The following is a 115343-nucleotide window of genomic DNA, read 5'->3' on the forward strand; positions in this document are numbered from 1 at the left end:
TTCTTTCGAAAGAAGCTGTACACAGTCTATAGAAGGTTATGTTTTTGATGCCATTTCTAATAAAAAAATTCCAGGCGCCATAGTTACACTCAAAAACAATGAAAATCAGCAATTGCAGCAAACTGTTTCTAGAATGGATGGAAAATTTGAGTTTGAAGAAAACATCAACTGCAATACACCATATACTATAGAAGCTGTTAAAGATAACTTTACAACCTCAGCAAAAGCAATAGTTACTGCCGAGAATTCAGGAATAACCGAAGTACCAATTGGACTTGATCCAAGTCTTATAGAACGTAAAGATGGTATTCTAAAAATCAAAATCGGAATTATTTTCTTTGACCTCAACAAATCAGATATTCGTTACGATGCCGCAATAGAACTTAACAAAGTAGTTTTATTAATGAATCAATATCCTACGGTAGTCATTAAGATTGAATCTCATACAGATTCAAGAGCCAATGACCAATATAATCTTGAACTATCTGATCGAAGAGCCAAAGCAACCAGAGATTATATAATTTCTCAAGGAATTGCTGCAGAACGAATTGAAAGCGCAATTGGTTACGGTGAAACCCAGCTTATCAATAATTGCTCAAATGGTGTCCCATGTACCGAAGCACAGCATCAAATGAACAGACGAAGCGAATTCATTATTACAAAAATGTAAAAACCTAAAATTTTAAAGTTTAAATTCCAAACTCCAAGACTTGAATTTGGAATTTAATCTTTAGAATTTGGAATAAAAAAAACGGTATTAAACCGTTTTTTTTATTTGAGTTCTTATCAAGAATATATTAATCCCAATTACTTTTTGTAGAAGCACTATACTTTCCTCCTCCAGTAAAAAACAAAACAAGTGCAGTAAAAAAGTACAAACCAAGCAATTCTAAAGCCCAGCCTCCATGCTCGCCCATTTTAAATATATCAGCACTATGAGCCATTAATACTGCAACAAAACAATTAAAAGCATAGATTAATGCCGCAATTCTGGTTCTAAAGCCAATTATAATAGCAATTGGAGCTAGAATTTCTCCCACTAATACACCATACGAAAAGAAACCCGGAAGACCTTTTTCTACTAACATTCCAGAAATATAGTCTAAAGCTCCATTGAACTTTGCAAAACCATGTAAAAGCATTAATAATCCAATTGTAATACGAAGTATTAACAGACCAAAATCATTGTTTTTTCTCATTTTTTTTAAAATTAAATTAAGTCAGACAAATCAGTTTTATGCACAAACTTTACCATTTTGTACGATAACTGCTGTTAGTAAAAATAACAAAAAAAACATACAATCTAAATTTGTAAAAAAAATATCCAATTTTATTTAAAACAAAATTGGATATTTTTTTATCATAAATAAGCAAACGTTCACTTATTATTATATCTTTGTTTTCAATTTAAATATCCTTTAATTTGAGAACTAGAGATAGTAATAAAGAAGAATTAGTTAAGCAAAAAACGATAGAAATGATTGTAAAGTATGGCATTGAAGGCTTTGCAATGAATCGTCTAGCAAAAGAATGCGGTATCTCTGTTGCAACCCTTTATATTTATTATGCAGATAAGGAGGATCTCATAAAAAAAATAGGGATTGAGATGGGAACATTCTTTTTTAAAAGCTCTTTAAAAGATTTTACTCCCGATATGCCTTTTGCGATAGGGCTTGCTAAGCAATGGGAAAATCGGTCTTCATTTATGATGAACAATACTGATAAATTAGCTTGCTGGGAGATTCTCCAGAATTCAAATTACGGTGACTTCATAGTAAATGAAAGTTTGATGGAATTAAAAGAAATCATGACAAAGTTTCTAACTGGAGCCATTGAAAGAAAAGAAATCGTACCAGTTTCAAAAGAAGTATTTTGGAGTATAGCTTATGGCCCTTTATACAATTTACTGCGTTTTCATGAAAAAGGAAAAGGATTGGGCGGAACCACTCCGTTTAAATTAACAAACGATGTACAACAAGAAGCATTACGTTTAGTAATCAAAGCACTAACCCCCTAAAATTAATAGCCATGAATGTCATGATATTTGCTACTAATATAAAAACAGAAAACAGCAAAAATAAAATTGCAGCATTCTTTAATACAAACAAATCAATCCTGCAATGGAGTATCGATCAAGAAGATATTGATTGTGTCCTTAGAATTATAAGTGAAAATCTAAACGCAGGTCAAATAATCGAGATGTTAAACTTTCTTGATTTTGACTGTAAAGAACTTTAAATAAATGAACGAAAAACAAAAACTAGAAACAGGTTTTAATGGCTATCAAAAACTTGTAATATTTCTTTTAGCTCTAACACAATTTACTGTTGTGCTTGATTTTATGGTAATGTCGCCACTTGGAGATATTATGATGAAAACACTAAAAATTACAGCATCACAATTTGGTATTGCCGTTTCGGCTTACGCCTTTAGTGCTGGAATTTCAGGACTGTTTACAGCAGGATTTGCTGATAAATTTGACCGAAAAAAACTTTTACTTTTCTTTTATGTTGGTTTTACAATAGGAACTGTGTTCTGCGCCATAGCACCAAGCTTTATTTTACTTGTTGCGGCACGTATTTTTACAGGGATATTTGGCGGTGTAATTGGTTCTATTTCTATGGCCATTGTTGCCGATTTATTCAGCCTAAAACAAAGAGGAAAAGTAATGGGATTTATTCAAATGGGATTTGGAGTAAGTCAAGTTTTAGGAATTCCAATTGGTTTATACATTGCTAATGCTTGGGGCTGGCATGTACCTTTTTTATGGATTGCAGCAATGGCGGCGATTATAACATTGGTTTTATTCTTTAAGCTGCAGCCAATTATTGAGCATTTAAGTCTAAAACAAGAAAAAACACCAATTCAACACTTGTGGCATACTATATCAAAACCACATTATCAAGTTGGTTTTTTATCTACTGCCCTGCTCTCTATTGGAGGTTTTATGATGATGCCATTTGGAAGCGCCTTTGCCATAAACAACCTAAAAGTAACTAATGATGAGTTACCTTTGCTTTTCATGATTACTGGTGTTGCAACACTAATTACCATGCCTATCGCTGGAAAACTGAGTGATAAATTCAGCAAATTCAAACTTTTTGCTTTTGCCACTTTGTTTGCTATAATTGTAATGAATGTTTATGCACATTTTGCCGCGACTCCATTTTGGATTGTATTAGTTACCAACATTTTGATGATGATGGCCATTATGAGCAGAATGGTGCCTTCAACAACATTAACCTCAGCGATACCAGAACCTCAGGATCGAGGAGCTTTTATGAGCATTAACTCTTCTTTACAACAAATGGCAGGAGGTTTTGGTGCTATGATCGCTGGATTAATCATTGTACAAAAAGACAATTATGCACCATTAGAACATTATGATACGCTGGCAATGGTTGCTTCTGTTATTATGCTTATAAGCATTTATTTAGTCTCTCGCGTCAGCAAAATTGTTTACAAAAAGTGATAAGAAGTAAGCTTTTATTCTAAGCAAAATAAAACCTAAACTAACAACTTTAAACTCCTGCATTATTTGTAGGAGTTTTTTATTTGTCTGTAGGGATAAAAACTAAAAAGTAAGATATTTTTCTGTTTTTAGAGAACGAAAATGTCTTTAAAATCTACCCTTAAGATTCATCGAATACAAAGAAAACCCGCTTTACCGGACTTTATATAAAAAACTAATAATTAACAAATTACAAATATTTTTAAATAATAAATTACTTTAAGAAACTAACAATTATCATGTTTTGATTTTTAGTAAATTCTTTCCTTTGTTTGACGTAACCAATACCACAAACTAACCAGCGAATCATGTATAAGAGTACTAATTATAAAATCAAAAAAGCAGATAAATGCGTCACGTTTATTAATAAAATAAATATTGATAAAAATGCACATTGATACTGATTTGCTGTATACATGGGGAGCAATTGCAAAAAAAGTTCCCAAAAACGCTATCATTTTTTATGAGAATGATCCTGCTCTATCCTTTTTTCAAATTTTAGAAGGAACGGTAAAAATGAGCTATACCAACGAAGACGGTAAAGATCTTACTATTGGTGTATTTAATAAAGGGGAGAGTTTTGGAGAACCGCCGTTAATTATTGGCGAGCCCTATCCTGCATCGGCATTAGCTCAAACAGACTGTGTGATTTTAAAGCTTTCTCGAATTAACTTTTTCTCCTTTCTAGAAGAAAATCCTGAAGCACAAAAGAAAATATTGAAATTATTTGCCTCAAGAATTTATAATAAAATCGTTTTCTCTAAAAATATTATTAATCATAAACCAGAACATCGAATACAATATTTTTTAGATAATTTTAAAAGACAGCTTTGCACAAAATCGAATCAAAAAATAAAAATTCCATATACTCGTCAAGAAATTGCTGATTTTACTGGATTAAGAGTCGAAACTGTTATTAGAACGCTGACACTCATGAAAAAGAATAAAAAAATTGAAATCATTGATCACAAATTATTCTACTAGAACGTCTAAAAAATTGCAGCAGTATGACTCAAATCATAATCTATAGCACAAATATTCACGTCCTTTGAGAAAAGGTTAAATGATAAATTATTAATTCAAATTTCATAACGTTTTAAAGTAAAAAAGCGGGAACTTCAATAGTTCCCGCTTTTTTAACTTATTACTTTATTCATCATTGCTTTTGAGATATTATCAGCCCTAATTTTGACTTCTCTAGCTTTTTCTCCTTCAAACAAATCATCGACCGTTTTTTTCCACAACTTTGTCCAGTGTTTAAAGTGAGCCTCCGTCAAAAGACTTTTCTGATTTAACATTCGGTGTTTCATCATCGGATTTCCATCAAAATTTCCAGTATGAAATAAAATATTATCCCAAAAATCATACATTATCGGAAGGTGTTTTTCCCAGTTTACCGCTGCTACTTCTGTAAACAAATAACCAATCGTAGGATCACTTCTAATCTTTAAATAGAAAGCATCTACCAAGATTATAATATCGTCTTTGTCTTTAATATCTTTTTTCATCTTTCTTCTTATTTCTTCATTTGTGTTCAAAATATTTTTACAAATCTTTTTTATTAAATTTTTTAAGAGATATAAAAAACGGAATTACGATCCATAACAGCAATAATAGAAAAGATAGTATCAGCCCAATTGTTGTACCAAAAAAATCTTTAAAAATCGCTCCTGTATATCCCATCATTGCCGATTGATCGAGATGCAGTAATATTTGAATACGTGCCAAATCTATAGGACTCAATGCTGTTACACCTACCATAGCCTTCTCAATAGGATATTCAGAAAACTGAAAAAGCAAAAACAACACTACAGCATCAAAAAGCATTGCAAAATAGAGCCAGAACATTATGGCAACTCCAATTCCTTTTGCTTTGTCTCTTGCATAAATACAGCTTAAAAAAGCCAATGAGACAAAAACTACTGAGATAAGGCAGCCTACCAAAAGCATCATAAATCCAACTATACCTGGTGCGTTTATTATTAGCGGAATTCCAGCTCCGAGAAAAAACGCAGTAACCATTGCGATCGAAAGACCCGCAAATAAACTAATCCAGATTTTTCTTCTCTTTAAAGGCTGACTCAATAAAAGTTCAATAAACTCGGCACTGTTATAAAGATAAATCGTAGAAAACAATATCGATACTAAAGGTACTGTAAACAAAATTACATTCAATATAGTAAGTAGTCCTTTGGCTGAATTGTCTTCTAATCCAAAAGATCCCCAAGAAAGTAATGCTAAAATAATGGTGTAACTAACAACAATCTTATTTTTAAGTATATCGAGTAAAACAATTTTAATTATTCTGTTCATGATGTTTCTCTTTTAAGATTTCGGCTATGGCTTTTGAAATTTTGCTTTCGCCTGTATATTCAAGTAAATCGCTGATCGTTTTATGGAAATGTACTTTTCCGTCCTGCATGAAAATAATCTGAGTAATCATATCATCGAGTTCACTTAATAAATGTGATGTTATTAAAATTAATTTTCCAGCGTCACGTTCTTTTAGAATCTTTTCTTTCAGAATTTCCGACGCTAATGGATCTAATCCAGCTGTAGGCTCATCAAGTATAAGAACATCAGGATTAAAAAGAAAAGCCAGCGCCGCACTCACTTTTTGAGTTGTTCCGCCAGAAAGCGTACGCATTTGTTTAGCATACATTTTGTCAAGATTAAAGGCTTTTATCAAATCTTCGTCTAAAACCGTTTTTGAATTCCTAATTTCTTTAATAATACTAATTATCTGTCCTATTTCCATATTATCCGGATACCTTCCAATCTGAGGCATATACCCGATTTTATTTCTGTAATTAAACTCTTTTAAAATAGAATTTTCTTGAAACAAAATATCGCCATTGTCAGGAAGCACCATTCCTAAAATAGATTTAATGAGAGTTGTTTTTCCGCATCCGTTAGGACCAATTAATGCAATACATTCTCCCTTTTTAAATTCAAGATTTACATGTTCTAACACTTGAAGTTTTCCAAACTTTTTGCTTATATTTTTTATCGTAATCATAAAATGAGAGATTTCATAAAGGGGGTTTCATCAATAAAATTATCAGGCGTAATACTTGGCAGTACTTTTTCTGATTTGTCTAAGAGGGTAATCATAAAACTCCTGAATAAAAGCATTGCCGAAGGATTATTCTCAGTAAGAACAGCAAAAAGACTCAACGGATGAAAAGGTACATCGCCAATCCCGTCTTTATTAAGATCATATCCCTCATACTTGTCCCAATAATTACTGTTGAAATGATTTAAAACGAGACTTCCATTGGTACTGATATCAAAAGTATTGGCTAGAAAGTTATTGAATGAAATTTCGTTATCCATACAACTTGCCTGAATTTTCATTCCCCAGCCATTGTCTTTAAATATGTTATGATTAAGCATAACTCTGCTCGTGCCTTCCATATAAATTCCTGAAGTATTGCGTATAAATTTGTTTCCAATAATATAGCTGTCTGCAATCTCTTTCAGCAGTAAACCATAGGCGGCGTCTCCCCAGTTTTCTTCAAAATAGTTGTTGAACATTTTTACATTTTTGGTAAACATTACTGCCACTCCAGCCCCATTGTTTTTAAATACATTTGAGATATACGAATCGTCATTAGAAAACATAAAATGCAGTCCGTATCGAATATTTCCTTTAGAAATGTTTCTCCAGATAATCGAATTCGAGACAAACTCAAAATAAATACCATCACGATGTCCGGAAATTCTGTTTCCGATAATCTTCATACTATCGCTTTTCCAACAATGAATGCCATTTCCTATACGCTGTTCTTCTTTTTGATGTGCTTTTATAGTGTTATTTTCAATTACACAGCTGCTCCCTTTTTGAGCGTAAATGCCAAAAAAGTTATTCTCCAGTATATTATTCTTTACCGTTACACCTATTTTATCATAAATTTTAATGCCGCAAGGATCGTTAAGAGAACCGTAACCCGAATCTATTACCTTAAAACCAGATACAACAACACTATCAGCTTTGATAGAAACCACTTCATATTTTCTTTGTCCATCAAGAATTGGAAAATCCTTTCCTTGCAGCACAATTTTTTTATTGATCTCGATATTTCCCTCACGATACACTCCTTTATAGACCAAGATTGTATCGCCAGGGTTTGCCAGATCAATAGCTTTTTTTATACTTTTTATTACCTTGTTTTTCCCAACCTCAATAGTCTGAGACTGCAGATTGAAAAAAAACAGCGATAGAAAAAGACCTAGAAATAATTTCATATTTTTTTAATTGTGTTTTGAATTGTTGTACTCTTATTTTTCAATAAAAGTGCCCCATTCCTTTTCTTGTCCGTGAGATTCTGCTTCAAATGCTTTGGCTTGGCTTTTATTAGAAAACGCAGCAACATTTCCATTCATAGGACTTTTGATTGCACCGCCAGAGACATAAAAAGCTTTTTCGGCAGGAATCAATTCATTTTCTAAAGTATAATCATGTACGTAATACCCTTTGACTTTTAATTCTGGATTTTCTTTGGTATAATTTACCATGCAAGCCAAATCATCAAATTTATAAGCTCTGCCTTTTTCGGTAATAATCTCGGCGCCATGCTTTCCATCAGTAATTCCCATTTTACAAAAATCGCAGTTGTCAGTATTCAGCTTAATTGGAACAGGTTTATCATTTGAGCATGAAGAAAATAAAACGGCCAATATGGCAATACTTAATATTGTTTTAGTTTTAAAAAAAAACATTTTCTTTTCTTTTAGTACAGCCAGAAATAGTAAAACTCCAGCAGTAATCAACATCCATCCGCCAATATCGGGTATCGAGTAAGCACCAAAATTAAGCAGTTGTTTATAACCTAAAACAGGCGGCTGATACGCCATTCCAGGTACTCGTATGGCAGCATTTGGATCAAGGTTGTGACCATATTCATAATTCCAGCGGTAAAAATCAAGGCCGGCAGCTATTCCAAAAAGGACAAAAGAGCCAAAGAGTGTATATAAAATTTTCTTATTTTTATAAAATATGCAGCCTAAAGCGATAACTCCAAAAAAACCTAGAATGATAGGAAGAATTGTAAACTCGATAAAATCTTCGGTATGCAAAGTCTTCATTCCAATATAATGATTAAGCCCATTGATAATCTCAACATCACCAGCAATTTTAGAAGCGTGAAGTTTTAAAACCAATCCTTCAGGATATTGAGGTGCAGTTAATTCAATTTTCCACATGGGCACAAAAATAGATCCAATAAAAAGTAATCCTGATAACAAGAGAACTATTTTAGAAAATGTCGAAATTGTATTATTTCTCATAATAATTCAAAATAAAAAAGGGAACAAAGAATATGCTCTGTCCCCTTTACTTGGTTAGTAGTTATTCTTTTGGTAAATTAGTTCCCAGACTGTAGCTAATTGGAACGTTACTTCCTGCTGGCGAAACTCTAACATAACCCTGCATTTCTTGATGTAATGCACTGCAGAAATCTGTACAATAGAATGGGAATATTCCTTTTTTCTGAGGTGTCCATTTTAAAGTAAGTGTTTCTCCCGGCATAATCAACAATTCGGCAGTGTTAGCTCCTTTAATGGCGAATCCGTGAGGAACATCCCAATCTTGTTCAAGATTCGTAACATGGAAATAAACCTCATCGCCTACACGAATTCCTTCGATATTATCTGGAGCAAAATGAGAACGAATACACGTCATATAAATATGTACTTTATTTCCTTCTCTAACCACTTTAGTTTCTTTTTCTCCTTTGGCTGCAAAAGGATGCTTGTTATCAGCCATTTTGTAAAACTTCAACTGTCCGTTGTTACGAATCTTATCCGCAGGGATTCCTTGTGCATAATGCGGTTCTCCAATTGTTGGAAAATCAAGCAGCAGTTTCATTTTATCTCCGCTGATATCAAATAATTGTGCACTTTGTGCTAATTCAGGACCTGTTGGCAAGAAACGATCTTTTGTAATTTTATTATAAACTACCATATATTTTCCAAATGGTTTTTCTGTATTACCACCTGGAACCATAAGGTGACCCGGAGAATAATAAGTCGCTTTTCTATCTAAAACTTTAAGATCTTTAATATTCCATTTTACAACTTCTGAAGAAACAAACATGGTTGTATATGCATTTCCTTTACCATCAAATTCAGTATGTAAAGGTCCTAATCCTGGTTTTTGAACTTCGCCGTGCAGCGCTGCTTCATATTTTACTACCGGAATACCAGCATAAGAACCATCAAATTGTTTATTAGCAATCGCTGCTTTTAGTTTTGTAAAACTAAATACAGGAATCAAAGCTGCTAATTTTCCACTTCCAATAATATATTCACCTGTTGGGTCAATATCACAACCGTGAGGCGATTTTGGGCAAGGAATCATATAGCAGATATCTTTAAGTTCTGCAGCATCAAGAATCAGCACCTCTTTTTTAATTTCAGATTTTGCTGTTTGTGTTTTTTCATCCCAAGTATTATGAGCATAGTTTGCAGGTACACGTTTTCCTTTTCCGGCTTTAATATATTCCTCTGCTTTTTTCCAGTTCACTGCCATGATAAAATCTTTATCATTTTTAGATGCATTTACTTCAAGTAATGTATTAGCTTGTTCTGTATTATAGCAAGAGAAAAAGAACCATCCGTGAGACTCTTTTTTACCTGGGTGGCTAAGATCAAAATTAACCCCTGGCGTTACAATTTGAAAAGCAAGATCTAACTCACCTTCTTTCCCAACTTTTACAAAGCTTAAATGCCCTTTAAAGTTTTTCTTGTATGTATTGATAGGCACATCACCGTTATCATTATCAGCAGGCACACTAAAACGGCTTGCTCCAACAACGTACTCTGTATTTTGGGTAATAAATGGTGAAGAGTGATTTCCTCCACAGTTTGGAAGCTCGATAATTTCGGCCGTTCTAAAAGTTTTAAGATCAATACGCGCAATTCTAGGCGTATTGTTTGCATTGGCAAAAAGCCAGCGTCCGTCTACTTCACCATTTGTCTGTGATAAATCAAGGTGATGCTGATCATCCCAAGGCACATATCCATGAGAAGTATTTAACATTGGTTTTGTTTCCTCACTATAGCCGTAGCCGCTTTGAGGATCTTCAGAAAACACAGGCATTACTCTAAGCAGTCGCCCGCTTGGAAGCCCGTAAACACTCACTTGACCACTGAATCCTCCAGAGACAAAGTTGTAAAACTCATCATACTTACCAGGAGCAACGTATACTTTGCTGGCGACATCACCGTCAACAGTATCTGAAGAATCTTTGGGCTTGCAAGAAACAAAAAAAGCACAGCCCAGAGTAATGGCAAAAACTGATTTTAAAAACTGATTTTTCATAAGGTTATTAATTTAGAATTCGATTATTTTGGCGTTTATTTTACCCCATCATTCTGACGCATATATTCCAGAATACTTCTAGCTTCATCATCACTTAAACCTTGATTAGGCATTCTAATCATGCAAAGTTCTAATTGAGCTTGTAACTCAGGGTCTTTATCGATCATAGGATCAGGATTTGTGATAAAATTCATAATCCATTGTGGTGTTCTTCGTTCCGTTACACCTTTCCATCCTGGACCAACAAGTTTCTCATCTGTAGGTTTGTGGCATGAAGTACATTTTACTTCGGCAGCTTTAAGCCCTTTTTCTGCCATTGCTTTATCTAAGGAAGCTCCTAATTCTACAGTCGAGTATTTCCCGAGTCCTCTTTGGGGATCGTATGATTCAGCTTCAGCAGTTTTTTCTGCTGGCGGCGGAGTCGAAAAATCTTCGTCTGTTTTTGATTTATCCTTTCCGCAGGACACGAAAAAGAAAATACCAAACATTGCTATTAAAAATAATTTGTTCATGTGTTTGCTTTTTTTTTATTTGTTAAACTACAGGTCAAAGTTCCACAAGATGTATTTCTTAAATTATGATTACGATCATACTTTAAAGAAAAAGTTGATGATACCTTCGTACTCTAAAATAAACAGATGAAGTTTTTTGTTTACATATTTCTCTTTTCAGTGGTTTTTAGACCTGCGTTTCCATTTTTGGATTATGTAGTAAACTACCATTACATTGTTACCGAATTATGTGAAAACAAAAATGCGCCTGAACTTAGTTGCAATGGAAAATGTCATCTAAAAAAAGAGCTGGCAAAAGCTTATAAAAATGATGATCCTGCCTCTAACGAGAAAAAAGCGGAAACGGTAGAAACAGTAATACTATTCATAGTAAACCTTCCTGTATTTTGTTTTGAAACAGCTCACAAAACCCACTTAAAAATAAACTCAGTCTATAAAAATCTATACTCTCATTTAGACACGGTTTCTGTTTTTCGTCCGCCGACTTTCAACTATTAATTTTTCAATGTTTTACACTTTATTTTCTCCGAAATCTATTTCGGCAGAAATCGTATTATCCTTATTTAAATTAATATTCTATGAAAACTTTAAAATACATTACCCTTTTCCTTTTAGCAATTACCTATATTTCTTGTTCTTCTGATGATGACTCTTCAACCTCAATTCCTACTGATGAGACACTTGGACTTCAAAAAATTCAAGAATTAACGAATGACAATCATGTTGTTGAACTTTATTCAAAAAAAGGCACTCTAATTCAAGGCTACAATACCATTACAATTAGAATAAAAGACAAAAAAAGCAGCGCTTATATTACAGATGCAAAAATTGATTGGACACCAATTATGCATATGACTTCAATGCAGCATTCATGTCCAAAATCGACTGTGACTAAAACGGCTGATAAAAAAACCTTATACTCAGGTGATATTATTTTTCAGATGGCACAAAACGATAAGGAATTTTGGGAACTTAAAATTAATTATACAATCAACAATGTTGTTTATACCGTTGCAGATACTATTGCCGTAACTGCATCGCCAAAACGTACTGTAACCTCATTTAAAGACAATAGCGGCAATAAATATGTACTGGCTTATATCGCACCCGAGAATCCGAAAGTAGCCGTAAACGATGCTGCTGTTGGACTTTATAAAATGGAAGATATGATGACGTTTACTACAGTAAACAATTTTAAAATAAAAATAGACCCAAGAATGCCAAGCATGGGAAATCATGGATCACCAAATAATACCGATTTAGTACAATCTGAAGCAGGAGGTTTCTATAAAGGAAAACTTTCATTGACCATGACGGGATATTGGAAAATTAATATGCAGGTTTTAAATGCCTCAGATGAAGTACTAAAAGGAGAACCTGTAACGACAGAAAATCCTTCAAGCACTCTTTATTTTGAAATTGAATTTTAAGCGTTCATTATTAACAAGAAAGAGACAATTCTAGTTGTCTCTTTCTTATAACTTATCTAGTGATGAAAAAAATAATAGTATGTATTCTAACTATTTTTTCAACAATCTGCTGGGGACAAGAACAACAAAAGGACAGTCTTTCGGCTCAAAATTTAAATGAAATTATTGTTATTGGAAAAAAGGCAGCTTTACATCAAAAACAGCCAAAATCATTGACTTCTGTAGAAGATTATCTGCAAAAATCTACAAAAATAAATATGATAAAAAGAGGCGCTTATGCCTGGGAACCCACAATTAACAACATGTCTACAGAACGCACCGTTATTACTATTGACGGAATGCGCATTTTTGGAGCTTGTACTGATAAAATGGATCCAATAACTTCTTATGTTGAAGTTTCAAATTTATCAGAAGCTGCAGTTGCATCTGGTCAGCAGGCAAGCTGTCATGGTGCAGCAATTGGCGGTTCTATAGATCTAAAACGTTCCATTTTTAGTCAAAATACTTTGGGGTGGAATGGCAGTTTTAACTCAGGTTATGAAAGCAACAATCAGCAAAAAATTATTGGAGGTTCATTGGGCTACAATAATGAAAAGTTTTACGCTCATGTTGATTTTATGCATCGTGATGCTGAGAATTATAGAGCTGGCGGAAACCAAGAAATCAATTTTTCTCAATTTACCAAATACAACATTGCTGCAACTGCTGGATATTTCATAAATAAGAAAAACAATCTCGAAGCTTCGCTGATTTATGATAACGCTACAAACGTAGGTTATCCTGCTCTGCCTATGGATGTTTCACTGGCAAAAGCCGAAATCATGTCTTTAAGCTATCGTCATACACCCGATTCTGGTATTATTTCAAACTGGGAAACAAAGGTTTACGGAAACAGCGTAACGCATAAAATGGATGATACGAAAAGACCTTCTGTTCCCATTCATATGGATATGCCGGGCTGGTCTGACACCTACGGATTTTACTCTAAGCTAAAAGGGAAGTATAAAATACACGATTTTACAGCAGACTTAAATGCTTTTTACAACAAATCGATTGCCGAAATGACAATGTATCCTGCTGATCCCACAGAAAATTTAATGTTCATGTACACTTGGCCTGATGTACGAACTTTTTACAACGGCTTGTCTCTTGAAGATTATATTAAAATAGCATCAGAAACTACTTTGAGAATTGGAACTTCTGTAGGATTTCATTCAAACGATGTTGCAAATGATTTCGGATTGCAGAGTCTGCGCATTTTCTATCCTGAAATGGAGGCTTCAAAAAACCGTTTCTTAAAAAGTTTCTCGGCAAACTTTACTCAAAAAAAAGGCAATTTTGAATATGGTTTTGGAGGTGCTTATGCCGAAAGAGCTCCTTCAATTTCTGAAGGTTATGGTTTCTATCTCTATAACAGCAGTGATTTTTATGATTACATAGGAAATCCTTTTTTAAAGAATGAAAAAGCTTTAGAAGCGAACCTTTTACTTGGTTATAAAACAAATCAATTAAGTACAAAAATTACAGCGTCATACTTTCATATAAATGATTTTATCGTAGGTCAAATTGATCCTAATATTCTTCCCATGACAATTGGAGCGTCTGGTGTAAAAAAATACGAAGCTATAAGTTATGCCTCTATTTTTAATGCCGATTTAAATATAGAATATTCTCTATTTGAAAACTGGCTTTTAAAAACGCAGCTGGTTTATAGTTTAGGCAAAGACAATCAAGGAAACAATCTTCCTTTTATAAGCCCAATACGATACAGTGCAGGAATTGACTATAAAAAGCAGAATTTAAATTTAGGAATTTCTGCCTTGGGAAATCTTGCTCAAAAAGAATTTGCAGCAACATACGGTCAAACAAAAACTCCGGATTATTTGGTTTTTAATTTCAATGCTGGATATACGTTCCATTACAATCAAAATTTAATAAAACTGCAAACTGGTGTAGAAAATATTTTTGATAAATATTATACCACTTTTTCAGATTGGAACAAAATTCCGCGAATGGGACGCAACGTCTTTGTCAATCTTACTTTCAGCTTTAGATAAACCGTTTTTGAACTCCATTTTTTTCCAGTTTTACGTTTGACTTTTAAAACAGAACATAAAAAAATAAAAATAATACAGTATGATTGGAATCATAGTTTGAAGATTTTGATGGCAATATATTTACGATATTAAAATTTATAATCAAGCATCCTAAAAACTACCACTTTCATGACAATCTTCAGTTTTACCAACTGTCGCATTTCTTTAGTACAGCTTGATTTTTCTCAAAAAAAAAAAAAACAGATTAAAAAAAATGGATAAACAATTCTTGATACAGGAAATAAACCGCCTAAAACAGCAAAAAAATGCTGTTATTCTAGCTCATTATTATCAAAATGAAGATATTCAAGATATTGCAGATTTTGTTGGCGACAGTTTAGAATTATCCAAAAAAGCACAGGCAACCAATGCTGATGTTATTGTTTTTGCCGGAGTTCATTTTATGGCTGAAACTGCAAAAATCCTTAATCCGTCAAAAAAAGTACTGCTTCCAGATTTAAACGCCGGCTGTTCCCTCGCTGACGGCTGTGATCCGAAAGATTTTAAAATATTCAAAGAAAAATATCCGGATCATGTAGTGGTAACCTACATCAATTGTTCTGCTGAAATAAAAGCGATGAGCGATCTCGTTTGCACATCATCTAATGCAAAAAAAATAATAGGATCAATTCCTCAAGACAAAAAGATAATTTTTGCTCCCGATCAAAATCTAGGAAATTATCTTAAGAAAGAAACTAAGCGTGATTTAGTACTCTGGGAAGGTTCTTGTGTGGTTCACGAAGCCTTTTCATTAGACAAGTTAATTGAAATATATATAAAAAATCCAACGGCAAAAATTGCCGCCCACCCGGAGTCAGAAAGCCATATTTTGAAAACGGCGCATTATATTGGCTCTACTTCGGGTATTATTAACTTTATTAAAACGGATCCTGCTTCCGTTTTCATCGTGGCTACGGAGGCCGGCATTCTGCATCAACTTTCAAAAACTGTACCTGATAAGACGCTGATCCCGGCCCCATCCACAGAAGACAACAGCTGTGCCTGCAGTGAATGTGCTTTTATGAAAATTAATACACTTGAAAAACTCCTGCAATGCCTGAGTAATGAAAGTCCAGAAATTAAAATAGCTGAACCCTTAAGAGTTAAAGCTCTGCAGCCAATTGAAAGAATGCTTGAATTATCATAGAATCAAAAAACTAACAAAATGCTTAAAACTGACATCTTAATAATTGGCTCAGGTATTTCGGGACTTTTTCTAGCTATGAAAACGGCTCAAAAAAGGCCCGATTTGTCAATTGTAATTATGACCAAAGAAAGTGCTCAAAATACAAATACACAATTGGCACAAGGCGGTATTGCGGTTGTAACTGATTTGATAAAAGACAGCTTTGATCAGCACATTAAAGATACACTGCTGGCAGGCGATGGAAGCTGTGATGAATCTATTGTAAATATGGTAATTAAGCAGGCGCCCGAAAGGTTAAAAGAGCTTTTAGATATTGGAACTTCCTTTGATAAAGATGAACGCGGACAATGGAATTTAGGTTTAGAAGGCGGTCATTCTAATCATCGCATATTGCATCATAAAGACAGTTCTGGCTTAGAAATTGAAAAAAAACTTCTAAATATTATAAAAGAACTTTCAAACATACAGTTACTCGAAAATCATCAAGTTATTGATTTGAATACCGAAAAAATTGAAGAAGAAAATCTTTGCAGCGGTGCTTTTTATTATGACAAAAAAAGCAACTCTGTAAAATATATACAAACCAGAACTATCATATTGAGTACAGGCGGCTGCGGCCAGCTTTTTGAGAACACAACCAATCCTGAAATTGCCACGGGTGACGGTATTGCAATGGCTGCCCGCGCTGGGATCGAAATTGAAGACCTCCAATACATCCAGTTTCATCCCACCGCCTTGTTTGCAGGCAGCAAAAATCCGTTTTTTCTAATTTCAGAAGCAGTTCGCGGTTTTGGCGCTTATGTTGTTAATGAAGATCAAAAAAGATTCCTGTTTAAATACGATTCACGTGGCGAATTAGCAACACGTGATATAGTTTCCCATGCCATTAACAGCGAAATGCTGCATACTAATAAAAAACACGTTTATCTTGACTGTCGTCACTTAGATCCAGTCGAGTTTTACAAAGAGTTTCCAGTAATAGCAAAACAATGCAATCTAGCAGGAATAAAACCCGAAAAAGATTTAATTCCAATTGTGCCGGCCGCACATTATCAATGCGGCGGGATAAAAGTAGATCATAATGGTTTAACGGCAATTCAAAATCTATATGCCATAGGAGAATGCGCCAGAACGGGATTACACGGAAAAAATCGTTTAGCTTCCAATTCACTATTAGAAGCATTAGTTTTTGCACATCAAGCTTCAGAACAAATAGATAAAACAATACAAAATTTTGCATTTTCATCAAAAATACCTCGTCCAAAGTTTTCCCAAGCAGACACTAGTACTTACGAAGCTTTTGCTATTCTAAAAAAAGAACTCCAAGTATTAATTACTGTTTTTTATACCAGCGAAAATCGTGATAAAGATTACGCATTAGAAAAAATTAAAATGCTGAAAAATACAGCGGTTTCTCTAATCGAAAAAGACAAAATCGCAATTCCTTTTATTGAATTCAGTAATATGCTTGTCACAGCCCTAATTATCATTAAACAATGTAAAAAAATAAAAGAACCCATTCTAACAAATTGAATAACTAAAACCTCTCAAAGAAAATGGAAATAACACCCAAAAATACAATTGGCGAAATCGTGGCAGATGATTTCAGAACAGCAGCAACTTTCTCTAAATACAGTATTGATTTTTGTTGTAAAGGACACCGCACTATCGAAGAAGTATGCAAAAAAAGAGCTATTGATGAAGAGTTATTAATTGCAGAAATTGAAAGAACACGAACAAGCGAGGCAAATCAATCGTTTGATTATAAAACCTGGCCGCTCGACTTACTTACAGATTATATAGAAAAAACACATCATCGCTATGTAAAAGAAAAAACGCCTGTACTATTTCAGTTTTTAAACAAACTATGTAATGTTCATGGCGAAAGACATCCAGAATTATTTGATATTAATTCTCTTTTTTCAGCATCAGCCGCAGATCTTTCGGCACATATGAGAAAAGAAGAGGTTATACTTTTTCCATTCATCAGAAAAATGAAAACGGCTCAAATAAAAGGTGATTTTCTAGAAATGCCGCATTTTGGAACTATCGAAAATCCTATTGCGATGATGAAACAAGAACATAATACTGAAGGTGATCGTTTTAAAAAAATTGCCGCTTTGACCAACAATTACTCACCTCCTGCAGATGCCTGCAATACCTACAAAGTAACATTTGCAATGCTGGAGGAATTTGAAAACGATCTGCACAAACACATTCATATGGAAAACAATATACTGTTTCCAAAAGCTATAAGTCTCGAGAAAAAATTTGAGAAAGTTTCTTAAACATACAAAACATGGAAAAATATGTGATCAAACGTAACGGCGATTACAAACCTTTTGAAGCCTATAAAATTAAAGATGCTATTGAAAAAGCCTTTCAGAGTGTAAATCTGCCAGTTGATAAAAAAATATACAAACTGGTTTCTTTAGGTCTTGAATTAAAATACTCATGGCCGGTAGAAGAAATTCAGGACATTATAGAAAGAGTTCTTTTTGAAAATGGTTATTTTAAAACCATGCGTTCTTTTATTATCTATCGACATACCCGAAAACTGCAGCGAGAACATATTGATGGTTTCAATGACAGCACAACGTATGTAGACAGTACACAAACTATTGAAGAGTATATCAACCAATCTGATTGGCGTATTAATGCCAATGCCAATACCTCCTATTCTAATGCAGGCCTGGTTAATAATACCGCAGGAAAAGTAATTGCGAATTATTGGCTGGACAAAATTTACAATAAAGAAGAAGGTTTTGCACATAGAAATGGCGATTTACACATTCATGACCTAGATTGCTTAACTGGTTATTGTGCGGGTTGGAGTCTACGTGTTTTATTAAACGAAGGATTCAACGGCGTGCGCGGTCGTGTTGAAAGCAGACCTCCATCGCATTTTAGAGAAGCACTTGGGCAAATGGCTAACTTTTTAGGAATTCTGCAAAGCGAATGGGCTGGCGCTCAAGCTTTCAGTTCATTTGATACTTATCTTGCGCCTTACGTTTTTAAGGATCAGCTTAGTTACGAGCAGATTCTAAAAGCTGTTAGAAGTTTTGTTTATAATCTTAATGTACCCGCAAGATGGGGACAATCTCCTTTTACAAATATAACTTTAGACTGGACTGCTCCTGATGATTTAAAAGAACAGATACCTACTAGAAATAACGAACATTTATTTCTTACTGCAAATGATCCAATCTTAATAAAAAAAGCAAACGAAAGAGGAGTTACAACTCTAACAAATTTAAAATATGCCGATTTTCAAGAAGAAATGAACTTGATAAACAAGGCTTATTACACCGTTATGACCGAAGGAGATGCCAACGGGCAGCCTTTTACATTCCCAATTCCTACAGTTAATATAACAGAGGATTTTGACTGGGAAGGTGAAAATGTAGATTTACTGTTTGAAAATACAGCTAAAATTGGTTCTTCGTATTTCCAAAATTTCATTGGAAGCCAATATGTATTAGATGAAAATGGCAGTAAAATAGAAAATCCAGAAGCCTATAAACCAAATGCTGTTAGAAGTATGTGCTGCAGGCTTCAGCTCGACTTACGCGAATTATTAAAACGAGGAAACGGCTTGTTTGGAAGTGCCGAAATGACTGGAAGCATTGGCGTAGTAACGATCAATATGGCTCGTTTGGGATATTTACATAAAGGGAATATTATAAAACTATTTTATCATTTAGATGAGCTGCTTCAGAAAGCAAAATCGACTTTGGAGAAAAAAAGAATCTTTATTCAAGAAATGTACGATCGCGGACTTTATCCGTATACACAGCGCTATCTCGAACATTTTAGGAATCATTTCTCAACCATCGGCGTGAACGGTATGAACGAAATGGTCCTTAATTTTACTGATGGAAAACAAGATATTACAAGCAATTCTGGAATTCATTTTGCAACTGAAGTTTTAGATCATATTCGATCAAGAATGAAAGAGTTCCAGGAAGAAACAGGGAACTTATACAATCTAGAAGCCACTCCTGCGGAGGGAACTACTTATCGTTTTGCAAAAGAAGATAAAAAGCGTTTTCCAGAAATTTTGCAGGCAGGTCAAAACAATAATATCTATTATACTAACAGTTCACAAATTCCAGTAGATCATACCGAAGATCCGTTTGAGGCTTTATTACTTCAGGACGAATTACAATGTAAATATACCGGCGGAACTGTACTGCATCTTTACATGCGAGAAAAAATAAGCAGTCCCGAAGCCTGTAAAAACTTTGTAAAAAAGGTGTTGACAAATTTTAAACTGCCTTATATAACCGTTACACCCATTTTCAGTATCTGCCCTATTCATGGATATCTTAATGGCGAACATGAATACTGCCCAAAATGCGACGAAATTTTACTCAGCGAGAATAATCAAAAATCCGAAATATATGAAAACACAATGTCATGAAATTCTAGCACAGCAGCAAGTTAAGAGAAGTAAATGTTTAGTTTACACAAGAGTAATGGGCTATCATAGACCCGTAGAAAGTTTTAATATTGGAAAAAAAGGCGAACATCAACAGCGTACCCATTTCAAGGAAACCACTATCCAATAAGGCAGTTTACAACATTACGCCCTTTACTTTATTAGATTATCCGGATAAGACAGCCTGCATTGTATGGCTTGCAGGCTGTAATATGCGGTGTCTATATTGTTACAATCCTGATATTGTTCTTGGTAAAGGAAAAATTGATTTTGAAACGGTTCTTGCGTTTCTAAAAACACGCAAAGGATTACTAGATGGTGTAGTATTAAGCGGTGGAGAATGTACGATGCATAAAAACATAATCACTTTTATAAAAGAAATTAAAGCTCTTGGTTTTATAATCAAAGTTGATACTAACGGTTCAAAACCAAATGTTCTGAGAAAACTGATCTCTGAAAAACTGATCGATTATGTTGCTTTAGATTTTAAAAGCCTTCCTGATGCCTTTAAACAGATTACAAAATCAAATCTGTTCTCTGAATTTGAAGAAAGTTTATTACTTTTAATAGCCTCTTCAATTCAGTTTGAAGTGCGCACTACAATACATTCTAATCTTATAAATAAATCTGAATTATTAAAGATGAGAACTTATCTTGAAACTCATAATTTTGAAGGAAACTATTACATCCAGCATTTTAGAAATAATGTGCCAACACTAACATCTCTAGGTCATTCTGATCAAAAAATGAGTAGTGCCGATTTTTCTGTATCAAAAGTAAAAATTGTTTTTAGAGAATAATTTCTAAAAAAAACTTCGCTCTTCCCTTTTACCAATCTAAAACTAAAAAGCTCATGAAACTGCATCACTTTCTTTTGATAATTCACCTTATCTCAGCAACAATCTGGGTGGGCGGACATCTTGTTTTAAGTATTCGATACCTCCCTTTAGCTTTAAAACAAAAAGAACCTGCAATTATTTTGAACTACGAGAAAAAATTTGAAGCCCTGGGCATGAGCTCTCTCCTTTTACTAATTATTACAGGAATCATAATGGCATATGATTTTGGAGTTTCTTTTGATTCTTGGTTTAGCTTTTCCAGCGGAATCGAAAAAGTAGTTTCTGTAAAACTCTTATTATTACTCTTTACTTTTTTGCTTGCACTTATAGCTCAATTTAGCGTTATTCCTAATCTCAGTAAACATAATATCAATAAAATGGCAGTCCTTATTATTAGTGTTACTTTAATAGGAGTAACAATGCTTATTTTAGGATCAAGCATACGTTATGGAGGCATATAATACTTAAATACTTAGTTCTCAAAATTTGTCATTTCGACCGCAAGGAGACTCCATCGATAGCGAACAAACAAAGTAAATCACACCAGATTGTCAACAAATATTGTGCAGACTATGTCTAAAAATACAAGAGAAACGCCTTTTCTAAATTTTTCAATCCCGATAGCTATCGGAAATGTTTCTATGTGTTAAAAAATCACACTCAATGTTTTCAATTAGTAAAAAATATGCAAGATGATGTTCGATTTTGAACTGTCAATGATCTTTTCTAATCTTTTAAAGAAAACTTCACTTACCATAGGACAACCCTGGCTATTGGATATATAATACTCCTGCTCATCGTTTGGAACAGCAGAATACGAATGCAAAACGACAGCTCTTTTAGCCGCATTACTATTAGTTTCATCAAGTCCGCTTAATTTATAGGCTTTCCCAAACATTCCTTTATACGATTTACCTATGGAATATCTTCCTAACGAAGTACATTTAGAATTGGGTTCATTACTAAATTTCAAATCTCCTTTTACAGCCGTTTCAGATCCTGAACCATTAGCCACAAGCCCTTTATCTAAAATTTTATTATTGGCTATATCATAAACAAAAAACCTATTGTACCCAGATTTGATTTTCATATCAACCAGAAAAACAATCTTATCATTGTATCCAGCCCCATTCTTTAACAATGCTTTTACTTCATCAAGTTGCTGCGTCAGTCTTGCCTCTTCAATATTTACTGTGGGCTTGTCAGTTGCATATTCCATCGGAGCATTAAAAAAACTTACGATAAAGAATAGTGTTAAATTGAATATTTTCATAACAGAATTAATTAAGAATAACTTTTACTTCATTTAAAATGATTCAGAATACTCTAAATCATTTTTCTCAGCAGCAAAAATAAATGTAAACCTTAATCCAAATAATCCTCAAACGTCTGAAAAACAACAAAATAAGACTTATTTCATTCGAGATCAAATAGTTCTATTTCTCAAAACTTAAAATAAGAACATAAAAAAAGGCCTCTAAAGGCCTTTAAAATAATTTTTTTTTATGTTTTTTTACCAGCCTTTTACAGCACCGCCTTTAAATTCGCGAATTGCAGCCTGTTCAACTTCTGGAGATTGAAAAGCTTGCAAAAACTGCTTTACTTTTTCTTCATTTTTATTGTCCTCTCGGCTTACAACAAGATTCACATATGGCGAATCTTTATCTTCTACAAACAATGCATCACGAGCAGGAACTAATCCAGCTTGAGAAGCAAATGTATTGTTGATAATTGCAATAGTTACATTTTGATCGTCTAGAGCACGAGGTAATTGAGGAGCTTCTAATTCTAATATTTTCAGTTTTTTAGGATTACTTACTATATCTGTTACTTTAGGTAATAAACCAATACCAGATTTAAGTTTCAGCAAACCATTTTTCTCTAAAAGCAATAATGAACGACCTCCATTTGTTGGGTCATTTGGGATAATGATTGTACTTTCATTTTTTAATTCAGAAAGACTTTTTATTTTTTTAGAATAACCGGCAATTGGGTATACAAATGTTTTACCAATTATCGCCAATTTATACCCGCGTTGTTTAGACTGTTCGTCAAGATAGGGCTTATGCTGAAAAGCATTTGCATCAATATCTCCCTGACTCAAAGCTTCGTTTGGAATCACATAATCGTTAAACGTAACGAGTTCAACTTCTAGTCCATACTTTTCTTTAGCTACTTTTTGTGCCACCTGAGCAACAGCATATTCAGGTCCTGCTGCTACACCCACTTTTATATGATGCGGCTCATTATTTTTACTCTTTCCACAATTAGATAAAACTAGAGACAGCGCAATAATTCCACCTGCTTTAAAAAAACTTTTTATATTTTTCATTCGTATGTTTTTAATTTTTAATTCTAATTTTTAATTGAAATTATCTGTGATCAAATCGTTTTGATAAAGCATCTCCAGCAAACTGAATCAGAAATACCAAGAGTACCAATAATGCTAGTACTGAATTCATTGTTACAGCATCATAGCCAATATATCCATATTGATAACCTACTTGTCCTAAACCGCCGGCACCAACTGCGCCTCCCATTGCAGAATAACCCACAAGCGTAATTAATGTTATAGATGCAGCGTTTATTAATGACGGTAATGCTTCTGGAAGTAATACTTTATATACAATCTGCAAAGGAGTTGCTCCTAAAGCTCTTGCGGCTTCAATTAATCCTGAAGGAAGACTTAAAAGACTGTTCTCTACGAGACGTGCAATAAATGGCGCGGCACCAATACTAAGCGGTACCAAAGCTGCACTCACACCTATAGAAGTTCCTACTATTGCACGTGTAAACGGAATCATCCAAACGATTAAAATAATGAATGGAATTGAACGAAAAACATTTACTAAAACAGACAATATTCTATTTAAAACGGGTTGTTCTAGTATTTGATTTTTTCGGGTAACAAAAAGTAAAATCCCTGTTGGAAGACCTAATAAAAAGCCAAAAAAGCCAGACACAAATGTCATCACTATAGTTTCCAGAGTTCCCTTTAATAATAAGTTAATAATGGATTCAGACATAACCTATAATTTCTGTTTTAATATGTTTTGAAATAAAATATTCGATGGCTGCATTGTAGTTCTCACGTTTACCAGATAATTCAATCAGCATTACACCAAAATTAACATCACCAGCTTGATCCATCTGAGCGCTGACAATTTTAAAATTAGTATCAAAAAGCCTAGAAACTTCTGAAATAACAGGCTCATTAACTGATTTTCCAGTCATTTCAAGTCTTAGTAATGGATTTAAATTTCCGTTATCCTCTTTTTGCAATTTTTCAAGATAAACTGCAGGAACATCAAGATGTAATGATGAAGCAATAAACTCCTTCGTTAAATCGTGTTTCGGGTCTGCAAAAATTTCTCCAACACTTCCCTGCTCTATTAACTTTCCGTGGCTTATTACTGCCACTTCATCACAAATTGATTTTACAACCTCCATTTGATGTGTAATTAATAAAACCGTAATATTTAAACGACGGTTTATATCTTTCAGCAGGTTTAAAATTGATCGTGTTGTTGCAGGATCCAGTGCGCTTGTAGCTTCATCGCAAAGCAAAACTTTAGGATTATTAGCTAATGTTCTCGCAATGGCAACTCTTTGTTTTTGACCGCCGGAAAGACTTGCAGGATAATCATTTGCTTTTTCTGCTAAACCTACTAACTGAAGCAACTCTAAAACACGTGTTTTTACAACAGATTTTGAAGTTCCAGCAAGTTCTAATGGAAAAGCTACATTCTCAAAAACGGTTCTAGAAGAAAGCAGATTAAAATGCTGAAAAATCATTCCTATTTGTCGTCTTTCATTCGCCAGTTGGGCACTTGACAATTGCATTAATGCTTTTCCATCAACTACAATCTCACCTGAAGTTGGTCTTTCCAAAAGATTCACGCATCTAATCAGCGTACTTTTCCCTGCTCCAGAAGTTCCAATTACACCAAAAATCTTTCCTGGCGGAACTGTAAGCGAAACATCAGATAAAGCAGTTACAATCCTGTCTTTTTGATGAAAAGTTTTAGTTACATTTTTTAATTCAATCATTTTGTCTATTCAATTTTACTTAGAATATGGAAATTTTAAATAAAAAAGCCTTTCAATTAAATCATGAAAGGCTCTAAAATAAAATCATTATTTTTTATATACAAGCCAGATCAATAAATCTCACAGCAGCCATACAGCATATCATCATGCTGCAGCTATAATATTTTTTTCTCTGGTTATAATTTTTCATTGGTGTGGCAAATTTAAAGAGTTATTTTGAATTAAAAAGCAAAAAAAGGTAAAACTTTTATTAACCTATCAAAATAATAGGTTATTCTATTCTTCTAAAGAAAACTACTCCTCATACATTTCCATCCATAATCTGGTTTCTTCAAGATCAAGCTCTTTTTCAATTTTTCTAAAAATCTCTTCATTTACAGATCCTCCTTTATGCATTACTTCAAGTTTTCCCCGCTCCACATTTAAAAGATCAATTTGAAGTTTTGTAAAGTCATTAAAAATCTCTCCCCCGAGCATTTTACCATTCCCAAAAAAATTAGCCGGCAGTTCAGTCTTTTGCAAACGATTAAATTTTACTTCATACTTACTTTTAATATTGTGTAATAAATCACCATCCAATAATGAAAAATTATCTTCAATATGAGCGATAGTTTCAGAAACGATTACATTTCGAATATTATATTCTTCTGCGAGTATAGAATAACGTTGAATTTTTAACTTCTTAATCAGCCATGGAAGCGTAAGACCTTGAATTACTAAAGTTGAAAGTATCACACAAAAAACCAAATAAATAATCAAATTTCGTAACGGAAATGCTTCTGTTTTATTCAGCATAAGAGGAAGTGCTAATGCAGCCGCCATAGAAACAACACCGCGCATTCCAGACCAGCCAAAAATAATCATATTACGATAATCAAATTCTTCTTTCTGTCTGATTCGTTTACTAAGCCATCTCGGAATCAAAGTCGCAGGAATAACCCATAAAAAACGAACCAAAATAACAACCGCACTAATAACTGCTCCCCAAATAAATAATGAAGTTCCAGAATAATTACTAATACCAGCCATAATCTGTCTTAACTGAAGTCCAATTAAAATAAAAATCAAACCGTTTAAAATATTAGTTAAAACGCTCCAAATTGTTCCAGTCATAATTCGACTTTCATGTGTAAAAATAGTTCCTGATCGTGCCGATAAATAAAGCCCTGTAGCAACAACGGCCAAAACTCCAGAACCATGAAAATGCTCTGCCAGCAAATACGACGCAAATGGTGTTAGCAGCGTAAGAGTAACCTCGATTATTTCATCGCAAACAAACCGTTTATGAATATAACTCATTATAAAACCAACGACTAAACCAATTCCAATTCCAATTAGCGACATCAGCACAAAATTTAATCCTGCCTGCCACAACACAAAATTTCCAGCTGTAATGGCTGTAAGTGCATATTTATAAGCTACTAAACCACTAGCATCGTTAACAAGACTTTCTCCTTCAAGAATCGCAATAAGCCTCGGATTCAATCCTAAACCTTTGGTAATAGAAGTTGCAGAAACAGCATCAGGAGGAGAAACAATTGCGCCAAGTAAAAAAGCCAGCGGCCATGAAACATCATCTATCAGCATATGCGCAGCGACTGCAACGGCAAGTGTAGTAAACAAAACCAATCCAACGGCTGCCAAAGTTATTGGTCGGATAGACTGTTTGAAATCTGACCAGCTTGTATACCAAGCAGCATGATACAACAAAGGGGGCAAAAATATAATAAACACAACTTCTGGACTAAGTGATATTACAGGAAGTCCTGGAAAAACGCTTATAATTACACCGCAGAGAACAAGTACAATTGGAACCGGAAAATTATATCTTTTGCTTACAAGACTCAAAAAAGCGACGCCAAACAGCAGCATAATAATTACGGTAACATTTTCCATTTATAACTGATTTTTAGTGGTTTTGGATTATAATTTCTAGGTGCTAAATTAAGATTTTATGATAATTATTAGAGGTGCTTAATAAAAAAATAATCTATTGAATTTCTATCTGAATGGAAACACACTGCATTGCATCTCTACAGGAAATATTTTATAATTATCTTGTTGATATAATAGTTAGTAAGCCTTGTTCTTACTGTCGTCTTGCTTCATGCTGAAACAAATTCAAAATGTTGTCGTTTTATTGATCTATATCAAACTTTTCTAATACAAACAGCTTTAGATTTGCTGATTCAATTATTGTCTAAAACAATTTCAAAATACAGTAAAATGATTAGTACAGAATTAAGTCCGTTAGTGCAATTTGGAATGACAAGCAAAGAACGTGCAGAAAACGCTTTAGAACAACTTAAAAACGGAAAAGGGATTATTGTAACCGATGATGAAAATCGCGAAAATGAAGGCGATTTAATTTTTTCAGCCGAACATATTACGGTAAAAGATATGGCGCTTATGATTCGAGAATGCAGCGGAATTGTTTGTCTTTGCCTTCCGAATGAAAAAGCAGATCAATTAGATCTTCCTTACATGGTAAAGGAAAATACCAGCAGTTTTCAAACGCCTTTTACCATTACTATTGAAGCAAAAAACGGTGTCACAACTGGAGTTTCTGCAGCTGATAGAGTTACAACAATTAAAACGGCTGTTGCGCAAAATGCAAAACCCGAAGACTTAGCTAGACCAGGACATATATTTCCGCTTCGCGCCAGAGATAATGGAGTTTTAGAAAGAAACGGACACACTGAGGGAAGTGTAGATTTAATGAAATTAGCCAATTTAAAACCTGAAGCTGTTTTATGTGAACTAATGAATGAAGACGGCAGCATGGCAAAACTTGACAAAATCGTTAGCTTTGCACAACAGCATGATTTAGTAGTTCTATCGATAGAAGATATTATCTATTACCGTAAATTCGTGCGAGATTACAACTAAAATGATATACGAACAGCTTGGCAATTATATTAGAAAAAGCATTACTATTTCTGATGAAGATTTAAAAACGATATTCTCCTATTTTAAGCCTTTAAAGAAAAACAAAAATGAGATACTGCTCGAACAAGGACAAACTAGTCAGCAGACTTTTTTTGTTGGTAAAGGCTGTGTTCGAATCTTTTTTATTAATGAAGAAGGAAAAGACGCCACTCGATATATTGCTTTCGAAAATCAATTTGCCACAGCTTTAGTTAGTTTTATAACTAAAATGCCTGCCGTAGAAAATATTCAGGTAATTGAGAAATCAGAATTACTTGCAATCACGCATGAAGATTTCAATCATTTGATGAAAATCATTCCGCAATGGCGGGAATTTTACAGTAATTATTTAGAGAAAGCGTATGTAAATAATGCCAATCGACTAATGTCGTTTACAACTATGGATGCCTTGGAAAGATACAATCAGCTTTTAAAAATCAATCCAACTATTGTAAAAAGGCTTCCAAATAAAATTGTGGCATCGTATATCAATATTTCTCAGGAAACTTTAAGCAGATTGAAATCGAAAGTTTAAATTTAGTTTGATTTTGATTGTGGAGCTACTTGCGGAGATGTCCCCTTCGTCGACATGACAAACGGTATGCAAATATTTTTGCTTAAAAATCTGCGTAAAACCTTTCGACGACTTTAAATAAAAAGAGGCTGTCCTTACTTTTCGGACAGCCTCTTTGCTCTTTATGATTCGCAGCTGCTGCAGCTAACCAAACTTGTTACTAATTCTTTAGAAACACTTTGACTTCTTTGGTAGTACAAACTCTTTACTCCCAACTGCCACGCTTCTATCATTAAACGGTTTACTTCTTTAATTGGAAGTTCTGCTGGAATATTAAGATTCAAGCTTTGCCCTTGATCTACAAATTTCTGACGAATTGCCGCCTGCTGTACAATTTCAAGCTGACTGATTTCTTTAAACGTTTTAAAAACATCTTTTTCAGCTTGAGAAAGCTGTGACATATGCTGAACACTTCCGCCATTTAGCATAATTTCTCTCCAAACTTCTTCGTTATCTAAACCTTTTTCTTCAAGCAATTTCTTTAGGTATTTATTTTTACGCATAAAATTACCTTTGCTCAAACCAGCTTTATAATAATTACTGCTAAAAGGCTCAATTCCTGGAGAAGTCTGTCCTAAAATCGCAGATGATGATGTTGTGGGAGCAATTGCCATTGTTGTTGTGTTACGTTTTCCGTAGCCTTTTAACAATTCTGGTTCGCCGTAAATTCTAGCCAATTCCTGCGTTGCTTTATCGGCTTTATCACTTATATGTTTAAAAATTTCAGTCGTTTTCATTTTAGCCTCCATTCCTTCAAACGGAATCATATTTTTCTGCAAATACGAGTGCCACCCTAAAACTCCAAGTCCAAGCGCGCGGTGTCTTTTTGCAAATTTATTGGCCGCAGAAAGATAATAGTTCCCTTCTGTTTTTTCGATGAATTCCTGCAAAACAGCATCTAAGAAAAATATAGCCAGTTTTACAGCTTCAGTATCTTTCCATTCTTCATAAAGTTCTAAATTCATTGAGGACAAACAACAAATAAATGATTCGTCACTTGTTGACGGAAGCATGATTTCGCTGCATAAATTACTAGCGTTAATTCTAAGATTCTTGTCTTTATAAACCTGTGGTTTGCTTTTGTTTACATTATCACTAAAGAAAATATAAGGCAGTCCTTTCTGCTGACGACTTTCAAGCACTTTTGCCCAAATTTGTCTTTTATCGCTGTCACCATCAATCATTTCCTGCATCCAATAATCAGGAACACAAATTCCAGTAAACAGATTCTGAATAGGATTCCCTATGCTTTTAATTTTAAGAAATTCCTCAATATCTGGGTGATCAATATCTAAATATGCTGCAAATGCACCACGACGTACTCCGCCTTGCGAAATCGTATCCATTGCAGTATCAAAAAGCTTCATAAAACTTACTGCCCCGCTGCTTTTTCCGTTATCTGTTACAGCACTTCCGCGCTCACGCAATTCACCAAAATAACCAGAAGTTCCTCCTCCAATTTTGGTTTGCATAATCACTTCGCCCAGTTTATGCGTAATTCCTTCAATTTTATCTGGAACGTGTACATTAAAACAAGAAATTGGAAGTCCTCTTTCGGTTCCCATATTGGCCCAAACTGGTGAACTTATACTCATCCAACCGCGTTCGATCATTTCAACAAAAGATTCTTTTAACTCTGGTTTATAAAGTCTTCTAGCCGCTGCTGTACATATTCTGTCAATTGCACCTTCAACAGTTTCTCCTTTTAAAAGATAACCACGGTTTAAAATTTGTTCACTTTCTGAGTTCTTCCACCACATTTTAGATCCATTTTCATTTTGCGGAAGATCATTTACTTCATTTATGTCTATTGTATTCATATGTATTTTTGCTTTTAGAAAAGATCGTTTGCTGTTATACTTTTGTCGTGTTTTGTATATTCTACAGGACGTTTAGCAAAAAAATCATCCAAACTGTTAGCAAAAACTTCTTCTTCAAACCAAGCCAAAGCTTTATACTCTTCAACTTTTACATCAAATATGGTCGGAATATTAATTTGTTTTAAACTTTCATCAATTCTAAACTTCATGAAGTTGACTAAATCGCCTTTTTTGATGCTCTCAATCTCACCTTCTTCAAATATCCAATCTAAAATATCTGCTTCTACTGCAATTGAATCTTTTACTGTTTCTCTAACAAGTGTTAAAGTTGCTTCGTCAAAATAATCAGGAAACTCTTCTCTAATTTTATTGATGATGTAAATTCCGCCATTAGCATGAATTTGTTCATCGATAGAAGTCCACGCAATAATATTGCTCACATTTTTCATGTAACCTTTAAATCGTGTAAATGAAAGCAAAATTGCAAACTGACTGAAAAGTGAAACGTTCTCGATTAGAATACTGAATAATATCAGCGAAACCATATATTTTCTGTTGTCCTGCGAACGTGTATCTTTAAGTACATCTGACAAATATTCTACGCGTCGACGAATAACCGGAACGTCTAAAAGTTTCTCAAATTCATCATTGTATCCTAACACTTCAAGCAAGCGGGAATATGCCTCTGAATGTCTGAATTCGCACTCTGCAAAAGTACTTCCTAAACCATTAAATTCAGGTTTTGGAAAGTGCTCATAAATATTTCCCCAAAAGCTTTTTACAGCTACCTCAATTTGAGCAATAGCCAATAAACTATTTTTTACTGCCGTTTTTTCTGCTGATGTTAAATGCGCATGAAAATCCTGAGTATCAGCAGTAAAATCAACTTCTGTATGAACCCAATACGCTTTATTTATAGCTTCGGTAAATTGTAAAACCTCTGGATATTCAAAAGGCTTATAATTGACTCTTTTATCAAATATAGACATAATATATACTATTTAAGTGGTGACTAAAAAAAGATAAAAAACGAAAGTCTAGAAGTGGTAATTACTTTATTTTTTATACTTACAAAATTAACCCACAGTTCCATTTTTGACCAAAGATTGATGTTAAAAAACCAATCAATTATCAACAGCTAAAAGCAGCTCAAAAAAGTGGTAAAAAAACTACTTATCAACAGGTGCATAATTTTCAGTACTTGCTGAAATATCAGCTATTTATACTAAATCTAAATAGAGTTGTCAACAATTAAATTTCAAATAATGCCAGATTTTCAAAAACACTTATCAACATCTAACTTCAAATTTTGCCTATAAAATCTGTTATTTAGCAAAATGCAAACGTCAATAATTCATAAAAAAGAATGCTCTTTTTTCAAACTAAAAATCAAAAAAAAGCAAACCACATTATAAAAAAAGCAAAACATAAAAAACTATTTATCAAACACTTAAATCTAAAAAAATCAAAAACCTCTAGATCTCTTTAAACCAAAATATAATATTGATATCTAAGCTTTCTAAAAAAGATAATCGACAGTTTTACAAAAGCGTCTAAAAAGGCAACATTAAAAAATCATTAGAATTCTTTTTTTTGACAGCAATAAAACTTGATTTAAAACTATAAATCTTTACATTTGTCCTTTATTTTTATTTATTCTAAATAGATCATTATCCCCCATATATAAAGGGACGTTAAACAACAATAATAAATTATGAAAAAGAATCTTTTTATTTCATTGGCTTTAACAGCTGTTTTGTTTGTTAATGCACAGCAAAAAAACACTTTACTAGAGCAATCTTTCTGGAAAAACTCACCTGATGTAACAATAGTTAAAGCAGAAATAGCAAAAGGAAACAATCCAGCAGAAGCAAATGCAAATGCTTTTGATGTTACTACTTTAGCTATTAACAATGATGCTCCTATTGCAACCATCAAATTCCTATTAGACCAATCTGGGAATCCAGTAAATAAAATGACTCATGATAATCGTATTTATCTGCATTGGGCAGCTTATAGAGGTAATACAGAATTAGTGCAATATCTTATTGCAAAAGGTTCTGATGTAAATCTTGAAGACAGCCACGGTACTACTCCTGTCGATTTTGCAGCATCAAATGGTCAATCTAATCCTGCTTTGTACGAGGCTTTCTTTAAAGCTGGAGTTAATCCGAAGAAAAAATACCAAGGTGGTGCTAACTTATTACTTTTAGCAATTCCTGCTGATAAAGATTTAAAAGCTGCTGAATATTTTTCTACAAAAGGAATGTCTCTTAAAGATGTTGACAACGACGGAAACACTGCTTTTACATATGCCGCAAGAACTGGAAACATTGATCTTTTAAAGAAACTATTGGCAAAAGGTGTAAAACCTACTGACAATGCTTTACTTTTTGCAGCGCAAGGGAGTCGTAGAGAATCTAACACTCTTGAAACTTATAAATATTTAGTTGAAGAAGTAAAAATCAAACCAACTGCAGAAAACAAAGCAGGCGAAAATGTACTTTATTTCTTGGCGGGAAAACCAAATCAAACTGAAATTGTAAAATACTTTTTAAGTAAAGGTGCTGATGCAAATAAAGCAAACAAAGAAGGTACAACTCCATTAATGATCGCAGCTTCGGCAAGAGATACTTCTGTATTAGAATTATTACTTCCGCTTGCAAAAAATATAAATTCTCAAAACCTAAAAGGAGAATCGGCTTTAACTTTTGCGGTACGCTCAGGAACTCCTGAAGCTGTCTCTTTATTATTGAGCAAAGGTGCTGATGTAAATGTTACCGATAAAGACGGAAACAATCTGGGTGTGTATCTTGTTCAATCTTACAGACCAGCTGGAAGAGACAGAGAAGCTGCACCAAAACAAGATCCTTTTGACGCTAAAGCAAAATTACTTCAAGACAAAGGATTAAATTTAGCTGCTGCCCAAAAAGACGGTAACACTTTATATCATTTAGCAATTCCAAAAAATGATATTTCTCTTCTTAAAAAAATAACGGACTTAAAAGTGGATGTAAATGCAAAAAACAAAGACGGCTTAACAGCATTACATAGAGCTGCCATGGTTGCAAAAGACGATTCTATCCTAAAATATCTTGTTTCTGTTGGTGCAAAAAAAGAAGTAACCACAGAATTTGATGAAAGCGCTTACGCATTAGCAAAAGAAAATGAGTCGCTTACAAAAAACAACGTCTCTGTAGAATTTTTAAAATAACACTTTAAAAAAATATGAGTTTTGAGTTGTAAGTTTGTGTATAGATTCCAATTTTTCATCTCAAACAAAACTCAAAACTCATAACTTATAATTCATAACTTATAACAACTCATATTTCAATGAAATCAATACTTAAAATCGCTCTTACAAGCGCTCTTATCTGCCTAATTTCATTTCAGGCAAACGCACAAACAAGCAAATACAAATGCATGCTTCAAATGGCAAATTATATGGGCGAAGGAGCTTATATTGTGGTATCGCTTGTTAATGCTAACGGCGACTACGAAAAAACTCTTTATGTAATGGGAGATGATAAAAAATGGTACAAATCGTTAAAAGAATGGAATAAGTTTCAAACTAAGAAAAACGAAGATATCAGCGCTAAAACGGGCGCCTCAGTAACTGGCGGAGATCGCAGCATCACAACAATAGAAATTGATAATTCTAAGATAAACAAAGGTTACAAATTAAGATTTGAATCAGCAGTTGAAGATCAAAAATACTATGTTAGCGATCTTGAAATCCCTCTTACTACTGAAGGTTTAGCCGCAAAAACAGATGGTAAAGGGTATATCAGATATGTGCGACTAAATAAAATATAATTTATTCAAGCATTTAATTTGCTCGAAATTCAAGCTTTGTCAAGGTTTTTAAACTTTGGCAAAGCTTAAAACATTTGATTACATTTCAATAGATTACACTCAATGACTCTTTCATTCTGGCGTTACGCACATTTGGCCTTAGCCCTATTTTCTTCGATATTTCTGCTTTTAGCTTCTGTAACAGGTATTATCCTTGCCGTTGATGCTGTACAGGAAAAAACACTTCCGTACAAAGTCAAGAATTTTGACGCCATAACCTTAGAGCAAACGCTGCCGGCATTAAAAAAAATATATCCAGAAATTACAGAACTGAGTGTTGATTATAATCAATTTGTAACGCTTCAGGCAATTGATGAAGATGGAAATGATATTAACGCTTATATTGACCCAAGAACAGGTAAAACATTAGGGACACCAGCAAAAAAAAGCGAATTTATTCAATGGATAACGGCTTTTCATCGTTCTTTAAACCTACATGAAGCGGGACGTTTTTTCGTTGGCATTATTTCCTTTTTACTAGTCCTGATTTCTATTTCAGGCTTTGCTCTTGTTTTAAACAGACAAAGAGGAATTCGTAATTTTTTCTCCAAAGTTATTAAAGAGTATTTTGCCCAATATTACCATGTGGTTTTAGGGCGCTTGACTTTAATTCCAATTCTAATTATCGCATTGACTGGAACTTATTTAACGCTTGAAAGATTCAACTTTTTTATGGGCGATGAAAAAGCCAAACCTGTAAAAACGGAACTTTCAGCAGAAGTTAAAAAAACTTCAATCTTTAAAAGCACGCTTCTTTCGGATGTAAAAAAAATCGAATTTCCTTTTACTGATGATCCAGAAGAGTTTTATATTATACAATTAAAAAATAAAGAAATTGAAGTAAATCAAGTTACAGGAGCTATAGTTACAGAGAAACAGTCTCCAATTACTGCTCAGTTTGCCGCTTTAAGCCTTGATCTTCATACAGGACGAATTAATGCTGTTTGGGCTGTAATATTAGCCATTGCTTGTATAAATATTCTATTCTTTATTTATTCGGGTTTTGCGATTACTTTAAAACGCAGGTCAAGCCGAATCAAAAACAAATTCAAAGCACACGAAAGCAGCTACATACTTTTAGTAGGTTCTGAAAACGGAAGCTCTTTTAGATTTGCAAATGCCATTCACAAACAATTACTAGATCAAGGAAAAAAAGCTTTTATCACAGAGCTTAATAGTTTTTCTATTTATCCAAAAGCAGAACATATTATAGTTTTCTCTTCAACACATGGTTTGGGAGATCCACCATCAAACGGAAGCAAATTTAAAGCCTTGCTGCAAAAACAAAATCAAGAACAGAAAATTAAATTTTCAGTAGTTGGTTTTGGTTCTACTGCTTATCCTGATTTTTGCAAATTTGCTGTTGAGATCGATCAGCTTTTAGAAAATCAAAACTGGACAGAACGCGTTTTAGAAATGCAGACTGTAAATGATAAATCGGCAGTTGAGTTTGTAAATTGGGTAAAATTATGGAGTACTGAAACTGGAATTCCATTAGCAACAACCCCTTCTTTATACAATCATGTTCCAAAAGGTTTGCAGAAACTAATGGTTTTAGACAAAACAGCAATTTCTGAGGAAGAACATACTTTTTTGGTAACATTACGTGCTAATATGCGCGCCAAATTTAACTCTGGAGATTTATTAGCTATTTATCCTGCTAATGACACGCGAGAGCGTCTATATTCGATTGGAAATCATTCTGGAAATGTACAATTAGTTGTAAAGCTCCATCCTCACGGATTGGGTTCTGGTTACCTAAATAATCTTGCTCCCGGAAATGTAATTAAGGCTAGGATTATCAATAATAAAGCTTTTCATTTTCGAACAAAAGCTCCAAAAGCAGCTTTAATTTCAAACGGAACTGGTATTGCCCCTTTTCTTGGAATGATCGAGCAAAACAAGAAAAAAACCGAAACACATTTGTATTGCGGTTTTAGAATGGAGACAGAAACTGTAACGGGTTACAAAAAGTTTACAGGTGAAATGATTCAGAAACAAAAGTTGTCAAGTTTTCATCTGGCATTTTCGCGAGAGGCTGAACATACTTACGTAATGGACCTTATAAAAAGAGATGCGCTGTTTTTTGTAGATTTACTAAAACAAGGCGGCGTCATTATGATTTGCGGCTCACTTGCCATGCAAAAAGATGTTGAAACTATTCTTGATGAATTGTGTCTCGCAAATGGAACTAAAAGTTTAGCAGATTATAAAACTAACGGACAATTATTAACCGATTGCTACTAGATTGTATCGATTGTAGATTGTAGATTGTAGATTTTGGAGTTTAAAAATATCGCTTCGCCATCGCTTTTATAAAATTGTTATCAAAAAAGATTTTTCATGCTTAGAAAAAACCTAAATCTTTATTTAATTCTTTCTGTTCTAATATGTGGTTTATCAGCACATTCGCAGGTTTTACGAAAAAGAACGACACTGCTTATGGGCGGTCGTTTTGATATTAGTATTGTTGCCAAAGATTCTCTAACTGCTGAAAAAAAAATAACCGAAGTAATTGCCGAAATTACCCGAATTGAGAATTTAATCTCAGATTGGAAATCAACTTCGCAGGTTTCTGAAGTCAATCAGAATGCAGGAATTAAACCAATTAAAGTGGACCGAGAAGTTTTTGAACTAACGCAAAGAGCAATTAAACTTTCTGAAATAACAAATGGCGGCTTTGACGTAAGTTTTGCTGCGATGGATAGAATTTGGAAATTTGACGGATCAATGACCGAAATGCCTTCCGCGGAAGCCATAAAAAAATCTGTAGAAAAAGTTGGTTACAAAAACATTATTCTTGACAGTGTGCAATCGACTATTTTTCTAAAACTAAAAGGAATGAAAATTGGTTTTGGCGCTTTAGGCGAAGGCTACGCTACCGATAAATGCCGTACAATGATGCTTGAAAAAGGCATTAAAGCAGGTATTATTAACGGCTCTGGAGATATGAGTACTTGGGGAAAACAACCAAATGGAGAAGACTGGAAAATAGGCATTACAAATCCATTTAAACCAGAAAAACTCTTGGCAGTTGTACCTTTAAATCAAGGTGCAGTAACTACTTCGGGCAGTTATGAAAAGTTTGTTGTTTTTAATGGCAAACGATATTCTCACATTATAAATCCTGCAACTGGTTATCCTGTAACTGGATTATGCAGTGTTACCATCTTTGGTCCAAATGCAGAAACCGCAAACGGATTAAGCACTTCATTAATGGTACTAGGTCAAAAGGACGGTCTGCTCTTACTGCAAAAATTTCCAGAATACAGCTGTCTTATGATTACGGACAACGGAAAAGTGATCAAATCGAAGAACTTCAACATTAAACATTTCAAGGCAAAACTTTAAGGATAGTCTCTAATTTTAAAGATTAAAATATTCGATTATTGATACTTTTTAAGCTGTTTTCTCGTTTTATCTGTTCTATCTTACCACACACAAAACAAGTAAAAAACTAATAACAAGATACTTACATTTTATCTTAAGACCTCTGTTTTCCTTGTTTTCTCAACATTAGAAACTTTAATGTTATTCTAATGATTTTCTAATGTAAATCTAATGATTTTCTAATTCGTTTATTTAGATTAAATTTAAATAAACTCATAAGTTTGCTGCACAATTTATTCACTACACGCAGTTATGAGGTTTATTTATTTTATCTTTTTAATGGTCACAATAACGGGATGGTCACAAACCGGCACTATTACAGGAAAAGTAACATTTGGCAAACATGAAACAGCTCTTGGAGCAACAGTATTGGTTTCTGGCACACAAAAATTCGCTATTGTTGACAATGACGGTAAATTTCAAATCAAAGGTCTTCCTTTTAAAAAATACACTTTAGAAGTTTCTTCACTAGAAGCAAATACAAAAATGATCGAAGTAAATTTAAATCATTCTTCACATCAAGTTGCTATTACGTTAGAGAAAAAAAATGATACTAAACATTTAAAAGAAGTTGTAATCACAAAAAAGACGGCTAAAAAAGAGATTATAGACAAAGGCTTTTCGGTAAACGTAATCGAAACTCAAGAGGCAGCAAAAAGAAACATTCAAACTAATGATTTATTAGCGCAATCAGTTGGTGTTCGTGTTCGACAAAACGGAGGTTTAGGTTCAAGTGTAAATTATAACCTAAACGGAATGACGGGTAATTCAATCCGAATATTTATTGATGGTATTCCAATTTCAACCTACGGTTCATCATTTAGCTTAAACAGTATTCCGCCAGCATTAATTGAGCGTATTGAAGTTTACAAAGGTGTTGTTCCAGCATATTTGGCAGATGATGCTTTAGGCGGTGCAATTAATGTAATCCTAAAAAAAGGAGCTAAAAACACCCTAAACGCATCTGTATCTTATGGTTCATTTAATACTATTCAATCTAATTTTAATACCACTTATCGAGATAAAAATGGTTTTACTTTAAAAGGTTCCGGCTTTTATAATTACTCTGATAATGACTATGAAATTTGGGGGAAATTTGCCTACAACATTTTATCAAACGGACAAAAAACACCTATTAAAGCAAAACGTTTTGAAGATGCATACCGTTCTTACGGAGGTCGAATCGAAGCGGGTTTTACAAATGTTAATTGGGCAGATACGTTCTTGATAGGTTTTAATACTTCTGATGATTATAATGAAATCCAGCACGGACAGGCAATGTCAAGACCTTATAAAGGTCGATTTACCGAATCTGATGCCAAAGTAATAAGCATTAATTACAGTAAAAAAGATTTTCTGGTAAAAGGACTTGAGTTTACAGTTAATTCTGTTTTCAGCCAAAGAAACGAAGTATTAAGCGATACAGTTAAATGGAATTACAATTGGTTTAATGAAAAAACATTGGGACTTCGCGGTGAACCTATTTTATCACCTTACGGAGCGCAACAAGGTGCACCTACCATTTTGCATATCAATAGTAAAATTTTTAGTACCAGAGGAGGTTTAAATTATTCGCTGAATGAGAATCATAAGTTTGTATTCAGCAGTATGCTTTACTCTTTTGAGCGAGACGATTATGACGAAATGAAATCTGAACTGGAAAGGAATTTTCAGCAAAAACGAGACCTTGAAAAAAGCGTTTTATCATTGGCTTACGAACTAGAAGCGTTTAATTCTCGATTAAGAACAAGCTTATTTGGAAAAAGATACGATCAAAAAACAGAACAAAGAACACCTGTAATAGTTAATTCTGGAGAGCAAACCACTATTCAAGAAAAATTAGAAAAGAACAATACCACTTTTTACGGTTATGGACTAGCTTCCTCCTATTTTATTTTTCCAAAATTGATGTTCAATTTATCTGCAGAAAGAGCAATAAGACTTCCGTCAGAAGGCGAAATATTTGGTAATCCTAGTGAAAATCAAACACCTAATAGTGGATTAAAACCGGAACAAAGTGATAACTTAAATATAGGCTTACGCTTTGGGCCGTATAAAATTAACAATCATAAATTTAGTTTTAACGGTTCTGGATTTTGGAGAAATTCTAAAGATAAAATTATACTCGCATTTAGTAACCGTGTAAATGAAGCCTTGCAGACATCTCCATTTGTAAATTTAGGAACAGCGCAATCTTTGGGTTATGAATTTTCGGCTGAATACTCCAATAATAACAGATTATTCGTATCGATGAATATGTCGAAATTTAATTCACTGTATAAAACGAAATACGATGAAAAAGGACTGTTGCTAGAATACTACAATCAACAATTGCCAAATGAGCCGTATTTTACTGTAAACGGTAATATTCAGTATAATTTTAAAGACATCCTACAAAAAAATTCAGAATTAAATCTCTATTACAATGCGGGCTATGTAGGTGCATTTTATACAACATGGCAAGAAACTGAAAATGATCAGACACCTAATCAATTTCCGCAGGATTTAGGAATAACTTATACATTTCCAAACAAGAAATTTATAGCAAGTTTTGATGTCAAAAACATTACAAACGTTCAGGTCTACGACAACTTTGCTGTTCAAAAACCTGGAAGAGGTTTCTACTTAAAATTAAATTACACCCTCAATAAATTTTAGTAAATAAATAATTTTTAATACACATAGATATGAAAAAAAGTACATTTAAACTACTTGCATGTGGATTGGTTTTAACCACATTTGCACTTACTACAAGCTGCAGCAGTGATGATAATAAAGAGGAACCATCTGTATTGCCTCCAGTTACTGAAAACCGATGGATAACGGTTGCAGGAGCTTTAATGCAAACGAATCCTGGAGACGGAAACGGTGGTACAAGAGTTTTTTCTGTTAGCAAAGAAGATGCGAAAAACCCAAACATTTCTATTAATGCTTTTGATAATGGTGAGCCTGTACAATCAACAAGAACAGCTCGTTTACAATCGTCTGTTGATGGAAGCACACTTTTTAATATTACCTATACTGGTGCTAATGGTGGTGAATTCATGACTTACAAAGTTAATGGAGGAAAAAGCTTTACACAATCAGGAACAACAGTAAATATCTCTCAATATGCTGGAACATCTCCTAGATGGGTAAAACTTTTTGACGGTGATAAAACTGGTGTAGCAGTAAACGTAACTACTCCTACAGTTGTTACACAAGCAGATGGAAAAACATATAAATATACAAGAGGTTCTGCAACCGTTTTAAGTCTTGATTTACAAAAGTTCTTAATTTCTGATTACAGACAATATGAAATTGCATTAACTGCAGCTGAAGAAGCTTTAGGTCACCATATTTTCCGTTTAGATGCACCAACATTAAACAAAGCAGGAAACAAATTAATCATTGGAACTTGGATGCGTAAAACGAATCCTTCTACAGGATTGATCGAAAGTGATTTTGAGCGTTTAGGATCTAAATCTGTTGTTGTTGATTATCCTTCATTACAAAACCCTAAAGTAATTACTTCGACAGTTGGTTTTGGAGATACAAGCGGATACAGAAGTTTCAACAGTTTTGTAGCAAATGATGGAAACATCTACCAAGCAACTCAAAGAGATACTAAAAAAGGTTCTTACATCTTAAAAATCAACCAAAGCAATGAATATGATAACTCTTATGTTTTCAGTTTAGATACAGCTCTTGGAGTTAAAGGTTCTTATATTGATGCATGGAGATATGTAGGAAACGGAATTGCTTATGCCGTTTATACTTACGAAGGTACAAACCAAGGTTATGTAGCAAGAATTGATCTAAATGCAAAAACAGCTAAACTAGTCGAAGGTATTGCTTATGATACGGCTTTAGATTTTGGTCAATACCAAGGTTTTGTAGTTGACGGAAACGAAATATACATTGCAGTTACACCAGTTGGTAAAGATGGAAACATTTACATTATTAATGCTGCAACAGGCGCTGTTACAAAAGGTGCTAAATTGGTTAACAAACCAGGAAACCACTACATTGGTGTTTTCTAATAATGATAACTTGAGTTATAGCGATAATTCTTGATTTTTTTTTAAATGGTAAATATTCCGCTCCTATTTTGGGGCGGAATATTTTTTTATACAAGAATTTGATTCGAATATATTTGCTTGAAGAAGATAACATTAATTCATTACTTTTACTTTAAGACGTTAAAATCTAGACATGAAAAAACCAATTCTTTACATAGTGCTTATTTTTGCAGTTTGGAGCTGTCAAAACAAAAAAGAGAAAACCAGCATAGCTTCTGAGCAAATTAAAGATATCAACGAAATTGTAGAAGCAATTATAATTCAGGACAGTTTAAATGTTTTTTCTAAAAGTGAAGATTCAACAATGTTTTGCAGTGAACTTAGAAAGATAAAAATAAATATTCCTCAGAAAAAAGACAGCAAAGATTTTATACTACTTCCTCCTCTCTCTGGTGGTATATACATTACTCAATTAGTACCTAGTAAAATAAAAGGGCAAACTTTTTTCTCCTCTAAAGATTCTTTGTATCTATTAGAACAAAATTCAAATCCAGATAAACTAAAAATTGCAAAATCTATAGTTGAAAAATTAAATACAACTACAATTGAAAAAACAAAAATTAGACGTAAAAATGGGCAACGATCAAGATTTTATGAAATGACGATACCTATTTTCTCTGCTGACAAACAAAATGCATATGTCGAATTAGATTACGAATGTGGTGGTTTATGCGGAAGTGGACAAGCCATATATTTGAAAAAAATAAACGGTAAATGGAAAATAATTGTACAATGGGAAAATTGGATAAGTTAGTTCAAAAAAATATAAGTCATGTAAGTTCAATTAAGCCAAAACTTAAAACAACTTACATAACTTATATGGTTCACTAACTTTGCGAGAGAGCGTTTACTGTACTTTTACTTCAATAACAGAAACTGGCAAACTGCTTGTAGTAGCCTTCAACTGAATATCTTCTTTCTTCCCATTCGATTGAATAATTGCAATACATTTTCCGCTGAATAACTTGCAGGAATTCGCTTTAAAAGAATCTAAATTAGCTTGATAACCATTATCAACTCCAACCAATTTTCCGCCGCCGGTAACTTCAAAATTAATTAAATCTCTTGCGTTTGGTAATAAGTTTCCAGCTGCATCAACTGTAGAAACGGTTACATAAACCAAATCGTAAGTATCATTTTTGATTATTGTTTTGTCTGCTTTTAAATCAATTTTAGAAGCTTCTCCCGCTGTGTGGATTTCTTTTTCTAAAACTACTTTTCCATTCTTTCTTGAAATTGCTTTTAAAGTTCCTGATTCGAACTTCACTTTCCATGAAATATGCAAATCATCATTTTGTTTTGATTGCTTTCCAAGAGATTTTCCGTTTAAGAATAATTCCACTTCGTCGGCATTATTGTAGTATGCCCAAACTTCAACTTCCTGATCTTTTTTCCAATTCCAATGCGGAAAAATGTGCAAAACAGGTTTTGTCGACCATTCGCTTTGGTACATATAATACACATCTTTTGGAAGTCCAGCCAAATCAACAATTCCGAAATACGAACTTCTCGCAGGAAACGGATACGGATCAGGTTCTCCAATATAATCAAAACCTGTCCAGATAAAAGTTCCCGCCATAAAATCCTGTTTCTTGATAGTTTTCCAGTTTTCTTCGTGCGTTGCTCCCCAATACGATTTCACCTGATCATAAGCCGAAACCGTCCAATCGGCATTTCCGTCAAACGGAGCACCGTGTTTTGTTGGCCACGCTTTAATTCCATCAGGAAAATCATAATGCCCGCGTGTTTCTAAAGCCGAAACACTTTCTGATGCCAATATTTTTTGTCCTTTAAAACGTGTTGGAAAATCCTTGTAATCTTCGTGTTTGTAATTGAATCCTAAAAGATCCAAAGCTCCAGATTGGTAAATAAAATTCTTCTCAATTACATTTTCAGTCAAAGCCGAAGTTACAGGGCGAGTTGTATCTAATGATTTTACGATTTTAGCTAATTCTCTAGTAATTGCAATTCCAGTTGAATCAAACTGTTCTCTGATTTCGTTACCAATACTCCACATCATTACCGATGGATAATTGCGGTCTCTTTTGATAAAATCTTCTAAATCCTGTTTGTGCCAAGCGTCCCAATCTTTGTGATAATCATTGGTCACTTTTTTCTTTTTCCAAACATCAAAAGCTTCGTCCTGAACAATGAATCCCATTTCGTCACACAATTGCATCATTTCCAAAGAATGTGGATTATGGGACATTCTAATAGCGTTGGCTCCCATTTCTTTCATTAAAGTCAGTTTTCTTCTGACGGCATGAATATTTTCTACCGCACCCAAAGCGCCATTATCATGATGCAGACAAACTCCGTATATTTTCGTCGGAACTCCGTTTAAAGAAAATCCTTTCTCTGCATCAAAATTGAAATACCTAAATCCAAGAGGCGTTTCGTAATTGTCAATCAATTTCGATTTCTCGTAAACTTTAGTAATAACTTTATACAAATACGGATTTTCTGTACTCCATAATTTCGGCTGATTTAAAACCAAATTATGAACCTTTTTTTCAGATGTTTTAGCACCAATTTTTTCTGTTGAAGTAAAATTAGCAACTTCTTTATTCTCTGCATTTATAATCGAAGTAACCAATTTAAATTCTTTTGCAGAAGCATTATCATTATCAATTGTAACTTCTAAATGTATTTTTGATTTTGCTGCCGAAACTTCTGGCGTAATAACAAAAGTTCCCCACTTCCCTACATGCAGTTTTTCGCTTGCAACCAAACGCACATTTCTATAAATTCCAGAACCTGTGTACCATCTAGAGTTTGGCTGTGCATCATTATCAACTTTTACAGCAATCGTATTTGATTTTCCAAAGTTTAAATACTGCGTTAAATCATAACGAAAAGAAATATATCCGTTTGGACGTACTCCTAAAGATTTTCCATTTATAAAAACTTCACTGTTTTTAAAAACACCATCAAATTCAATCGAAACGGTTTTGTTTTTCCAATTCGCAGGAATGCTAAAAGCCTTACGATACCAACCTTTCCCTGCTGGTAGAAATCCCTGTGCTTGTTTCGTTTTACTGTTTTTATCGAAAGCACCTTCAATACTCCAATCATGCGGCAATTGAAGCATTCTCCAATCAGACACATTATAATTGCCATTTATTGCTTCTGGATGATCGCCTAATTTAAAATTCCAGTTTTTGTTGAAGTCTTCTACAATTCTGGCTTGTTTTTGTGCAAAAATTGATACTGAAAACAATAACGCAATTACTATTTTTTGAAATATGTTTTTATGTTTAATCATAAATATGTTTTTTATACTACTCTACTAACTTCTCTGTTATTTCGACCGAAGGGAGAGATCACACACGGCATTCCGCACTGCAAATCGCCAATCTTTTTCGAGTTTCTAGTGTGATTTCTCCCTTCGGTCGAAATGACAAACTGAATGTGGTAAGTGTTAGGTTAAATGCTTTGCGTGGGCTTCGACTTCGCTCAGCCTGACAAACAGAATAAACCTTTGTCCCTTTGCTTCTCTGAACCTTTGCACCTCAAAAAAACTATTGAAATTCGAAATTATCCAACATTAATCCCTTCAAATCATCACCTTCCAATGTAATCTTATACGTTCCTGCATTAATATATCCACCAGACGTTGTATTCAAAATCTTCCATTTTTCAGGCGATGGAAAAAACTCAATCATATCGTTTCGCATTAAAATTCCGTACGCATCTTCCATTTTGAATTTCACTTTTAACGGCGTTTCATTTCTATTCATAAAACGGAAACGCATTAAATAAATTCCGGCAACACCCGGTTTTACTTCAAACTCAATGCTGTTGTTAGTCTTTTTTGTGAATTCAATAAAATCAGCTTTTTTGAAATTTCCTTTTTCGATTCCGTCTCCCGTTGTTTTTGTCTTCTCAGCTTCAATAATAACGACTGGTCTTGAATCGTCTTTCTCACCCATATCATAGGTTGGAACAACTGCAATTGTAAAATTTGTTTCAGTATTATCAAAAAGAATTTTCTCGCCTTTCTTTACCTTTTTAGTAAAAACATCAAATAAAATTCCACTGCTATTTTTCGCTTTTTCTTCTATTTTTTTATAATCTGAAAACTTCTCTAAGTTCAAATTTTTATTACCAATAAAAAGATACAACTCGGAATCTTCTTTTGCAGTAAACGAACCTTTATTTTTAGAATTAATTGAAAACTGCAAATAATCTGCTCCAAAAACTTCCGAAGGCAATTCGGTAAAAATCACTTCTGAGTTTATAAATTGTTTTGAATTAATATCCAACCAAGAGGCAATTTTAAAATCTTTAGAATCTAAACTTACATTCTGAATGTTTTTTGGTGATTCATCTGCTGGCTTTACACTTTTATCTTTTATCGCAATCGCAATCGCAGAAATAATTGCCTGCGAAGCTTTTACATTAGGAAACGAAATCACAATTTTTCCGTTTATACTTTTTATAACAAAAGTTTTCTTTAATGCATTATCATGCCCAGCTTCTGCCCAAATATCAAAATCTTTTAAAACAACATTGTTGTTAATAGAAACATCAAACAAACGCCATCCTTTGCAGTCTAAACCTCCGCCAGTTCCGTACCAAGGTTCTGTGAAATATAATTCGACTAAATATTCTCCGTCAGGTGCAGGAAATTCGTAACGCAATTTATCAACTCCATATCTAAAACTCTGGAATAATTCTGAATCTTTTGTACCGTTTATTGGATCGAAAGTAGTTCTTTGACTGGCGAAAAAATCAGGCAATTTTTCAAAATTATCTGTCCAAGATAACGAACCCCAAGTATTTTGTCCGCTTTTGTGCGTATCTGTCAACCAAGTATTTCCTGATGAATCTGTTAATTCAGAACCACCGCAATTTACTCTGTAAATATAATTGTAACCGCTTTTCGCTTTTGCAATATCAGATTTATCAGTTATTAATGTATCAAAATTTGGTGCTTTTGGCAGATTAGTTAAAACGATATAATCTTTGGCAACTGCTTTTCCGTTTACATATCCAACCGCATACAAAACATTGTATTGAATATTGACATTATTAAACTGAAAATGCTGACCAATTCCTGGATTTTTTAGTTTTCCTAAAGAAGATTTATTGACGTCATTAAATAATTCTACTTCATCACAATTCGAATAAATATCGATTCCGTTTTTGATTCCTGGCTTTTCCCAACGACTTGGCCAAGTATGCGAAACAATATAAACCATCGGATTGTTTTTATTCGAAACATAATTGGCGCGGTACATATAAAAAGCATCCAAAGGTTCGCCCCAGATCGTAAAAAGTCCTTTGTAATTTACTGGACCAACTTTATCAATATCTCTAAAACCTTCACCGTTTTGAACTCTTCCCGGATTTTCGTGCGAAGCAAAAAGCCAGTTAAATTGTCCCGCAATTTTATCTTTTACAGATTCGGCTTCTCTAACTTTAATTTCCATTAACTGAGAAAAACGGTTTTCGCTTAAAGTTCCTTTTTGATCAAACTCGCCTTCCGTATGTAAATCGGCTGAACGCCACGCACCGTATTCTCCGTTTAATAACTGAGTCGTCATTTCCAGATGATATTTCAACGGATCACCGCCATACGTTCCAGACCAGTTTTGAACTACATTCCAATCAGTTCCTTCACCACCATTACAAGTTGTAACAATACGTTGTGAAGCTGACAACGGATCCATTTCACGAATTATCTTCGTGCATTCTTCAGCAAATTCTTTCGGAATCGTACTTTCATTCTGTAATCCCCACATTACTACCGACGGACTGTTTCTGCGTTCTTTAATCCATTCTCGTAATAAGGTTTTAAAGTTCTCTTTAAACTCAGGCGTATCATACCAAATATGCGCTGAAAACTGACTCCAAAACAGGATTCCGTTTTCGTCTAATTCTTGCTGATATTTTAAGTTATGAGGTTGATGTGCTTCTCTAAACGCATTAAATCCGCCCGCTTTTATCTGTTCAATTCTAGAATGAATCATTTCATCTGAAAACGAGTGACTGTTTCCAATTAAATGCTCATACTCACAAGTTCCGTTGATAAATAAAGGTTCATCATTGATAAAAAAGCGGTTGTCTTTTCCGTCACGACTAATAGGCCAGCTCACCCAACGGATTCCGTAAGGCGTTGTTAACTGATCTATTATTTTTCCGTTTTCATAAACTGAAGTCACCAATTTATACAAATACGGATTGGATGGCGACCATAATTTTGGGTTTAAAATCTCTGGAATTGTCTGCGCAATTTCTTTTGTTTCTCCTGAATTGATTTTGTTATCGCTTTTTATAATAACAACTTTCTTTCCTGAAGCATCCAGAAGAATATTTTCAATTGTCAAATTTCGTTGTGAAATGCCGTAGTTCTTAATTTCTGTAGTGGTATGAAGAATCGCTTTTTGTTTGGAAACCGATTTATCATTCCAGATATGAACTCCAAACGGCTGAATTCTAACGTCGTTTGTAATGACCAAAGTAACAGGTCTAAAAATTCCCATTGGCTGCGAACCCTCTGAAAATCCCCATTCGCCAGAACAGCCTCCGCAAACCCAAGGAAGATCTGCAATAAAAGAGGGATGCGCTGCTTTTACTAAAATCGTATTTTCTCTATCAAAAGAAACTGCTTTTGAAATATCTACTGTAAAAGTAGTTCGTCCACCTTTATGTTCACCTACTTTCTTACCATTAATCCAAACAGTTGCATATGAACTTACTCCTTCAAAATATAGAAAAAGTTGTTTTGAAACGTCTTTTTTATCAAATTTTAAAGTCTTTTTGTACCAAGCTGTACCATGCAAATTTCCATGTTTTGTTCTTCTAAAACCATAATACTGATCCCAATTGTGAGGAATATTTACATTTAACCATTTATTTGATTTTGGATTCTCCACAAAAGATTTCTCGTCTTGCGGATTATCCAAAATAATGGTTTCCCAAGATGAGTTCAGCGAAACTTCCTTTCGAACTTTCGCCGAACCTTTTGTGCTTTGACTCCAAACAAAGCATATACTTGAAAAAAAACAAAAAATAAAAAAAACTAATCTATTCATATTTTTTTTATTGAACCATATAAGTGATATAAGGTTGTTTAAGTTGTTCCACGAATCTTACCTCGTTTTTTTGTCATTTCGACGTAAGGAGAAATCATACTAGAAATTCCGTACAGAAATTCGCCAATCTTTGTCGAGTTCCGTGTGTGATTTCTCCTTACGTCGAAATAACAAACTATGTAGAGTTTCTTTCGGAGATCCCTCGTTCCTCGGGATGACAATATTGTGTTTATATTTTGCGAGCAAACCTGACGGGGTTTAAAAACCCGTCAAGTTTAACTTTATCACTATTCTTAATAAAACAACCAGTCGATCGCCGCTTTTTCTCCTGCATCGATATATCCAACATCACGTGGAGTTATGGTTTGATCTGCGTCGATGAAACCTAAAATCAATACTTTTCCTTTTCCTAAATCTAATTTATTCTCACCCGGTTGAAAGGTGTATGTATGAATGTTTACACGAGGTAATTCTTTTAAATTCATCGCACTTGCCAGAATCACTTCGGCTTGACCGTGCGCATTTCCAGCTGCATCGGTTTCTAAACTTGGCGGTAATAAAAATCTCTTTTGATCTGAATTGAAATAACCAACCACTAATTTAACCGCTTTTGTGTTTCTAAACTTCAAATGTGTTCCTTTTTCGTTTTGGTCGTTTTCTACAAACGAATATCCTCTTAGGTTTTGAAGTTCCGGAGCAACTTTGGTTAACTCAGAAATGTCTGTTCCGTACACTTTTGTTCCTTTTTTCACTAAATAAGTTCCCGGTTTTTCATCAATAAAACTTACTTCTGCCGTTTTCCATGGTTTTCCTTCTTTGGTTTCAATTTTACCATCTTTTGAGGCTTTTAGTTTTTCTAGATTTCTTTTAAAATTGGCTAATTCACGCTCGTAATGTGGTAATAGTTCTGCCCAAGTTTTGTTGTTTCCGTCGTCTCCTCCAATTGGAATTCTACGTTGAGCAGTCTGCATACTGTTTGCATAATAGTACGTATCCTTCGTTAAGTTTACCAATAATTCGTAGTACTCAATACTTTTCTCTAAATGAGGCATTGCTTTGTCTAAATCACTAATATCGTTTGAGTAACTGTATCTTAAAACCAATAAAGCTGCTTTTACTTTCTCTGAGAAGAAATCAGCAAAAGCCTTATAAGCATGCATATCATTTTTAAGACGTGCAAATTCTTCTTTGTCTTTGGTTACACTTGCTTCGGCTTTATCAATGGCTTCAACTGCCAATCTTCCGTGTTCTGTAATTTCGGCAATAATCTGCGTTGGAAGTTCGCCAGAATGTGGTTCTTTATTCCATTCTTTTTTAGCATATTCTAAAAGCAATTCGCCCGCTGGTCCGCAAGATTCGTGGAATCCTGGATATACTCTCCATTTTGACGGGTTTACCAATTGACTTTCGAACATTCCTAACAATAAAGTTTGACGGTTTCCTTCTGTAATTCCGAAACGTCTTAATGTTTTTGGAGCGATTTCTCCTGTTTCTTCATATGCTTTAAGGATATTATTTGCCGCTTCTTGAGAAGTTCCGAATTTTGCCGCTAAATCTTTATCCCAATATTTAACTTCTTCATTACGGTCTCTTTTACTGTCCCAAGCATATCTTGCCCAAGCTTTGTACCAAATCCAGTCACGATCCATTTCTAATAAACGTTCTCCCGATTTTGTTTTATCTGCCGAATAGGGCCAATCCCAATAAGAAGCCTGCGGATATAAGTGCAGTGCATTTGCTCCATGAACACTATGCATCGCTTTTACCGTTTTCTGAATAAAATCTGGTGAACCGTATCTAAAAGGTTCTAAGTTTGCTAGAATATGTACGTTTTCAATATGAATTGATTTTAGAGAACTTAATTGTTTGTGTGTTTCTCCCCAAGGTCCGCCCGGTGTATAAGTCGTTAAAGATTCTCCGGTATATTTACTTTCTGTATAAAGGTTTTTGTATAACGGAAGTGATTTTTCCATTACCAAAGGTCCGTCTGTATCGTGAGAACGAAGAATAATCGGCGGTTCGTCTGTTCTTCCCAACGCTTTTAATCCGTCCTGAACACCAGGAATAATCGTTTTGGTAAACCATTCTACATCATCATCAATCGTGTTGATTGCTTCTCCTAAACATACTAGCAGTCCAACATTTGGATATTTTTCAATAAAAGCTGCAATAGATTTTCTCGTATAATCTGACAATAAAGGCGTAATTGGACGTGAACGATCCTGCGTTTTAATGTTGTAATGCTCTGCAAAAGGTTTAGAAACAATAATATTATAAAACATCTGAATGACCCAGATTCCACGCTTGTTGGCTTCAACCGTAAGGAATTTATAAATTTCTTCATTCTTTTTGAAATCCTCATCGCTTACTTCAACTGCAAACGGATACTCCTTTAATTTTACTAAAGATGCAAAAGGGTGTCCGTTCCATAAATACAAAGAATTCATACGGTTTTCTACCAGCATATCAAGATATTTTACCCATAAAGCTTTATCATAAAACCACGGAAAAGTTTCTGGCGTATATGGATATTCGTAAACATCACGTCCCGGTAGGTAAACGGGTTTCTGCATTCCGATGCAGGCTCCACGCAAAACCATTTCTGGACTGTCTTCAACATTAATTTCTGAAGGAAGCTGACCTGAACTTTTAATTTTATCTGTTAATTCCAAAGCACCATACAAAGCTCCAGAAGCATCTGTTCCTTCAATATAAATTACATTGTTTTGAGTGCGAATCTGAAAACCTTCTTTCTTGTTTAATTTGTTATCGTCGATTTTAGCACTTTTAGCATTTTTCTTCCAGAAATCGGTTCCTTTTTCTCCAATTACAATTATTTTATCTTTTGATTTTTTGAATTTATCAGAAGAAGTTACACTGAATCCTTTTGCTGAAAGTGTTTCAAATAATTTCTCTGCTCCAAATTTTGCTCTTGGTGAACTCGGATCACTAACAACAGTGATGTTCTGTGCTGTCGCGAAAGAGACATAAAAACATAAAAAAAGTAATTGTAAATATTTCATAGTATGCTGTTTTTGGGTATTCATTCTAAAAATAATCTGTTAAATCTGCGTGAAATTTTTTGCACGCAGATTAGGCAGATTTAAGCAGATTTTCTTTTGATTTTTTTGCCACAGATTAAAAAGATTTTCACAGATTAAAAATCCTATTAATCCTTTTATCCCGATAGCTATCGGGAGTGGCTATAATATTAATTTTGGAAAATGCGTTTTAAATAAGCCACGTTTGCTCCGTAATTAGCTTTTACATTATGTACTTGTGTCACGTCTCGAGAACGTTCTACGATAAGCCATCCGCTCCATTTCATTTCGTCCAAAGTTTGTTTGATTTTTGACATGTCGATCGCTTTGTCATTTTCTAACCAAAACTGATCGGTGTTTGAAGCATGAATTTGAGCTAAATATTTTTTTCCTAAAATTTTTAATTCAGAAGAAATATCTCTTTTATTATCTAAAGCATTAGCAAAATTGAAAGAGCTTTTAATGTATTTTGAACCTACTTCGTCTAAAAGTTTTTTCTCTTCTGTTGCACTCAAAGAAGTTTCAATCGCAATTACACCACCAATTTTACCAACTTCTTTTCCTGCCCATTGCAATCTTTTAATCACTTCTGGACGTAACTCTGGATTTTTAACCAAATCGGTTTGAGTTCCTAACGGCAAATAAGCCACTTTAACTTTCATGTTTTTCATCGTCTGAATACAATCCGTAATCATTGGCGTGATTTCTCTTGCAGCAAATGACTGCGCATAAAATCCAGACATCGCAATAGAACTGATTCCAACTCCAGTTTCTTTTGATTTATCTAAGAACTTTTTTCTTTCAACAGGATCGCCTAGTTTGCTGTCAAAAGTGGGACGGTTTCCTAAACCTCCCATATCGAGTTCAATACCGTCTGCTTTTATTTCAGAAGCTAAACCAAAAGCGCCTAATTTTTGTCTTTTTAAAATCATCCAGTCGCAAACTGCCACTTTATATTTTTGCTTTTTGTCAGAAATCTGAGCCGTTGCACAACTGTTGAATGTCATTGACATAAAAACAAGCATTGCAATAAATAAATGTTTTTTTGATTTCATGCTTTATATTTTTTTGCCGCGAGTTGCACCAATTTTCATTAATTAATATTTAAAAAAATTTGTAAAAATTGTGGAAATTCGTGGCGAACTTATCTTTACTCTTCTTCCGCTTTTACTGCAGTTACCACTTTTCCTTCGTCGCCAGGCCAGATTCCGTTTTTGATTGGAAGCGCCACCAGTTTACTCGGATCAACTTTTACATATTTTAGTTTTTCTCTTCTCCAAGTATAAACGATATGAACCATTCCATCAGAACTCTGAATCATTGAAGGATAAGAATATTGGCTGATTTTTGAATCTTCTAAAACCAATGCAGCATTCCAATTGATTCCATCTTTAGAAACCGAAACGTTTAAAGGTGTTCTAGGACCTTTTGCTTCTTTTCCCGGAGGTAAGACATGATTATAAACTAATAAATGTCTGCCATCTTTAAGAGTTACGGCATCTGTTCCTGAGTTGTTATTTGGAAGTCCGATTAATTCTACATCCGACCAAGTTTTTCCGTTATCTTTTGAGAATGTACTGAAAATAGCTCTATTTCTGGTTCTTCCAATTGCTTGAATACTTCCATCTTTGTGAAATAAAATACTTGGCTGAATGGCATTGATTTTTTGTTTTCCTCTCGAAAGCGTATCGCCCATTACCCAAGTTTTTCCGAAATCTGGCGTAGATTCCATACGAAGTCTCCAACCGTCACCTTCAATACTTGATGGACATAATAAAGTGCCGTTGCTTAATAAAACTGGTTTGTTTTTGATTGGTCCTAAGAAACCATCTGGCATTTTTTTTGCCTCAGACCATGTTTTCCCGCCATCAGATGAAGTTCTGATTACGCCCCACCATTCTGACGGCTTTGGTCCTATTTTGTAGAATAACATTAAATCGCCACCCGGAATTTGATACAATACAGGATTCCAAGTTGGTAATCTTGGGCCTTCTTTCATCACGCCATCGGCAACTTTTACGCCTTCACCCCATTTATCACTTCCTTTTGGTTTAATACTTACATAAATGCAAACATCAGGGTTTCTTTCATGTGTGCCTCCAAACCAAGATGAAACTAAATCGCCATTTGTTGCTTCAACAATTGTAACCGCATGGCAAGAAGGATAAGGCGCTTTATCGTAAATAAATTCATCTACTAAAATTCCTTCTTTCCAAGTCTTTTTCTCTAAAGCCGACTTACAACTTCCTAAAAGGAAAAGTCCAAACAAGACAAATGCTAATTTTGTTATTTTCATTCTCAATTTTATTATGAATTAAAATTTTCGATTATAAATACATACCTAACATTTTTTTAGGTTAAAATATTTATTAAGTGTAAAAATAACACTAAAAAATTAACAATCTATCCTGTACTGTCCCGAATTACTAAAAATGTAAATTATTTAACGTTTATAGCAAAATTTCCTGACGAAAGTGTAACTAATAATTGATTTTTCTCTATTGAATGAATATAAGAAGTTTTATCTAACCTTTGTTTATTGATCGAAATAGCAGAGACGTCGTCTGTTGGAAGATATACAACTGCAGAAGTATTTGCAGGAATAGTAATATTCCAAACCAAAGCTTTTTTATCTTTTTTCCAGTCACTTTTTATCGTTCCGTAAACCGATTCGTAAGAAGCATTTACATAAGTCAATCCGGCATTAAAATCAGGTTTCATGATAATTTGTTTGAAACCTGGGGTTTCAGGATTGCTTTTGATTCCTGCCATATTTTCGTAATACCAAATCAGTAAATCGCCTAAAAGCATCACGTGATTTTGTGAATTCATAGCAGGATCGGCAGTGTTTCCGTTCCAAAGTTCCCAAATGGTTGTTGCGCCATTTTCGACCATATAACCCCAGCTTGGATACGTTTTGTTTGATGCTAATTTGAAAGCCAAATCGCCACGACCAAAATTGGTTAACGTTCGCATTAAAAACTGTGTTCCTATAACACCTGTGCTAACATGGCTGTTTTTGGTCACTTCCACTTCATGAACTAAATTTTCAAAAACTTTTTGCTGTAATCCTTCTGGAACCATTCCGAATGTTAAAGGCAATAAATTAGCCGTTACAGTATTATTGGCATAATTGTTTTTTGATGTATTAAAGTATTTAGCGTTAAAAGCTTTTTTGATTCTTGAAGCTAATTCGTCATAATGTTTAATATCATTTTCGGCATTTGCGATTACAGCAAATTTCTTCATGATGTTTAAAAGCTGATAAAAAAACGCACTCGAAATCAATTCGCCATCGGTTAAACGAGAAGGATCTTTAGAACGAATTAATTCCAACGATTCTGGCGGAACGCACCAATCGCCGTATTTGTCTTTGGTCATGATATCATCAACCAAATAGTTTTCTTCCATATAATCCATCCATTTTTTCATCGACGGATATTGTTTTTCTACTACTTTTTTGTCTCCAAACTGCTGATACAACATATCAGCAACTGTAATATAAGTTCCCGGCCAAGTTACATTATCTCCATAATAACGCCAAAATGCAGGTGCTACGTCTGGAATTCCGCCGTCAATAGTTTGAGCATTTTTAATATCATCTAACCATTTTGCATATAAAGTCTGATTATCAAATAAGAAACTTTCGCCGTAAGCTCCCGTTGTTCTATCTCCCAACCAAGGCTGACGCTCGTTTCGTTGCGGACAATCAATTGGCATTCCTTTATAATTTCCGCTGATTCCCCACCATGCATTCTTAAAAATCTGATTCATTATCGGGTTCGAAGAATCAAAAGTTCCTGTTGTAGCAATATCATCGTAAACGACTTTTCCAATGAAATTTTCTAAAGTCGGTTTTGTTTTAAAACCCGAAATTTCAACAAATCGAAATCCGTGATAAACAAAACGAGGTTCCCAGACTTCTTCTCCTTCACCTTTCAATGTATAAATATCAGTCGTTTTTGCATCACGTAGATTGGCAATATATAATGAACCATCTGGCTGTAAAGATTCAGCAAATTTCATTGTGATTTTTTCGCCTGTATTTCCTTTTACTTTCAATTGTAACCAGCCCACCATATTTTGCCCCATATCTAAGATATAAGTTCCTTTTAGAGTCTGTTTGATCGAAATCGGTTTTACTTCACGTTTAATTTTCATATTCGCCGACATCTGTCCTTCATAGAATCCGCCTGGTTCCTGAACATATTCTGCCGAAAGCCATTTTTTATCATTAAAATTAATGGTATTCCAACCTTTCATTTCTTTACGAGCATCGTATTCTTCGCCATCATATTCGTTGTTGGATAAAATCGGTCCGTCAGTTGTGATTTTCCAAGTATCGTCAGTTCTAATCACATCTTTACTCCCATCTGTGTATTCTACAAACAACTGCAAAGCCATTTTCGGATATCCAAAAGTTTTGATTTTATAGGGTTTATAATCCTGACGCATCGTGAAAAAACGTCCGTTTCCTAAAATCGTTCCCAATGCATTTTTACCTTCTTTCAATTGCGAAGTCACATCAAAAACATTGTATTTTACATTCTTCGTATAATCCGTAGGAACGGGAGCTAAAACCTGATCGCCAATTTTATTTCCGTTAATATATAACTCGTACAAGCCCATACCGATGATATAGACTTTTGCACTTTTGACTTTCTTTTTTAAGTCAATTTCTTTTCTTAAATATCTCGCTGATAGTCGAGAATACTGCGAAATACTATCTCCTGGTGATGTTTTTTCATACCCAATCCATCTTGTTGATTTCCAATCGGCATACGTTAAAATGCCGATGCTGAAATGCGCTGTTTCTTTCGATTGAACTTCGCCTTTATTGGTAAAAACCGTTACTTTCCAATAAACGTCTTGTCTGTCTTTTAGTTTTTTTCCGTTATAAATTACATTTACAGATTCATCGCTTTGCGCCTTTCCGCTGTCCCATAAATCTGCGTTTCCTGCATTTAGTTTTTCTAAAGATGAAGAAGCTAAAATTTGATAATGAGTTTGTTTTACATCATTTACATTTACTTTAATTTTCCAGCTTAATCTTGGCTGCAAAACATCAATTCCTTCTGGATTGGTCAGCATTTCGCATTTTAAATCACTCACAATGATTTTGTTTTGGGCTTTCGCCGAAATTGTGAAAAGTGAAATGATTAAGGTAAGATGTAAAAAAAACTTTTTCATGATTTTATTTTTTCTCCTAAAAGGTTTCAAAAACCTGTTAGGTCTTTTTTGTTTTCTATTTATAGACAAAGTATTGTCATTTCGACGTAAGGAGAAATCTTCGCAAGTAACTCCGTAACATTTAATCCAATCTTTGTCGATCTTCTCGTGGAGATTTCGCCTTACGTCGAAATGACAAACTAAACCTAATTATTCCTAAAAAATTAAGCATTTATAAATCGTCTTAATTTATCTAGTGTACTTAAACTCTCGAAAGCTATTTTATTTTGTTCTAATAACTTACTTGTTTCCCAGCGTATCTTCCATTCGGGATCTTTCAGCTTTTGTCTCAGCTTAGATACTATAGTTGGATTACTCTTTAAAACCTGTTCATCAATCCAATCAGGAAGAAATTCTAAAGCGCTTAAGCGAGTTTCTAAATTTCTATGCTCCAAACCTTTTAACAATGTTTCTCTAACCTGATCTGCATTATATGAACTTATATCCTCAACCAAAATCTCAGTCAAAACTGGAGAAAGTTCTTTAATTTTATTTTGGTTTAATGCAATCTGATAAACTCTGCTAAATTCATCAGAAAGAAAATCCGCCCATTTATCAATATCTTCGTCTTCACTCAAAGAATAATAAACAAAACTAACTTTATCAGACTGCGTAAAAAGTTGATTTTCACAAAAACGTTTTACTCCATTTATATCTTTAACAGCTAATTTTTGAACGTCTTTTATCGCTTCTTCTGAATCCTCATGTTCAAGATCGTAATATTGCTCTAAAGTGATGATCTGGTCAAAATCATGTATGGGTTGGTAAATTATTTTATTTTCGCTCATAGTATTTGGTGTAAACTTTGGAGTATATTTTTTTATAAGTTCCTTAATTTCATTTTCAGATACATCGTAATCATCTATTTTTATTTCGATCGTTTTCTGCTTATAAACAAAAGTGAGGTAAAACTCCTTGTATGACAAATTGTACTTTGCCGTGTGTTCTGTCTTGACAATAACTCTCGGAAATATAATATCTTTCCATTCATAAAAAATCTCATTAAGTTCTAATCCTTCTTGTGAGAATATTATTTTTTTATGAAAATTAAAGAGCGTCATTACCGCTTTTTTTCCATAAACGATGATAAACAAAACAGCAACAATTGGTAATACTAAATTGCTAAATTTAAATGTAATTTTTTCAACATTTATGAGTGATAAAAAGTAAATTCCTAAAACCACAAATACCATATTCCATGCAATATGAAATACACCTCCTTTGATTGAATAATTTAATACTGTTTTCTCCAAATTTTATTCTTAACTAAATCAACTTATTAGCGTATCAAACCCGACAGGTTTTAAAACCTGTCGGGTTTATAACTAATTTGAAATCACACGCTCCAATTTCTCAGAAAAAGCAATTTCTTTTCCGTTTTTAAAGATTCTAAAACCTTTTCCTTTTTTATATTTTTCTCCAGTTTTGTCCCAAAGAATGGTAATAATATTGCCGTGATACAGAACATTATCCAAACAAAACCAATCCCATTTTTCCTGTGGAATCAACGGATTTACTTCAATCTTTTCATCAGCTCTCGGACGTAAACCAACCAAACCTGTAATCACCAAATCGTTGAAAGTCGAATGATTATAATAACGGCTTCTTTCTCTGTCGCCCATTAACCAATAACCCGTTGTTTCATCTAAATATTCGCCAAGATAAGGTTTCCCTCTGTAATATTGTGATTGCACATACAAATCCATTTGCTTGAAATAATCTGTTTTGGCAACAAAATTCTGATTGTAATTATTTAAAACATTCGCTAAAGCAGTTAAAGTCTGTGAACTTGCAAATGGCCAAATCGCACCGTCCCATTCGCAGGTTCCTGTTCCATGCGTTCTAAATCTCGGACTTCTTCTTTCTGCCGTTGTCAAACCAAATGGAGCCGAGAATCCCTTCTCATCTTTGATTTGTTCCCAAGCTTTTTCAAAACCTTTCCCTTTTTCTGGAAGATTAAAATACCAAGGAATAAATCCAATCGCTTCTCTAACCTGAGCCAAAGTATCTTTTTCTGTTAAAGTTTCAAAGAACTCACTTTTTGGATTCCATAATTTGGTTTCAACTAATTTTTTCAGAACATCTGCTTTAGCCTTGAATTTTGTTTCCGCTTCTTTATCGCCTTTCATTACAGCCATTTTAGAAATCGCTACAGCGTTCCCATACATATAACTGTTTATCGTAGGTCTTGCATTTTGTACTTTTCGCCCGCCGCTTAACGATTCTTCCATTCCATCTTTTACATCGTGCTGCCAAAATAATCCATCTTTTCGTTGACGGTCTTTTTCCCAAACGGCATAATCCGTCACCATGTCTGGATACAAATCCAATAAGAACTTTTCATCGTTATTTACCAAATAACGATTGTATAAAGCATCGGCTGTCCAACTGCTGAATTTATACAATTTGTTCATCGGTTTTCCATCATTTCCTCGATACCAGATTTTCACATCCTGCTCAATATATTTAGGATCATGAACCCATCTAAATTCGTTGATATGATGCCCCAAAGCACAACTGATCATATTGTATTTGTCAGCATACGAACGGTCTACCAAAAACTCTGTAATTACAAATCCCTGTGGTGTATTTTTAATATGTTTTCGAACGCTCCACCATCTGAAATAATATATTTCCTCAAAATTCTGCTGCGGACATTCAAACAACGGAATATTCTTTTCCATCCACGCCCACGCACTGTCGTTTGGAATTGCAAATTTTAAGTTTTCATCTTCCATTGTGTTGAAATAATCAACATAATGTTTGAAGTTTTTTTCTTTTAAAATAACCGATTTTCCTTTTTGGGATTGTACTGCACCCGATTTGCAACCGCTGTTTATACAAGCTATTACAATTGAAAGTGCTATTATTTTATGTTTGAAATGTTGTAACATATTCTGTTTTTATTTTATTCTTTTCATTCGTTTTGTCATTTCGACGTAAGGAGAAATGACAAACTAGACTTATAATATATTAATTCCCCGTAAAAGTATACGTCTGTCCTGCTTTCATATTCACATCGTAAATATTGTACGTTGGCAATTGTACTTTTGGCAATTTTGCTTCATTAGAAATAATAGGTTTCTTCACTTCCACATCATAAAACAACGGATTTGAATTTTTTCCTTTTGCTTTTTTGATTGAAGAGCCTTTTAGTGTATTCTCTACTTTCAATCGGCAGTTTCCGCCAATTTTCGAATAGATTTTCAACTCCGAAACTTTATTATTTTTCCACGTCATATCAATTACAAATCCACCTCTGGCAACTAATCCTTTTATGCTTCCGTCTTTCCAAACCGTTGGCAAAGCAGGCAATAAATGAATCGCATCTTCCTGACTTTGCATTAGCATTTCAGCAAAACCGGCTGTACATCCAAAGTTTCCATCAATTTGAAAAGGCTGATGCGCATCTAACATATTCGGATATGTTCCTCCGCCTTTTCTTTGGTCTGCTGTTACTAAATGCAATTGGTCCTGAATCAATTTATAAGCATGATTTCCGTCTAATAATCTCGCCCATAAATTCACTTTCCATCCCATCGACCAACCTGTAGATTCGTCTGTTCTGTAAATCAAAGATTGTTTTGCCGCTTCAAATAATTCAGGCGTTTTTATTGCCGAAATCTGATTACTCGGATACAATCCGTACAAATGTGAAACATGTCGGTGATTATCTTTCGGATTGTCCCAATCGTCCTGCCATTCTTGTAACTGACTGTGTTTACCCACTTTCATTGGAGGCATTTTTGACAAAGCATCACTTACTTTTTTCACATAATCAGCATCTGGAGAAACCAATGCCGAGGCTTCCATAACATGCGTAAACAAATCAAAAACCAACTGATTATCCATTGTTGTTCCCGATGCAATAGTCGATTTTCCAGTTCCGCCTGCGTGTGTGTTTTCAGGCGAACTTGACGGCACAACCACTAAATATTTCGTATTAGGATCAATAACCATAAAATCTAAAAAGAAATCAGCAGCACCTTTCATGATTGGATAAATTTCTGCTAAATATTTTTTATCTCCTGTGTACAAATATCTTTCCCATAAATCCTGACAAACCCAAGCGCCGCCCGTTGGCCACATTCCTGAAGCAGCCGAATCTACGGGAGCGGTAACACGCCAAATATCGGTATTGTGATGTAAAACCCATCCGCTGGCATTGTACATCGTTTTAGCTGTTTCAGCACCCGTTACCGCTAACTCTTTTGCCATTTGCACAAAAGGTTCATGCATTTCCTGCAGATTCGTTACTTGTGCAGGCCAATAGTTCATTTCGGCATTGATGTTTGTCGTGTATTTACTGTCCCAAGGCGGAGTCACCATATCGTTCCAAATTCCTTGTAGATTGGCTGGCTGTCCACCAGGCTGTGAACTTGAAATTAAAAGATAACGTCCAAACTGGAAATACAACGAAGCCAATTGCGGGTCAAATTGTTTAGAGAAATCTCGGATTCTTTCGTTTGTTGGTTTCTTCACTAAATCATTTGAACCTAAATTTAAAGCAACTCTGTTGAAGAATTTTTGGTAATAATCAATATGGGCTTTCTTTATGGTTTCAAAATCTTTTACTTCGGCTTTCGCTAAATAGTCTTTACTTTTTGCAATTTCATCTCCCGAAATATCCTGATAATTTTTGAAGTTCGTAGCAATCGAAATATATAAAGTTACTTCATCGGCTTTATTAATACTTAAAACGCCGTTGCTGGCATCGATTTGCCCGCCTTTGTTTTTAGCTGTTAATCTTCCCTGAAATTTTACTTTTCCTTTTACGCCTTCAAAGTTAGTTCCAACTCCCGAAAGTATAATCTGGTTTCCTTCTGTCGAAGCAACCGTTTTATCAATCGGACTGTTCATGAAAACGTTGCAAGTAATTTGTCCCGGCTGACTCGCAGTAAGTTTTACTACAATAATCTGATCTGAAAATGCGGTTAGAATTTCTCTTGTAAATTCAACACCATTTACTTTGTATTTAACTTTTGCAGTCGCATTGCTGATATCTAAATCACGATAATAATCGGTATATTTTTGATGTCCGTTGAATGAAATATAAACGCTTCCAAAAGTCTGATACGGCATTCCGTCATTGGTTTGCGACATAATATCCTGTGTCGCTAAATCCTGTGCTTCATCAAATTTTCCATCAAAAATTAATTGACGAACTATTGGAAGTGCTTTTATCGATTTAGAATGCGCATTGCTGTTTGGAGAACCTGCCCAAATCGTTTCTTCGTTCAACTGCAAACGTTCTACAGCTGGATCGCCAAAAACCATTGCCCCCAAACGTCCGTTGCCTAAAGGCAAGGCTTCGTTCCATATTGATGCTGGTTTATCGTACCATAATTTTAGGTCGTTTTGTGCTGTTGCTGTTAAGGAAAAAATTCCGAGACAGATTGCCGTTATTTTAATTTTTAACTTCATAGTATATTTTTTTCTTGCCACGAATTACACGAATTGCATTAATTTCTTTTTTTATTTTTAGCCACTGATTAAAGGATTTTCACTGATTAAAATCTGCTTGATCTGCTAAATCTGCGGGAAAAATTTTTACTCTCGCAGATTTAGCAGATTCAGCAGATAAAAAAATCTTTTTAATCTATCTAATCTGTGGCAAAAAAACAATTCGTGCCAATTAGTGTAATTCGTGGCTATAAATCTATTTTTTAACCTCGTAAACTTTCAGATTTTTTTCTCCGAACATTTCATATAATTTGTTGATGTCTTTTAAAGCATTTTTCGGTAGTTTTTCACCTTTATCTCCAAAAACCAGCAACTTTTCTTTTGGTTCAATCACACAAGTCGATTCGTCGATTTCCCCTTTGTCGTTCTTCACTTTATTCAAATCTAAACTTAAATATTTCGCCATAAACGGATACAAAGCCATACGTTTTGAAACTCCGAAATCGTGTCCTTCTTTTGCAAAATGAGCATTTTCTACTAAATCTTTCTTTCCGTACAATTCATATGTTCTTTGGATAAAAGGAAATTCTAATTCCGGAACTGCCAAAGTCCAGTCTTTTCCATCAGAAACAATCAATTGTGGTTTTGGCGCCATCATCGCCGAAATTTCGGCGTTGTTGGTTCCGTTTCCACATAGGTGAATTCCGCGTCCGCTTTCGCATGGACAACCACCTGAAAAGTGAGACGAAACCATTACAACCGGAGCTGAAACTTTCACTCTGTCATCAATCGCCGACAAAAACATCGTGTGCGATCCTCCACCAGAACCTCCAGTAACACCAACTCTAGACATATCGGCATTTTTTACGGTTGACAAATAATCCAATAAACGAATTCCTGTCAATAATTGGACTGTCGATGCAATGCTGTTTCTGTGTGTTTCTTCTGGAAACTGTAATAACGATTCTCCCCATGCAAATAAATCGTAACCTACTACAATGGCGCCCATTTTAGCCATCATAGCACAACGATATTGCTCGTCTTTTCTATATCTTCCATCACCGAAATGCCCATCAGGTGTTAATATAACAGCTGCTTTTTTATTGAACGGATACGGTTTGTAAATCGATCCTGTCGCATAAACTCCCGGAAGGATTTCTAAAGCAATATTTTCAACACTGTAATCTTTGTAGATTCTTTTTGGAGTTAGAATTGGTTTTGATTTTGGCATTGGTGGCGCTTTATCCAAACCAAATGAAGTGATCATACACGCTTTTAATTCCGCTTTGCGTTTCTCCCATTCTTCTTCAGTCGAATAAAGGCTTTCTAAGTAAAATAAACGTTCTTTTCCTTTATCTACCGAAACTTTATGGTTTTCATACTTGCGTATGATGTAGGTTCCATCGGGTTGTTTGAAATACATCAATTCAAACGGCGCTAGAATATTAGTCAGCGAAAGCGGTAAATTTCCTGGCTCAATTCTCCAATCAGCATAGTCTAGTTCTTTTCCTTTTAATAAACCTCTGTCATCGATGATGGTTACGTTAAAAACAGTTTCTATTTTCTTTAGAGTTTCTGAAACCGGTTTTCTAAAATTAGTATCAGAAGTGCTTTGTGCATTCGCAAATGTCAAAGCAAAAATGGAAACTATAAAGATGTATTTTAAATTTTTCATTTTGATATTGTTGTGTATTGGTACGCTGATGAAACGGATTTACTTCGTAAAGACGCGGATAAAAACGGATTTTTAATTATTCTAAAAAAGAAAAAATCCGTGTAAATCAGCGTTTTCGCGATAGCGAATCCGTGTCATCCGCGTTCCATTATAATGTACATTCTATTGTATAAATTCCAGATCCTAATTCCAAAACTGGCTTTTGCGCTTTTTCATCAAAACCTGTCCTAAATCTTTTGCCATCCATTTTTATTTCTGATTTTTTAGCGACTGGTAATTTTACTGTCGCAGTTGTATTCACCGGAATCTGAACTGTCAAAATAAATTTATCATCTTTCTTTTCCCAAGAAGAAGCAATTTTTCCATAAACCGATTGATAGTCCGCTTTCGCGAAAGTCATATCGCCAACTACTTCTGGCTGAATAAAGAAATGTTTGAATCCTGGTTTTTCAGGATCGGACATAATTCCGGCTAAACTTTGGTAAAACCATTCTTCAATTTGACCTAACATAAAATGATTCCATGAATTTCCTTTTCTCGGATCCCATTGTTCGGTTAAAGTAGTCAGGCCAAATTTAATCTGAAAACCATAACCCGGCGCATTATAATGATTATGCATTCTGTACATGGTTTCGTTTTCGCCGTTTCTTGCCAAAGTCTGGAATAAATAACGATTTCCAACATCTCCCGTTGTTAAACGATCTCCTTTTTCTTTGATATCTGCTAGTAAATTTTGCATTACAGCTTCTTTATACTGAGGCTCCACAATATCCATAAAAATCGGAACGGCATTGCTAAATTGGCTGTTTGTTCCGTATTGCTTGGTTTCTTCGTTAAAAAATTCTTTGTTGAAAGCTGTTTTAATCTCTGAAGCTAAAGCATTGTATTTCTCAAAATCTTCCGTTTTACCTAATAATTTTGATGCTTTTGCTACTAAATAAGCTCCATAATAGTAATGAGAAGTAGCAGAAAGCGCAATCGGACTATTTTTAGAATATCCTGCAGGATGCGTTCCGTAATCGTACCAATCGCCTAATCCGTGTGAAACGATATGGTTTGTTGCTTTTGTTCCCAGATAATCCACATAGTTTTTCATTACAGGAAAATATTTTTCTAATAATGAAGCATCCCCATAATATTCATAATACATCCAAGGCAGAATTACGCCTGTAACGCCCCATTCTGGAGAATCAGTAAAATCGCCTCCAAAAATTACATATTCAGGAACAATGGTTGGAATTAAACCGTTATCGCGCTGTGAATCAGAAATATTCTGCATCGTTGCTGGAAGGAAAGTCTGAAGATTATAATTGAACATTAAACCTGGACCATTCAACTGAATTTCTTCCAGCCATCCTAACTTTTCACGTTGTGGACAATCGGTAAAAACACTTTGAAAATTACTTTTTATGGAGTTGTTTATCAGTTCATGAGTTTTGTTGAAAATCTCGTTCGAACATGAAAAACTTCCCGCTTCTCCTGCCGAATTGTAAATGAAATTTGATTTCAATTCTAACAAAGTTGGAAGCTCTTTATTTTTATCTTCTTTGTAATTAATGTTTTCAATCTGAACATACTGATAACCATAAAAACTAAATTTTGGCGTCCATTCTTCAACTTTATCGCCTTTTAAAGTGTAATCATAATAATACGGTTTTCCAGATCTTCCTTGCGCTATTGTGCCCTCTTCATTTAAACCTTCGGCGACCCAAACACGAAGCGTCTGTCCTTTTTTTCCTTTTACTTTGATTGTCGGAAATCCCGAAAGATTTTGTCCCATATCAAAAACATAGAAATTAGGTTTCAGCTCTTTTACGTTTTTCACTTCGTATTGTTTCTGAATGGTAACTGGCGGTGCTGTCTGCGGTCTTAAAACTCCTTTTGGCGCTTCTTGAATGACTACTTTCTTCCAATCTCTATCTTTGAAACCTTTACGATTCCAGCCTTTTTGTTCTAGATTGGCATTGTAATCTTCTCCTCCAAAAATACTGTTATACGTAATCGGACTTTTGCTGTATTTCCAAGATCCATCGGACTTTATAACTTCTTCTGAGCCGTCATTATATTTGATTTTCATTTTAAAGAATAAAGTCGGCGGACCAAAACTCACAAAGAATTTGGTATATCGTTCTGCCAATGTATTGTACATTCCGTTGCCTAACAAAACACCAATTATATTATCTCCTTTTTGAAATTCTTTGGCGCTTAATTCGTAAACATTGTAATTAACCGTTTTATCATAATCTGTCCACAGAGGTGCAAATTGACTGTTTCCCACTTTTTTACCATTGACAGTCAATTCGTAATGTCCTAAACCTGAAATGTAAACAATCGCGTCTTTGATTTCTTTTTTTATTTCGAAAGGTTTACGAAGCATAATACTTCTTCTCGCCAAAGAATCGGAAGCATTGATAAACGAATTCTTTTTTTCTCTGTTGAAAGTGGCTGTGTGATAATTTCTTCCTTCTGGTAAATGGCTGTCGGCTTTTGTGATCGCACCAATCCAAACTGGATTTAGATCTGATTCTAATGGAGCAGTTCTGAATGAAGCCGTTTTGCTCCATTTTGAAACTTTCCCTGACTGATTCCAGACTTTAACTTTCCAGAAATATTTGGTTTCGCTTTTTAATGATTTTCCTCCATAAACAATATGCAAGTTTGTATCTCTATTTACTCTTCCGGAATTCCAAATATCGCCATCGTCATTGTTTAGTTTTTCTTCCGAAGAAGCAACCAAAATCAAATAAGCAATTTGTGAAGCATCGGATTCTTTTGAAACCAATTGCCAGCTCAATTTCGGCTGATTCTGAATAACTGCTAGTGGATTTTCGGCCATTTCGGTTGTTAAACGTACAGGCAAAATTTGTCCATTTGAAATGAACGTGATTAAGAAAGTAACAACTAATAATATGTTTTTGAAATTCTTCATTTCTAATTTTTAAAATTTGAACGCTGATGAAACGGATTTACTTCGTAAAGACGCGGATAAAACTGATTTTTTCTGTTTAAAAATATAAAATCCGCGCAAATCTGCGTTTTCGCGACAGCGAATTTGTTTAATCCGCGTTCTATTTTTTTTTTGCCGAGAATTCACGAATTTTCTCTAATTATTCATTGCGCTTAATTTTTCTAATTTTTCTGCCACAGATTAAAGGATTAATTGGATTATAATCTGTGTTAATCATTTTAATCTGTGGCAAATAACTACGCATTGTTCATAAAATAATTCGTGTAATTAGTGGCAATATATTTTTACAATTTCTTAGTAATCAACGATTCGATATTAAATACTGCTTCTGGGATTAATTTTCCAGTTTGAGGCAGGTCATCGTAATCATCTGTGTCTGGCACTGTGTCAGGATCTGGCGAATGTCTCTGTTCTCCTGTGCGGAACATAATTCGCTCGAAACCGTCTGTTGGCGCATAAAATATCTTTGTTGATTCTTTTCCATCGTTTACTTTTATAGTGTACTGACGGTTTTTAGCATCTAATTTAATTGCGATTGTATATGCTTTGTTTGCTTCGTATTTTGTAACCGAACTCAAACGAGCACCATTTTTCACCTTTAATTCTCCATCCGAATCAAAAATTAATCTTACCGATGGTAAACCTTGTTTGTTTTGAAATTCAATTTGCAATAAACCATGATTATTTTGTTCTGGTTTTACTGTGAAAACAGCTTCCATTTTTGATGCGAAAGGAATTACTCTTTCTGCACGGGAATAATCAAAATAATCCTGATCTCTTAACGTCAGCCATTTTCTGCCATCGGCTTTCTGTTCAATTTTGGTTGATGCCCATGAAAGATCGTACGTATTCCATAATTTCAATTCTTGTCCGTCAGGAAGATTATTAAAAACATCATTTACATTTTCGGTAACCACCGAAGTAACAGGAACGGGAATCGAAGCTACCCAAATATCCTCTTTGTTCATACTATAACCTACCCAGATTTTTCCGTCTGGCGGAGTTCCATTCTTTTCTGTGATTCCGCGAACGTATTGAGGACCTGCAGATTTGTAGTTTCCACCGTAACGCATCGGACTTACTTCTCCGTGAACCAACAATAAATCTTTATAATTTAAACCGTCATCGCTTGTTGAAATCGCCAATGGCCAACGATATTCAGACGGATTGTAAAGCGTTGCATAACGATTGTCTGATGTTTTTTGTCCCCAGATTTTAGCATTGCTGTTTACAAATCCTGGCGCACGCAATGGCATATAATCCCAAGATTTTCCTCCGTCTTTGCTAATTGATGTTAAAGCATGTTTCCATAAACCCACTACATTTCCGTTTGGCAAATGGTAATAACTAAACGCTTTGTATGGTTTCTGTAACGGAATTAATACATCGTCACTATCGGCTTCTTCCACCCATTGCTGTAAAACCAATGGTTCTGATAAAATTTCTTCGCAGGCTTTTTTCAAACCTTTGTCTTTTGATGTAGTATAAAATGGAAATTTCGATTTCGATTTGTCCCAAGTTTTGTTGTATCTGATGAAATAGATTTCGCCAAAACTTCCGTCTTTCTTGATTTCACGAATGACACGCCCAATTCCTTTTCCGTCATTTGGATCGTCTTTTTCATCCATTGCAATTCCGTAATACGCTAAAGCAAAAAGGCGGTTGTCTTTTGAGGTATAAAAGCCCATTCTTTGGTGCATAATCGCATCCAGATTTTTGGCAACGCCTTCAACACCTTCTTTTTTCCATCCGTCAGGAATTCTATAAATTGGAAAAATAACTTCTGGTTTTGTCCACGTTACGCCATCTTTAGAATTCATAATAAAAGTCTGGCTTGGCGGAATATGTTCGCCCGAAGGATCGCTTAAATAATGTAAATAAAAGGTATTGTTCCAATACGCCATCATCGGCTGGTGGTTGTATGTCCAGCCAAAACCATCCGCTTTTTCGGGATGTTCACGGCTTGCACGCATGATCTGTGTGGCGTGAACGCCAACCGCTGGACTTAACTGTCCGTGATGATAATCGATGTTGGAAAGTGTTTTGCCTACATAACGCACAGTATCGTTTTGTGCATTTACAGCGGTACAGACCAATGCAATTGTGGCTGTGGTTATGATGTTGGTTTTTATTTTTTGGAAATTAATCATTTTATATTTTTTTGTTTCACGCAGATTTAGCAGATTTTAGCTGATCAACGCAGATTCTTTTCTGTTATTATTTAAAATAAAAATCTGTTAAATCTGCCTAGATCATTTTAAATCTGCGTGAAATTTTTCTATTTATTTCTTTTTATCTGCTTGATCTGCTAAATCTGCGGGAGAAATTTTTTACTCTCGCAGATTTAACAGATTTGGCGGATTTTATTTTCTCTCAATTAGTCCTTTTAAAACGTCCGCAGAGATTGTTGTAATCGTTCCGTGTTTGTGTCCTTCGGGAAGGCTTATTTTGGATGATACATCTTCGAAATGAACAAAATCTGTTGTGCTTAACGCTTTATAATTTTTTGAACCATAATTATCATAATACAACAACCAATTTTTTCCAACTTTCACTACTGTTGGGCCTTCTGATAAATATTCGGTTAAAGGTTTTGAAGGTTTTTCAAACGGCCCTAAAGGCGATTTTCCAAAGGCTACTTTTATGTTTCGCATGGGTCTTGTATTGTCTTTCAAAACCAAAACATAATCTTTCTTTCCTTTTTTGACAATCACACAATCAATTACACTGAAACCAGGATCGTAATATAATTTTGTATCTGAAAAAGTTTTAAAATCTTTAGTAGTTACGTAGTACATTCTGTGGTTGTTTTTCTCGTCTTCTACCCCTTTTTCAAATCGGAACGGAATTGTTGATGCCCAAATAATTATGTATTCTTTTTTTACATCATCATAAAAAATTTCAGGCGCCCAAACGTTTACCACTTCTGGTTCGTTTTTCATGACCGGAATATACTGCTGTTCTGACCAATGAATTAAGTCTTTTGAACTTGCATAACCAAAACCGTTTCCGCCCTTCCAATCTGTTGTCCAAACCATGTGATAGGTTCCGTCTGCTCCTTTTGTCATCGACGGATCGCGCATGATTTTACTGGCTCCGATTTCTGGTTCTAAAAACGAGCCTTCTAATCCTTTCCAGTTGTAACCGTCTTCGCTGTAAGCTAAATATAAACCTTCTGTTGCGGGTTCTCTAAACGATGTAAAAAGATATAAATCTTTCTTTTTCTGCGAATAGCTGATCGCGAAAAGTGAAAGGGTTACTATGATGAATATTTTTTTCATGTTGCATTGTGTTTAAACTTTGACAAAGTTGGTTCACCGGTTTTTATTCTGTAATTGCTTTTTTATCTAAAGAAGCTCCTTTTTTAATTTTCGTTGTTACGTTATTTAAAACATTATTTTTCAAGAAAATGTTTTTAGTGTCTTTTCCATCAGCTTCGACAAAAATATCGGTTGGATTGAATGGAAAATTATTGTTAATCAACGCATTTGAAACATTATCTAATTTGATAACCGGAACTCCTTTTATTGCTGTTGATGATCCAACATTGTCTAAAATAATATTTTTTGAATCTGATATTTTGAAAGAAGAACCAATCGTTGCATTTACTTTTACATCGTGAAATTCTACATCTGTCGCTGTACTAACCGTAAAACCTTCTTTTCCATCCATATTGATGTTCGAGAACGTAATGTTTTGAATTGGCATTTCAGTAATTCCTAAAATTTGCCCAGCTTTGTTTACGTTTGAAGCTGTAATGTTGCTCATGTGGATGTTTCTGAAAATCGGAGTTTTCTCGGTTACAGGTTCAACCTGAGTTCCTTTATCGTAGAAAAGGCTTAAAACGATAGCTTCTTCTTTGATGTTTTTCATTACGATATTATCGACACGAATATCTTCTACAATTCCTCCTCTTCCACGTGCTGCTTTAATACGGATTCCGCGATCTGTTCCGTCAAAAACACAGTTGGATATGGTGATCTTTTTGATTCCGCCCGACATTTCGCTTCCAATTACTACTCCGCCATGACCGCTTAACATGGTGCAGTTTGTGATTGTAACATTTTCTGTCGCTTTTCCGTATTTACGTCCGTCGCCGTCTCTTCCTGATTTAATCGTGATACAATCGTCTCCAACGCTGATATGGCAGTTTGAAATGTGAACATTGGTACAAGAAGAAGGATTGATTCCGTCTGTATTTGGCGAATGCGGATTAAAAATTGAAATTCCAGTAACGGTTACATTATCACAGAATTCCGGATTGATTGTCCAAAAAGGCGAATTTTGAAACGTAACACCTTCAATTAAAATGTTTTTGCAATTATAAGCCTGAAAGAAAGAAGGTCTAAAGAATTTCTTGTCAACCGTTCTTTTGTAATAGGGTTCTGTGTAAAGGCCTTTGTTTTGTTCTTCCCACATCGTTTGGTATTTGGTTGGAGGAAGTGGTTCTTTAGCCGTTTCTATTCGGTATACTTCATTCCACCAAGCTTTTCCTTGTCCGTCGATTACGCCTCTTCCTGTAATAGTGATATTTTGAACATCTTTCGCGTAAAATAAGGGTTGGAAGCTTTTCATTACAATTCCTTCATAACGTATTTCTACATACGGAAGATAGTCATCAAAGTTCTCTGAAAACTTTAAAAGCGCTCCAGAATCTAAATGAATCGTAATGTTGCTTCTTAGTGTCAAAGCTCCTGTTAAATATTCCCCAGCTGGAAAAAAGATGGTTCCTCCGCCGTTTTTAGATGCTTTTTCAATGGCATTCTGAATGGCTTGAGTGCATTTTATTCCTTTGTTATTTCCGCCTTCGTTTAGGATGTTTAACCAACCGTCGTTTGCAAAAGCGGTGTTTAATCCGGTTATGAAGCAGAGTATTATTAGTATATTTTTCATAGTTTGTTTTTTTGTTCTCTCGCAGATTTGGCAGATTGTGCAGATCTTTTTTTTCTGCCACAGATTTTACAGATTAAAATGATTTTTTTATCTGCTTGATCTGCAAAATCTGCGGGAGCTTTATTATGCGCTTTTTTGTCATTTCGACGAAGGAGAAATCTCCGTTAGTAGCTCCGCATGGTTGAGCAACTTTGTAGAGTTTCTTGCGAAGATTTCTCCTTCGTCGAAATGACAAGATTGTGGATTATTCGTGATTATTCACGAATAACATTTCACTAATTACTTAGTAGATTTCAAAATCAAAACCCAATCATTGCCATCTTCTTTTTTACCTTCTGGTTGAAAATTTTGAGTTCCTTTGTTATCAAATGTTCCGATTTTAGTTTTCTTTCCATTTCTTGGATTGTACCAAGTTGCTTCGAATTTATCACCTGAAATCTTTCCTAGTTTTACTTCTATTATTCTTCCATTGTACGTGTATAGTAAAGCGTATTTTTCTCCTCTTATGGCTGGAATATAATCATATTTTTCTCCTTGATTTACTACTAAGGAAACATCTGGAGCTCCTTCTAAAAATGGCACTTCTTCCATTAATTTCTTAATGTAAACCATTTCTTTTGCTCCGTGCGCATTGATGGCTGATGTCCATAATTCTTTGTTTCCGTACGCGGGTTTATCTCCTTTTCTAAACATTTGCATTACAGCATTATGTCCGTATGTGTAACCTGCAGCGCCTGATAAAACCGACCAATATCCGTAACGGCGAACATCGCTTGCTGTCCATTTTGGCTGTAAAGTGTCGTGCAAACCGTGCGGGATTCCTTCGTAAGATGGTTCTCCGTCAAGTGTTGGTTTTGTTGGTTTTAATTCGAAATCTCTTAGGACAAATTTGTAATTGTCTTCTTTGAAATTCGTTTTTACTGAATCTTGATCGTATCTTCTGTGACCTGATTGGAACATATTGAAATCTAACCATTTTTCATTATGATAATTCTCAGAAGAATCAGTTCTGCCGAAAGGGTGAAAAGTCACTAGTTGATTTGGATTGTTGGTTTTTAAGGTATTTCCGATGGCATTCCAAATATCCATAAACTCATTTCCATGTGTATCTCCTCCGTTTAACCAAATTATATTGGTTCTGTTTTTATATCTATCAGCCAAGAACTTAGCGTAAACAATTGCTTGTCCTTTGCTTACTTTATTTCCTTTCGAAACATTTGTTCCCCATACTGGAACCATTGCCAAGTAAATTCCGTTTTTCTGAGCCACGTCTAAAGTGTAATCTACGTGATCCCAGTAATCGTATTCTTGCTTATTATTAAAGTTGTTTCCAGCTGTTGTTAAAGGTTTTGAAACATCCTCGTTAATTAAAGCGGCATCACCATAAACGTTAACGGCATTTATGTTATGCAAAACCATAACCTGAACAACATTAAATCCTTTTTCTTTTCTGTCTTTAAAATATTGATCAACTCCAGCTCTATCCAATTTACCAAATGTCAGCCAGCCTGTGTCGCCCAGCCAGAAAAATGGTTTTTCGTTTTCGGTAACAAAATAATGCTGATTTTTAGAAACTTTGATTTCAGGCAGAGATGCTTTTGTTTTGGCAGATTGCGAAAATCCGCTTTGTGCTGTAAACATAAAGCTTATACAAAGAGCGTATAAAGATTTAATTTTCAGATTCATTTTGGTTTGTTTTTGAGTTTATGTTTTTTTGATTTGTTTGCCACGAATTCCACTAATTTCTCGAATTTTTATTCTGCTTGTGTTTATTGCTTCACGCAGATTTTGGCAGATCTACGTAGATTCAATTTTAAAGTAAATTCGTGTAATTTGTGACAACTTCTTCTTTTATTTTTTCACTACAAAAAGCACTTTTTCTTTTATTTCAGCTTGTGGAATGATTGCTTGTTTTCCTCCGCTGATATTTGCTTTTTTCGTTATATTTCCTGTTGCTGCATTGATTGCAAATACTTCAAATGTTCCTTTTTCGTTTGATAAATCAATTATAATATCTTGGTCGTTTTTTAGGTAAAAAAGATAGCTTTTTCCTTTGTTCTCGAGTTTCCAAAGATTATCTGAAAACGTATTTCCCTCAACTAATTTCATTTCGCTTAAAGCGGCATAAAACTGAGGCAATTCGATTTTAGGAATGTTTGGTAATGAAGCTCCCGCCATTAAAGCCGGCCATCCGAATCTTGAAGAACCGTCTGTTGAATATAAAATGACTTTTTCAGGATATTTTTCTCTGTACTCACGAACAGCGCGATATACCTGATTGTCTGTTTCTTTTCCTGTTTTTAGTTTTCTGGCGTGCTGTCTTGGTGCTAAATTTACGCCTCCTTGCGGTGCATAAGCTGAACCGTCTTCTTTGTAATACCAATAACGAATGTCAATAACATCAACGGTTTTTACTCTTTTGGCATCATTTAAAATCGCATCCTGAACATCTTTTGTAGCACTTAAACCGATTAAGCTTTTTTTACCAGTTTCATCTTTCCATTTTTGGGCTTGGTCTAACCAAAATTCCATAAAATGTAACGGACCTGTATATTCGGCACTTGTCAACTGAATTACGTTGCTGTTTTCCTGAAAGTTCTCGAATGATTTTCTAATGAAAGCTTCATGTAATGTTCTTCTTTGAGTATTGGTGATATCGTAAAATTGCTCCGCCATAAAAATACGTTTGTCTCCTGCGTATGGCGGTGGCTCTGGAAATCCTGTGCCGTTGATATTGTTTGCTGAACGCCAAGGCGAACTTGCCCAATGTGCTCCGGCTTCTAAAATGTTATGCTGGAAATATTGCTGATTGATTAACAGTTGTCCGTTTGGTTCTGCTAATGTTGCAAACTGCGCTAAACGACTCCAGTACCAATCGTTGAATTTTGTTAAATCGTATTTACTTAAATGATCCCAAGCAAAGTCTTTTCCGCTTCTGGCGAAAGGCTGTTCGTAAAACGGAGGCCAGACATCATCATCAATTCGGCGAACGCGTTCATGATCGTCCATTCTTCTGTCGTACCATAAACCATAATTGTGTTCTAAGGCAACGATATTATTTTTAGTTAAATAATCGACTGTTTCCTGAATTTTATCAGTCAATCCGTTTCCTGTTCTTCCTGGTACAAAACGAGTGATGTGTGGTGTCGATTTGTTTACGAAATCATCAGTTAAATCACCTCTCCACCAAGCAACGTTGGTTTCTTTTCCTGCAATTACTTTTCCTTCAAAAGTTAACCAACCGTTTTGTATTGTTACTTTTGAAGTTGATTTTTCTGTTTTACTTGAATTAACTTTTAAATCGTTTGCGTTTTTTAAACCTTTATTATCTGTATTTATTGGATTTGCCTTTGAAGCTTCTACGATCCATTCTTGTAAGCTTTTTGATGTTGTTGCTGAGTTTTTAGTCAGTTCTTGCGCTACTTCAATTGTCGGACTTGAAGATGGTTCTGAACCTAAATCGTAAATAAATGGCTGAACTGGAAGTTTTCCTAATCTGGCTTCTAACTGTGTGTAGAACAAACTTCTCGGACTGATGTGTCCGTTTACGTCTTTCCAATGTCCGTTTCCTCCAAACTGTCCCCAAACTCCAAAAGCCCAATTTTGCGCTGTTGGCGGGCTGTAACATTCTACTTTAGATGCCGATGATTCCCAAATTACAGAATTGGCAGCTGTCCATCCAGCGCCTCTTCCGCCTTGTTCTCTGTTATTATAGCTTAATGCTTTTCCATCGATATTGGCAATATCAAATAAAACTCCTGTTGCCCAGCTTCCGATTGCTCCGCTGTTTTCGAAAGGCAAATGTGATTCGCATTGAACAAACGCATTTGGACCAGTTGTTCCAAATCCGCCCACAGCAAAATCATGATATCCAAATTCTGAATAACAACGTTGGAATAAAGTCTGCTGCCCTTCGGTATAAAAAGTATGTCTTCTAAATGAAGCGATTTCAGAAATAGGTTCTGTTGCAATACAATCTTCAACTGTAATCTGCTGACTCGTTTTTAAAACTGTAACGGCTCCACCAGCAAAATGTTTGAAATTTACTTGTTTTACCCAGGCATTTCTGGTATTTTCAATACTGATGGCTTGCCAGCGGTGTTCTTCATCTTTTAAATTTGAAGCATTATATGTTGATTTTACTAAGATATTTTCAACTCCGTTATTTTCAATTCTTCCTTGCCAAGAATAAACAGTTACTTTTGAAGTTCCAAAAACATCATCCAGTGACATTGTAATTGGAGCATTTACAGTTACTTCGTTTCCGTTTATTTTGGTTACGACACGATTCCAAGTTGTTATCCAATCGCCTTTTTTCCATCCAATCCAAGAAGTTTCTCCACCGAAATCCTGCATGTTTACTTCCTTAATGAAATTATCCGTTAAAGGTTTACTGATTTCGATTTCGTCTCCAACATTTAATTTTGATGTATTTTTTAATTGGATTTTCTGAGTTCCAAGTGGTGTATAGGCATTTGCAAATTCAAATGAGTCTTTATAAATTTTATCGTTTACACCTAAAATTCTAATTAAAGCTTCTCTTTCTAATCCTGTTCCTAAAAGTACGGTTCCGTTTTCAGAATTACCGCTTCCTCTTAAAACAACTCCTGATTTTCTAATGTATAATGTTCCGCTGATTTTGAAAATTCCTTTATCTAACAAAACGGCTCCGCGAAAACCTAATTTATCAGGTTTTAATGCACTTACATAATCAATTGCATTTTGGATTTTCTGCGTTGCATCTTCTTCTTGCTGCGAAACAAAAATCTTGTTTTCTAGATTAGGAATGGCAACTTCAGAGTTTCTGTATCCTGCAAAAGAAAAATCAGGGATTTGATTTCCTTGATTATCTGTTGTGAACGAAAGTTTTCCTTCTTTGGTTTTGATGATATCCGGGAAATTGTTTTGGGCTGTGATGTTGCCATTAAAAAACAAAGAAACACACATTAGAGATAATGTGTTTTTAAAAGAAACGATATTTTTTAACTGAGTGAAATTCATTCTTTTTAACTTACTTAGAATTCTAGAAAATAATAAAATTACAAAATCCTTTTTTCACAATCTTGTCATTTCGACAAAGGAGAAATCGCACTAGAGACTCCACTCTGAAAATCGCCAATCTTTGTCGAATTACTCATGTGATTTCTCCTTTGTCGAAATGACAAACTAGATGGATATTCTTTTTGTAATTAAACCTGACAGGTTTTTAAAATCTATCAGGTTGGTGTTAAGAATATTTAACTGATTAAAATCATTATTGTAATAAAGACTTTAATTTAGCCAATGTATCCGTATTATTTTCGATTTTCGTCCAATCAACTTTACTGTTAGGATCGATTCCGTTAAAATACTTTTCAATGTTGGTATACCCGTCTCCGTTTGCATCTTTATTGGCATCAGAAGCATCATTCGGATTTAAACCATATTTCTTTTCCCAAGCATCTGGAATTCCATCATTATCTGAATCTTTATAAGCTTTTCCTTTGTAAGTTGGATATCCGCCAACTTGATCTGGATGCGTAATAATTCCTTTTTTGTATGAATCAGCTGGTAATCTTCTTTTAATAAATTCTTTTCCGATATTATTTTCTAAACCGTCTTTAACTTCGATTTTTCCTGTTCTAACTTGTTTTAAGATTCTTTCGTCAACAGCATCTCTTTTTGGAATTGTCGCCCCAACATTGGTCAAAACATATTCGTATGCCTCTTCTGCTTTCATAATTTTAAATGCCGGCATTGAAAACGGTTTTGGCTGTTTGATTGCTGCTAAAAACTCTTTAGTTTCTCCTTCAGGAAGACTTTCCAATTGTACTCCGCCATTCCAATTATCGGCTGTAACTTCTGGTGAACCTACGATAAAGTTTCCTGAAACATAAGCTCTTCCGTATTGTTTTGGCTCAATATATCCTGATTCAGGTTTTACTATTCTATACGCAATAGGTTCATTTGCCGGCGTTATTGGACCAGGTTTAAAATAGTTGTTGATAATATTCAACATCGAACGATAATCTCCTCCATCAAGAGTACGATTCCACCAATTAAATACGACGTTATTCACAAAATTAAAATCGCCATGCATTCCGATAGAAGCATTTCGAGAAATATTATCTGCCCATAAATTACGCATAAACGTACTATTTAATCCGCCAATTGTACTTCCAAAAGCATGGTTATAAGTATCTAAACCTTCTGACGAAATAGTGTTTTGAATGGTGATATTACTAGCTGGTAATTTTTCTAGTTTTGATTTTGCATTAGCTGCAAACTGATGTCTGTATAAAGAAATATTTTCGTCTAATCCCCAGCTTACAGAGCAGTGATCAATTATAGTATTTCCGATTACATTTCCTCCCAAAGCATCATCTCTTCTTGTTACTTCAGTTGCTCCTCTTCTAAAACGCATATGACGAATAATAACGTCGTGTGTGTCAATTTCTAAAGTTTCTCCCGCTATACAGATTCCGTCACCTGGAGCAGTTTGTCCAGCAATTGTAACGTATGGTGCACGCATGCTGATTCTTTTTTTCAATTGAATAATTCCTGAAACATTAAAAACAATAGTTCTCGCTCCAACTGCTTCACAAGCTTCACGAAAAGTTCCTTTTCCGCTGTCTTCTAAACTAGTCACAACAAATATTTTTCCACCGCGACCGCCTTGTGTATAAGCTCCTCCGCCTTCAGCTCCAGGAAAAGCAGGAATATCTGCCACTACAAAATCTTTTGGATACGAAGCCCAAGGCAAATATGGTTTTCCTTGTTTTGCTTCTTCTTTAATGATATGATAATTGGTACTCCAAATTTCGTTTAGTCTTTTTTCTTCGTCAGCTAAAAGAGCATCAGCTTTTTCTTGAACTGGTTTTGGAATTACGGGATATTGTGCATAAGCCGATGACACAAGAGAACAAAATGACAATGCCATAAATGTTCTTTTTAAAGTGTGGTTTGGGAAAAAATTTTGCATTGAATTGTATGTGGTTGTAGTTAATAGTTTTTAGTGCAAGTTTTTAAACAGAAAATTATTCTTTCGAAGTAGAATCTTTTACTTTATTCTTCTCTCTTTCTTCAACACGTTTATGCCAGTCAGCACTTTCTTTGTTTAAATCGTAACCTTGTTTTGATAAATAGTTATTGATTCTTCCTTTGTATTTACCAAACCAACCGTGTTTTTCTTTAGATGAACCACCGTCCATTGCATGTTCTCTGGCTTCAACTAAAGCTTTGTAGATGTAGTCTTTTTGCTCTGCTGTTAAATTTGGAAGCATATCGTTGTAACCTGCAACAGTAATTGGAAGTACGCCATAAGTCATTCCGTCTTTAACTTCTGTAATTTTATCTTCTGATAATTCTTTACTTAATTTTTTGATGTAAGATTTGTGCAATTTTGCAATTGACTCGTCTGCTTTTGCTTTTAGTTTATCAATTTTCTCGTTTTGCTTTTCTTTAGCCAAAGAAGTATCTTCTTTTACTTTTTTGATTTCAGCGTCTCTTCCGTCTTGAATTTCAGTTAAATCTCTAAATTGCTGAGCGATGATGTTCGAAACTGCTTTTTCTTTTGCTTCATTCTTCAAATCTAATTTGGTAACGATTTTTGCAGCTCTTTCGTTAGTAACCTTTACATATTCAGGATCTAAATGCTGTTGTGCGTTTAAAGTCGAAAATGCAAAAACCAGCGATAATAAACCAGCATTTATTTTATTTAGTGCCATGATTTTTTCCTTTTTAGTATAATTATTCTAAACACATAGAAACATCGTTTTTTTGTAACGTTTAAAGGCGCTTCATCTACTGAATAAGCTATGTAAAAGAAATATACTTCTCTCCTTATTCTTTTAATAAAACTTTAAATCTATGTTTCTATGTGTTGAATAATTATTTCTGTTTTTCTTATTTTAAATCTAATAAAGGTCTAACTAAAGTTTCTTTGTTATTAGCTAGATCTTTCCAGTTTACTTTTATTGCAGGATTTACACCGTTGATGTAATCTTCAATATTTGAGTAACCATCTCCGTTTAAATCTCCTTTTGCATCAGATGGATCGTTTGGATTTAAACCGTACTTTTTCTCCCATGCATCCGGCATTCCGTCTTTATCTGTATCAACGTATGGTTTTCCTTTGTATTCTGGATATCCTCCAACTTGAGAAATATCGGTAATAATTCCTTTTTTATAAGAATCCATTGATAAACGTCTGTGTTCAAATTGGTAGAACTGTTTTTTCTCTAATCCTTTTGCATATTCTGGAACTCCCGTTTTTACAGTTCTTACGATTCTTTCGTCAACTTTATCTCTAATTGGTAATGTTGCTCCAACATTTTTAAGTACGAACTCATAAGATTCTTCTGCAGTCATAAATTTGTTGAACCATGGCATTGGGAAAGGTTTATCTGTTTTCATTTTAGCAAAGTATTCTTTTGCTTCATCATACATCATTAACTCTCCTTTTTTATTCTCTAACTGAATTCCGCCATCCCAGTTGTCTTTAGTCACTTTATCGTTTCCGTTTACAACGTTTCCGTTTACATACGCTCTACCAAAAACCATGTATGGTAATTTACTTCTTCCAGATTCTGGTTTTAAAATTCTATAGCTGATTGGCTGTGTTAAATCGGTTACAGGTCCTGGTTTATAGAAGTTATTTATGATATTGTAATTAGCTGTATAATCGCCGCCATCTGTAGATCTGTTGTACCAGTTGAAAACTACATTATTCACGAAATTGAAAATTCCGTTCCATCCAATAGAAGGGTTTCTTCCTGCATTGTTTGCCCACATATTTCTCATGAAAGAACAGTTTTCTCCACCTAAAGTACTTCCAAAAGCGTGATTGTAGGTATCTAATGCTTCTCCGAATAAGCTGTTTTGGATTGTAATATTTACTGTTCCAACTTTGATATCTGGGTAACCTGGTCCCGGATTGTACATGTGTCTGTAGATTGACATATTTTCATCTAATCCCCAAGTTGCAGATACGTGATCGATCATAATGTTTCCAACAGGATTTCCTCCAATAGCGTCATCACGACGTCCTACGAAAGTTTCTCCACGACGGAAACGTACGTGTCTGATAATTACATCATGCGTATCGATCCAAGTTGATTCTCCTGCAATACAAATACCATCTCCAGGAGCTGTCTGCCCAGCAATTGTAATGTAAGGTGCACGGATAATTAACGGGCTTTTCAATCTGATAATTCCAGCAACATTAAATACCACTATTCTTGCTCCTCCTTTTTCACATGCTTCACGCAATGTTCCAGGCCCGCGGTCTTCTAGACTTGTTACAGTGTAAACGTTTCCGCCTCGACCACCGAAAGTAAACATTCCACCACCTTCAGCACCTGGGAAAGCAGGAATTTCTGCCTGAGGTAAATCTGTTGGTCTTGCTGCCCACGGAATGTATGGTTTTCCATGTTTTGCTTCTTCTTCAATAATAACTAAAGCTTTCTCCCAAGCTTCATCAGAAAGTTTTTGGGCTTCTTCTTTAATTGCTTTTTCCTGCGCTTGAACTTCCGGACTTATCTTTGGATATTGAGCAAAACATTTTGCACTTCCCAAAAAAAGCAGAGCTGTGATAAATAATGCGGAATTTTTCATGTTATTTTTTAATTATGGTAATTCTTTTTAAACAAATCACCTGTATTCTTGAAATACAGGTGACTGTTTTTTGTATTATAAACTATTATTTAAGTGGGTCAAATGATCCGCCCCATCCTTGAGTTTGCTCTAAATATGGAGAAGAATCTAATAATGATTGATAAATTCCGAAGAAATAGTATTCATTATACCATGTAAACTTCCAATTGTTTGTAGTTGGATCTAAATTATCTCTTTCTACAATTTTAAAATAATTGGTATACATATAATCTAAATATGCATCAAAATTAGCCAATGTAGTTCCGTTTATTGTTACAGGAAACGAAGCTGGTTCTCTATTAAGCACAGGTGCATTACCAGTTGCTACATAAAATGGATCAGCGGTTCCGATGTAATTTGTACCATCAGCTTTTTTTGCTACGATGTAATAAGCTGTTCTTCTTGTTCCATTTAATGGCTGAACTCCAAGTCTTGAAGTAGTTGAACCCGCTTCAAAAAGTTTCCAACGTCTTAAATCATAAAAACGTTTATTTTCGTATGCAAACTCAATTGTTCTTTCATTTAATACTGCTGCAAAATGCTGATCTCTTGAACTTACTGCAGCTAAACCATAATGTCCGTCACCGTTTGTAATTCCTGCACGAGCTCTAACTGATTCGATCAAAGTTTTTCCTTCTGCCAAACTACCAATACCAATTGCACTTTCAGCCAAATTCAAAACAACTTCAGCAAAACGCATTTCCATATAATCAGTTCCGCTGTTCAAATATCCTGCAGAACTGCTTGAAGCTTCATTTGTTGCTTTTCTAAGATAAATACCACTAGAGTTAGCTCCTAATGTCTCTGTAAATTTATCTGGATTTGGTGCTGCGGTAGTTGGTGCTTTACTATACCAGCTATATGTCCATTGTTTGAATGCTGTATTTTCAGCATATTTCCAAGTTGCACCATTGTATGCAAAAGTTTTATAAAATCTAGGATCTCTATTTTTATAGAATAATACAGGATTGTAAGCTGGATTTCCAACTATACTTTTACCATCTGCCATAGGAAAAACATCAACCATTTGTTTGGTAGGTGAAATAGCTCCATTTCCTCCTGATGCTTTAGATCTTACTGCTCTTTCCCATCCATTATTTTTTTGAGCATTTACTATTGTAGAATTGTTAAATCCAAAAACGATAACTGCTTCAGGATTTCCTACTTCTGCAAGCCACATATTTCCCCATGCAGTTCCATTTGCTGTTCCTCCCACAGAGAAAAGTCCTTTTCCATCTGCTTCTAAAAGTGTTTTCGCTTCAAGATTTGCATCATAGGCACGTTTCCATCGTTGTGCATCATCTGTTGGATTAAAAAGTGGACTTGCCCATGTTAATAATACTCTTCCTTTAAAAGCTGCTGCCGCTCCTGCTGTAATTCTACCCCAGTTTGCAGTAGTCCATTTTACATCTTTCAATAATTCTTTTGACTTATCTAAATCTGATACAATTTGTTCGATACATACTGATGTTGGGCTTCTCGGAATTTGAGAAACGGTAGATCCTTCATCGATAATAGGATTTTGAGCTGTTAAAACAATTGGCACACCACCATACAATTTTACCATTTCATAATATTGATAGGCTCTCCAGAAATACATCTGCCCTTTTAGCGGATTTTTATCTGCATCGGCCATTCCGTTTTTATCAATTTGCTCTAAGAAGATATTAATCTGTCTTAATCTCGTCCATGTATTGTTTGCAATACTCGAAGAAACTCTGCTTCCAATATAAGGAAGGCAGTTTGCATTGTTTGGAGAAATAGTAGCCCAAATTTTATTCCAGTTTACTTCGCCTGATAACTCTTCGGTTGTCTGCGAAAAATCGTCATTTCCTCCTGCTGCTAAATCCCATGTATTAACTGCAGCATTATTTCCTGGCAAAAACAATCCATAAACATAATCTACATATCCAGTAGCTAATGAAGGAACTTTAAATACATCTTCATTTACACCGTTAAAATCTTTTTTCTCTTCAAGAAAATCATCATTACAGCTTACCAATGATAAAGCCGCTAAAACTGTAGTTAAACCAACTACTTTTATATATTTTATTTTCATAATATCGTATTTTATGAGTTATTAGAATCCTAAATTAAGTCCCAAAGAAATTGTTCGTAAAGTAGGATAATCTAAATAACTACCGTTAGCTTCCTGAAAACTATATGGATTATAAAGATTAAAAGGATTAAGCGCCACAAGATTTAACTTACAGCTATTCATTTTAAGAGCCTTTAAAGCATTTTCCGGCAATGCATAACTTAGTGTTATGTTTCTACAAGCGATTCTAAAAGAATCAACTTCCCAAAATTTAGATGCAACTGAGTTTATAGATTCAAAAGCTGGATTTGGCATTGATCCATTTGGATTAACCGTTGGGTCATATATATCATTCCAAATCGAAACTGTATTATCTACTATTTGCGGAATTTTAGTTTTTAAAGATTTTCTTGCTTGGCTTCCAATGTCGCTCCATCCATTTCCAAACGAAGCATTTACAACTGTATTCAAACTAAATGATTTATAAGCAAAACGCAAAGTAGTTCCTATAGAATATTGAGTATTTGCTTTTGAAGCCAGCTGTACTTGATCGTTTACATCTATAATACCATCTGGAGCGGCAAATTTTCCATTACCTAAATATGCACCTCTTACATCTGAGTAATACAACATTCCTGGTTTAAGGTTTGCTACTGCTGTTCCAAATACCGAAGTAATATTATACTTACTCACATATGCATTTATATCCTCCTGAGTTCTGAACATACCTATGTAATCATATCCCCAAACTCCATTATCTGATGAATATCCCGGCTTAGGATTCCATGGTTTTAATATGTCCTCATCATTAAAATCTCCTTTAATAACTTTATCACCTGACCAGCCAAAACGTAAATCAATTCCATAACTTGTGTCTTTACCAATTTTATCAGACCAGCCAACAGATAATTCATAACCATATGTATCTACAGAACCATAGTTTTGTGCCGCTACTGTTCCTCCAATAGTAAAAGGAAGATTTCCTGTTTTGTTTAAAAGCAAATTAGTTCCTACATTATAATACGATTCTGCTGTAACACTTAATCTATTATTTAAAAATCTAGCATCAACACCAAAATTCATTTTAAGTTCATCACTCCAAGTTGCATCAGGATTTGGAGAAGCCTCCATTTTCCATCCATTTGTCATGTCTGAATTTCCTCCAAAAACACCACCTTTGTAACCTTGGAAAGTATAACGTTGTCTCCATAACCAAGCCTTAGTATCATCTTTTCCTAAAAGACCTACAGAGTATCTTACTTTAAGAAAATCTATAACTGAAGATTTAAAAAAGTCTTCTTTTGACATTACCCATCCAACAGAAGCCGAATAAAAATTTCCCCAATAGTTTGCAGGAGCAAACTTTGTAGAAGCATCAGATCTAAATAAGAACTCTGCTAAATATTTGTCATCATATGCATAGTTTACCCTTCCAACATATGACAAAGATCCTGATTCACTTTTTGTAGTAGAACCATCAATTGGCCCAGTCGCCGTATTAAACTGCCCGTTTGTGCCTTCAAGAACGTTTGATTTAAAAACAACTTCATTATTAGATGTTGCTTCAGATCTTTCTATTGCAAACAAACCACTTACGTTATGTTTTCCAAAAGTACGATCGTAAGAAAAGTTTAAATTATACTGCTCAGATAAATTTGTTGTATTAGAGAAATACAAACGATTTCCATTATCATAAAATTTTGATCTAAGCGGTGGTGTTGTAATATCGTCATTATAAATATGACCATTAGTTCCCAAACCTGTAAATTGATACAAAGTGTACCCAGTACCAACTTGAGTTCCTCTGCCACTACCCATAGTTCTAGCATATGCTCCTCTAGCCATTAATCCTTTTACGAAAGGAAATTTGTACTCTGTGTACATATTAATGGTCATTGTAGTAGCAGTAGTTTCAGCAAGATTATTTAAACGCTTAATTTCATTATAGTGATAACGCTGATTACCGTCATTATTATTAGGAAGCTCCATTGGAAGTCCATTTACATAATTTGGAATATACGGTACGTGCATCAATAATTTATTGTAATCATTCTCTTCAACCTCTCCTCCAATTTTATTGAACGTTTTAGTTTGGTCTGAGTAAAAACCAGACAACTGAATTCCAGCTTTCCAATTACTAGATAGTTTAATATCAGTACCTGCTCTAAAATTCCACTTTTCATAATCTAGAGTACTTAAATTACCATTTTGTTTATAGTAAGAAACTCCCGCAAAATAAGTCGCTTTATCTGTTCCTCCACTCACATTTAAGTTCTGTCTTAAGTTAAAAGAAGGTTTCCATTCATCATCTAAATATGTGTTCTTTAAAGTCTTGAAATATTCCAATTCATCGTCTGAAAAGAAATACTGAGGATCTGTTACAGGCTGATTGTAACCATTGGGCCCATTCATTATATTCACATACTTTCCAAACTCATATGCATTTAACGTTTTTGTCTGGTAAGTTTTGTCATTGGTACCGTAAGAACCACTATAAGTAAATTTTGGATCACCTTTTGTTCCTCTTTTAGTTGTTACTAAAACAACACCTTGAGCAGAACGAGCTCCATAAATCGCGGCAGCGGCATCTTTCAGAAATGAAATACTTTCAACCTCAGATGCGTCTAAGTTATCAAACAAAGTACTGTCGTTTAAACCTTGTGCATCAATCTGTAATACACCATCAATTACATATAATGGATTTAGATTTCCACCATCTTTTGCTAATGAATAAGGCTGACGAATCGTTAAATTAGATTTTGCTCCAGGTCTTGTTGATCCTCCTGAAACTCCAACTCCTAAAACTCGTCCTTGCAAAGCAGTTCCTAAATCACCAACAGGCAGGTCTGAAATTTCACTCATCTTAGCGGTCACTACCGAACCTGTAAGATGGCTTTTCTTTTGACTTGCATATCCTACAACAACAATGTTTTCTAATTGATTTGAATCTTCTTCTAATTTTGCATCAATTACTGTTCTTCCTGAAAGAGGTAATTCTTTCTTTTTCATTCCAATAAAAGAAAAAACTAATGTTCCTCCAGCTTTTACTTTAATTTGATACTGCCCATTAAAATCTGTAGTAACAGTATTTTTTGTAGACTTTTCAGTTACGTTTACTCCAGGCATTACTCCTCCTGAATTATCTGTAACCGTTCCTGTTACGGTTACAGTTCCTTGACTGTTTGTTGTTTGAGCATAACTCAGCACACTCATCAGTGTAAACAAAAGAAAACTACATCTTTTTATAAGTGCTTGTTTCATAAATGTTTTTGTTTTGGTTAGGTTATTATTTAATGTTAGTTAGTCATGGTAAATGTGCCTCTTTATTTCTCTAAGATTCTAATGAAAACTTAAAGCGATAAAATTAAATGTTAAAAACACATTTATTTTTTTGTATCCCAAAAATATAACGATGATACATTACAACCGTCCTGCACTATCCTGCTTTAATGGCATTATCTAAAAAAAAGCAACTCAAAAAAACAATATTAATAAAAAATAGAAAGAATATGTGTGCGATATCGAAAATTTAGGCAATATGTTTACGCATAATTAAATAGAAAGATCGCAATTTTAAGAAATGCAGCAGTATCTTCATCAAAACTAAAAATTAGCTGTTAATTTTGTAAAATTCCACTGTGAAGCTCTGAATTTTAAAGCGTTAACTTTACACTTATAATTCCAATAAGAGGTTTTTACATAGCTTTAGTAGTACATATTAGCCTAATAAAACCTACAAATACTACAACTTAAGGGTTTTGAATATTCCTTAAAAATTTCACAAAAAATATTTTTTTTTTAAACGTAAATTCTGACCAATACTTTTTATAAGTGTAAAATGAACAAATATTAAGAATTCGCATCAAAAATAGTTTAGCTTAAAAATCTATTACATTGGCAGAATAATCAAATTTTATCGAAAAGAAAGTTTCTTTGTCACGGTCAAAGTTTATCTACTAGGATTCCATCCGTTTAAAACTAAATCCCTGCTGTATTTTTTACCATCTGCTTTTTTTAGCTGATGTGACCATGCAACTCTTTGAGATAAATCTTTTGTGCTAGATCCTTTACTTCCCAATTCGGCATAATACGCCGTTTTATCTTTATCAGGAAATCTGGTATCAATCCACGCATTCCAACCTTCTGGTGTAATATGAGAACCAATATCAGTATTAATAAAAACCGTTTGAGCGTATGGTCGCCAAGGTCTTCCTAAAAAGACTTTATCTACAGATTTGTCTTTTGCAGTAAGCTTGCAATCTGTAAAAACAAATCCGTAAGCCTGCCCTTGCGGAGTCGAAGCTGCCGTGATATACGAGTTCGTCAAACTTTCGATGGTACATTTATAAAAATAAGCAGTGGCCGCGCCGAAAATAAAATCGGTTGTTCCGTTAATAAAACAGTTTTCAAAATAAATTCGTGTATTTCCTTCTGATAAATAAAGGGTATCTTGATTTGCTAAAAGATTGCAGTTTTTCACCACAACCCTGTCGCTCTTTATATGAAGCGCCACCGCCTGTCCAACTCTTCCTGCTGTGTTTTCGACAGTAAGATTTTCTAATGTGCAATCATTTCCTTTAATTAAAAAAGAATACGAAGTTCCCGTTCCAAATTCTTTTTTGCCCGATGCATCAATTTCTCTTAATGGTTTTCCTGAATAATCATCAAATGAAATAATGGTTTTATTTCGGTCAAGACCTTTTAAAGTAATGAATGGCTTAGTCGCTGGAATCTCTAATTTCTCAACATACTTTCCTGGCTTTATAGTTATTACAACACGTTTTTCTGAATTGTCCTTTACATTGTTTATTGCTTCTTGAATGGTTTTAAAATCGCCTGAACCATCTTGAGCAACGGTTAATGCAAGTTTATTATCGAGAGTTTGGGCTGATATAGAAAGTGTTATTATTAAAAATAAAGCTAGAATATATTTCATATGTTTTTTTATTTTTTTGTCATTTCGACCATAGGGAGAAATCACACACATAGTTCGACAAAGATTTGCGATTTAGATTGCGGAATTTCTAGTGTGATTCCTCTTTCCTCGGAATGACAAACTGTTGGATTAAAATCCGTTTAAATCCGCGTTTTGCCAAGGGCAATCCGTTTCATCCGCGTCCAAAACTTAATGCGACATCCAAACAGTCATTTCGCCTTTTCCTTTATTTCCCCATGCAAAATACGGAATCAACTTTATGTTAATCGATTTTTCATCTTTTGTAGAAATTGGTTTGTAAAGCGTTTTATTCCATGAATTATCAGAAGCAATTTTAGAAGTCGCTTCAATGGTAACTAATTTTCTGTTTTTCAATTCTGTAAAATCAGTTTTGAAATCAGAATTCAAATTAAAAATAACATCATTCACACTTGTATTTGCAGGAAGCTGATCAGATTCTAAACAATAAACCAAAGGTCCTCTTTTTACAGCAACCTGATTTTTAACTTCTTCTACTAATGGATTTGCTTCCATCAACTCAACTGGCATCGGGAGATTTAGTTCAATAATATCTCCTTTTTTCCATTTTTGATTTAATTGCAGATAAGTTCCAGAAACAACTTTATCACTAACTTTTGAATTATTAACGGAAACTGAAGCATTCTGACTCCAACCCGGAATTCTTAAAAAGAAGTTTTGCAAATCTTTCGGCGCTTTTACAATTTTCAACGTTATTTTTCCGTCCCACGGATAATTGGTTTGCTGTTCGATTTCGATTTCTTCACCATTTAAAGATTTTGTCTTCAATTGATTACTTCCGTATAAATTTACATACAAACCTTCTTTCGAAATATTATAAGCATAATTTCCAACTTCGGCAATTGTTCTGGTAACGTTTGGTGCACAACAATTTGATAAGGCGATATAACCTTCACGTTCATTTCCCCAACGCTGGTGAAATGGTAAATCGTTAGAAACATTCAACGGATTGTTATATAAGAATTTTTCTCCTTCTAAATCCATTCCCGAAAGCACACTATTGTATAATGCTAATTCAACGATATCAGCATATTTGGCATCTCCAGTAATTTGAAGCATTCTCCAGTTCCATAACACATTTCCAATATTGGCGCAGGTTTCGGTATGAGCCGTTGCGTTTGGCAATTGAAAAGGTCTACCGTATGCCTGATGGATTTTCTGAACCACCGTTGGATCATAAGAAGTTCCGTCTGGCGAAACGCCGTCGTATAAAGAACCACAGCCTCCAGTAATATACATTTTACGATACGTTACGTCATCCCAAATCGATTCTAGATTATCTAGCAATTTCTTTTCTCCTGTTTCGGCATACAAATCAGCAACTCCCGCGTAAAGGTAATTTGCTCTTACGGCGTGACCCATTGCAGTTGTCTGCTGTCGAAAAGGAACTCTGTCCTGATTGTCATCGGTTCCGTCATTTGTAGTTCCGCGAATATCAATTAGATTATTAGCTAATTCTAAATATTTAGGATTCTTCGTTGTTCTGTACATCTCGACAATTCCCATATAATGAGATGGACAAATCGCATTTCGAGCCAATTCAGGTGACGCTTTTTTGTAGAAATCATACAAGAAATCGGCAACACCTTTTGCAATATTCAGGAAATTTGTTTTTCCTGTGGCACGATAATGAATGCAGGCAGCTGTCATTAAATGTCCCATATTATATTTCTCAAAACCCAATTGTTTCTTCACTTCTTCTGGGCCTAAAGTTCCCCAGCGTTCATCGATTAAAACTGGTGTATGAATATAACCGTCTTTGCGCTGTACTTTCGCGAAAAGCGCAATGGCTTTATCCATTTCGGCATCCAGTTTTTTATCTTTTGTAACGGCATATGTTGCTGCCATTCCTTCAAAAATCTTGTAGAAATCACCATCATGAAACGAAGGCCCCTTGAAAGTTCCTTTGCTTATTCCTGCTGCAATTTCGAAGTTTTTGTAAGCATGTGAAATTTCATCGTTATGATACAAATCCCACATGTAAGGCAAGGTATTTTTGGTTTCTACATCAAATTGTTCTTTCCAAAAACCGTTTGTCCATTTTACATCTTGCAGGCCTACACTCTGCAGTTTCGAATACGGGCTTTCTGAATTAGCAACCAAACCTTTGTTCTGTGCAAAGATTATGGTTGAAAGAAATAAAGATGATAGGATGATGTTCTTTTTCATTTTTTTTATTGTGATGATTTTGTAACGCTGATGACACGGATTTACTTCGTAAAAACGCGGATTAAAACGGATTTTTATCTGCTCGATCTGTAAAATCTGCGAGAGATTAATTTTTTCACGCAGATTTAGCAGATTATTCAGTTTTTTTCTTTTGTCACGAATTACACGAATTGCACTAATTTTTTCTTTTTCTTGCCACAGATTAAAAGGATTAAATTGATTTTATACTAAATAATCTGTACTAATCCTTTTAATTTGTGGTGGAAATTAGTGTAATTCGTGGCAAACCCATTTTTTTATTTTACAAAGAAATTAATTGTTCTGTTCATAGAATCTCCGTCTGCATCTTTTACCGTTAAGACGAAAGAAGCAAATCCTTTTTCAACAGCTGTAAACTGAATTTCTTTTCCTTTTAAATTAACCTTTCCGTTTTTAACATCCGAGAAAGTGTAAACTGGTTTGTTAGTATATCCTTTAAAATAATCTCCAGCACTTAAAACTTTTTTATCTTTTAAATTGATAAAATAATGAGGCTGCGCCAACCAATCTAAATAATTATCCAACTGCGTAAATCCGTCTTTGTCTGTATCTTGATTAGCATCTGAAAAATCTCCTGATGCCGAATTTTCGTTTAAGCCAAAAGCTTTTTCCCACCAATTTGGCAATCCATCGTGATCTGTATCCCAATCTGCCGGACGAGTTTCTGAAACAAAATTTGGCCATCCACCTGCATCCTGTTCGTTATCAATCATACCTCCTAAACCGCTTTTGCTTCCTTTGTAAGTGAAAGTTCCTTTTAAAGTTTCATCTACAATTCTATTATCGTGTTTATCAAAAAACGGCTGATTGGCACCAACATCTGAAAGCACATTTTTATACGCCACTTTCGCTGATTGTGTTTCTACGTAAGAAGGAAAAAATGGTTTATCTACGAAAGTTTCATATTCTACTTTCTCATTGTGACTTATAGTCGATTTTCTGCCTTTATCCTGAGATTTCTCATCAAAGTAACCCGGCATAATATTTCCGTTAAAATAATAGCGTTGCATTCCTTTTCCAACGCCTTCATGCTGTGCATTTAAGGCGACAAATATGGTAGTTGAAGCACCTGGTTTGTAAAAATTGTTTACGAAGTTCACTTCGTTTGCTCCTCCGTCAGTTGTTCTTCCTCCCCAGTTGTAAACCACATTGTTTGTGATATCCAGTCTTCCTGTATAATAACCGTCACCGTTTAAACCTCCGCCAATACTCCAGTTTCGACCTTGATTATGCGCCAGTAAATTATGATGAAAACTACCGATATCACCGCCAATTGTTGCTGCAAAACCGTGCATTTTTCCAGCTGGGTATTTATCATGTCCCGCCACATTTAAAGCTTCTGAAATTAAAGTTCTTTGCAACGAAATATGATGCGCACCACGCGAACTAAACGATTCATCAATTGTCCAGCTGATAGAACAATGATCTATAATACTATAATCAGCACCCGTTAATCCCATTCCGTCAAAAGTAGTTCCGCCACCAATTCTTACTTTTAAAAATCGAATTACACCATCATTTCCGGTCAATCCAATTGGCGCTCTGCTGATTGTGATTCCTTCACCCGGAGCTGTTTGTCCCGCAATAGTAATATAAGGCTGATTTGCTACTAATCTCGAAGCCAATTTTATATTTCCCGAAACAGTAAAAACAATCGTTCTAGGCCCAATTTCCTGATTGATCGCATCACGTAAACTTCCCGGACCGTCATCATTTAAATTGGTTACTTCAATTACTTTTCCGCCACGTCCACCGACTGCGTAACGTCCGTAACCTTCAGCTCCTGGAAATGCCAATTGTGCAGGTTTAAACGACCATACATTTCCTAAAGTTACTTCACCTTTAGTATCTACTTCATCGACTCTCCAATAATAAGTTGTCCCTGAATATAGATCAGAAACTGTAAAAGATTTGTCAGTCAGTTTTCCTTTAAATTCTTTTGAAGATTCAGTTGCGTTTTCTACCGCATTTTTATCTTCACCGAAATACAATTTATGAGAGGCCACATTTTTTACTGCATCCCATTTTAGAGTTAAAGTTTTACCCACTTCAACATGTTCGTCTCTATTTTTTGGTTCTGGAGTTCTCGCCTGATTCATCAAATTTGGTGTATCAATTTCAAAACCGTTAATTACAATCTGTTTAACTATATCAGGATTGGACGTTGGATCAATTTCAAAACGAACAATTACATCTTTTCCTTTTTCAGCACTAAAAGTAATATATGCCATCGAAGCATCAATTTTAGCATTGGCTCTTTGACTCGCATTCACGGTTTCCTGAAGTTTTCCGTTTACGAAGATTTTTATCGGAGAAAAAGTTTTTCCTGTAATGATATCAAAAGCGTTGTGAAAAGTCAAAAGTGTATGTTTTCCCGCTTTCAATCCGCTTATTTTCAATTCTAAATTTTCGGAAGTAACCAAACCGTCACTTCCTAATCTATTGTAAAACGGAGCGCTCATTCCGACTTTGTACCATTTTGAAGTAAAGTTTCCTTTTAACTTAAAAGACACATTATTAAATGATTTTTCAGCTTCTTTTCCTTCATTAATTACCCACGAATCATAACTTGGATCATGAACTTCTTCCAGTCTTCTTTGAAAAAAATCAAAGTCAACTTTTACAATTTGTTTATCAGCATTTGCGACTGATTGTGCCTGTCCATTTGTGGTCAAAAGCATGGACAAAACAGCACCACTTATTAATTTCTTTATCATTTTGATTGGTAATAGTTAGTTTAATTTCGTTTTCTCTGTTTCAGATTTTCCTAACAGATTTATAATGTCTTTTTCTCTTTCTTTTGGAATTACTTTTAAAACCTTCAATTCTCCATTCAGGAGTTCGGCTTCAATTGTAGTATTTTGTTTGGCATGTAATTTAAAATGAACGTTCCAATCTTTTGGCCAGGCAGGAAAAAGATAGATTTTCCCGTCTGCTTCCTGCAAAAGCATTTCCTGCATGCCAATCATTCCCGATCCACCCCAATTATGATCTGGAACCCAGTCAAAACCCGGTCCCCAAAAAGCAGGAAAACGTCTTTCTGAATTCGCCATTTTAAGTGTATTGTATTTCATCGCTTCTTCGGTTAATCCCAAACGAGCCGAAAAAATATTATCCTGTTTCCATCCAATATGACTTCTAAATTTTAAAGCATCTGGATCATATTTCCACGTATTTAAAGCCGTTTCTAAATCAGGTTTCCCAACTCCATAAATTCCCCACGGATAAACGGGATACAATTGCGGAACTTCCGAATTATTAACTCTTTCCCAAGTTTTAGCAGGTATCAAAACTTTATGATTTTCAATCTGCCCGAAATTTAAAGGCGGAATTCTCGTTTGAAATGCTTTTAAATATTCAACATCTTCTTTTGACAATTGATTCCCTGAAAGGTTTAAAAGACTTTCTGTAATTACTTGTAAAGCCGAAATTGTGCTATTGGCATTATTCGCCATTTTATAAGTTTCTGCTCCTGAACCCGGAAAAAGAATTAATTTTCCGTTTCCATCCAAAGATTTTCTGCCTCTTTGTTTCGCCAGATATTGATAATGCTCATCAAAAAAACGCAGACAACTTATAATAAACTGATTGTATTTTTGAATATCTTCTCCTGCATATTCTTTTTGTTGCAACATCATTTGGCAGAACTCTAAAACCGTGTCCCATTCGTATTCCAACCAAGCATTATATTCCATTCCCGGATCGTAATCTGCAGGGCGTTTCCATTCGTATTCTGCCGGGTTTGGCAAACCAAAGTTTTCTAATTGTTCGGTGAATGAAGCGCCGTTATGATTCCAATATACTTTTGAACGTAATTCTGCATTTTTTTGAAGGCTCAAATAATAATCCAATTGCGATTTCATCATATCAAAATCACCGCTTTTTACCATCGGAAAATAAACCAATCGTTGGTTTTGAGCTGTCATGGTTCCTCCTCCCCAATTTCTAAAATCAGGCGTAAAATTTAGGTCTTTATTAGTAAAAACGGGATCAACTGTAAAAAGTCCGCCGTTGAATTTTGTTGGATATTTTCCGTACGCATTACATCCGAGCATATATCGAAACAATTGATAATTCTGCCCAATCTGATAAACCGAATCTTTAGCATTCGATTGATTTTTTTGAGTGAAAATAAAACTGCGGTTCCAAAAATTATTCCACCATTTTTGAGTGTTTTTTTCGGCTTGTTTTGCTGTGTTTTTATTCGAAGAAATCAGATTTTTCAATCCATTATCCCAACCAGAAAAATCAGATTGATTGGTGTTTAAATAAATTTCTAAAGAATGTTTTTTGGATGGTTTTATGCTTATTAAATTAAACCCTTTAAAATCGGTATTCTGATATTTTCCAAGATATGTTCCGTCTGGTTTTAGATTATCGCCTTTCATAAATCCGCCGAAAGTCAGATTCGCAATCGGGTTCAGCATTTGATCTTTAACCGATTCCATTTTCTGCTGTTTTACCGCAACATCAAAAACAGTATTTTCCCTGTTTCTATGATAAAATTTTATTCCGTTATTTTCAAACGAAATAGAATCTTTATAAGTAATAAGTTCTCCCTGAGGCGCCCATTTATAAGAATTCGCGTTGTTTTCTTTTCCTTTCAGATAACGATTTTGATAACGCCAGCTTTCATAAGAAGCCGTCATTTTTAATGTTTTTTTACTTTCTAAATCAACATGAATTATCGGTTTAAAAACATCAACCCAAAGTTTGATTTTAGTATCATTCTGTCCAACCAAAACATATCCGTCCTTAAGCTTCAATTCCTGATGAAAACCATCTTTTCCTTCAAACGGATTCGGACTTAAAGCCACTTTTACACGACCTAATTTCAATAAAGTATTGTGTTCATCAAAAGTTCCGCTTCGTGAAAAATAGAAATATAAATCGCCTTTCTCCACCCAGACATTCATACCAATATCTCCGCCTCCCAAAGGCATAGATTCTGATGAATTGTTGCTTTGCGTTGTCCAAACCTGATTGTAATTATCGAGCGCAGGAACTTGCGCTTTGAGGCAAAGCGTTGTGAAGAGAAGTAGTAATAGTATAATATTATTTTTCATCGTTTTCTTTCCTGCAAGGTTTCCAAAACCTTGTAGGTATATTTTTTTATTTTCTCTCGCAGATTTAGCTGATTGAGCAGATTTATTATTATCTCATAAATCTGCCAAATCTGCGAGAGTTATAAATTAAGCGTGTCTAAATCTTTGTCGAGTTACTTGCGGAGATCCCTCGTTCCTCGGGATGACAAACTAGACGTTAAACTCATAATTCAAAACACCTACAAGGTTTTGAAAACCTTGCAGGAGCATCCGTATATTACCATTCGTCTGTCCTAAACGAAGAAACTGGCAAACCACCTGCGCTAAACAATTCCGCTTTGACGAAATCTTTCCATAAATATCTTACTGCAACAGGATTCTTTACTTTATCCGAAGTCAGAACCACAGATTTTCTTCTTACCACAGTTTTTGCTGGATAAAAAATTTTGTCTGCTCCTGCGATTTCAAAACCTAAAACTTCTTTATCATAAGATGTAATTCCGTTATTAACATCATCAAAAGAAACGGTTACAGCGCCATCTTTTATTTCCATCGATTTGTATTTCGGACTTTCGTATTCGAAACCTTCAATTCCGTACGTTCTTGCCAAAGCTTGAAAAGCCAAACGGTTTCCTCCTTTTTCCTTGTCCATTGGATGAATGTTATTTTCTTCTCCAACATCCATTAAAACAGCCATTCCTGAATTTGGAATTTCCTTTGAAGCCTTAAACTGTGCTTCTCTCAAATAAGCCGAATTGTATTTTTCTAAATAATCTTTTGGATGAAATGAAGCGTAATTAAACGGAGCAATCTGGGCATAGTAAAACGCAAAATCTCCCTGATTCCATAACGTTCTCCAACTGCTGATCATTTTTTTCATTAAAGCAGTATATTCAGAAGCTCTTTCGTAATTTGATTCTCCCTGATACCAGATACAGCCTTTGATTCCGTAACCAATTACAGGCGAAAGCATTCCGTTAAACAAAGTCGTTGGTACACGATTTGGGTCTTTTACTAATTCTTCTTTTGTAGTCGGGATTTTAGCACTTGTAAAATCTTTCAGCATTTCCTGATTCATCCACGCTTCCATACTTGAACCGCCGTACGAAACATGAATTAAACCAACCGGAACATCTAAAACTTCTTGTAAGAGCGATCCAAAATACCAAGCTGTTGCACTAAAATTTGAAGTCGATTTTGGAGAAGCTTCATCCCATTTTCCTTCGAAATCTTGTAAAGGTTCTAAAACCGTTGCTCTTGGAATCGTAATTAACCGAATGTTTTTATTGGCTGATCTTACGATAATTTCGTTTCCATTTTTAACAGGCTGACCTTGAAATCCTTTCAAAGGCATTTCCATATTCGACTGACCTGAACAAAGCCATACTTCACCTAGCAAAACATTTTTAATGGTTACTTTCTCGTTTCCTTCTGAAACTTCAATGGTATAAGGGCCACCAAATGAAACCGTTTTTAATTCTGTTTTCCATTTACCTGAAGCATCTGCTTTTACCTTGTAAGTCTTAGAATCCCAAGAAGTTTTGATTACAATGTTGGCATTCTTTTCTGCCCAGCCCCAAATTGGCGCGTTGGATTTTTGCTGCAGCATCATGTTATCGGTAAACAAGGCTGGCAGTTTGATTTTTGCATTGATTTGAAAGGTTGCTAAAATCGTTAATAATGCAATAATTGTTTTTTTCATTTTCTATTTATTTTTTGCCACAGATTAAAAGTATTATTTGGATTTTTTTTATCGCCACGAATTCACGAATTTTCCTCAATTCTCCCCCTTTTTATGTGTACTTATTTTCTTTTTTAATTGCCTCCAGCTTTAGCTGGAGGATTATCAAATCTTTCTTCTCAATGGGCTTTAGCCAAACTAATTATTTGGCTAAAGCCCTGTTGTGGATTCTTCTAAACCTCCAGCTAAAGCTGGAGGCAATTAACTTTTTTCTTTGTCAAAAAAAAAAATCTTTTTTAATCCTTTAATCTGCGGCTAAAACTTATTTTTCTTTTACGATACTTACTGGCCCCAATAAACCTGCTTTCAACAACGGTTCTCCTTCTAAACGAAATGGCGCTGTTGTCCAAGTTAATCTCTCTTCTTTTGGCAATTTTTGATCGCCAATTAATCTGTTTCTCCAGGTATTTGTGATTTTAATTTCTATTGTATTTTTTCCTTTTTGTAAAGCTTTTGAAATATCAGTTTTGAAAGGGAAAGTCCAAAGCGTTCCGCAATCTTTTCCGTTGATTTTGATTTCGGCAATATTTGAGATTTCTCCTAAATCCAACCATATTTTATTAGAATCTTTTCCTTTCCAGATAAACTCTTTTTTGTAAATAACAGTTCCTGAATAATGCTTAATTTGATCATTTTCAGAAGCACTCCAATCAAAAAGCTTGTTTGTTTTTACCACTTCTTTTGGACCTTTAAAAGTTGGATCAAATTGTAATTCCCAGTTTTCATCTAAAGCCTGCACTTTTTCAAATTCAGAGGATTTTCCTTGTACTAAAAATTCTTTCGTTTCTTCTTTAAAAATCACAAAACCAGATTCGTTGGCATCTAAAGCTATCGAAACAATTGTTCTTCCGTTTTCTATTTTCCAATTGGCTAAAGCCGAAGTTTGATCTGTTACGGGATTGTACCATTGCGGTACTTTTCCTGAAATTCTGAAAGAGGCATCAAATGTTCTTTTTTCTCCTTTTTGGTTGGAAATGAAATAAACATCTTCAATGTCTGATTTTCGATGTGTCCACGCCAATGTTTCAGCTTCAGAACGCTTTAAATTAGGGAAATAAATATCCTGAGTAATTCCAATTGAAGCAAAATCATTTCCTAAATACGGTAATTTGATAACCGTACCTTTTCCGATTTTCCATGTTGAAGAATTGGCATTATTCCAAATTTCATCAATTATATTTTCCCATTTCTTTTGATTAGCTTCTGATTGAATTCCTGGCTGAAGGTTTGGTTTTTCATCTACAAAAATCGTTGCTCCATCTTTTATTAATTGGAGGATTTTTTCGGCGGAAGCCAAAGAAAGCATCTTATTTGGTGCCATTTTATGACTTCCTGGGAAGAATAAAGCTCCATATTCAATTCCGCCTTCAAATGAGATTTTTCCGTTTACTACTTTCGCTCTATTAATTAAAACATCAACATTAAAAGAATCATATTGATAACCATTTAGCGGATTAATCCATTGTGATAAATCGGTTATATTTTTAGAATAGGTGACTTCTTTTGGCATTTTTGCCGTTGGCTGACCTTCATTTTCTAAACGGATTTTCTCGCTTTCTAACCTTTCTATTCCAAAAACATTTGGAATAAAAGGTACCAAACGATCTGGAACAAAAGAACGAGAAGGAAAATCTTCACCAATAAAAACCGCCAAGTCGATTACAGGTTTTCCTTTTTGCAACTGAAACTGTACTCTTTGGCAATAATCAAACCAAGCTTTTCCAGGTTTCCACCAAGTTTGGTCTCTTTGGAAAAAAGTTCCGATATCATCCAAAGTCATTCCTGGTTTCCTGTCCGTCCACGGATTATGTACAAAAACATGATAAAATAAACGGTTAATTCCTAAGGCATAATTGCGGTCTGCTGTTGTTTTTAGATTTCCGGGATGTTCGTCCCAATCCATTCTCAGCGCTGTAAAAGATTCTGCCTGAATAATATCTTTTCCGTAAATATGTCCGCCCGAAATGGCATCGATCATATCAAAAGGTTTGTCGTGTGTCGGGCTTTTCAGCCAAAATTCACCACCTGGATAATCGACATATTTATAATGCAGCAAAGCATCACTCATCATTGTTGGCGCAACGTTTTCTGAACTTAACTTAACGTTATATTCTTTGGCAATCTGAGCAACAGTTCCATAGAAATTATCAGCTAATAAATCGGCAATTGTTTTTCGAACATCGTATAAAACTTTCTCTGAAAAATCGGCATTTTCTATCGGAATTCCTGCCATAACTGGAAGATATTCTACAAGATCGTAGCCACGTCTCTTTTTAAATTCAGCCTGAAAAACCGAAGACCAATTTTGGCTTCCACATTCCCAGCTGTCAAAATGCAGAATTTCTAAAACTTTTGAAGCTAATTCGGGCCCGGCCGAGCGAACGGCTTCTCCAAACCAATGATCCAACTGAAAACGAATTAATTCTGGATCGAATTTATCAACTTCCAGTCCTTTTCCTGCTCCGCCAGTGGCATTTTCATGTCCTGTCGAAGTATGTCCCATTCGGATGATTTTCCACTTTCCTTTTGGTGCTTTCCAGTTCAAATTTCCTTCCGCATCAACAAAATTCGAAATATAGATAATTTCTGATTTTTTGAATGTATCAGAGTTTGGAATTTCTTTTTCTGTAGTCTGTGGAGTCAAACGCCAAATCGCTCCTGATTTCCCTTCGTAATTATCAATCAGAGATTGATTTGAAAGGGTTATTTTACTCACTTTCAAATTTTGTTTCCACTTCGCAAAATCCAAATCTTCTGCTCCAGGTTCAGTTCCTTTTGGATCATAAACAAATCTGAAATATTTTGCCGTAACAGGCGTAATGGTATGTGTGTTTGGGAAATCCATATCCTGCCAACCGTGACGTGGTGCAATCATTCTTTCGTGGAATCTAAAATTGACTCCATCATCACTCACTTCTACAATCAGACGCTGTGCCTGAAAATCTCTTCCTTTGGTTTCAATCACAATAGATTTACAGGTAAAAGGCTGTGCAAATTCATACTGAATCCAACCTGCATCAGCAAACTTGAAGTTTTCATCTTTTTTAGGATCAGCCAAAAACGAGGCATCGCTATTGTTTGATGTCGTTACTTTTGACAATTGAATTTGCGAAGTAATTTGGTATTCCTTTATCGGAATAGCAAAAGTGGCAATGTCTTTATAATAATCTTTGTAATGCTCTGGAACTGGTAATTTCGAAACAACTTTTTTACCTCCTAAAATTTCAATCGTTGACCAGACTACTTTCTGCATTGACATTTCTGGGGTAATCCACGGCCCTCCTGCAACAGCAAATCCGTCAGCTCCGTGAAAAGCTAGTTTCAAACCTAAACGATCTGCTTCTTTGAAAGCCCAATGAATCATATCCCAAAATTCAGGACTCAACTGTAAAACCGGCGGGTCTATCAATGGCGGATTGGCTGGACCTTTAATAGTCATTAAATAAGCGCCCGCAATGCCGGCTTGTTTCATGGCTTCTAAATCGGCTGTGATTCCTGCTTTAGAATACGCCGATTTCATCCAATACCAATACACCCAAGTTTTGGAGGATTCTAATGTTGGTTGAAAAGATTCTTTTTTATGGACTTCCTGTGCAGAGACGAGGCTTGCTAAAAGGAGGATAAAAAAGAGGTGTTTTTTTTGAAACATTATTCTTTGTCTTTTTTTGATAATCTGTTTTATCTGTCAAATCTGCGGGAAAAATTTACTCTCGCAGATTTGGCTGATTTGGCAGATTTTTTACTTTTTTTTCGTCTTTTTTGTCATTTCGACGTAAGGAGAAATCTTCGTGAGTAGCTCCGCATGGTGGATCACTTTGTAGAGTTTCTTGTGAAGATTTCTCGTCCCTCGAAATGACAAACTGTGCCTTAAACTTTTAGTTCTTAATTTTAAAATTATCAATTATCAATTATCAATTATCAATTATCAATTATCAATTAATATTTAAACTTCTTCAAACTACTTTCCAATTCATTTTTTGAACCATTAAAAGGCATCAAGTAAAAACTATACTGATAATCTCCTGATTTAATCTGATACTGCTCTAAAGGCTGTGCAACCAATGTCCAGCTGTCATTTCCTCCTACTCCCATTTGGATTAAATCTATATTTACAGTCAAGAATCCCGGATCTTTCAAATCGTATGTATGACCAGATGAACTCAAGTTTTCTTGTGTATACGGCCATGCGCTCATGCTTAGAACTTTGGTATCATTTACAACTAGAAAACCATTACTTTTCAGCGGAGTACTTAATGCCATCCATCTTACATCACATCGGTTTCCGTTTTCCTGAGGTTTTGGATAATGTTCGATAAAATCATTTATTGGAAGTGAATATTTCCCAACAAACGAACCAAAACTTCTGTCGCTGTAATTTTCTAATTCTCCTTTACCGTACCATGAAATCTGATCGAATTTTCTCTGAACTCCCATTTGCATTCCGATCTTTGGAATATTTGGCAGTTTGTTTGAAGCTTTTAAGCTGTAATCGACTTTTATTAATCCGTTTGATAAAATGTTGTAGATTACTTTTACACTTGCGCTGTCTTTTATGACTTCGTAATCGCTTGTTATTTTGATTTCTGAAGCTGATTTATCAATTGAAATGTTAACCAATTTTGGTTTTGCTTTATACCATTGTTTTAACAACTTTTGCGATTTCCATCCGCGTTTGTCGTTGTCTGTAAGTGGTCTTACGAAGTTTGGTAATAGCGGTGCAAAAACTTGTTCTTCTCCGTTAAAAACATACGAACTCAAAGCTCCGTTTGTTTTTCCAATTGTAATATCCAAAGTTTTGCCTTTAATTTTGAAATCTGAATCAGATTCAGAAACATTTAAAGTTTCTTTTTTAGATTCTGGAGAAATCGCTTCTTTCTTTTTCAGCAGAAACTGATCTTCCGCGACAGCGTAACCTTTTGATGCCCAAAGTTCATCTTTCGAAAGCTGGAATTCTATATTTAAAATATATTCAGCATCAGCTTTCATTTTTGGAAGATAAGAACTGATATCTAAAGTCGTTGATTGTCCTGCTTCTACTTTAAACGGCTTTAAAATCTGAGTTTTGATTACATTTCCGTTTTCCAACACTTTTAAAACAGGAATATAACCTTCTAAAGATTTAACGGCCTGACGATTTTTGATTTCTAACTGATTTCCATTTAAAGTCGAAATCGCTGGCTGATACACCCATTTATTCTCAAAAATGGAACCTTTTGGTTTTCCGTTAGAATCTACAATTCCTTTTGTATTGAAGTTTCCATCATGGTATTTTTCTCCAAAATCTCCTCCGTGAGCAAAATAATTCTGACCTGATCTGGAATCAAATTTTACGATTCCCTGATCTTTAAATTCCCAGATACAGCCTCCAATCACTCTTGGAAGCGAACGAAATTCATCCCATAATTCTTTTAAATTTCCAACTGAATTTCCCATTGCATGTGAATATTCAACGAAAATAATCGGACGTATGTCTTTCTTTTGATCTACTAAAAATTTCGGAGTAAAAACGCCTGGATAAAAACGGCTGACCATATCAACATAAGAATCATCCTGCGGATTTTCGAATCTATAAGCGTGATCGATTGTTTTTGGATATCCCGGATCAAGCGGATCGATATAACCGTCTAATTTGGCATTTCCCTGTGCTGGTTCGTAATGTACGGGACGCGTAATATCAAAATCATGAACCCAGCCCGACATTGCAGCATGATTTGGTCCTTTTCCACCTTCGTTACCCAAACTCCACATTACAACCGATGGATGGTTTTTATCTCTTTCGACCATTCTCGTCATTCGTTCCATATAAGCATTTGTCCAAAGCGGATCGTTGCTTAATTTTCCGCCAATTCCGTGTGTTTCCTGATTCGCTTCGTCCATAACCATGATTCCATATTGATCGCATAATTCGTAGAAATAAGGATCATTTGGATAATGGCTTGTTCGTATAAAGTTGAAATTGAACTTTTTAATCGTGGTAATATCTTGTTTGATATCTTCCCTCGTAACCGCTTTTCCTCTTGTTGGATGATGATCGTGACGGTTTACGCCATAAACGTAAGTTTCTTTTCCGTTAATGAGCATTTTTCCGTTTCCTTTGGAGAATTCAATCGAACGGAAACCAACTTTACAGCTTTTTGCTTCGGTAACATTTCCGTTTTTATCTTTTATGGAAATAACCATTGTGTATAAATTCGGTTCTTCTGAACTCCATTTTTTTGGATTTTTGATGGTTTCTTGGAAGAATCCAAAACGAACATTATCCAAACGAGGATAACTTTCGTTGATTAAATCAATTACAGGTCTTTGAAGCGGTTCTTTGAACATTGCCATATTATTGGCATCATACAATTGAACATTCATGGTGTAATCTTTGATTTTTTCTCCTGTTAGATTTTCAACTCTGGGACGTAGTTTAAAAATAGCATCTGTATATTGTTTGTCTAATTTCGTTTGAACAAAGAAATCCTGAATGCGTAATTTCGGCTCAGCCATAATGAAAACTTCACGCTGGATTCCGCTCATACGCCAGTGATCCTGATCTTCTAAATAAGAACCATCTGTCCAACGAATTACACGAACAGAAACTACATTTTCTCCTACTTTTAAATAAGGCGTAATATCAAATTCTGATGGCAGAAAACTATCTTCTCCATAACCCAAAAATTCTCCATTTAACCAAACTTCAAAACCTGAACTTACGGCTCCAAAATGCAAAGTCACAGTCATATCTTTCCAGTTTTCAGGAACGGTAAAACTTCTTTGATAAGAACCAACTCCATTATAATCTTTAGGAATATAAGGCGGATTTATGGGTCTAAATGGATAAACCGCACTCTTGTAAATTGGATTATCGTATCCTTTCATTTCCCAGTTTGATGGCACTTCGATTTTATCCCAGCCTGAAACCGTATTTTTATAGAAATCTTTTGACGCTTCTTTTAGATTCACAGCATATTTAAAATTCCAATCGCCATTTAGCATTTGGATTCGGCTTTTGGTTCTGTCTCCTTTTAATGCATCTTCTACAGAAGTATACGAATAAGCAGTTGCTCTCGAAGGTTGTCTGTTGATGCTTGTAACCGTTGGATCTTCCCATGGAGCAAATTCGTACTTTTTATGCAATTCTGGGATTCCCGCTGGTTCTCCTGTTACGGATTGGGCGTGAGTGTAAGTTGTTAGAAGTAAGATGAAAAATGTGAATACCGATGTTGGTATCGAAAATCGAAACCTTGAAAAGTTATTATTTTGAATTGACTGAAACATTATTTTATTTTTAGTTTTTTTGTCATTCCGACGAAGGAGGAATCGCACTAGAAATTCCGCAACTATAATCGACAATCTTTGTGGTTACGAGTGTGATTTCTCGTTCCTCGAAATGACAAACTGGATCTTTATTTATTTTGTTTAATTAAACCTGACAGGTTTTAAAAACCTGTCAGGTTTAAAACATACTTTATCTTAATACTTTGTACTTTAGTCTTAATTCTTCTTCACTTTTTTCTCCGGCGGTGCCACAAAATTCAATTTGCTTTTCCCTAAATCTTTAGATGTTGCAATGGCAATTCCTCTTTGTTCTGCTTTATTAACGGCACAATAAAAATGATAAACTACTCCGTCATGTTTTACTACAAATGACTTATGAGCAAACATATCATCGTAAGGTTCAGAAGATTTAACTAAATCGTCTCCTTTCCAGTCGGTCCAGTTTACTAAATCATTTGAAACGGCAAAACGGTTAAATGCACCTTGATTCCAACCTGTCCAGAAAGCTCCAAAATAAAACATCACCCAAGTATCATTAATACGCTGAATATAAGCATCTCCCGAGATTCCTTTATGATGGTTGATTAAAGGTTTATCGCCATAACGTTTCCAAGTTTTCATGTCGTTTGAAACCGCCATGGCAATACGCTCAGCGCCTTTAGCAGGATTTATACTGTCGCCACGGGCATTGTAATACATGATAAAATTGTGTCCCGTCAATTTATCTTTATCTCGAATCACGCTGTTTTTGTACATCGTACTATTGTCCCACCATTTGGCATCTTTGTCTTTTGGTGTTAAAACCGGATTTTCTAATCTTTGAAATTCGTGTGGTTTTGTTGGTGCTTCTTTAGTGTAAGCCATTCCGATTGATAAAACGCCTGCTTCGTAACCTTTGCTGTCTCCACCAAAATAACTCATCCAATATTTATCATCGTATTTTTCCCATTCGTAGCTTCCGCCCCAAGTTAGATCTTGTAACGAAATATATCCTGCTTTTTGGTTGACATCCCAGTGTTTTTCATTTTCTGAGAAAGACATTACTTTTCCTAGATATTTCCAATCTAGAAGATTGTCACTTTCTGCTAACCACGTTTCATAACCTCTCCCGTCATAAATTAAATACGTCATATACCATTTACCATCTTTTCTAAATACACTCGGACAATCCATTTTGTATGAGTTGTCGGTAGGAACCATCACTAAACCGTATTTATAAGGTGTTTTGATTTCTTCGTAAATCTCCTGCATTACTTTTTCGGTAATTTCTCTTTTCTTGTATTTGGTTGCACAGCTGGTTATAGCAAGTGCTGAAATGGTTAGGATTAGGTATTTAATTTTCATTTTTATGTTTTTTTGCCACGAAGGCGCTAAGGCTCTAAGTTTTTTTGTTTTGGAATGATTTAATCTCGCAAAGTCGAAGAGTCGCAAAGTTTTTACTTTCTATTCTCTATTTTCTATATTCTAAAATCTTGCTTCTTACATCTTTCTTCTTCCCACTCTCTTTTATTTCTTCAATTCCTTTAAACGTGATTCCATTACGTCTTTGTTCAATTTTACTTTTACCATTCCTGTTGGATGAAATCTTCTCTTCAAATCGATTGCATTATACACGATTGTGTATACATCATTTCCTTCTGGGATTAAACACAATGGAGTTCTCATAATATCCCACCATTTCTCAACTTTAGTTTCTATTGGAAGATAATGTGCTTCTGCCCAATTAATTCCGTCTGCGGATAATGAATACGCAATCATATTCGGTAAATGATGTCCCCAGCCGTCTGGGCCTCCGTCGAAAATCGCGATGTACAGACCGTTTGGTAATTGACTTACAATTGGATTTTCTACGAATAACGGATGCATAGTTTTAATTGGTTCCAAACCTTTGTTCATTCTCAACCAAGGGCCTTCTAAACTTTTGGATTCGGCTAAAGCCACAAACCAACCTTTTCCTGATTTCTTCGGATAATCTGCCCATGAATTAAATGGATATGCACCGCTATAAAATCCAAAATATTTATCGCCAACCTGATATGGAAAAAACGAAGCAACGCCCTGACGTCCTTCCCAAGGTTGAGAATCTAATCCCGGTTCCATAATGATTCCCATATCTTTATAAGGTCCGCCGATTCCGTTAATTCCGTCAACTGTCGATTCACATCTCCAGATTCTTCCGAATGAATGATTTGGTTCTATTTCTTTACTTACAGTATAAGCCAAATAATAGCCGTACCATCTGTTTACTTTTTCATTAAAAACTGGCATATAAGACCAAATAGCTGCACGACGATCATTCATTGGATTATCGTCTTCTGTAACGGCATAAGTTCCGCTTGCTTGGTAGATTGTAGATTCTCTTTTCCAATGGATTGCATCTCTACTTGTCCAATGTCCAATTTTAGTTTTTACACGATCGTAATAGTAATCAACGCCTTTTTCTCCTGCTCTTTCGGTTGGAAACATATGATACGTATCGCCAACTTTTACTACACGCCCGCCTTCAAAACCACCTTGAATTCCTTCTGTTCCAGACATTCCTTCATCAATAACGGGTTTATTTTCTCCACCGATAATTTCGAAAAGCGGTTTTTCATCTGAGAATCCTTCTACAATAAAAGTTGGGTTCCAAAGTTTTCCGTCTGGGAAATTGGCATTTCTAGATTCTATTCTTTCAGAAGCTTTTACAACTCCTAAAACTGCAAATAATCCTTTTCCAAGATTTAAGGTTTGTGTTCCTTTTGAGAAAGAAATCGCATAAACATTTACAGTTGGCAATCCTGTCACAGTAGCTCCATTTTCTAAAATTAATTTAGCATTTTGAAGCTTATCAGCTTGAAGATATTCCGCATTTTTATCCTGAAAAACGCCAATTAAAACCTGAACAGACTCTTTAAACTTTAACTGCAAAGGTACATTAGTTCCGTTTTTATATTTTTCTAAAGGAAGTTCAATTCCCTGTAAACCTTGCAGTTCTGGAGCTAAACGAACGATATTGTGTTTGCTTCCTGAAAATGCATGGGCGTATTGTGTCGTTTTGAAAGTTTTGTAATTGGATTTTACAATTTCATATGATGCTGGTTTCCATGCGGTGGTTTGTGCTGTGGCTTGGATGCAGACAGCTAATAACATTAGGAAAGCGGTTTTTAATTTGATGTTGTATTTTTTATTTTTTGAAAACATTGTTTTTTTATTTTTTATTGACTTCTTTCTGAATTTCTTCAATCTTGTCATTTCGACGTAAGGAGAAATCTTCGTTAGAAACTCTACAAAGATTGGCGATATTCTGTGTGGAGCTACTTGCGAAGATTTCTCCTTACGTCGAAATGACAAAACTGGCGTGACAATCTTTGTGGTTACGAGTGTGATTCCTCGTTCCTCGGAATGACAAACTAGACGTTACAAACTAGTGACTAATTACTAATCACTCATAACTCATAACTCAAATAGCCTTATAACTCACTTTATACTCCACATTCGGTTTTACAATCAACTGATATTTATTTTTGGTTAATTCTATAATTGTTCCAAAGTTTGTTTTTGGTTTGCTGGCACTTTCAAAAATCAATTTCCCTTCTCCTTCGCCTGCTTTTACTTTGATTTCTTTGGTACTGCAATACACGGCAACTTCACCGTTTGGTGTTGGCACTTTTCCTTCCATCCATTTTAAACCTCCTAAACTTGGTTTGATTTCGTATTGTGAATAGCCCGGAGCAGTTGGTTTTACACCTAAATAATATTTCCCTAATAAGTAAATCGGACTTGCGCCCCAAGCGTGGCAAAGACTTTTCCCGTAAGGACGACCGTACATTGTTAAATGTTCCGTTCCTTTTTTGTTCGGATTGTATTCTTCCCAGAAAGAGGTTGCGCCTTCATTCAGCATTCCGCCCCAATAGCCTTTCATTTCTTTTAAAACATAATTCTGTTCGCCCATTGCGCACAAGGCTTCCAACTCATAAAAACGCATGTATGGAGTTGTGATTTGAAGAACATCTTTATTCAGCAACACTTTATTTTTTACGCTTTGTTTTTGTTCGTCAGTAAAATAATTGAAGAAAATACCGAACATATTAGCGTATCTGGTTACAATATTTTGGATTTTTCCATCGATACGCTGGTGTTTCATGACGTTTTCTTTTTTATCCCAAAAGACATCAAATAATTTGGTTTTTAAATCAGTTCCTAATTTTTCATATTGCTTTTGGTCTTCGGTTTTACCAGCAATTTCTGCACTTACCGCCATTGCTTCAAGACTTCTTGCTAAAAGCATTTGTTCAAAACTAACTTCGCCCGTTTTTGGAAGTCCGTCTGCCCAGTCAATAAAAACCCAGTCGCCTTCTAATGGTTCGAGGAATCCGTTTTTGTTTCTTCTTTCTAAGCAGAAATCCATAAGCGATTTCATTCTTGGATAAAAAATTTTGATGAATTTCGTATCGCCTGTGTGTAAGTAATAATCGTAAACACCAACAAACCAATACAGCGAATAATCCATTATGATATTTACGTGAGCCGTTACAGGATCTTTTCCGCGAAGGGCTAACATTGTTCGTTCTACAGAAGCCGAATCAAAGAACAAATAATAATTCATTAAATAACTTTGATAAGCATCACCAGACCAAACCCAGCGATCACGTTTAATTCCGTCGATAAAAAATTCACGAGATGTTAAATGCATCGTATATGCCGACACATCCCAAATTTTATTCAATTGTTCGTCCGAAGATTTGAATGCACCACGATAATCTAATGGCAAATATTCATAAAGCATGGAAATCGAATCGTATTTTACACCTGCATCTGCTTGTACCTGAACATAACGGAATGCTTTAGAACCATCATGAGTGTATGTTTCAGGTTGTTTTCCATCAAACGATAAATGATCTAAAGTTTCGCATTTAGCAGAATCCAAAGCTTCTTCACGAGATTCACCATAATACAATGCTAGTTTGCCTTTTCCTTTTAAACCGTGAATTTTAATATAACCGAAAGTTTCTTTTCCAAAATCTACCAATTGACCCCCTCCTATTTTTTCGGTTTTCTTTGCACTTAAAGGTTTGGTTGTTAGTTTAAACCCAGAAGGTTTGTTTTCTGGCGAATTAAAATTCCAAGAACCAACAGGAACCCAAGGTGTACCCGATTGTTGAGCTTTTCCAGTTTCATCAATCCAAAGTTTATCTTCGTTGGTAACTTTCCAAGAAGCATCAGATTTAACGTATTGACCTGAAATATAAATAGCTGGCAATACTTCCTGATTGTAAACTTTAAAAGAAATTTTGTGTTTACCGGCAGGAACTGTAATCGATTTTGGCTGTCCGTAAATTTGAACGCCATCTAAAAGTAATTGAAAAGGTCCTTCTGAGAAAATTTTTACCTCGTCTGGCTTTGGAATATCTACTTCTGTCTGAAAAGTGACCAAAGCATACGGACTGTAATATTGCCAAAGCGGAGGAAATACGGCTTCACGTTCTGTACGTCTTACCTGCATTTTATTGCTTAACCAAACTTCAAAATCTCCTGGATACCAGATCCATGTCGCTTCTTTTGGTTTTTCTTGCGCAAATGACAGCGAACACGAAAAAAGGGCAACAAAAAGAAGTAAAGTCTTAAAAATGGAAAAGCGGTTTAGCATAGTTAGTTTATTTTGGGACTAAAGATAAGTGTTATTTTTACATTTCACAACCTGTAGTATCCTGTTATTTCATAAAAAACTATGATTCTTGATAAATTTTTAAGGGAAAAATTATGACTTATCACTTTTTTAGTACTAAAAAAAATGATGTTAGAATTTTATGGGACGCGGATGAGACGGATTCGCTATCGCGAAGACGCGGATGAAACGGATGAAACGGATTTTTTATTTTTATACTATTAATAGCTTTGTCAAAGTTTAAAACTTTGACAAAGCTTGCTAAGTTGATACAATTAAAATCCGTGTCAATCCGCGTCTTTACGAAGTAAATCCGTTTTATCCGCGTTCTAATTTAGGCTAACAATCTAAGCAATCATCTTTTCAGATTCATTTTCATCTTCTAAAATATAATTAGAAGGCGTTTTGCCCAAATGCTTTTTAAACATATAAATAAAAGCACTTGCTGTTTCGTAACCTAAATCTAAAGCGATTTCTTTTATGGATTGTTTTTCGCCTAATCTTTTAATGGCTTCCAGTAATTTCATTCGCGTGCGCCAATCGCTGAAATTCATTCCCAATTCTTTTATGAATAATCGCGATAAAGTTCGGCTACTCATAAAAGAAAGTTCGGCATAATAATCAATTGTTTGTTTACTCGAAACATCATTCATTAAAAGTTCTACCACTTTCTGTAGCCTTTCATCATTTGTAGTAGGCAAAAAAGTGGCGCTTGGCTCTATTAAAGCCAATTCATCTAAAAAAACATAAATGATTCTTAATTGTGATTCTGTTAAGTTACCACTTGTTCCAAAAGAAATGATTTTGAAAACCAACTGCTTTAAAAACATCGGAATATCAAACGAAAAACTCTTTTCTGGCAATCCTCCAATTGCAGAAGGATCAATAAAAACACTATAATAGTTAACGTCTTTCTGAAAAGTAACCTGATGCTCTACTCCACTTGGAATCCAAAGGCCTTGCAACGGATTTACAACCCAAATGTTATTGCCCACCACAACATTCATTACACCACGAGTTGCATAGATCAATTGAGCTCTTGGATGCGAGTGGGAGATACACATTTCGTTGTTAACTGTTTCAGTATAACCTATAACTGGGATTGAGGAATCTACTTGATATCCAAAATCCGTTGCGACTCTATATGTCCGATATTGACTATTCATTGTCCAAATATAGCAATTCTGACATTAGTATTCTTTTAATCTTTGCAAAAAATAATACAGCTGTTGTTTTTTAGTCTAATTTAAAAATCAAAAAATACCACATGGACACTATTAAAGCAAATCCTGACATAGTTAAAAAAACCACTTATTCGATCTTATTTATCATCAGTTTTTCTCATTTAATTAATGATCTTTTACAGGCTGTTGTTCCTTCAATTTATCCGCTTTTAAAAGACAATTTCAGTTTAAGTTTTACTCAAATTGGTATTATTACTTTGACTTACCAAATGGTAGCGTCTATTTTACAGCCTTTTGTAGGAATGTATACCGATAAAAACTCAAAACCATACTCGCTAATTGTTGGAATGTGCTTTACAATGGTTGGACTTTTCTTTGTTTCGATCGCTTCGAGTTTTATCAACTTATTATTATCGGTAAGTTTAATCGGAATTGGATCTTCAATTTTTCATCCAGAATCTTCACGTGTGGCGCATTTGGCTTCGGGCGGAAAAAGAGGTTTGGCGCAGTCTATCTTTCAATTAGGAGGAAATGCGGGAAGTGCTATCGGACCTTTATTAGCTGCTTTTATCGTTATTCCACACGGACAATCTTATATCGCTTGGTTTTGTATTATTGCGTTAGTTGGCGTTTTTGCTTTGTATAAAATTGCGATTTGGTATACGGCACATTTATCGGAAAGAAATGCGAATAAAGCTTCTCACCAAATCGAAACGCATCATTTGTCTAAAAACAGAGTAATTGGTTCGTTGATTATCTTATTGGTTCTGATTTTCTCTAAGTATTTCTATATGAGCAGTATTACAAGTTATTATACTTTCTTCCTTATAGATAAATTTCACATTACGATTCAGCAGTCACAGGTATATTTATTCTTGTTTTCGGGAGCTGTTGCAGCAGGAACTTTAATTGGAGGACCAATCGGAGATCGATACGGCAGAAAATATGTAATCTGGGTTTCTATTTTGGGTGTTGCTCCGTTTACTTTACTGTTGCCTTACGTTTCTTTATTCTGGGTTGGAACTTTATCTGTAATTATCGGGTTGATTCTTTCTTCGGCATTCTCAGCAATTCTAGTTTATGCAACTGAATTAATGCCTGGAAAAGTGGGACTTGTTGCGGGTCTTTTCTTCGGATTTGCTTTCGGAATGGGCGGTCTAGGTTCTGCTATTTTAGGAAAAATTGCCGATGCTACAAGTATCGAATATGTATTTAAGATTTGTGCGTTTCTGCCTTTAATTGGGGTAATTACTGGGTTCTTGCCTAATTTGGAGAAGAAAAAGAAGGTTGAGTAATTTTTTTATGCCACAAAGTAGCTAAGGCGCAAAGTTTTTTTTAAAAGTTTTAATTGCGTCCAGCTTTAGCTGGATGACAAATTAATTAGGAAGCTCAAAAGGCTTTAGCCAAAATATCGACAATTTGGCTAAAGCCTTTTCCTATTCTTTTTACATACACCTCCAGTTAAAACTGGAGGCAACTCATAAAATAGCCTTGCTTTATTTACAATCTTATTGAAAACATCGCCCGTGGTTTCAACCACGGGAAACGTATTTTGATAAACGGAATATTATATATTGCGTCCCCGTGGTTGAAACCACGGGTTATGTTTAAATAGATGATTTTTATTTCGTTTCAATTTCATTATTGGTTGTAATAATGATTTTATTTTGCTGATGTTCAATCGTTACGAAATTGCCGTAATTAAAACCGATTTTCTGAAGCCATTTTCCGCAAAGACGAATTTCTGGAAATATAACGTATCGATGATCTGCTCTTGCAATATGTTTTGGCTGGATTTTTAATCGTCTTTTCGCTGATTGTTTCATTTTATTTTTATTTCATCGAAACAAAAATAGTAAAAATTATACTACAAATAATATTTTTAAGACACTAAATTGTTGTTTTAGGGCAATTTTGAATATTTGAAGTATTCTTTTTATTATATTTAAATTATAAGATATTTGCATGGAATGTCAATAAATCAACATTGTGTCGAAACTTAAATTAAATAGAATAAAAGTTGTTTTGGTTGAAAACAATCGAACTAGTAAGGAATTAGCCAATCATTTGGGTAAAACTGTTTCGACTGTTTCGCGTTGGTGTACAAATGAAGCTCAACCTTCTATAGAAACGCTTTATGAAGTTTCTAAATATTTGAAGGTTGATATTCGGGAGTTGTTGGTTTCGACTGGAAAATAGATGATACTTTCTATTTTTAGAAAGCGCACTTCTAATCTTATGCATTTTTTACTTACATAATATAGAAAATAGTCAAAGGAAATTAGGTTTCTCAAAAAATCAAACAATAATTTTATTTGCGATCGATAACTTTCAAAATCCCGTTTAATAAATTATCATTACTGTTTAAATCACTTTTCCTTTTTTCTAGTTCGACAGTTGACTCACCTTTTTTCAATATAAAATTTCTCTCCGTTTTAGCAAGTTCTATAATCAACTGCTTTACAGACTCTTTATCATCAAATACAAAAGCTGTTTTGATTGCGATGATTTTCATCTCAATGTTAGTTTTTTCATTATTGAAATATTTTATGTCTTCTAAATTACTTTTATAGAGTTTAAGGAAAAAAAAGGAAAAAATTTCTACTAATATACTTAATGAAAATCTTGGCAAAAAGTGAAAAAAATATTCATTTGAAGTGATTTCTTTAGATTCTACTCCAAGTAATGAATAACCTAAAAAGAAAATTGCGAGAAAGGTTGTAATAAAACCTATCATTAAATTTGTGTATGCATAACGTGAAAGTCTTGAAGTCTCTCTTTCAATTCTAACTTTAGTGTTAAGTAGTTCTCCCTCTATTAAATCTAATTTTGTTTTAGAATAAAATTCAAGGTTAAATTTATCAGTAATTTGTTCAATAATTTTTTTTTCTGATAAAACTGAAATTTTTTCTTCTATACGCTTACTAATTTCTTCTCCATAATCGCGAATATCACCAGAATTTGAATATATTGAAAGTAATTCACTCCTTAATTCTTCAAACCTTTTTTCAAATATTTTTTTATCGTTTTGAAAATTTGCATCATCCAATACAGTTTTTTCAAATGGAAATATTCCACCGCGTACATATAACATTAAAAAGAATGCAATGCCACTTAAAATTAACGTCGTTGAAAAAATTGATGATGTATATGGTGAAATTCTCAAATAATGATAAATTTCTTCTCGTAAAATAATTCCCAAAATACCTATTGAGATTAAAAAAATTGAGAGTACAACATAGAATCTTTTTTGAAGTTCATTCATTTTTTTATATGCTAATTAATTTCTTTTTTTTAATAATATTTGTCAATTGCCATTAGCATAATGCTATACTAATATAGATTACAAATAAAAATGCAGAATAAGCAAACCTACTATTTA

The 115343-nt window shown here is 34.6% G+C and carries 75 protein-coding genes (1 of these 75 cut by a window edge); 26 read left to right on the forward strand and 49 right to left on the reverse strand.

Annotated elements, in window-relative coordinates; genetic code table 11:
* A protein-coding gene (locus tag ACHRVL_RS11145; protein WP_395412734.1) for an OmpA family protein crosses the window boundary here: on the forward strand, positions 1–670 show its final stretch. 1259 nt of this gene lie to the left of the window's left edge; only the last 670 of its 1929 coding nucleotides appear in the window; the start codon falls outside the window, past its left edge; it ends in the stop codon at positions 668–670.
* Positions 671–797: 127 nt separating this feature from the next.
* Here the strand turns inward: ACHRVL_RS11145 and ACHRVL_RS11150 are convergent, their stop codons facing one another.
* A complete protein-coding gene (locus ACHRVL_RS11150) occupies positions 798–1199 on the reverse strand; it encodes a DoxX family protein (protein ID WP_395412735.1) in 402 nt (133 codons plus the stop codon).
* Positions 1200–1423: 224 nt separating this feature from the next.
* Between ACHRVL_RS11150 and ACHRVL_RS11155 the strand changes: the two genes are divergently transcribed.
* The 4 genes from ACHRVL_RS11155 to ACHRVL_RS11170 all read left to right on the forward strand — a co-directional run bounded on the left by ACHRVL_RS11155 (position 1424) and on the right by ACHRVL_RS11170 (position 4495).
* Entirely contained in the window at positions 1424–2017 is a 594-nt protein-coding gene (locus ACHRVL_RS11155; protein WP_395412737.1) for a TetR/AcrR family transcriptional regulator, read from the forward strand.
* An 11-nt stretch (positions 2018–2028) separates the two neighbouring features.
* The gene (locus ACHRVL_RS11160) at positions 2029–2238 is read left to right on the forward strand and encodes a hypothetical protein (RefSeq protein ID WP_395412738.1); all 210 of its coding nucleotides are present in this window, start codon (positions 2029–2031) and stop codon (positions 2236–2238) included.
* Between the two features lie 4 nt (positions 2239–2242).
* Positions 2243–3472, forward strand: coding sequence for an MFS transporter (locus tag ACHRVL_RS11165; protein WP_395412741.1), 1230 nt, complete (start codon positions 2243–2245; stop codon positions 3470–3472).
* Between the two features lie 426 nt (positions 3473–3898).
* On the forward strand, positions 3899–4495 hold the full coding sequence (locus ACHRVL_RS11170) for a Crp/Fnr family transcriptional regulator (protein ID WP_395412743.1): 597 nt from the start codon (positions 3899–3901) through the stop codon (positions 4493–4495).
* Positions 4496–4647: 152 nt separating this feature from the next.
* Here ACHRVL_RS11170 and ACHRVL_RS11175 read toward each other — a convergent pair whose 3' ends face one another.
* The 7 genes from ACHRVL_RS11175 to ACHRVL_RS11205 all read right to left on the reverse strand — a co-directional run bounded on the left by ACHRVL_RS11175 (position 4648) and on the right by ACHRVL_RS11205 (position 11347).
* A complete protein-coding gene (locus ACHRVL_RS11175) occupies positions 4648–5019 on the reverse strand; it encodes a group III truncated hemoglobin (RefSeq protein ID WP_395412745.1) in 372 nt (123 codons plus the stop codon).
* 37 nt (positions 5020–5056) lie between these two features.
* Positions 5057–5824, reverse strand: a complete 768-nt coding sequence (locus tag ACHRVL_RS11180) for an ABC transporter permease subunit (protein WP_089054852.1) — start codon at positions 5822–5824, stop codon at positions 5057–5059.
* Entirely contained in the window at positions 5808–6530 is a 723-nt protein-coding gene (locus tag ACHRVL_RS11185) for an ABC transporter ATP-binding protein (RefSeq protein ID WP_395412747.1), read from the reverse strand. Before ACHRVL_RS11185 ends, ACHRVL_RS11180 begins: the two co-directional genes overlap by 17 nt.
* Positions 6527–7759 (reverse strand): nitrous oxide reductase family maturation protein NosD, encoded by a 1233-nt coding sequence (locus ACHRVL_RS11190; RefSeq protein ID WP_395412749.1) that lies wholly within the window; start codon positions 7757–7759, stop codon positions 6527–6529. The genes ACHRVL_RS11185 and ACHRVL_RS11190 overlap by 4 nt, the downstream gene beginning before the upstream one ends.
* Before the next feature lie 33 nt (positions 7760–7792).
* Positions 7793–8800 carry a nitrous oxide reductase accessory protein NosL gene (locus ACHRVL_RS11195; protein WP_395412751.1) on the reverse strand — a complete coding sequence of 336 codons (1008 nt, stop codon included), beginning with the start codon at positions 8798–8800 and terminating at the stop codon, positions 7793–7795.
* Positions 8801–8861: 61 nt separating this feature from the next.
* Positions 8862–10835, reverse strand: coding sequence for a Sec-dependent nitrous-oxide reductase (nosZ, locus tag ACHRVL_RS11200; protein WP_395412752.1), 1974 nt, complete (start codon positions 10833–10835; stop codon positions 8862–8864).
* Positions 10836–10870: 35 nt separating this feature from the next.
* Positions 10871–11347: a cytochrome c family protein gene (locus ACHRVL_RS11205; RefSeq protein WP_129023135.1), complete on the reverse strand. Its 477-nt coding sequence runs from the start codon at positions 11345–11347 to the stop codon at positions 10871–10873.
* A gap of 126 nt (positions 11348–11473) precedes the next feature.
* Between ACHRVL_RS11205 and ACHRVL_RS11210 the strand changes: the two genes are divergently transcribed.
* The 10 genes from ACHRVL_RS11210 (at position 11474) to ACHRVL_RS11255 (ending at position 21761) form a co-directional block, all read left to right on the forward strand.
* A complete protein-coding gene (locus ACHRVL_RS11210) occupies positions 11474–11845 on the forward strand; it encodes a hypothetical protein (RefSeq protein WP_395412755.1) in 372 nt (123 codons plus the stop codon).
* A gap of 80 nt (positions 11846–11925) precedes the next feature.
* Positions 11926–12777, forward strand: a complete 852-nt coding sequence (locus ACHRVL_RS11215) for a hypothetical protein (protein WP_395412756.1) — start codon at positions 11926–11928, stop codon at positions 12775–12777.
* 62 nt (positions 12778–12839) lie between these two features.
* Positions 12840–14834, forward strand: a complete 1995-nt coding sequence (locus ACHRVL_RS11220) for a TonB-dependent receptor domain-containing protein (protein WP_395412758.1) — start codon at positions 12840–12842, stop codon at positions 14832–14834.
* 253 nt (positions 14835–15087) lie between these two features.
* Positions 15088–16020 (forward strand): quinolinate synthase NadA, encoded by a 933-nt coding sequence (gene nadA / locus ACHRVL_RS11225; protein ID WP_395412760.1) that lies wholly within the window; start codon positions 15088–15090, stop codon positions 16018–16020.
* A gap of 18 nt (positions 16021–16038) precedes the next feature.
* Positions 16039–17553, forward strand: coding sequence for an L-aspartate oxidase (gene nadB, locus ACHRVL_RS11230; protein ID WP_395412762.1), 1515 nt, complete (start codon positions 16039–16041; stop codon positions 17551–17553).
* 23 nt (positions 17554–17576) lie between these two features.
* Positions 17577–18308 carry an iron-sulfur cluster repair di-iron protein gene (gene ric, locus ACHRVL_RS11235; protein WP_129023140.1) on the forward strand — a complete coding sequence of 244 codons (732 nt, stop codon included), beginning with the start codon at positions 17577–17579 and terminating at the stop codon, positions 18306–18308.
* Between the two features lie 11 nt (positions 18309–18319).
* Positions 18320–20443, forward strand: coding sequence for a ribonucleoside triphosphate reductase (locus ACHRVL_RS11240; RefSeq protein WP_395412763.1), 2124 nt, complete (start codon positions 18320–18322; stop codon positions 20441–20443).
* A complete protein-coding gene (gene nrdD / locus ACHRVL_RS11245) occupies positions 20424–20591 on the forward strand; it encodes an anaerobic ribonucleoside-triphosphate reductase (protein ID WP_395412765.1) in 168 nt (55 codons plus the stop codon). The genes ACHRVL_RS11240 and nrdD overlap by 20 nt, the downstream gene beginning before the upstream one ends.
* A complete protein-coding gene (locus ACHRVL_RS11250; RefSeq protein ID WP_395412767.1) occupies positions 20533–21261 on the forward strand; it encodes an anaerobic ribonucleoside-triphosphate reductase activating protein in 729 nt (242 codons plus the stop codon). Before nrdD ends, ACHRVL_RS11250 begins: the two co-directional genes overlap by 59 nt.
* A 53-nt stretch (positions 21262–21314) precedes the next feature.
* On the forward strand, positions 21315–21761 hold the full coding sequence (locus ACHRVL_RS11255; protein WP_395412769.1) for a CopD family protein: 447 nt from the start codon (positions 21315–21317) through the stop codon (positions 21759–21761).
* A gap of 212 nt (positions 21762–21973) precedes the next feature.
* Here ACHRVL_RS11255 and ACHRVL_RS11260 read toward each other — a convergent pair whose 3' ends face one another.
* The 5 genes from ACHRVL_RS11260 to ACHRVL_RS11280 form a co-directional block, all read right to left on the reverse strand.
* Positions 21974–22573 (reverse strand): murein L,D-transpeptidase catalytic domain-containing protein, encoded by a 600-nt coding sequence (locus ACHRVL_RS11260; RefSeq protein ID WP_395412771.1) that lies wholly within the window; start codon positions 22571–22573, stop codon positions 21974–21976.
* 240 nt (positions 22574–22813) lie between these two features.
* Positions 22814–23632: a methionine ABC transporter substrate-binding lipoprotein MetQ gene (gene metQ / locus ACHRVL_RS11265; protein WP_395412773.1), complete on the reverse strand. Its 819-nt coding sequence runs from the start codon at positions 23630–23632 to the stop codon at positions 22814–22816.
* Between the two features lie 40 nt (positions 23633–23672).
* Positions 23673–24326 (reverse strand): methionine ABC transporter permease MetI, encoded by a 654-nt coding sequence (metI, locus tag ACHRVL_RS11270; protein WP_395412775.1) that lies wholly within the window; start codon positions 24324–24326, stop codon positions 23673–23675.
* Positions 24319–25350, reverse strand: a complete 1032-nt coding sequence (gene metN / locus ACHRVL_RS11275; RefSeq protein WP_395412778.1) for a methionine ABC transporter ATP-binding protein MetN — start codon at positions 25348–25350, stop codon at positions 24319–24321. The genes metI and metN overlap by 8 nt, the downstream gene beginning before the upstream one ends.
* Positions 25351–25644: 294 nt before the next feature.
* A complete protein-coding gene (locus ACHRVL_RS11280) occupies positions 25645–27246 on the reverse strand; it encodes a Na+/H+ antiporter (RefSeq protein ID WP_395412780.1) in 1602 nt (533 codons plus the stop codon).
* Between the two features lie 330 nt (positions 27247–27576).
* Between ACHRVL_RS11280 and ribB the strand changes: the two genes are divergently transcribed.
* Together ribB and ACHRVL_RS11290 are read left to right on the forward strand one after the other, a co-directional pair.
* Positions 27577–28239, forward strand: a complete 663-nt coding sequence (gene ribB, locus ACHRVL_RS11285) for a 3,4-dihydroxy-2-butanone-4-phosphate synthase (RefSeq protein WP_395412782.1) — start codon at positions 27577–27579, stop codon at positions 28237–28239.
* Between the two features lies 1 nt (position 28240).
* Positions 28241–28813, forward strand: coding sequence for a Crp/Fnr family transcriptional regulator (locus tag ACHRVL_RS11290; RefSeq protein ID WP_395412783.1), 573 nt, complete (start codon positions 28241–28243; stop codon positions 28811–28813).
* Positions 28814–28974: 161 nt separating this feature from the next.
* Here ACHRVL_RS11290 and ACHRVL_RS11295 read toward each other — a convergent pair whose 3' ends face one another.
* Together ACHRVL_RS11295 and ACHRVL_RS11300 are read right to left on the reverse strand one after the other, a co-directional pair.
* Complete coding sequence (locus ACHRVL_RS11295) at positions 28975–30672, reverse strand: ribonucleoside-diphosphate reductase subunit alpha (RefSeq protein WP_129023148.1); 1698 nt, start codon at positions 30670–30672, stop codon at positions 28975–28977.
* Positions 30673–30686: 14 nt separating this feature from the next.
* Positions 30687–31661, reverse strand: a complete 975-nt coding sequence (locus ACHRVL_RS11300; protein WP_395412785.1) for a ribonucleotide-diphosphate reductase subunit beta — start codon at positions 31659–31661, stop codon at positions 30687–30689.
* Between the two features lie 725 nt (positions 31662–32386).
* On the opposite strand from ACHRVL_RS11300, the gene ACHRVL_RS11305 reads away from it, so the two are divergent.
* The 7 genes from ACHRVL_RS11305 (at position 32387) to ACHRVL_RS11335 (ending at position 42732) form a co-directional block, all read left to right on the forward strand.
* Positions 32387–33886: an ankyrin repeat domain-containing protein gene (locus ACHRVL_RS11305; protein WP_395412787.1), complete on the forward strand. Its 1500-nt coding sequence runs from the start codon at positions 32387–32389 to the stop codon at positions 33884–33886.
* A 119-nt stretch (positions 33887–34005) separates the two neighbouring features.
* Positions 34006–34488 carry a DUF2271 domain-containing protein gene (locus tag ACHRVL_RS11310; RefSeq protein ID WP_089054827.1) on the forward strand — a complete coding sequence of 161 codons (483 nt, stop codon included), beginning with the start codon at positions 34006–34008 and terminating at the stop codon, positions 34486–34488.
* Between the two features lie 102 nt (positions 34489–34590).
* Positions 34591–36774, forward strand: coding sequence for a PepSY domain-containing protein (locus ACHRVL_RS11315; RefSeq protein ID WP_395412789.1), 2184 nt, complete (start codon positions 34591–34593; stop codon positions 36772–36774).
* Positions 36775–36870: 96 nt separating this feature from the next.
* Positions 36871–37878 carry an FAD:protein FMN transferase gene (locus ACHRVL_RS11320; protein WP_395412791.1) on the forward strand — a complete coding sequence of 336 codons (1008 nt, stop codon included), beginning with the start codon at positions 36871–36873 and terminating at the stop codon, positions 37876–37878.
* 318 nt (positions 37879–38196) lie between these two features.
* On the forward strand, positions 38197–40575 hold the full coding sequence (locus tag ACHRVL_RS11325) for a TonB-dependent receptor domain-containing protein (protein ID WP_395412793.1): 2379 nt from the start codon (positions 38197–38199) through the stop codon (positions 40573–40575).
* A 29-nt stretch (positions 40576–40604) separates the two neighbouring features.
* Positions 40605–41939 (forward strand): hypothetical protein, encoded by a 1335-nt coding sequence (locus tag ACHRVL_RS11330; RefSeq protein WP_395412796.1) that lies wholly within the window; start codon positions 40605–40607, stop codon positions 41937–41939.
* A gap of 172 nt (positions 41940–42111) precedes the next feature.
* Positions 42112–42732 carry a hypothetical protein gene (locus ACHRVL_RS11335; protein WP_395412798.1) on the forward strand — a complete coding sequence of 207 codons (621 nt, stop codon included), beginning with the start codon at positions 42112–42114 and terminating at the stop codon, positions 42730–42732.
* 93 nt (positions 42733–42825) lie between these two features.
* Here the strand turns inward: ACHRVL_RS11335 and ACHRVL_RS11340 are convergent, their stop codons facing one another.
* The 32 genes from ACHRVL_RS11340 to ACHRVL_RS11495 form a co-directional block, all read right to left on the reverse strand.
* Positions 42826–45243: a sugar-binding domain-containing protein gene (locus ACHRVL_RS11340; RefSeq protein WP_395412799.1), complete on the reverse strand. Its 2418-nt coding sequence runs from the start codon at positions 45241–45243 to the stop codon at positions 42826–42828.
* 256 nt (positions 45244–45499) lie between these two features.
* Positions 45500–49018 carry a malectin domain-containing carbohydrate-binding protein gene (locus tag ACHRVL_RS11345; RefSeq protein WP_395412801.1) on the reverse strand — a complete coding sequence of 1173 codons (3519 nt, stop codon included), beginning with the start codon at positions 49016–49018 and terminating at the stop codon, positions 45500–45502.
* Positions 49019–49311: 293 nt separating this feature from the next.
* Positions 49312–52041, reverse strand: a complete 2730-nt coding sequence (locus ACHRVL_RS11350) for a glycoside hydrolase family 20 zincin-like fold domain-containing protein (protein WP_395412803.1) — start codon at positions 52039–52041, stop codon at positions 49312–49314.
* Between the two features lie 188 nt (positions 52042–52229).
* Entirely contained in the window at positions 52230–53114 is an 885-nt protein-coding gene (locus ACHRVL_RS11355; protein ID WP_395412804.1) for a sugar phosphate isomerase/epimerase family protein, read from the reverse strand.
* A 95-nt stretch (positions 53115–53209) separates the two neighbouring features.
* Entirely contained in the window at positions 53210–54355 is a 1146-nt protein-coding gene (locus ACHRVL_RS11360) for an exo-alpha-sialidase (protein ID WP_395412806.1), read from the reverse strand.
* Between the two features lie 143 nt (positions 54356–54498).
* Positions 54499–57249 carry a glycoside hydrolase family 78 protein gene (locus ACHRVL_RS11365; RefSeq protein ID WP_395412808.1) on the reverse strand — a complete coding sequence of 917 codons (2751 nt, stop codon included), beginning with the start codon at positions 57247–57249 and terminating at the stop codon, positions 54499–54501.
* A gap of 203 nt (positions 57250–57452) precedes the next feature.
* Positions 57453–58541, reverse strand: a complete 1089-nt coding sequence (locus ACHRVL_RS11370; protein ID WP_395412809.1) for a HEAT repeat domain-containing protein — start codon at positions 58539–58541, stop codon at positions 57453–57455.
* 72 nt (positions 58542–58613) lie between these two features.
* Positions 58614–60182: an MGH1-like glycoside hydrolase domain-containing protein gene (locus tag ACHRVL_RS11375; protein ID WP_395412811.1), complete on the reverse strand. Its 1569-nt coding sequence runs from the start codon at positions 60180–60182 to the stop codon at positions 58614–58616.
* A gap of 79 nt (positions 60183–60261) precedes the next feature.
* Positions 60262–62712 carry a glycosyl hydrolase family 95 catalytic domain-containing protein gene (locus tag ACHRVL_RS11380; RefSeq protein WP_395412812.1) on the reverse strand — a complete coding sequence of 817 codons (2451 nt, stop codon included), beginning with the start codon at positions 62710–62712 and terminating at the stop codon, positions 60262–60264.
* Positions 62713–62947: 235 nt separating this feature from the next.
* Positions 62948–64366, reverse strand: coding sequence for an acetylxylan esterase (locus ACHRVL_RS11385; RefSeq protein ID WP_395412814.1), 1419 nt, complete (start codon positions 64364–64366; stop codon positions 62948–62950).
* A 148-nt stretch (positions 64367–64514) separates the two neighbouring features.
* A complete protein-coding gene (locus ACHRVL_RS11390; protein ID WP_395412816.1) occupies positions 64515–67295 on the reverse strand; it encodes a glycoside hydrolase family 78 protein in 2781 nt (926 codons plus the stop codon).
* Between the two features lie 323 nt (positions 67296–67618).
* The gene (locus tag ACHRVL_RS11395; protein WP_395412818.1) at positions 67619–69484 is read right to left on the reverse strand and encodes a six-hairpin glycosidase; all 1866 of its coding nucleotides are present in this window, start codon (positions 69482–69484) and stop codon (positions 67619–67621) included.
* Positions 69485–69697: 213 nt separating this feature from the next.
* Entirely contained in the window at positions 69698–70615 is a 918-nt protein-coding gene (locus ACHRVL_RS11400) for a glycoside hydrolase family 43 protein (protein WP_395412820.1), read from the reverse strand.
* A gap of 43 nt (positions 70616–70658) precedes the next feature.
* Entirely contained in the window at positions 70659–72227 is a 1569-nt protein-coding gene (locus ACHRVL_RS11405; protein ID WP_395412823.1) for a glycoside hydrolase family 28 protein, read from the reverse strand.
* Between the two features lie 279 nt (positions 72228–72506).
* Positions 72507–73913 (reverse strand): glycoside hydrolase family 140 protein, encoded by a 1407-nt coding sequence (locus tag ACHRVL_RS11410; protein ID WP_395412825.1) that lies wholly within the window; start codon positions 73911–73913, stop codon positions 72507–72509.
* 165 nt (positions 73914–74078) lie between these two features.
* Positions 74079–77228: a DUF6298 domain-containing protein gene (locus tag ACHRVL_RS11415; protein ID WP_395412827.1), complete on the reverse strand. Its 3150-nt coding sequence runs from the start codon at positions 77226–77228 to the stop codon at positions 74079–74081.
* A 253-nt stretch (positions 77229–77481) separates the two neighbouring features.
* Positions 77482–79188: a polysaccharide lyase gene (locus tag ACHRVL_RS11420; RefSeq protein WP_395412829.1), complete on the reverse strand. Its 1707-nt coding sequence runs from the start codon at positions 79186–79188 to the stop codon at positions 77482–77484.
* A 55-nt stretch (positions 79189–79243) separates the two neighbouring features.
* A complete protein-coding gene (locus tag ACHRVL_RS11425) occupies positions 79244–79933 on the reverse strand; it encodes a DUF3826 domain-containing protein (RefSeq protein WP_395412830.1) in 690 nt (229 codons plus the stop codon).
* A 178-nt stretch (positions 79934–80111) separates the two neighbouring features.
* Positions 80112–81821, reverse strand: a complete 1710-nt coding sequence (locus ACHRVL_RS11430) for a polysaccharide lyase (RefSeq protein WP_395412832.1) — start codon at positions 81819–81821, stop codon at positions 80112–80114.
* Positions 81822–81906: 85 nt separating this feature from the next.
* Complete coding sequence (locus tag ACHRVL_RS11435) at positions 81907–83919, reverse strand: RagB/SusD family nutrient uptake outer membrane protein (protein WP_395412835.1); 2013 nt, start codon at positions 83917–83919, stop codon at positions 81907–81909.
* 21 nt (positions 83920–83940) lie between these two features.
* Positions 83941–87159, reverse strand: a complete 3219-nt coding sequence (locus ACHRVL_RS11440; protein WP_395412838.1) for a SusC/RagA family TonB-linked outer membrane protein — start codon at positions 87157–87159, stop codon at positions 83941–83943.
* Positions 87160–87847: 688 nt separating this feature from the next.
* Complete coding sequence (locus tag ACHRVL_RS11445; protein WP_395412840.1) at positions 87848–88834, reverse strand: pectinesterase family protein; 987 nt, start codon at positions 88832–88834, stop codon at positions 87848–87850.
* Positions 88835–89023: 189 nt separating this feature from the next.
* Positions 89024–91042, reverse strand: coding sequence for a glycoside hydrolase family 127 protein (locus ACHRVL_RS11450; RefSeq protein ID WP_395412843.1), 2019 nt, complete (start codon positions 91040–91042; stop codon positions 89024–89026).
* A gap of 296 nt (positions 91043–91338) precedes the next feature.
* Entirely contained in the window at positions 91339–93798 is a 2460-nt protein-coding gene (locus ACHRVL_RS11455) for a T9SS C-terminal target domain-containing protein (RefSeq protein WP_395412845.1), read from the reverse strand.
* 15 nt (positions 93799–93813) lie between these two features.
* On the reverse strand, positions 93814–96147 hold the full coding sequence (locus ACHRVL_RS11460; protein ID WP_395412846.1) for a DUF5703 domain-containing protein: 2334 nt from the start codon (positions 96145–96147) through the stop codon (positions 93814–93816).
* A gap of 256 nt (positions 96148–96403) precedes the next feature.
* The gene (locus ACHRVL_RS11465; protein WP_395412848.1) at positions 96404–97828 is read right to left on the reverse strand and encodes a sialate O-acetylesterase; all 1425 of its coding nucleotides are present in this window, start codon (positions 97826–97828) and stop codon (positions 96404–96406) included.
* A 301-nt stretch (positions 97829–98129) separates the two neighbouring features.
* Positions 98130–101516, reverse strand: coding sequence for a glycosyl hydrolase (locus ACHRVL_RS11470; protein ID WP_395412849.1), 3387 nt, complete (start codon positions 101514–101516; stop codon positions 98130–98132).
* A 287-nt stretch (positions 101517–101803) separates the two neighbouring features.
* Positions 101804–105130, reverse strand: coding sequence for a glycoside hydrolase family 2 TIM barrel-domain containing protein (locus tag ACHRVL_RS11475; RefSeq protein ID WP_395412851.1), 3327 nt, complete (start codon positions 105128–105130; stop codon positions 101804–101806).
* 216 nt (positions 105131–105346) lie between these two features.
* The gene (locus tag ACHRVL_RS11480; protein ID WP_395412852.1) at positions 105347–106474 is read right to left on the reverse strand and encodes a glycosylase; all 1128 of its coding nucleotides are present in this window, start codon (positions 106472–106474) and stop codon (positions 105347–105349) included.
* Positions 106475–106636: 162 nt separating this feature from the next.
* Positions 106637–108313 (reverse strand): hypothetical protein, encoded by a 1677-nt coding sequence (locus ACHRVL_RS11485; protein ID WP_395412854.1) that lies wholly within the window; start codon positions 108311–108313, stop codon positions 106637–106639.
* Between the two features lie 259 nt (positions 108314–108572).
* Positions 108573–110759, reverse strand: coding sequence for an alpha-rhamnosidase (locus ACHRVL_RS11490; RefSeq protein ID WP_395412856.1), 2187 nt, complete (start codon positions 110757–110759; stop codon positions 108573–108575).
* A 365-nt stretch (positions 110760–111124) separates the two neighbouring features.
* Complete coding sequence (locus ACHRVL_RS11495) at positions 111125–111943, reverse strand: AraC family transcriptional regulator (RefSeq protein ID WP_395412858.1); 819 nt, start codon at positions 111941–111943, stop codon at positions 111125–111127.
* A gap of 101 nt (positions 111944–112044) precedes the next feature.
* Between ACHRVL_RS11495 and ACHRVL_RS11500 the strand changes: the two genes are divergently transcribed.
* Complete coding sequence (locus ACHRVL_RS11500; protein ID WP_395412860.1) at positions 112045–113256, forward strand: MFS transporter; 1212 nt, start codon at positions 112045–112047, stop codon at positions 113254–113256.
* Between the two features lie 327 nt (positions 113257–113583).
* On the opposite strand, the gene ACHRVL_RS11505 is transcribed toward ACHRVL_RS11500, so the two are convergent.
* Positions 113584–113787, reverse strand: coding sequence for a SymE family type I addiction module toxin (locus ACHRVL_RS11505; RefSeq protein ID WP_395412861.1), 204 nt, complete (start codon positions 113785–113787; stop codon positions 113584–113586).
* Positions 113788–113950: 163 nt separating this feature from the next.
* On the opposite strand from ACHRVL_RS11505, the gene ACHRVL_RS11510 reads away from it, so the two are divergent.
* Positions 113951–114160, forward strand: a complete 210-nt coding sequence (locus ACHRVL_RS11510) for a helix-turn-helix transcriptional regulator (protein WP_099718641.1) — start codon at positions 113951–113953, stop codon at positions 114158–114160.
* 112 nt (positions 114161–114272) lie between these two features.
* Here ACHRVL_RS11510 and ACHRVL_RS11515 read toward each other — a convergent pair whose 3' ends face one another.
* Positions 114273–115226, reverse strand: a complete 954-nt coding sequence (locus ACHRVL_RS11515; RefSeq protein WP_395412863.1) for a hypothetical protein — start codon at positions 115224–115226, stop codon at positions 114273–114275.
* Between the last annotated feature and the right edge of the window lie 117 nt (positions 115227–115343).

It is taken from the genome of Flavobacterium sp. FlaQc-28 (assembly GCF_044007415.1).
In the GTDB taxonomy this organism is placed as follows: domain Bacteria; phylum Bacteroidota; class Bacteroidia; order Flavobacteriales; family Flavobacteriaceae; genus Flavobacterium.

Coding starts and splice junctions, on each gene's coding strand:
- ACHRVL_RS11150 (WP_395412735.1), bottom strand. CDS start 1,199: ATGAGAAAAAACAATGATTTTGGTCTGTTAATACTTCGTATTACAATT.
- ACHRVL_RS11160 (WP_395412738.1), top strand. CDS start 2,029: ATGAATGTCATGATATTTGCTACTAATATAAAAACAGAAAACAGCAAA.
- ACHRVL_RS11165 (WP_395412741.1), top strand. CDS start 2,243: ATGAACGAAAAACAAAAACTAGAAACAGGTTTTAATGGCTATCAAAAA.
- ACHRVL_RS11170 (WP_395412743.1), top strand. CDS start 3,899: ATGCACATTGATACTGATTTGCTGTATACATGGGGAGCAATTGCAAAA.
- ACHRVL_RS11175 (WP_395412745.1), bottom strand. CDS start 5,019: ATGAAAAAAGATATTAAAGACAAAGACGATATTATAATCTTGGTAGAT.
- ACHRVL_RS11180 (WP_089054852.1), bottom strand. CDS start 5,824: ATGAACAGAATAATTAAAATTGTTTTACTCGATATACTTAAAAATAAG.
- ACHRVL_RS11185 (WP_395412747.1), bottom strand. CDS start 6,530: ATGATTACGATAAAAAATATAAGCAAAAAGTTTGGAAAACTTCAAGTG.
- ACHRVL_RS11190 (WP_395412749.1), bottom strand. CDS start 7,759: ATGAAATTATTTCTAGGTCTTTTTCTATCGCTGTTTTTTTTCAATCTG.
- ACHRVL_RS11195 (WP_395412751.1), bottom strand. CDS start 8,800: ATGAGAAATAATACAATTTCGACATTTTCTAAAATAGTTCTCTTGTTA.
- nosZ (WP_395412752.1), bottom strand. CDS start 10,835: ATGAAAAATCAGTTTTTAAAATCAGTTTTTGCCATTACTCTGGGCTGT.
- ACHRVL_RS11205 (WP_129023135.1), bottom strand. CDS start 11,347: ATGAACAAATTATTTTTAATAGCAATGTTTGGTATTTTCTTTTTCGTG.
- ACHRVL_RS11210 (WP_395412755.1), top strand. CDS start 11,474: ATGAAGTTTTTTGTTTACATATTTCTCTTTTCAGTGGTTTTTAGACCT.
- ACHRVL_RS11215 (WP_395412756.1), top strand. CDS start 11,926: ATGAAAACTTTAAAATACATTACCCTTTTCCTTTTAGCAATTACCTAT.
- ACHRVL_RS11220 (WP_395412758.1), top strand. CDS start 12,840: ATGAAAAAAATAATAGTATGTATTCTAACTATTTTTTCAACAATCTGC.
- nadA (WP_395412760.1), top strand. CDS start 15,088: ATGGATAAACAATTCTTGATACAGGAAATAAACCGCCTAAAACAGCAA.
- nadB (WP_395412762.1), top strand. CDS start 16,039: ATGCTTAAAACTGACATCTTAATAATTGGCTCAGGTATTTCGGGACTT.
- ric (WP_129023140.1), top strand. CDS start 17,577: ATGGAAATAACACCCAAAAATACAATTGGCGAAATCGTGGCAGATGAT.
- ACHRVL_RS11240 (WP_395412763.1), top strand. CDS start 18,320: ATGGAAAAATATGTGATCAAACGTAACGGCGATTACAAACCTTTTGAA.
- nrdD (WP_395412765.1), top strand. CDS start 20,424: ATGAAAACACAATGTCATGAAATTCTAGCACAGCAGCAAGTTAAGAGA.
- ACHRVL_RS11255 (WP_395412769.1), top strand. CDS start 21,315: ATGAAACTGCATCACTTTCTTTTGATAATTCACCTTATCTCAGCAACA.
- ACHRVL_RS11260 (WP_395412771.1), bottom strand. CDS start 22,573: ATGAAAATATTCAATTTAACACTATTCTTTATCGTAAGTTTTTTTAAT.
- metQ (WP_395412773.1), bottom strand. CDS start 23,632: ATGAAAAATATAAAAAGTTTTTTTAAAGCAGGTGGAATTATTGCGCTG.
- metI (WP_395412775.1), bottom strand. CDS start 24,326: ATGTCTGAATCCATTATTAACTTATTATTAAAGGGAACTCTGGAAACT.
- metN (WP_395412778.1), bottom strand. CDS start 25,350: ATGATTGAATTAAAAAATGTAACTAAAACTTTTCATCAAAAAGACAGG.
- ACHRVL_RS11280 (WP_395412780.1), bottom strand. CDS start 27,246: ATGGAAAATGTTACCGTAATTATTATGCTGCTGTTTGGCGTCGCTTTT.
- ribB (WP_395412782.1), top strand. CDS start 27,577: ATGATTAGTACAGAATTAAGTCCGTTAGTGCAATTTGGAATGACAAGC.
- ACHRVL_RS11290 (WP_395412783.1), top strand. CDS start 28,241: ATGATATACGAACAGCTTGGCAATTATATTAGAAAAAGCATTACTATT.
- ACHRVL_RS11295 (WP_129023148.1), bottom strand. CDS start 30,672: ATGAATACAATAGACATAAATGAAGTAAATGATCTTCCGCAAAATGAA.
- ACHRVL_RS11300 (WP_395412785.1), bottom strand. CDS start 31,661: ATGTCTATATTTGATAAAAGAGTCAATTATAAGCCTTTTGAATATCCA.
- ACHRVL_RS11305 (WP_395412787.1), top strand. CDS start 32,387: ATGAAAAAGAATCTTTTTATTTCATTGGCTTTAACAGCTGTTTTGTTT.
- ACHRVL_RS11310 (WP_089054827.1), top strand. CDS start 34,006: ATGAAATCAATACTTAAAATCGCTCTTACAAGCGCTCTTATCTGCCTA.
- ACHRVL_RS11315 (WP_395412789.1), top strand. CDS start 34,591: ATGACTCTTTCATTCTGGCGTTACGCACATTTGGCCTTAGCCCTATTT.
- ACHRVL_RS11320 (WP_395412791.1), top strand. CDS start 36,871: ATGCTTAGAAAAAACCTAAATCTTTATTTAATTCTTTCTGTTCTAATA.
- ACHRVL_RS11325 (WP_395412793.1), top strand. CDS start 38,197: ATGGTCACAATAACGGGATGGTCACAAACCGGCACTATTACAGGAAAA.
- ACHRVL_RS11330 (WP_395412796.1), top strand. CDS start 40,605: ATGAAAAAAAGTACATTTAAACTACTTGCATGTGGATTGGTTTTAACC.
- ACHRVL_RS11335 (WP_395412798.1), top strand. CDS start 42,112: ATGAAAAAACCAATTCTTTACATAGTGCTTATTTTTGCAGTTTGGAGC.
- ACHRVL_RS11340 (WP_395412799.1), bottom strand. CDS start 45,243: ATGATTAAACATAAAAACATATTTCAAAAAATAGTAATTGCGTTATTG.
- ACHRVL_RS11345 (WP_395412801.1), bottom strand. CDS start 49,018: ATGAATAGATTAGTTTTTTTTATTTTTTGTTTTTTTTCAAGTATATGC.
- ACHRVL_RS11350 (WP_395412803.1), bottom strand. CDS start 52,041: ATGAAATATTTACAATTACTTTTTTTATGTTTTTATGTCTCTTTCGCG.
- ACHRVL_RS11355 (WP_395412804.1), bottom strand. CDS start 53,114: ATGAAATCAAAAAAACATTTATTTATTGCAATGCTTGTTTTTATGTCA.
- ACHRVL_RS11360 (WP_395412806.1), bottom strand. CDS start 54,355: ATGAAAATAACAAAATTAGCATTTGTCTTGTTTGGACTTTTCCTTTTA.
- ACHRVL_RS11365 (WP_395412808.1), bottom strand. CDS start 57,249: ATGAAAAAGTTTTTTTTACATCTTACCTTAATCATTTCACTTTTCACA.
- ACHRVL_RS11375 (WP_395412811.1), bottom strand. CDS start 60,182: ATGTTACAACATTTCAAACATAAAATAATAGCACTTTCAATTGTAATA.
- ACHRVL_RS11380 (WP_395412812.1), bottom strand. CDS start 62,712: ATGAAGTTAAAAATTAAAATAACGGCAATCTGTCTCGGAATTTTTTCC.
- ACHRVL_RS11385 (WP_395412814.1), bottom strand. CDS start 64,366: ATGAAAAATTTAAAATACATCTTTATAGTTTCCATTTTTGCTTTGACA.
- ACHRVL_RS11390 (WP_395412816.1), bottom strand. CDS start 67,295: ATGAAGAATTTCAAAAACATATTATTAGTTGTTACTTTCTTAATCACG.
- ACHRVL_RS11395 (WP_395412818.1), bottom strand. CDS start 69,484: ATGATTAATTTCCAAAAAATAAAAACCAACATCATAACCACAGCCACA.
- ACHRVL_RS11400 (WP_395412820.1), bottom strand. CDS start 70,615: ATGAAAAAAATATTCATCATAGTAACCCTTTCACTTTTCGCGATCAGC.
- ACHRVL_RS11405 (WP_395412823.1), bottom strand. CDS start 72,227: ATGAAAAATATACTAATAATACTCTGCTTCATAACCGGATTAAACACC.
- ACHRVL_RS11410 (WP_395412825.1), bottom strand. CDS start 73,913: ATGAATCTGAAAATTAAATCTTTATACGCTCTTTGTATAAGCTTTATG.
- ACHRVL_RS11415 (WP_395412827.1), bottom strand. CDS start 77,228: ATGAATTTCACTCAGTTAAAAAATATCGTTTCTTTTAAAAACACATTA.
- ACHRVL_RS11420 (WP_395412829.1), bottom strand. CDS start 79,188: ATGCAAAATTTTTTCCCAAACCACACTTTAAAAAGAACATTTATGGCA.
- ACHRVL_RS11425 (WP_395412830.1), bottom strand. CDS start 79,933: ATGGCACTAAATAAAATAAATGCTGGTTTATTATCGCTGGTTTTTGCA.
- ACHRVL_RS11430 (WP_395412832.1), bottom strand. CDS start 81,821: ATGAAAAATTCCGCATTATTTATCACAGCTCTGCTTTTTTTGGGAAGT.
- ACHRVL_RS11435 (WP_395412835.1), bottom strand. CDS start 83,919: ATGAAAATAAAATATATAAAAGTAGTTGGTTTAACTACAGTTTTAGCG.
- ACHRVL_RS11440 (WP_395412838.1), bottom strand. CDS start 87,159: ATGAAACAAGCACTTATAAAAAGATGTAGTTTTCTTTTGTTTACACTG.
- ACHRVL_RS11445 (WP_395412840.1), bottom strand. CDS start 88,834: ATGAAATATATTCTAGCTTTATTTTTAATAATAACACTTTCTATATCA.
- ACHRVL_RS11450 (WP_395412843.1), bottom strand. CDS start 91,042: ATGAAAAAGAACATCATCCTATCATCTTTATTTCTTTCAACCATAATC.
- ACHRVL_RS11455 (WP_395412845.1), bottom strand. CDS start 93,798: ATGATAAAGAAATTAATAAGTGGTGCTGTTTTGTCCATGCTTTTGACC.
- ACHRVL_RS11460 (WP_395412846.1), bottom strand. CDS start 96,147: ATGAAAAATAATATTATACTATTACTACTTCTCTTCACAACGCTTTGC.
- ACHRVL_RS11465 (WP_395412848.1), bottom strand. CDS start 97,828: ATGAAAAAAACAATTATTGCATTATTAACGATTTTAGCAACCTTTCAA.
- ACHRVL_RS11470 (WP_395412849.1), bottom strand. CDS start 101,516: ATGTTTCAAAAAAAACACCTCTTTTTTATCCTCCTTTTAGCAAGCCTC.
- ACHRVL_RS11475 (WP_395412851.1), bottom strand. CDS start 105,130: ATGTTTCAGTCAATTCAAAATAATAACTTTTCAAGGTTTCGATTTTCG.
- ACHRVL_RS11480 (WP_395412852.1), bottom strand. CDS start 106,474: ATGAAAATTAAATACCTAATCCTAACCATTTCAGCACTTGCTATAACC.
- ACHRVL_RS11485 (WP_395412854.1), bottom strand. CDS start 108,313: ATGTTTTCAAAAAATAAAAAATACAACATCAAATTAAAAACCGCTTTC.
- ACHRVL_RS11490 (WP_395412856.1), bottom strand. CDS start 110,759: ATGCTAAACCGCTTTTCCATTTTTAAGACTTTACTTCTTTTTGTTGCC.
- ACHRVL_RS11495 (WP_395412858.1), bottom strand. CDS start 111,943: ATGAATAGTCAATATCGGACATATAGAGTCGCAACGGATTTTGGATAT.
- ACHRVL_RS11500 (WP_395412860.1), top strand. CDS start 112,045: ATGGACACTATTAAAGCAAATCCTGACATAGTTAAAAAAACCACTTAT.
- ACHRVL_RS11505 (WP_395412861.1), bottom strand. CDS start 113,787: ATGAAACAATCAGCGAAAAGACGATTAAAAATCCAGCCAAAACATATT.
- ACHRVL_RS11515 (WP_395412863.1), bottom strand. CDS start 115,226: ATGAATGAACTTCAAAAAAGATTCTATGTTGTACTCTCAATTTTTTTA.